Source organism: Pleionea sp. WD8-19, assembly GCF_055326765.1.
In genome coordinates, this window is record NZ_JBUZOU010000012.1 from 1 (window position 1) to 115,343 (window position 115,343).

Here is a 115,343-nt window from a genome sequence, read left to right on the forward strand (position 1 = left end):
CGAGGTACAGGTTTCATCGTTATCTGCAATTAAACAGACTCTAGACTCTTGTATTTGCCCGGCTAATGGAAACGTTTGATGAAAATCGGTGACGGCTCGAGTACCATCAGGATTATCAACGACTACACTATGAAAACCCTGAAATCCTCGACCTTGGGCGTGGTAGCGCGCATCACGATATTGATACTCAGTGATGTTTTGACCACCAATACCATCCGACTGTTTAAATTGACTCACCACCGTCATAGTGTTACTGAAATTAAAATACGGTGGATTGGCACCACTGCGATCCGTTAACACATACAATGCACGGCCGTCTGAATGTGAATGCGTTAACGGCTGGTAATGCCACTCACTGCTAATATTTAAGCCATTTGTAACCTTTGTGATACTGTCGTTATTTTGATACGCAAGCTGATAAACGAATAAATCGTGAGGTGTTTCAGTATTTGTGCGTGTACCGTCATCTTCATAACCAATGCCGGTAACTATTTCGAGAACGCCATCACCATTAACATCCAGCAGTTTTGTGTTTTGAAGCGCTGCCACCAGTTGAGTTTCGCCAATGTTAGCGACTTCAAAACTCAAGCTACCGTTATGAAAACGGGTTAAATGAATTTCGTATTTCCAGGTATCGTATTTGTGCGGAATGCGATCGCGTCCCATGCCGTCGTCTTCGTTCGCCATCGGATCAATAGGACACACCACACCGGGAGGTAGTCCCGTCTGGCACATGGCCCAAGCACGACGATTGACCGGCACAATCCAGTCGTTAATACCGTCGCCATCAAAGTCTATTTGACGAATGCGATTGGCCAGCGATTGTTCTTTGCGTGCTTCCTCGTTGTAAATTTTTCGGTAAACCGGCTCCGCGATATTGGTATCCACTCCGGGAGCAAAACTGCCATTGCCTTGGTTTATGAAAAGTTTCCAAGTGTAATTGGTCGACTGAGATTGATACGACAAAATGAGCAAATCCGTCAACCCATCGCCATTTACATCCATCCATTGCTGCATGCCGGGACGATAGTTGCGATTTACCAGCGACAGAGCCACCGACAGTTGAGTAAAACTGTGATCGGCGTTTTGTCGATACCAAACCACACTGGTGCTGTAAGCACCAAGGCGGACCAAATCCAAACGACCGTCGCCATTGAAATCCATCACTTGAAACTCAGTGGCACTGGCGTTAGCGGCCGACATGACGTTGCCATTGACTAAATTGAATTGAGGGGCGCTGGGATTACCATTGTGCAAATAAAGCTTGAAATACAAGTTTTTATCACCGCCGCTACAATTCACAATGGGCGTTCCGGAATTGTCCGGGTTGGGCGGTAAATCACTTTGGGTGCATGCGTAGCGATTAGGTACTAAGAGATCCGTGTAACCATCGCCGTTGAAATCCCCCGTGTGTCCTTGACAAAAAACAAACGTACCGTACGCATCGCGTGTGTTGTAACAGGTTGCATCAATACCGGTATTAAACACTTCAACAACTTGATTGTTTTCCCAACCAAACAATACGAGTTCTCCAGCATCGTTAGCTCGAATAAACTCGGCTTTTCCATCCAGGTTGTAATCGACAAATTGATTGCCAAATTGAGCGGTTAAAGCCATTCCGCCATCATTACTTGTGTTAGTGCTTGGGTTGATCCACTGACCCATTGACGTGATGAAGAATTTTCCATCGCGGTGCAAATCCAAGCCTCCATCGCCATCTAAATCTTTACTTTGATCCAGAGACCAAAAACTGAACTCGCCTGATTTCTTATCGTTTCCATACTTACCATTTAAAGTGCCTACGGAGTGTTGATTGCTGGTTAATTTGGTAAATACGCGCTCCGATTCTTGCCAGTCAATTTCTGTTATCGGCAAGCAAATTTTTGAACCGGTAACATAGGAGCATTCTTGCGCACTACGTAATAAACTTCGCTGAGTAACTCCGCTTTGCGAGCCATAACCCAATTCATAACTTCGTACACGTTCAATGTTGTTAATAAAGGTTTCGATAACTTTTAAGCGTTGGGTGCTTTCTTTTTTACCACCTGCCAAGTAAGACACACTGGCATCAGGACGTGATTCGTAAGTAAAAGAAACTTTTCGATCTCCATTATTATTACTATCACCGGTATAGAGTATATTATCTAAAAGCCACTCACCCGCACCGTATTCGCTGTAATTTAACAGCATGGAGTTGCCTGAAGGGTCTTCTACTTTTGCTAATGCCCAAGTGAGTACTTCGACGCGTCCTTCAGCGATATGTCGAGCATTATTACTTGCGGATGATGTACCTCCGTAATAACTTATTCGCCCCGCTTTATCCCGAGCAATAAAGTAACTGGAGGAAGAATTAAGATTAAAGTGTTGAGTGACCTTAATAAACGAATCGAGTTCTGTGCGATATACAGCATCGTTTTGACCATATGTTCCGCTGATAACAATTAAACGCTGTCCATTTAAGCATAAGCGATCTTCATCTGTGTACGTGATGTTGAGACGTACTTTATCTTGAGCGTAAGTTTTTCCACATCGATGGATCGATCCTCCCGCAGTTAAGTTCCAACCAACACCTGCAACACCATTACCACTCCGAGACGAATAGTCTAACGATATTGAAGGCTGCATCCCATTACGACCTGGCGGAATAGCAATAGGAATGGTGTAGGTGGCAGCCCCACCGGAAACACTCGCTTGCCCCTCCAGTGCGCCCACAATGTCGGATTGAATAGGCAATGAATTAACCAGGGTATTATTTTTTATGGTTGAAGGTAATGAGCTCGCATACTCTGGAGCGGCAGTAACATTAACAACAAAAGTTGAGCTGGTTACATCGGAACCATCGCTAGCATTAACCGTTACCAAAACCTTTCCATATTTATAGGCATTCGATCCTACTTTAACGGTTCGTTGACTTCCGCTTCCTCCAAATGAAATGAGATTGACTGGAATAACGGATGTGTCGCTGGATTGGGCAGTTAACGTAATTGACGCCACATCGTTATCAATATCATTAAGTGTAAAAGCAAGATTTCCAGTATTTTTACCTCCGTAAATTTCTTGATCCGGTATAGCCGAAATAACGGGCTTATCGTTAACGGCATTTACTGTAACCACAAAACTCTCGTAGCTAGGTAAATAACCATCGGACACTGCCACTGTAATGGTCGCACTGCCCGACTGATTGGCGACAGGCTTAAAATACACCACCCGATTTGCACCACTGCCACCAAAACTGATGTTACCGGTTGGGATCAAACTCTTATTGCTCGAAGCTTTCGATAAGGTTAACGAACTGGCGCTGGTTTCCACATCACCAATGGTGAAGCTGGCGCTTTGCTGGCCGGCGTCTTCATTGATGGTTCGATTGCCGATGTTGGAAATGGTCGGTTGATCATTAACGGCATTCACCGTGACCACAAAACTGTCACTGCGCGTTTTATTGCCATCTGACACAGTCACTGTAATAGTTGCACTGCCCGACTGATCCGCAGCTGGCGTAAAATACACCACCCGATTTGCACCACTGCCACCAAAACTGATGTTACCGGTTGGGAACAAACTCGTGTTACTTGACGCTTTCGATAAGGTTAACGAACTGGCGCTGGTTTCCACATCACCAATGGTGAAGCTGGCGCTTTGTTGTCCGGCGTCTTCATTAATGGTTCGATTGCCGATGTTGGAAATGGTCGGTTGATCATTAACCGCATTCACCGTGACCACAAAACTGTCACTGCGCGTTTTATTGCCATCGGACACCGTCACTGTAATGGTTGCACTGCCCGACTGATCCGCAGCTGGCGTAAAATACACCACTCGGTTAGCGCCACTGCCACCAAAACTGATGTTACCGGTTGGGATCAAACTCGTGTTGCTAGAAGCTTTCGATAAGGTTAACGAACTGGCGCTGGTTTCCACATCACCAATGGTGAAGCTGGCGCTTTGTTGTCCGGCGTCTTCATTAATGGTTCGATTGCCGATGTTGGAAATGGTCGGTTGATCATTAACGGCATTCACCGTGACCACAAAACTGTCACTGCGCGTTTTATTGCCATCGGACACCGTCACTGTAATGGTCGCACTGCCCGACTGATCCGCAGCTGGCGTAAAATACACCACCCGATTTGCACCACTGCCACCAAAACTGATGTTACCGGTTGGGAACAAACTTGTGTTGCTTGACGCTTTCGATAAGGTTAACGAACTGGCGCTGGTTTCCACATCGCCAATGGTAAAGCTGGCGCTTTGTTGTCCGGCGTCTTCATTAATGGTTCGATTGCCGATGTTGGAAATGGTGGGTTGATCATTAACGGCATTCACCGTGACCACAAAACTGTCACTGCGCGTTTTATTGCCATCGGACACGGTCACTGTAATGGTTGCACTGCCCGACTGATCCGCAGCTGGCGTAAAATACACCACTCGGTTAGCGCCACTGCCACCAAAACTGATGTTACCGGTTGGGATCAAACTTGTGTTGCTTGACGCTTTCGATAAGGTTAACGAACTGGCGCTGGTTTCCACATCGCCAATGGTAAAGCTGGCGCTTTGTTGTCCGGCGTCTTCATTGATGGTTCGATTGCCGATGTTGGAAATGGTGGGTTGATCATTAATACAACTGACCTGAACAGAAACATTTAACGTTTCAATGGTGACTCTTGATCTTCTGTATCTATCTGGCTCACCAACGTTGGCGGTGGTAATTGTAAAAGAATCACTGCCACAGTAATTGCTATTAGGCGTGTATTTCACCTTATCGATGGTCGTGTCAACATACGTTGAACCGTGACTGGCTTCGCTAACAGAGGTGTTCGTATCGGAATAACTGACCCCATAATTAGGGGGAAAAATAAGCAGTGTCGAATCTTCGTTAACCGTTAAGTTTGCCGAAGCGGCCGACAAAGTGGTAGCAAAAAACGCGGCCAAAAAAAGACCGAGCGCAGATAAAACGCGGTGCATGAGTGTCCCCTGAAAAATCGATGTGATACTTTTTTTGTTTGCGAAATGTTTTTATTGGCGCAAACGGTTATTCATTTGGTGTCCCTGTGAAGCAACAACTCCCTGATGAGACGGCGCGAAGTATCGCAAAAGTGGAAAGTTGGCTCAAGTAAGAGATCTCTCAAATGACACTCATACACTCACCATTCCAGGTAAATATTCACATGTGAGATACATCAAAAATCAAACGGAATAATACGCCGTTTTAAGTAACTTTTAGCCTCGAATCTCGCTCAAACGCATTTACTCGCTTTCTCAAAACATTGACTATTTAACACTCAGTCAATATCAGTTCGAAACGTCCATTGTAGTAAAAACCGTAATTCAAAATGAGTCGTTATCGATGTAAACAATAGTATCAGACATGTCCCCCAAAATTACCTCTTACGGCAAGTGCGGTTGCGCCAAGTAATCGTGCGACTGCATTTCCTGCAAACGACTTAACGTTCGTTTAAATTCAAACGCCAGCGCGGTGCCAACGTATATGTCACCCATTGGCACCTCTGCCGCAATAATTAACTTAACATTACGTTCGTAAAATTCGTCCACCAAACTGATGAATCGTCGCATGGCATCATTGTGATCGTTATTCAGTTGATACAATTTATTGATCAATACCGTATGATAACAACGTGAAAGCTCAATATAGTCAGCATGACTGCGTGGCGTATTGCATATTGCATCGAAGTTAAACCAAACCACACCTTCGGCTAGCCGAACGGTTTCAATATTGCGCCCTTCGACATTGATCGGTGTATTATCTGGTTCTACTTCCGTTGCCAAGTGTTCAAAGCTGAAGTTTAAATTTTCTTCGGCTTTTTTATCCAATGGATAATGATAAATTTCCGCCTGCTCTAAAGTACGCAGTCGATAATCAACACCTCCGTCAACATTAACCACTTGTGTGTGTTGTTGAACCAGGTGAATGACGGGTAAAAATCGTTCGCGTTGCAGTCCGTTCCAATACAACTTTTCAGGTGGAATGTTAGACGTCGCCACCAAAGTAACCCCTCGTTTAAATAATGCCTGAAACAATCCTCCTAAAATCATGGCGTCGGTAATATCACTTACAAAAAACTCATCAAAACAAATGACTAATGCATCACTTGCCATTTCATCGGCAATTTTTTCCAAAGGATCCGACTTTCCCTTAAAGTGTTTTAATCGGTGGTGAACGTCGTGCATAAAACGATGAAAATGCAATCGCTTTTTTTCATGAAATGGCAAACAGTCGTAAAACGTATCAACCAAATAAGTTTTGCCACGACCAACACCACCCCAAAAGTACAACCCCTTCACGGGTTGCGGTTTTACAAAAGTCGAAAACAAACGATTCACTAACGAATGAGACGATTGGTGTCGTTCAATTAATCGGTTGAAAAGATCATCAAGCAGTTTTACAGCTTCTTCCTGTGCGGGGTCAAACTGAAAATCATCGCGCTTTAAATCCTGACGATATCTTTTTAACGGAGTGGATTGAATAAAATGTTGGCTCATGCGACAGGTTTCAACAAAACGGGGTTAGGCAGATGCAGAAAGTAATTGGGCTTGTGGTTGTAACTCTTTTTCCAAGGTATCACGCAATTCAATAAGACGACTGTGAAAAAAATGTCCGGCACCTTTAAACACAATCCAATCGGGTTTAGGATGCAATGACTCAATCCATTCTTCGGTTGCTTTAAAACTCACCACTTCGTCGGCGTCACCCATAATGGCTAACCAATGGCAGTAAGGATGCTCGACCGACTCAAACACACCCCGCTCAACCGGTGGTGCAATAGTAATTAATTGTTCAACCTGATACTCATTGGCTACCGCTGTTGCAATCCAGGAGCCGAACGAAAATCCAGAAAGCCACAATTGATGTTCAGGGTAGGTTTGTTGCGCCCAGCCAATCACGGCACGCAAATCATCCATTTCACCGATACCTTCTGCATATTCACCGGCACTTTTTCCCACTCCGCGAAAATTAAAACGAATGGCAACCAGCCCCAGACTCACTTGTGCTTTAGCAACCGTATGAATCACTTTATTGGTCATGGTACCGCCATGTAAAGGATGTGGGTGACAACAAATCGCCACACCTTTTCGAGCTTGCGACGTTTGTGGGTAATCAATCACCGCTTCCAGCTCACCGGCTGGACCATCAATGATCAGTTTTTCAGATGCTGCCGTTCGCGGCATGAGTTTCTCCGTGGGTGGACCGTTACTTTTGAATGCAACAACAATATCTATAATAACAATGCGCGCATTTTCGCACTTTTAGATGCGAGGAACAATTGAAGCCATTCGAGAATAATTTCGAACGGCTATTGATAAGCAATGGCAAGCCCCCAATAATGAGGAATCGATTCAATTAAAGTTTAGATGCACATTATGCCGGCACGCACGCTTCTTACCATGGGTCACCCTTTGTTGTTAAAACAAGCTGAACCGGTAACGGAATTTGACACTCCTGAACTGGACGATTTGCTGCAAGACATGTTCGATACGATGACCGCAAACGACGGTGCCGGATTGGCCGCACCGCAAATTGGTGTTTCTAAGCAGGCGGTCATTTTCAGTGTAGACGATAACCCTCGCTACCCCGATGTAGAGCCCGTTCCGACAACCATATTAATCAACCCCAAAATTGAAGTGCTGGATAACACGCTGGAAGATGGTTGGGAAGGTTGTTTATCGATTCCGGGTATGCGCGGATTGGTACCTCGGTACAAAGCGATTCGGTACTCAGGCTTTGACCAACACGGCAAACCTTTTTCTGTAGAAGCGGAAGACTTTCATGCTCGCGTAGTGCAACACGAAGTTGATCATCTTTTGGGCATACTTTACCCACACAGAATCAGCGACTTACGCTACTTTGGCTTCGAAAAGGAACTTTTCAGGTCAGATGAGTCGTAATTTGCTTCGAAATTCTCTATTATTTAATTAACGCAATATCTTACGTTTTCAGGGGAGATGTATATGGAGTGGATCGCAGGCATCCTGATTTTAGCCGCAACCGCAGCCGTTGCTTACACGTTAGGCAAAAATAAGGCACCGTCACAAAAGAAAATTGATGAGCTTGAGAGTTTGGTTCTAAGCAAAGACGCTGAGCTTCAAAAATACCGCCAACAGGTATCGGATCATTTTGAAAAAACCGCGAGTCTTTTTGGTAAAGTCACTCACGAGTACCAGGCACTATATCAACACATGGCCAACAGTTCACAATCACTGGCTGGAGCTCAGCCATTTAAAATGGCCCTAGAAAACGAGTCTTCGGTCAACCGTGTGGATCATCCGTATTTGCCCAATGAAGGTTTTCGCGGTGAAGATACTTTCAGCAACGAAAGTTTCTATCGCGCCCACGAGTATCGCAATCAGGCCGAGGAAGAAGCCAAAACGGAAGAAGCCAGCAATGAGCCGGAAGCTTCCGCCGATATCATTCACTTGGATAAGAAAAAAGAAAAGTCTGAAGGTCCTCCTTTAGACTACGCAGTGAAAGAAAAAGGCGTGGTGAACCATAACAGCCTGAATATGGACAATGTAAAAACCTGAACGAGTTACTAACCAAGTAGGGGCGGGTTTGAAACCCGCCCCTACAACATCTTCAACACGAAACTCACTGCTCCTAACTCGCAACTTTTCCGATACCTCTTGTTTTTTAACACATCGAACCCTACATAAGTTTTTCTGTCTATACCCGAAACGCTTGAGGAATCATAATGTTGAATAATTGGATTTTTGCCATTGTTGTGGTTACTTCACTCACTTTAAGCCCAGCCGGCTTTGCTCAATTACCCGATAAAATCGGAAGTACACCACTACCTAGCCTGGCTCCCATGTTGGAAAAAACCAATCCCGCGGTGGTTAATATAGCCACTACGGCAACGATTGAAACGCCGTATATGCGCGATCCCGTGTTTGGATTTTTGTTACCGGGAAAGAGACAACGCCAGGCTAATAGCCTCGGTTCAGGCGTCATAGTCAACGCTGAAAAAGGCTTAATACTAACAAACCATCACGTCATCAGCGGTGCCGATGAAATTCAAATCACTTTAGAAGACGGCCGAGAATTCAATGCTGAAGTATTGGGCTCCGATGAAAAAACCGACGTGGCCTTACTCAAAGTAAAAGCAGACAACCTAACCGCCGTTGTATTAGGTGACTCCGACCAGCTTCGTGTGGGTGATTTTGTGGTTGCGATAGGCAACCCATTCAGCCTTGGCCACAGTGTCACTTCTGGCATTGTTAGTGCTAAAGGTCGCTCCGGACTCGGCATTGAACAATACGAAGACTTTATTCAAACGGATGCAGCCATTAATCCAGGAAACTCTGGAGGGGCCTTGGTCAATTTGCATGGCGAACTCATTGGGATTAACACGGCGATTCTGGGCCCAAAAGGCAATATCGGGATTGGTTTCGCTATTCCGATAAACTTAGCCAAAACCATCATGCAGCACCTTATTGAATACGGCGAAGTACGCCGAGGTTTGCTCGGCATTTCAGTGCAGGAACTGACCCCGGCGTTAGCACGTGCTTTAGGTGTGAACAAAAACCACGGCGTTGTTGTAACGGAAGTGAGCCCTAACTCAACAGCTGCCAAAGCCGGGTTACAGACAACCGATATCCTGCTATCAATAAATGGCCGAAAGTTGAAAACACGAGCCGACCTGCTGAATCAGGAAGGCTTAATACCTGCCGGTAGCGAAGTCAAACTGCAGCTACTAAGAGACAACCGCATATCGAACATCGTTGTCACGTTAGATGAGCCCAACTTAATAGAAAAACGTGGTGAAAAATTTCATCCACTTTTGAACGGTGTATTACTTGGCTATAAACAAGGTATGCCCAGTGATAAAGCCGGTATTGAAATTTTAGAGGTTGGACGTCGAACCCGAGCGGCCTATTACGGCCTGCGCCCCGGTGACGTAATTGAAGGGGTTGGACGTTACCGAGTACGAGATTTTGACGAATTGGCGAAAACCATGCCCGAACCCAATCGAGCGTTGGCATTACGAATTCGCCGTGAAAATGAACAATTTTTAATAATTATTCGTTAATCTTACCGCAAGTACTCCGTCCTTCACATGCGATTTCAGAAGGATGGAGTTGTTTCTCTCCTCGAGTCAGGTAACAATACCCCACTTTAAAATTGGACAGATTCGATACTATTTTGAAATTTTGGATTAAATATATTTTTGTCGGGTTGTTACTCGGATTCCTTTACTTGCTATTGGTTTCAGAAACCAAAGCCAGCTTTCAACTCAGGCAGTGGCTCGCACAACGCCTCGTGCTTGAAGTCACTGCGCCAACATCGGAACAACCGAAAGAGGAGTCCAACCTTACCACAAGTTACGCCGACGCGATTGACCGTTCTGCGCCATCGGTGGTCAGTATTCGCACGCTTGGTAAAGGTACATTATCGAAAAATCCGAACCCGACCAGCTACGAAGATCGCTACTTAGTTAATGTGGGTGTGAATGTAGGCTCAGGTGTTATTATGGACAGCGATGGCTACGTCATCACTAACTATCATGTGATCCGCGAAGCGGAGTCGATTCTGGTACAACTTTCCGATGGAAGGGAAAAAATCGCAACCATCATTGGTGCCGATGCCCTCTCCGATATTGCTCTGCTTCATATCGATCTCGAAAACCTGCCCACTCCACAAATCAGTAGCGATCGCAAGGTAAGGCCTGGTGATATCGTATTCGCGGTAGGAAACCCTTATGGCCAGTTTGATCAAACGGTAACCATGGGCGTGATCAGCGCTACGCGAACTTTTGGCCATGTTGATATGCCTTATTTTCAAATTGACGCGGCCATTCATCCTGGCAACTCTGGTGGTGCCCTTTTAAATGCGTATGGGGAACTCATAGGCATTACGGTTCAACAACTGGCGGCAAGAAATCAAGGTACCGCACAATCGGGGATCGGCTTCAGTATCCCAATTACTTACGTTCAAGATATTGTTCGAGACTTGATGGACGACGGTAAAATCACTCGTGGCTGGCTTGGGTTTACCGCAAGCCAATTATTGACTTTTAAAGGCCATAAAGAGTTTGCGCCCCCCTTTATGAAAATGGGCGAAGGGCTTTTGGTGACCTCGTTGGAGCCCGGCGGCCCCGCTGAACAAGCAGGACTCAAAAAATACGACTTTCTGACGCACATCAACGGTAAATTGATTTCTTCCTACCAAGAAGTGTTTCGTATTTTGGGCACAACGAAGCCAAACGATAAACTGGCTTTTCAAGTCTATCGAAAACAAGAGTTAATTGAATTGGAAATGATAGTTGGCGAAACGCCGGGAGAATAGTTGCGAGTTGCGAGTTGCGAGTTGCGAGTTGCGAGAAAAAATGAAATCTAATTGCTGCACGTCAAATAAAGTTTGACGTTTTTCTACTCGAAACTCGTCGCTCGCAACGGTGTTTTAGGAAGGTACGCGACGAATTTTAGCGCCCATTAATTGCAGCTTTTCTTCAATACACTCATACCCTCGATCGATATGATAAATACGATCAACAATAGTGTCGCCTTTTGCGACTAACCCAGCTAAAACCAAACTGGCGGATGCTCGTAAGTCGGTTGCCATCACTTGCGCCGCGTTGAGTTGTTCGACACCTTTAATAATCGCAGTATGCCCCTGGATTTGCATATCGGCTCCCATTCGACACATTTCTGGTACGTGCATAAATCGATTTTCAAAAATGGTTTCGACAATGGTTCCAGTGCCTTCGGCAACCGCATTGAGTGCGGTAAATTGTGCCTGCATATCGGTGGGAAATCCGGGGTAAGGCGCAGTTTTAATATTGACCGCTTTTGGACGACGCCCTTCCATATCGAGCTCAACCCAATCATCACCCGTCGTAATTTTTGCGCCGGCTTCTTCAAGCTTCATTAATACCGAATCGAGTATTTTCGGATCGGTATCTTTTACCTTTACTTTGCCACTGGTGATTGCAGCAGCGATCAAATAGGTTCCGGTTTCAATTCGATCCGGCAGTACGTTGTAGTGAGTTCCGTGTAAGCGCTCTACACCTTCCACGACCAATGTGTCGGTACCAATGCCACTGATTTTGGCTCCCATAGAATTCAGGCAATTGGCCAAATCCACTACTTCGGGCTCGCGAGCAGCGTTTTCAATAACGGTTGTACCTTCTGCCAAAGTCGCTGCCATTAAAATATTTTCGGTACCGGTAACGCTCACCAGGTCCATAAAAATATGCGCACCTTTCAGTCGCCCATCACTACGCGCTTTGATGTATCCGCCTTCGACTGAAATGTTCGCGCCTAACGCTTCCAGGCCTTTAATGTGCAAATCAACGGGGCGTGTACCAATAGCACAACCACCAGGAAGAGACACATCGGCACGTCCGTAGCGTGCAACAAGAGGCCCAAGAACCAAAATGGAAGCACGCATGGTTTTCACCAGCTCGTATGGCGCTTCAAAGCTCGTGATGGTACTGGTATCAATTTCAACATTCAGCTTTTCATCGATGGTTAAACTGCAACCCATACGGCCAATCAACTCAATGGTGGTGGTAACATCGTGTAAGTGAGGCACATTGCCGACTGCGGTTTTACCATCCGCCAGCAGGGTTGACATCAGGATCGGCAGTGCAGCATTTTTAGCACCCGAAATTCTGATTTCTCCGGACAGCGGTACACCGCCCGAAATTAATAATTTATCCATGGGATTGCTCCGATTTGCTTTCTAATGAGTATAGATGACAGCGATAATAGATTTAGCCGAGTTGCAACTTGCTGGCTTTGGACCACTCATCAGGGGTATAGGTTTCAATGGAAAGGGCATGAATAGCGCCACTTTTAATGTGCTCATCGAGTACTTGGTAGATCATTTGTTGCTTCTTCACCGGTCGTAATCCGGCAAATACATCGGAAACTACGCGAACTTTAAAGTGACTGCCATCACCGTCTGTCATCACTGTGGCGTCGGAAAAAGCTTGTTCCAGTAACTGTTTGATTTCATCTGGCGTCATCGCTGATAAGTCTCTTTAGGGCTGATAAAAGTGCGTAATTTTGACTGATGGGTCTTACGCTGTCCACCCTAAACCAAACGATACCCACACATGCTGAAAAAAATTGTCACGATTTCAAGCACATCCACCAAGAGAACTGCATTACAATGACCTTATGAGCCCATATAAAAGCAAAATTCACTTGATTCCTGCTCTCACAAACACTTTAATAGGCGCCTTTGCGTGTCCGAAGGTACTTTTTTAACCTATGTTTTATCAATATTTTGCGCTGGTAGTGTCCGGCATTGCTCTTCTGGTGTGGAGCGCCGACCGGTTTACTGATGGTGCAGCGGCACTGGCCCGTAATCTAGGCGTGTCTCCTTTAATCGTAGGTTTAACCATTGTCGCCGTTGGCTCTTCCGCTCCCGAAATCGTCATTTCCTTAAATGCCTCTCTTTCGAACACCCCCGGTATGGCTTTAGGAAATGCACTCGGTTCCAATATCACCAATATTGCTTTTGTACTCGGTATGTCCGCACTCATAAAACCGCTGCATGTGGAATCCGGTACGTTAAAACGCGAGTTTCCTATTCTGCTCTTTATTACTTTATGGGCAACCGCATTATTATGGGATGGCGACTTAACCCCGCTGGAAAGTTGGCCATTACTGTTAGCGCTCGTCCTTTATGTAGCCTGGTTGGTTCGCATCGGCATGAAAACTCGCGTACGCCAGGATCTCATGCTGAAGGAAATCGTTGATGAACTGCCCGATACAATGAGTAATGGTAAAGCCGCGTTCTGGATTATTGCAGGCATGATCCTGCTGCAAGTCAGTTCGAAAATGCTTGTATACGGCGCATCCAATATCGCACTTCAATTTGGTATCAGCGACATTATAATTGGTTCAACCATCATTGCCATCGGTACCAGCTTGCCAGAATTGGCAGCGTCTGTGGCCGGTGTATTAAAAAATGAAGACGAAATGGCACTCGGCAATGTGATTGGCTCCAATATTTTCAATTTGCTCGCAGTACTGAGCTTGCCTGGCGTACTTGTCGGCATCAATTTCGAGCCAAACCTGTCCAAAGTCATTTACCTGAACGCATTGCCCATGGTTGCCTTAACTCTTGCTATGGGTGTGATGAGCTACAGTTTTACCAACCAGAAAGGTCATATTAACCGTTGGGAAGGAAGCCTATTACTGATTTCCTTTGTCACTTGGTTGGCGATTAGTGCCTTGAGTGAAATGGGGCGGCTTTAAGGTTTAACACTTAAGGCCTATTCAGACAGGTTCAAGGCGAAGGTCTATCCTTAGAATCATTAACCGGTTAAAATCAAATTCAAATTATTATAAGTCCTTCATTTTTATTAAAGAACGGACTTAATCAAAGAACAGACTTTATGCCCGATCAAGATCGTTATATTCAACTTGGCCGCTCGGTCATTAATATTGAAAAGCAAGCCATCGATAAACTTTATCAATCGATCAATGGCGACTTTGCCAAAGCTTGTGAAATTTTAATGCACTGTCACGGTCGAGTCGTCGTCACCGGTATGGGTAAATCAGGGCATATTGGCAGTAAAATCGCTGCCACTTTAGCCAGTACTGGCACCCCTTCTTTTTTTGTGCATCCGGGCGAAGCGAGCCATGGTGACTTGGGCATGATCACTAAAGACGATGTAGTGTTAGCCCTGTCCAATTCAGGCGAAACCGAGGAAATTACTGGCATTTTACCCGTGATCAAACGTAAAAATGTGCCTTTGATCAGTATGACGGGTAACCCGAAATCAACCTTAGCGCGTTTAGCAGACGTTAACCTAGACACCAGTGTTGAAAAAGAAGCCTGCCCTCTAAACTTGGCCCCAACAGCTTCGACGACCACAACGCTGGTCATGGGTGATGCGCTCGCGGTAGCCTTGCTTGATGCGCGCGGATTTGGCCCTAATGATTTTGCACTGTCACATCCTGGTGGAAGCCTCGGACGCAAATTGTTATTGAAAGTGGATGATATTATGCATAAGGGCGACGATGTGCCTATGGTACAAAAAGACATCTTGCTCAAACAGGCGTTGCTCGAAATCACAGAAAAACGTCTGGGCATGACGGCGATTGTCGATGATGATCAAAAGCTATTAGGAATCTTTACCGATGGCGATTTACGACGTTCCATTGAAAAGCAAATCGACTTTACTGCAACAACCATTGAAAAAGTGATGACCGCCAATTGCAAAACCATCGAGGCCGATATGTTGGCGGCAGAAGCCGTGCAAATAATGGAAGACAAAGCGATAAACGCGCTGATCGTTACCGATAAGAACCGCCGGGTAATCGGCGCACTGAATATGCACGATTTATTAAAAGCAGGAGTCGTTTAATGGAGCTGCCCAATCTTTCCGAATCGTTACTGGCAAAAGCAAGAAACATATCACTCTTAATCATGGATGTTGATGGGGTGTTGAGCGATGGCAAAGTCTATTACAGTAGTCAAGGCGACGAAATTAAAAACTTTAATATTAAAGACGGCCTAGGCATTAAACTGTTGCACCAAGCCGGAATTAAAACCGCGATAATTACCGGCCGACAATCGAAAATTGTTGAACGTCGAGCTGAAGAATTAGGTATCAGCCATCTGTTTCAGGGCAACAGCGATAAAAATGCCGCCTTTCAAACGATATTGCAACGAGAACAGTTAACCGGAGAACAAGTGGCTCATGTAGGCGACGATTTACCGGACTTACCCTTAATGCAACAAAGCGGTTTAGGTATTGCCGTTAATGATGCCAACTGGTTTTTGCAACAACACGCCGACTGGATCACTCCCAACAAAGGTGGCGAAGGTGCCGTACGTAATATTGCCGAATTGCTATTAACCAGTCGCGACCAACTGTTGTCTACTTATCAGCATTACCTCAAGTCATGAGTTTAAAGCGGGCGCTACCTTACTTATTCATTTTGATTGCCGTGTTGCTGTTGTCCAGCCAATTGTTGGACGAAAAAACACAACCGCAACAAGAAACTATGCTCGCCGATGAACTTACACAATACCGCATGCTGAATGTTAAAGTGCGGCACTTCAACGACAAAGGGCAATTACGTCAAACCATCGACGCAAAAGAAGTGGAGGTTCAATCGGATCAAGTCACGATTACAAAACCGACAATTTTAGCAAGTGCTGCAAACCAACAATGGCTTCTGAACGCCGATATGGCCATTGCCAGTAACGATTTTCAACAATTACAGCTTACGCAGCAGGTAAAGCTTGAACAATTAAACACGATGCCGCCACTAACCTTAAATACCGAGCAACTGCTCTACCAAGCGGAGCAACAAAAAATTGAATCGGAACATGCGGTTGTGATTGAAGATGGTGCTTTACGGCTATCGGGTGAAGGATTTATTGTCGATTTACAAAATCAGGAATACCAGATTTTACGTCAGGTCAGTGGAACTAAAACGCAATGAGCACCAAGTAAAAATGAGTACCTTAATGAATCGTAAAATGCGATCAGTACTAGTTACGCTTCTGTTTTCACCGTTATGCTTTGCTCAACCCTCTGCGCCATCGCAATCTCTTTGCGCAGTAGAACAACTGAATGCAGCAAGCTCAAAAGGCAATCGAAAACTGGGCATTATTGAGTATCGAGGTGATGTTCGTCTGTGCAACCCGGAACTCTTATTGCGCGCAGACTATCTCGCTGTTCAGCAATCTGAAACAGTCAGCGTTTATCAAGCCGAAGGCAAACCATTAAGCATTTTGCAGCTCAGCCCACAATTTGAGTTTCGTGCCCTTGCCTATCACACCAAGTTTTTAGCTTCGCGAAACCAACTGTCTTTACACACTAAGGTCCAATTGAAACTGTCCAAAGCCGATGGTAGCCACCTGTCGATCAACGCCCAACAATTGGTATACGACTACCAGAGCAAAACACAGTTAACCCCGGAAAACTTTGTTGCAACGGGCAATCCTGTCCTGTTTATTTTTACCGATCGAGATAACAATCAGGTCGAAGCGCGTGCGAACAAAGTGAATTACTCCTACCAATCGGGTATCTCCGTTTTGGAAGGCGATATTGAGTTTAAGCAACAAGGCGATGTGATACGAGCAGCCAAACTGATTTTTAATACCCAGAAAAATGAGTGGGAAGTGCCGGCCATCGAAAATCAACGCATCAATGTGATAAAAGACCAGAATCCATGAGTGCTTTAATTGCCCAAAACCTGGCCAAAGCCTACAAAGGCCGCAAAGTGGTTAAAAGTGTTTCGCTGCAGGTTAACCCCGGTCAAATTGTCGGCTTGTTGGGTCCTAATGGTGCCGGTAAAACCACCTCCTTTTACATGATCGTTGGCTTGGTCCCTCAAGACAGTGGGCAAGTACTGATAGGTGAAAAAGACATCTCCGAAAAGGCCATGCACCAACGGGCACAAATGGGTATCGGTTACCTACCACAAGAAGCCTCTATTTTTCGTAAGTTGTCGGTTGCCGATAATATTTTGGCGGTACTGGAATTGAGAAAAGATCTCGACGAGTCGCAACAGCAACAGCAACTGGAAAAACTGCTCGGCGAGTTTCAAATTGAACACATTCGAAACAATCTCGGCATGAGCTTGTCGGGAGGTGAACGCCGACGCGTGGAGATTGCTCGAGCACTTGCCAATGACCCACAATTTATTTTGCTCGATGAACCCTTTGCCGGTGTCGATCCCATCTCCGTTAACGAGATCAAACAGATCATTCAACAGCTGAAACAACGAGGGCTCGGCGTGTTGATCACCGATCATAATGTGCGGGAAACCTTGTCGGTATGCGAACACGCCTACATAGTCAACGCTGGTGAACTGATCGCAGAAGGGAGTGCCGAAACGGTACTGAACAACCGTGTGGTTAAAGAAGTCTACCTGGGTGAAGAATTTAATCTATAAAAAGTTGATGTTGTGATGAGCATTTTTATTCCAAATTTAACGACTTCACTCGAAAGCTATATAAACAAATTTCTACTAGGCGCAAGCCATTGAAAACGCTAAAATAACCCCAATTGAGTTTACAAGGTTCGCTAGCTTTTCTAGAAAAACGCTTCCCGAAACCCAGTAACTTGCTATTATTAAATGGTGGGTACCACAATTCAGTCCACGGCTTTTCAAAAACTAACTCTCCTGCTTCAGGTAAATAGATGAAAGGCAACGATAAGATTCAACCTAACGGCTATAACCAAATTAAATGAAGCCATCGTTACAATTAAAAATTGGTCAGAGTCTGACCATGACGCCTCAACTGCAACAAGCCATTCGACTGTTGCAGCTCTCCAGTCTTGATTTGCAAAATGAAATTCAAGAAGCGTTGGAGTCTAATCCGATGCTGGATGGCGCCGATGATATTAGCAATGACGAGCTGATCGACGGTAAAGACTCAAAAACCAACGGCAAGCAAGAGCCCAAAACCGAAGACAGTGAACTGGATACGTCTGACGCGTTACAGAATGACTCGATTGAGAAAGATCTGGTCGTCGACACGCAATGGGAAGACTGGCAATACACTCCACCAACCTCTCTGTCTCGCTCCGACGATGAAAAAGAGTTTGAATTTCAAGGTGAAACCACTGAGTCGTTGCAAGATCATTTGCAATGGCAATTAACCTTAACACCCCTTTCCGAAAAAGATAAAGCTATCGCTACGGTCATTATTGATGCAATCGACGACGAAGGATACTTGCGAACGCCACTCGACGATCTGTTGCAACTGATTAACCAGGATGAACTGGAAAATTTTGAAGAACAAGTAGAACTCGATGAACTGGAAGCGGTGTTGCGGTTGATTCAATCCTTTGATCCGATTGGTATTGCAGCGCGTGATCTAAAAGAATGCTTACAAATTCAATTGAGACAATTTAACGAGCACACGCCGTTTTGGCTGGAAGCCAAAGAGTTAATCGAACAACACTTTGACGCCCTCGCCTCGAAAAACTACAAACAAATTTTACGATTAACCAAATGGCCAGAAGATTTCTTAAAAGAAGTCATGGCTTTTGTCCAACGACTCAACCCTCGTCCTGGTAGCGCCATAACCAGTGGTCAACCCGAATACGTTGTCCCGGATGTTTTCGTTAGCAAACAAAACGGTCGCTGGAAGGTCGAGCTGAACCCCGATTGCGCTCCCAAATTGCGCATTAACAGTAACTATGCCTCATTAATTCGGCGTGCCGACTCAAGCGCCGACAACACCTTTTTGAAAAACAACCTGCAAGAAGCCAAATGGTTTATTAAAAGCCTGCAAAGTCGCAACGATACTTTGCTCAAAGTGGCCAGCAGCATTGTTGAAAAGCAGATTGGCTTTTTTGAGTACGGCGAAGAAGCCATGAAGCCATTAATTCTGTCCGATATAGCACAAGAAGTGGACATGCACGAGTCGACGGTTTCACGTGTGACGACGCAAAAGTACATGCACACACCACGCGGTGTGTTTGAATTAAAATATTTTTTCTCCAGCCACGTCAGTACCGTAACGGGTGGCGAGTGCTCGTCGACTGCAATACGAGCCTTGATAAAGAAACTGATAGCGGCAGAAAACAGTGCCAAACCACTCAGTGATAATAAAATTGCTGCTTTATTGAAAGATCAGGGGATTAACGTTGCGCGCCGAACCATCGCCAAATACCGCGAAGCCATGAATATTCCCCCTTCCAATGAACGTAAATCGCTTATTTAAGTCAAAAAGAATGACGTAAATACGCGTTTAAACAAACGATGAGAACCTACGGAAGCAAACCTTTTCATTTTAAGTTTGTTTCTTTGTGTCAAAGCTGAAGCATTACTTCAGTATGTGTTACCTACAAACAGAAGGAAGTCGACTATGCAAATTAACTTAACTGGCCACCACGTCGATATCACCGAGTCATTGCGTAATTTTGTGCATGAAAAATTCGAAAAGCTGGAACGTCACTTCGATCATATTAATAACGTGCACGTTGTGTTGAGTGTGGAAAAACTCCGACAAATTGCTGAAGCAAAATTAAATGTTAACGGCGGAGAGTTATTTGCCAACTCCGAAGATGAAGACATGTACGCAGCTATCGACTCCTTGATCGACAAGTTGGATCGCCAGGTGATTAAGCACAAGGAAAAACTCATTCGTCATTAATTGTTATGGATTTTATCAGTTGTCTTAAGCCCGAGCGCACCCTGGTAGGTGCCTCGGCCTCTAGTAAAAAAAGAGCATTCGAAATACTCAGTCAGTTACTTTCCAATTCTTGCGACACGCTATCCGAGCAAGATGTGTTGGACAGCCTGTTTGCACGTGAACGTTTAGGCTGCACGGCCTTAGGTCAGGGAATTGCAATTCCTCACGGTCGTTGTAATCATTGTGATCAAATCATTTGCGCGGTGATCATGTTGGACAAAGGTGTAGATTATGAAGCGCCAGACAAACAACCCGTGGATATTATGTTCGCCTTGCTCGTACCGGAAAAAGCTCATGACGATCACATTGAGTGTCTGGCAAATATCGCTAAATTATTAAAACAGGAAGGCTTCTGCCGTCAATTAAGAAACGCATATAATAACCAAGCACTCTATGATATAGTCGAAACTGCGGTACAAAAACAAACCAATAATCATTAGTTAAATTAAATATGAAGCGCGTCATACTCAGTGGTCGCTCCGGCTCAGGAAAAACAGTAGCGCTCAGGGCTCTGGAAGATCAGGGATTCTATTGTGTCGACAATATTCCATTGTCGCTGATACCGCAATTGGTCGATACCTTCGAGATAAAACATCAAGATCTGGCTTTAGGTGTTGATGCGCGCAGCTTTCCATCCGACCTTCATAAGTTTTCTGAAATTCTCGACAGCATCAGCCAAAAAGGCGAACATTTTCAGGTATTTTATATTGATGCTGATGATGCCACGCTGCTGAAGCGATTCAGCGAAACTCGGCGGCGTCACCCATTAACGCAAAGTGGCTATTCTTTAAAAGAGGCGATCGCCAAAGAACGCGAGTTACTCGAGCCCATTGCTCTAGCTGCCGATCTTCTGGTTGACACTACGTCGATGACGCCGTACGCGTTGCGCGATTATATTAAAGAAAGGGTGTTGGTTCCGCACGAATCGAACATGGATATTTTGTTCCAATCGTTTGGCTTTAAAAATGGAATTCCAACGGACGCTGACTATGTTTTTGATGTTCGTTGCTTGCCTAATCCTTACTGGGATCCCAAGTTACGAGAATACAACGGCACACAAAAGCCCATCATCAACTTTCTAGAAACTCAGCCGCAAGTCATGGAGTTTTTCTGGCAATTGAAGGTATTTTTACACACTTGGCTGCCCCGCTTTGAGCAAGACAATCGAAGCTATATGACCATAGCGATTGGTTGCACTGGTGGACACCATCGAAGTGTTTATATGGCCGAAAAGCTGGCGGCGTATTTTCGTGAAGAGCGCCCCAACGTTAAAGTCGTGCACCGCGATCTGCCAAAGGAACCTCATGAGTAGCGTCAGTGTTTTAATTCTGTCACGATCCATGGCTGGCAAAGAAATGCTGAGTGTCGTGAAAAAGCGACTCGACTCGTTACCACTCGACTGTCATAGCTTAACCTTTAACCCCGAAGCCAGTGTTACCATTGTATATCCGCATATTGCCCATCGAATACAAAGTATTGATAATGGCGCTGGTGTTTTGGTGCTGGCCGATTCCGACAGTACCCATAGCGAGTTGCTGCAAAAATTAGCCAATGATTTACCGGTCATTTGCGTTACGGGTTTTAATGATGCAATGCTCGAAGCCATTTCTCAATGTGAATCCCTCGACTTGCAACAAGCGGCACAACGTTTACAGTCGACAGCGCAGCAATCGATCCATCTGTATGTAAAGCAAGGTCCAGAATGCTGAAACGCAATTGTACCATCGTCAACAGCAAAGGGATGCACGCACGCGCTGCCGCTGAAGTCGTTAAACTGGTCGAGCAATTTCAATCAGAAATTACCATTGAGCTCCAGGGCAATCAGGTACCCGCGGATAGCCTCATTCACCTCCTCACCCTCGCCGCGAATTGCGGTAAAACGGTCGAAATTACGGCACATGGCACGGATGAGAAACAGGCCATCGATGCATTGGAGCAGCTCATCAGTCGCGGCTTTTATGAATCTTGCTGACGCCAACTCGAGAAAGTCATCCACGTTTCAAAACCGCGTAACGGAATTATTCTTCATTAAGTCAATGAACGGTTCTTTAGCGTAGATAACACTTTAATGCGGCTTTAAAATAAAGCCCTATTCCGCTTCAACCACATTCTTAAATTTTCTTACTCTGAACTAAGGTTTACTCATCGATTTAGAGAACTTTTAACGTTTCTCGAAAGTTTTTAGGATTATTCTTCGACTGTACTAGACTTAATATTATAAAATTACGCTAACTCTTTGCTTGCTAAAGCATTTTTAGCAGCGTTCAACTCTCAGAACATAAACAACAGGAACGCGAATGATCGAAACCTACGAACAAGAACAATCCGCCGATCAAATTCAGCAACTTAATGAAGCGCTGGACTCTGGCATGTTTGTTCATGTTCGTATGATGCTCAACGACATGCCGGCTTCCGATGTTGCCCACCTACTGGAATCTTCTCCTCCTCGAGCTCGAAATCTGCTCTGGAAGCTGGTTAATGTAGAGCGTGAAGGGGATATTCTAAATTATCTAAACGACGAAATTCGAAATAATTTTGTCGATCAAATGGCGCCTGAACACCTGGCTCAGGCGCTGGAAGGCCTGGAAACCGACGACCTGGCCGACATAATTGGCGAGTTGCCAGAGAGTGTTTACCTAGAAGTCATGGCGTCGATGAGTGAGCAAGACCGCCATCGAATCGAAGCCGCTCTGATTTTTCCGGAAGATACCGCCGGTGGCTTGATGAACCTGGATACCGTCACCATTCGCCCCAAAGTGACTATCGATGTGGTGTTACGTTATCTACGTATGAAAGGCCTACCAGAAAGCACCGACAGTCTGTACGTAGTGGACTTTAAAGATCGATTGTTAGGCAGTGTGAGCCTGGCAACACTGGTCACCAGCAAAACCGATATGATTGTCGAAGATCTGCTCGATGGTAACCTCGAGTCGATCCCAGCCACTATGCCGGCAACGGAAGTTGCTCAGATATTCCAACGTCGCGATCTGTTATCAGCACCGGTGATTGATGAAGAAGGCCGACTGCTTGGTCGAATCACCATCGATGACGTTGTGGATGTTATTCGGGAAGAAGCCGAGCATTCACTGATGAGCATGGCCGGTCTGGATGAAACCGACGATACTTTTGCACCGGTATGGTCTTCAGCCAAACGACGAGCCATATGGCTCGGTATTAATTTGTTAACGGTTTTAATTGCTGCCCGTGTGATTGGCGTGTTCGAAGACACCATTAAAATTGTAACCGCACTTGCCATTCTTCAACCCATAGTACCCAGCATGGGTGGTGTTGCCGGTACTCAAACGCTAACATTGGTAATACGCGGTATGTCACTTGGGCATATCGTATCGGGCAATAGTCGTTGGTTGATCATGAAAGAACTGGGCGTTAGCGTTATTAACGGCATACTCTGGGCATTAGCTGTCGGGACATTAACCTACTTTTGGTTTCAAGAATCCACGGGCCATGGACTTCATCTGGCCATAGCCATTGGTGGTGCGATGATTGTCAATTTAATTGTGGGCGTTTTTGCCGGTGCTTCCTTACCCATGTTTCTTAAAAAGTTAAATATCGATCCGGCTTTATCCGGCGGTGTTATTTTAACCACGATTACGGATGTCGTCGGCTTTTTTACACTGCTTGGTTTTGCGACTTTGTTTTTTGCTTAACAATTTTAAAAAAGCTAAAAGTCTTTTTCGAGTTAGTACCCAGCGCTCCCGCGCAGGTACAAATTAACATGAATCTAAACATTCAGAAAAAGTCAGCAAAGTTAATAATTAGGAGTTACTTGAGCTCCGTAGGGTATGGTTGTAACCCACCGAAAACACTACGACTTTAGTTGTGCCTTTTTCATTTAAAAATGAGCGTTTTTTATTTTTGCATAGGCCAAGCCTGGACTTTTTCTGGTGGGTTACAACCACACCCTACAAGTATCGAAGAGCTTGCAGTTATCGGTTTTCCCGTACCTAGCAAACTCTAAACTCGCTCACCGTTTAACTCCCAGCGATTGTCATCCCATCAACGATGATTGAACCAGAAACCACAGACGATCGATAATCCAAATCATTACCTACCAGACGAATGTTTCGAAACATATCACGTAAATTTCCAGCAATGGTCACCTCATGCACCGGAAACTGTATTTCACCATTTTCTATCCAAAAGCCAGCAGCGCCACGTGAATAATCACCGGTAACCAAATTCACACCTTGCCCCATCACTTCGGTAACCAATAAGCCCGTTTTTAACTCGTTAACCATTTGCGAAAAATCAAGATCAGAATGGCTGATAAAAACATTGTGCAAACCGCCAGCATTGGCTGTCGTTGTCATACCTAATTTACGTGCGGAGTAACTGCCGAGCACATAACCTTGTAACACGCCTCGTTGAATAATATCTCTATCATGAGTTGCGACGCCTTCGTTATCAAAACAACTGGATGCCAAACCACCCAATAAATGGGGTCGTTCATCCACACGTAAAAAATCAGGAAAAATTTGAGTATTTAATGAATCAACTAAAAAGCTCGAATTACGATACAAAGCACTGCCTCGAATAGCACTTAAAAAATGCCCAAACACACCGCGCGCTACATCGGGCATCATTAAAATAGGTACTTTTTGAGTGGGAATAACGCGAGCACTTAAATGCGAAACAGCACGTTCAGCAGCTTTCTCACCAATTTGTTCAGGAGCTTCCAGGTCCGACAGTTTTCGGCCTAATGAATACCAGTAGTCTCGTTGCTTTCCTTTTGAATCTTCAGCGATTAAAACGCAACTCATACTATAGCGAGTGCTCGATGAGTCACCAACAAAACCGTGGCTGTTTGCATACACTCGCATATAACGATGCGCAGAAATACCCGCACCATCACTTTGCGCGATTCGTTTATCGAAGTCCAACCCCTTCGCTTCACAACGTAACGACGTTTCGATCATTTTTTCAACCGTGACACTGTTGGGGTGATCCAACTTCAAATCGATTAATTTGGTCGCCATTAACGATTTATCGGCTAACCCAGCGAAAGGATCGGGTGATGTAAATCGTGCTATATTGCAAGCCGCGTCCACAGCTTCCTCTATAGCTTTAGCACTGGTGTCTGTCGTGGTTGCCATGCCTTTTTTTTGCCCAAAAAAAACACTGATGCCAAAACTACCATCTTGATTAAACTCAACCGTTTCGACATCACCGGAGCGTACCTGCACACTGATACCGAGATCTTGACTCACGCCCACTTCAGCACTTGTCGCGCCTTTTTGTTTTGCTAACGACAAAATACGCTCACAAATATCTCGCATGGATTGCTTTTTTTCAGCCACATCTATTGCATCAAGAGATGCCGAGTTATGTTCACTCACAAAAATGCCTCGGAAATTAGGAAAAATTTAAAAACCATTACTACACTAACGCAGGGACCTTAAAGAAATACACAAATGGAACTTGCTGATATTTCTTTAATAATAACACACGCTCTTGTTTGCAAAGTACTGCGACTCGTAAGACAAACCTTCAATGTGCTGAGTGACTATGATACACAAATCCGCTACCACCTGGTTACTGATATTAAGTTCAGTGACAACTTTCAGTGTCAGTTTGGCCGATCAAAACGACTCTCTCGATGATTTATTTGACGACGAACTTCCGGTTGTCTTAAGTGCTGCTCGGTTAAAACAACCTCGTGCCGAAACACCCGCTTCAGTTACCGTTATTGAACAAGAGACCATTCGTGATCTTGGTATTCGCACTTTAGCCGAAGTTTTTCGGCTGGTTCCTGGAATGTATGTCGGTTACGAACGCGGACACACGCCGGAAGTGGGGTACCATGTGTTGGCTGTTGAAAACAGTCGACATTTACAAGTTTTGGTTGATGGTCGCTCTATTTATCAAGCCGCGCTTGCACGAATCCTTTGGCAAGATCTGCCTCTAGCACTCGATAAAATATCACGGATCGAAGTCATTCGCGGTCCCAACACAGCCCTTTATGGTGCCAACAGCTATATGGCGGTTATTAATATTATTACCTTTCATCCGGAAGACACGCCAGGAGGCAAGCTCGCCGACACCGGAGGTAATCATGGAATTGCGGATGGGCAAGCTCGTTACAGTAAACAGTTTGGCGATTTTGCATGGGAGGCCACCGTCGCAACGCACAATGATGATGGCTTTGAAGCAGGGCAGAATGGAGAACAACGATTTGATAGCCACGATAATACGTTTTTCTCTACAGATTTTGTTTGGCATGGCGAAGGCAATCACTATTTTCGTGCGCAAGCAGGAATAAGTGATAGCGAAAAAGAAGTAGACGGACTTGAATCAAATGAAATCAACGATTACCACATGGTCGATGTAAAAAACAGCTTTGCTCACCTCACTTATAATCAAGACTTAAGTGTAACGAATGAATTAAAAGTTCAATTATTTTCTACGCACACGGATATTGAAGAAAACTGGCAAACTCAACAGTTTGCGCTATTTCTTACGCCAGAACTGTATGATTTATACGGTATGGACCCTGCTTATACTCAGGACTTGCTCAACGCCTTAGGAGGAGGACAACCGCCACCCATACCGAACGATCCTGATGTACTTGCTCAAGCGCTTTTAGTCATGCAACGATTGAATGAACTCGGAACAGCGCAAGTGACCGGTTTTGCCAATCAGCATTTGATAGAAAAACGAGTCGATATCGAAGCACAAATCACCAGTGAGTTTAATCAGTGGCTTCGTTTGGTTTCCGGGCTCAGTTATCGAAAAGACACCGTGTCATCGGAAAGTTACTTCGCAGGAACCAGCAGCAAAGATATATGGCGTTTATTTGCCAACTTAGAAATAAAAGCCGGTGATAACTGGCGGTTTAATATTGGCGCCATGCAAGAAAAAGACAGTATGATCGGTGAGGAATTGACCCCGCGTTTTGCTACCAATTTTATGCTATCTCCCAATCAAAGCCTTCGAGCCATTTATTCTCGTGCAAACCGTAGCCCAGATTTGTTCGAAGAGAATGCATCACGAAGTTATACTTTACGCAACCTTTCAACACCCGTTAACGGTACTGACACCTTTGGTCGTTATTACCAACATGCACAGTCTTCTGGCGGGCTTCGCATGGAGCAAATCGAATCTTGGGAGCTGGGCTGGTATTTTCGGAGTGAGTCGCAAACGGTAGAGCTCGATATCAAACTGTTTCGCGATAACCTAACAGATCTACTGGAAGGTGAAACTCAAGTGGGTAATTTTGCATTACAAAATAGCGGCCATATAAAAGTAAAAGGCATTGAAGGACAAGTTGACTGGCGTATTACGCCGAGCATCAAAATATGGAGTACTGCCTCATACCTCGATCATTATCAATCCAGTAGCAATTTCTACCAACGTACTGGAGCAAGCGGTACACGTACGCTCAATGGCTTCTATGAATTTGAAAATACGCTACGTTGGTCAGTCAGTTACTATTATTACGATGATTGGTACTTGCAAACCTTTGAGCGCATCGATACCTCCATTAGCTATACTTTCGACTTTGGCGAAAGCTGGCTGGATACTCGTGTTACCTACCAACACCGAGGAGACAATAACTACCTACTCGACATTCGCAGTAATTACATTAATCCTGATAAAATATACGCCACGATAACTTTTCGCTGGTAGTTTTAATGCATAATGACGATCACTTACCTCATCCCGAAGATGAACAGGATGAAGACTTTAAAAGTAAATCTCAAGTAAAAAGTGAGCTGAAGGAAATAACGCAATTTGGTGTGGAGCTCGCTGATATTAGCCTGAATAATTTAAAAAAACTCCCTCTGACCGAAGACGTTTTGGCAGCTTATGCCGAGCTGAATAACATTAAAGGCAATGAAGCCCGCAAACGACATTTCAAACGTATCGGAAAGTTGTTAAGAGAAATTGAGCTGGAACCAATAGAGCTCGCGTTGACTCGTTTTCGAAAAGGCTTACCACTCATTGAAGCCGACACAAGGCCAAGTGAAGCGGAAATGTGGTACCAAAAACTGGTTGAAGAAAAACAAAATCCGGAAATATTTCTGGAGTCTTACCCAGCTTGTGATCGTCAACAACTGCGCCAATTGGTGCGAAATGCACAAAAGTCAACCAAGAATAAAACTAAATTAATGACTCTGCTCAATGAATTTGTTTAAGCCTTATTTTCCCGGTTAAATAAAAAAACCGCCTACATCGGGGAGATGTAGGCGGCTTAGCCTTTCCAGTCAGGAGAGGTTAAAACTCATAGCGAGCTTCTACAAACCACTCACGACGAGCGGCATTGTAATGTTGGCTATTAAAGTAAGGCCAACTGCTTGAAGTACCCATTCGAGGATATTCATTCGTTAAATTATTGATGATAAGATCCAGAGTGAGGTCTGAAGTCACACCATAAGACACCGACATATTGTAAAGCGTCCAAGACTGTCGACGTTCTTCACTGTTTAATGATCCGATTCGATTGGCAAATAAAGTAGCTCTCCAGTCACTCATCATCCAAGTTGCACTCGCACGAAAACGACTTCTGAGATCTCCATTAAATGGATCATTTCTCCAATTGGTTTCTCTTTCAGCATGCTCAGAAATCTGACGCTCACTTTTTAACACGTTAGTGTGATTAGCAACAAAACTAAATCGACCAAAGTTAGCGGTGGAAAAACTGTACTTTAAACTGGTATCAACCCCTTGCTGCATCAGGTAAGCCGTATTCACCGGTTCCACATTTACGATAAAGTTAGAGCCATCAAATGAAACACGGTCTTCGAATGTTTGACCATTATCGAAAGTCACCTGCTCATTAACGAACGCGCAATCGTAGCCCAAATAGCTGAACGAATTATCCGATAAGCAATTACCAAAAACATAGGTCATTAAGTAACCATCTTGCACTTCAACCAACCCTTCCATTTCAGTTTGATAAAAGTCGACAGAAAATGAAAGGTTGTCTATTGGCTCATACACGACTCCAATGGTCGTTGATGTTCCTGTTTCTTCTTCAAGCTCATTTGAGCCATGGGTTTTAGAAAATGCGGTGGTACCAGCGAATGGGGAACTTATGTAAGCTCCGCCTTCTGCAGCAAAAATATAATGCATATCTGGCGCACGGAAGTTGCTGTTATTCGATGCTCGAATCAGTAAGCCTTCTACAGGACGATATTCCAAACCAAGGTTATAGGTCCAAGCATCATCAACCTGTGTTTCATCATCGTATTTATCGTATCGACCCGCAACCGTTACATTAACGGTTGGGCTGAGTGGCCATCGAGTTTCTAAGCCTAACGCGTATCGATTTCGAGATCCTTCACCTTCCGTACCTGTGCGTCCAACCCATCCATTTCCATCGCTGTTTAATGTACGAGGATGTAAGTCAATTTCATATTTATTGTTCGCGGCTTCAACAATGGTTGCGAACTGGGCATAATCGTCACCTAAATCCATTAAGTCGCCAGTCATTACGAACGACAAGCTCGTTAAAGCGCTGTTTTTCTTTGAAACATCTTCACCCGTTATAGTCGCCATCTCTTCTGATGTTAACAGACGATTGTATCGAGAAAAGTCAGTAAAATAGAAGGGCGTTCCATCATTAAAAGTACCGCCTTGTGGACCACGGAAAAACTCAAGAATTTCTTCTTCTTTTAATAAAGTTTGCTTTTCTTTAGAGTCTTGAAAACTATGCGTTAGTACCACTTCGTAGTCGAATACTTGATCAATCAATCCTTTAAAACCAACTTTGACATCCGCACCATGCTCACTGTGCTTTGCCCAAGTATCATTCAATTCTGAATTTGAGAACTCTCGCAAATTAAGACGAGTAAAAAATTGATTTTGATCCGTTAAGTTATCTAAAGAATAAAATTCTAAGCCAGGCTGCCAAAATCGAGGTCCAGAGTTACTTTTGGCATCGATATCCCAAAAGTGAAATTCCAAGTAAAGCTCGTTGTAATCACCTTGATCAAAGGTCACGCGATCAAAAAAGTTAACTCGGCGCTTATCATTACGAAGCGATTTGTATTGAGAAGAATATTGCTGACAGCTTCCGGAATCATTATTGAATGTATAACCAAAAGAGTCACATGAGCTGTCATCAAGTGTATAAACAAAATCACTTACTTGAAAATCGTACACGGAGTAACTCAAACTGGTCTCAAGCTCACGCTCGCCTGAAAATGGACGATCACTGCCTAAAATGGGATCAGCATCGAAATACTCGAACGCCCAAATATTAGAAACATTGGCGCCTTGAGTTCCACCGTACCATTGAAACCTCTTAGAAGCACCACCACCTTGTTGTGTATCACCAAAGCGTGCGGATAAAGTAGAACTATCAATATTTTTATGAGTAATGATGTTGACTACGCCAGCCATAGCGTCGGAACCATAGATAGCCGAGGCACCACCCGCCATAATTTCTACATGAGAAACAATCGCCATTGGAATTTGCGACAAGTTGGTAAAGTTACTTTCACCGTTATAAGGTGATGGATAATCGGCAATACGGCGACCATCTAAAAGAATCAGCGTTCTTCCTGGGCCTAAACCTCGTAAGTTTAATCCTTGTGCATTGGGTTGAAAACCGGTGGTATTTTGCTCACCCACAAAGCTACCTGTTGAAGAGGTAATAGAGCTTAATGCTTCCTGAAGTGTCGTAAAACCCTGCTGCTGCATCTCTTCAGAGGTCATGCTTACCACGGTAGCTGCACCTTCGATTTCCGTACGTTTAATACGTGAACCGGTAACAATGATTTTATCTTCTGGGTCTTTCTCTTCAGCTACTACGGGAACGGAAGTTGCGCCTAAAGCAATAACAGAGGCTATCAGCTTCGCCATAGGGCGAACTGAGAATAAGTTTGCAGACATATTTACTCCTGACTGGACTGAACTTTTCTTTATTGAAAATCATGGGACTGGATCCATGACTTTCGTGGAGGCGCGATTTTACGCACCTTCGCTATACAACTCAATATTTAATCAATGGTATTTTTAACTTTTTGAGATTAGAAAATTGCTGGTTATTACCAGATTTTATAAATAACTTATGCTAATAACGGTTTGCTTTGACGTTGATTAAAGTCAGTTGCCTAAAGAAAAATCCCTTTGTTATTCTGTATTAACGTCTTTCTGGGAGCGAATAAGATGTCAAAAGTTTGTCACTTTTGTTAATAATATCAATTAGCCTTTCAAAGCCCTTGAATCTTAAGGATAACCTGAATGCAGTTAAATATACAATTGTAAGCTAAGTGCTATTATCCCTCTATGCACTTGCCGTAAGGGGTGGAAATTTTATTCCGAGAGCCATTTGAGCGCTCGTTGGTAATCTGTAAAAGACTCAAACTCCTCATTCTGCAGCCCTGCCGAATACTGTCGCCAAAGCTCCACGAAGTTAAAATCAACTTCATCTTTTACTACGGCCGCAACTTTATAACTTTCTTTAGACTGTGCCCCAGCCTGACGAGCAAAGTCTGCTAATTTCGCCATATCCAGAAAACTAATGACCGGTACACCGTGCGTAAAGTTCACCAGGTAGCGTCCTCCAAAACGAAAGTCAGGGTGACGATAGCATAGAGTGTACATCTCGATCATTTGCTCAATTGTAAACTCTCCATGGTAGGTAATTTCAAAAATTCCATGCTTGGGCTCATATCTCATTGTGTGTTGATTCATCATACACGCCACGCCAAAAAAATTGGGATTTAGCATACCACAATTACAAATTGTGACATCGCTAGATATGAATACGTATGCAAACACTATTCATACGTATGTAATGCAGCTAAGGTTTTCTGACACAAAAATGTCACAAGACCAAAGCACCATAATTTTGATGTAACAACAACCCCAAAAATAATGTTACATCAAATTGTTTATGCACTGTTGGAAAGTGTCGTACCGCTCAGTGATCCATTAAAACAATATCACCAAGGTGATCGCTATGAACACATATTCATTGATACAAACGTTGAAACACAGTATTACTCTATTCGTTCTATTATTAATTGCACCGCTCAATGCTGACGTCATATTACATGCGTTTGATTGGCACTACGATGAAGTGAAAAATCGTGTGGGTGAAATCAAGTCTGCCGGGTTTAAAAAAGTCTTAGTAGCACCACCTGTTAAATCCAACGTATCGGGCTGTGCTTGGTGGCAACGCTTTCAGCCGCAGGACTTAAGAGTTATTGATCACTGCAAAGGCAACAAACAATCCTTTAAAGCAATGGTTGATACTTTAAAGTTGAATGGTATTGATGTATATGCTGACATTGTCATAAATCATATGGCAAATGAACGAAACGGAAATCAAAACTTCCCAGGTGACGAAGCAATAGCAAGTTACCGGAATAACAACCGTTATTGGAATGAACAAAAACTTTTTGGCAACTTAGAGCACGGTCTATTTTCACAATACGATTTCCATCAACCCGCACAATGCATATCGGATTATGGAAATATTGGCGATGTACAGTGGAACCGTATCTGTAGCGGTAGTAACGATTCTGGTCTACCCGATATGGATCCCAACAATTGGGTAATCGAACAACAAAAAAACTATTTGAGCGCATTAAAAGCATTGGGTGTAAAAGGGTTTCGTATTGATGCCGCAAAACACATGACGCACTGGCACTTGAACCAGGTTTTCAATAGCACAATAAAAAGTGGCATGCATTTGTTTGGTGAAGTCATCACCAATGGCGGCCAAGGAGATACCGAATACCATAAGTTTCTGAAACCTTATTTAGACGGCACCGATCATTCTGCGTACGATTTTCCATTGTTTCAACAAATACGTCGTGCGTTTTCTTTTGGCGGTAGCCTTTCGCAATTGATAAACCCCGAAGCTTATGAACAAGCCCTGCCGAGTAACCGAGCAATAACATTCAGTGTCACGCATGACATTCCCAACAATGGTATTTTTCGTCACAACATATTAGATCAGACCGATGAAATTTTGGCCAATGCCTATCTGCTTGGTCGCGATGGTGGTACCCCCATGATTTACAGTGATCATGGCGAAAGCGGCAGCCAGGATAACAACCGCTGGTACGATTATTTTAAAAAAGACTTCATTCAAAAAATGATCAGCTTTCATAACCTAATGCAAGGGAAGTTTATGGAAGTCGTCGCTTATAACGACTGCGCCATTTTGTTCCGGCGCGATGAAGATGGTATTGTTGGCATTAATAAATGTGGTGAGCCCCAATACTTCAACGTCAATACTCATGGCCGCTTTAAGTGGTATCGACACTATAAGGACCTAAACTCCGGCTACAACGAAATTTATATTACCGGTGGTAACTTTACCTTCAGTATTCCAGCACGCAATTGGAAAATGTGGGTGGCTCAATAACCGCCAAATAACAATGAGCCAGACAGCTGCTTCAGTTTTTCTAACGAAACACTGTCTGGCCTCGGCATTTATTTAAATAAATGCCATATTCTCGTCAATTTCACTCCTTCAATTTCGTAATCTACTCCTGAAGCCCTGATTTAATCCGATCGATAATCTGGCATAATATTTGTTAGATTCCATACCCCTTAAATCAACAGGTAACAAAAAATGAAACTAATAAATTCCTTTTTGCTTTTTATTTTGGGCTCATTCTTCACTGGCCTCTCCTTCGCCAACAGCAACACCAGCAAGCTTAACTCCATCATACTTCAATTGGATGACGTACTTTTTGAGCAAGTCTTTAATCAATGTAAACTTGAAGCGATGGAAAACCTCATTGCTGACGATTTTGAGTTTTACCACGACCAGGCCGGCATACAAAATCGCACTGACTTTATAAACGGCGTAAAACAACACATATGCTCCTCGCCCAATAAAAAGCCTATTCGAAAGCTCGTCAGTAACAGTATGGAAGTGTTTCCTATGACAAAAAATGGTGTGCTTTACGGAGCCATTCAAAAAGGTGAGCATGAATTTTTCATTAAAGAGCCTAACAAACCCGTTTACAAAACCAGTATCGCCAAGTTTACTCATTTATGGATACTGGAAAATGAAAAATGGATTTTAAAACGGGTGTTGAGTTTTGATCATCAATCACCCTTAGCTAAACAATAAAGAGCTCTTGCGCTCACATTTACCAAAATATTGAGATAAAAGAGTGTACAAAGTCGCGGTTTATGGTTCGCTTAAAAGAAATTTTCAATACCATGGGCTTTTAAAGCCGGCAACGTTTTTGGGTGTGTTCAAAACGGAACCCAAATACACCATGTACGACCTAGGCGATTACCCAGGTATTGTTGACTCAGGAAACTCAGCCATAACCGTTGAACTTTATGAAGTCAAGGAAGATATTCTTTTACGCTTGGATGAATTAGAAGAAGTTCCCGATTATTTTTACCGAGTTTTAACCGAAGTTGATGAATATCCTGCGGTGTGGATTTACCTGCTTAACCCAAAGCAGCTAGCAGGTAAATCTTTTCGAATGATCAAGTCCGGTAGCTGGAAAAAGAACAATAGCTAAAATTCTACAGTCACCCGAGAAGACACGCGTTTCGCTTTTTCAATCGCTTTCTCGATTGACACATCACGCGCCAATGCAACCCCCATACGACGACGACCATTAATCTCGGGCTTGCCAAATAAACGGATCTGAGTATCTTCGTCCATAAGCGCTTCAGCAAGGTTGGAATATTTCGTATCTGTCGAAGAACCTGTAGGCAAAATCACACTCGATGCCGAAGGGCCATGCTGTTTAATATTCGGAATTGGCAACCCTAATATCGCGCGAACGTGCAAAGCAAATTGGGACAAGTCTTGCGAAATTAAAGTGACCATCCCAGTATCATGAGGGCGCGGTGATACTTCACTAAAATAAACGTGGTCACCTTTAATAAACAGTTCGACCCCAAATATTCCACGACCATTATCTCCACATAGCGCCTCCACCACTTTTCGCGCAATGTCTTGTGATTTTGATAACGCCACTTCGCTCATCACACAAGGCTGCCAAGATTGTCGATAATCACCATCTTCCTGATGGTGACCAATCGGCAAGCAAAAGCTGATGCCGCCAATATGCTTAACGGTTAGTAATGTAATTTCATAATCAAAATCAACAAAACCCTCAATGATCACCTTACCTTTTCCAGCACGCCCTCCCTCCTGTGCGTATTGCCATGCGGTTTCAATATCTTCTTCAGATTTAATCACACTTTGACCTTTACCCGATGAGCTCATAATCGGTTTAACAACACAAGGCATACCAATATCCTGAACCGCCTTTTCAAAAGTATCTTGATTATCAGCGAAAGCATAAGGAGACGTTGGTAAGTCAAGTTCTTCCGCAGCCAGTGTGCGAATGCCTTCGCGGTTCATCGTCAATTGGGTAGCTCGCGCAGTAGGTACAATGGTTACACCCTCTCGCTCAAGCTCTGCTAAAGTGTCTGTGGCAATGGCTTCAATCTCCGGTACTACGAAATGCGGTTTTTCTGTTTCAATAACGTTACGCAGTGCGGCACCGTCAAGCATATCGATCACGTGACTGCGGTCGGCTACCTGCATACCTGGCGCATTGGCATAGCGATCCACAGCAATAACTTCAACGCCCAGTCGCTGTAACTCTATGATAACTTCTTTACCTAATTCTCCAGCACCACAAAGCAATACGCGAGTTGCTGATGATGAAAATGGTGTACCTATACTTGCCATAATCTATTCCGTTAATCAATGAATGTATAAGGATTATACCCGAAATTTTAAGTGCGGCGAATGAACCAACAATATCAAAGTTCAATCCCATTTTGATATGAATCACGAATTTTGGTAGCCAAGCATTCTGTTCTCCACTAGCCTTTTTACAGCTTGTATTTTCGAGCTAACTCTATGAAGAAAAACAACCAGATCTGAAATAAAAAACAACAACCAAAGCAATAAGGAGCTCCAATGAAAAAGTTAACAACCATAATTCTTCCTTTGATGGCAGCGACTAGCTTAGCAACTCAAGCCATGAACGAAGCAGAGAATTACGGACTGCTTGATGGTACTGACTTTGTTGATGACCAATTCCTGACAGAAGCTGAACTGGAAGGGCTTAAAAGCAGCACTAAATCCATTAACTATTTTTTAAATCCAACCGCCGTTGACAGTGACACCTCTTCACTTTCAAGTTTAGCGTTTGGTTTTTCCAAAGACTTATTCCAAGTCAGCTTGAGTTATTCAGAAATTTCGCCGGATGCGTCGCCTGTCGACTTTGATCAATATCGGTTAAAAGCCAAGTACAAACTTCTGCAACCCGAAGCGTCTGCTCCTTTTAGCTTAACCTTAGTAGGCTCACATAAACAAATTGAAGACATCTCAAACGATAATGAAATTGGTGTTGCGGGTGCCTATCATTTGAATAGCCAATGGATGTTTACGGCTAATTTGGGTTGGTATGAGCGAGATTTAGAATTTGGAGGTTCAGAAAACGATGCCAAGTACGGTGTCGGAGCCACTTTTTTGCTTAATGAAGCGAATATATTTGCAGTGGATTATATTGGGGAAAATGACATCACCAACGACGATGACTATTCCTTGTCCTATGTTTTACTTCTCCCACAAATTAAATCCAAATTTATTGCCGGAGCAGGTAAAAATGACGTGGTATTTTTAGGGTTTAATTATATCTTTTAATTGATAAGAAAATCTTACTAATACATGCCCTTCGACGGGCTTAAGCTCACCATTGATTATCGATACGTGAGCAAGCCTGTCGAAGATATTCAAGCCGAAAATTCTAACCTACTTTTTCATTGCTAAAGTCACTCCATCCGCCATCGGTAACATACTGATATCGACTCGTTGATCCTGATGTATTTTTTTATTTAGCGCCCGTATCGCTAGAGTGTCTACATCATGAACACTTTCATCGATGACACGACCGCCCCAAAACACGTTATCAATCATGAGTAAACCACCTGGACGCAATAGATTTAAGCAGGCTTCATAATAGCCATCGTAATTTTCTTTATCGGCGTCGATAAATGCTGCATCGAACGAATTAGATTGGCCACGGTTGATCAAGTGTTTCAACGTATCTAATGCGGGTGCTAGCTTTAAATCCATCTTATGGTCAAGACCGGCACGCAACCAAAACTCGCGAGCGATATCCGTCCACTCTTTACTTACATCACAACAGATAATTTTACCATCATCTGGCATAGCCATCGCCATGCATAAAGTTGAGTAACCGGTATAGGTTCCCACTTCAATGACTTTTCGTGCATTGAGCATTTTTAACAGCAGCCCCATTAACTGTCCCTGCTCAGGTGCAATTTGCATGCGTGACATAGCGTCTTTCGCCGTTTCATCTCGCAGATCTTTTAGTATCGAAGTTTCTCGTACCGAATGCTCAAACAGATAAGGATAAAGAGTGGCCAAATTAAGATCGGATCGATTTGACATCGAAAACCTCAGTGCGTTTTTGTTAAATTAACATTGTTACACAGCAGCTTTCGACTGAACAGAAAAATGATGACATTCAATGAAAAAGGCAACCTGTTATTCAGGTTGCCTTTATTAATTTTAACTAAACCGTTTACTGAATGTTAACTAAAATGTCTTCAATGACAAAAGCGCCATCATCATCACTGACTTTCACTCGCAGTTTATGCACACCGGCTTGCTTAAATCGGATACTGCCAGTCGCTTGATAATGATCATCGAAAATGCCATCTTCGTTCAGATCCCATGCATAAGATAACACGTCCAAAGCGCCCGGATCGGCAGCCGTAACGTAAAAATCAAACGCTTCTCCTTGACTGAGAGTTTGCTGTTCGGATATAGCCACGATCGTCGGGGAGAGGTTCTTCACGTTAATTGTCACATCTCCAGCATCTACAAATACTTCATCATCTTTAACCTGACTGCTGAACCGATAAACACCTTCGTCTTCGAGTAACACATGGTGTTTAATCGCCCCCTCTCCCGTTGCAAAGCCTATCGACTGCTGCTCAAGAAAAAACACCAGCGGCTCACTACGGTTCGGATCTTTTGCCGCGAGCATTAACGTCACTTCATCACCCTCGTTAACTTCTAGTGCTGAAGCACTCAACATTTGTGTGATCTTAGGCGCAACATTTAGGGCATGGTAACTGAGTTTAATGGTTAATTTAGGTCGCAACACTGATTCGACAGATTCAGAAGAATAAACCGTAATACCATCATCATTTCCGCTGGTATTGTCACGAATAATCGCTAGCCCATAGTTAGGTAAATCACCATTTAACCAGCGAGTCAATGTTGAAGTGATATCCAAAGTTCGAATCGCATTATTGGCCGGCTCATTGTCTCCTTTAAACGATGCGATTTGAGCGCCAGTTTCCGTCCCAACCTGAATACCACCTACTAAACTGTTCCATGTCGAGCTTTCGCTCCAGTCACTGGTCATCGGGTAAAGTCGGTAGGTCGAGTTCCCCATATCTTGATCGTTTTTTAAGTTAATACTGAGCTCTGCGGAATCTATGGTCGCATTACTCGGGATACGAACTGGCGAAGGATCACCTTCATAATAAGGCCCTTGAGTAAGATCAGAAAATCTCAATATGGCCTGACCTGCATAGTCACTCCACCAGGAATTTTGAGTATCATCATCGACTATCAGTTCGCCGCTATCGCCGTAGCTATTATTTTTTGAAGCTTCATTGATCCAAGTATCATCCGTTCCATGATAACCATTCAATCCATTTTGTAACACGACTTGGTTGTCGCTTGGTTGTCCGCGAAATTCGTTAAAGTTTACGTCAAGAATAAACGAACTCTCGGAATCCTTATCCCATTCATTGCGGGTAGGCGAGAATGTTTCACCCAAAATTTTATTGTCTTCAGGCATCAAACGATAGATTCGCATCCAGCCATCACCGCCGTTCGGTCCACTTTGATAATCTGCCAATACTTCATGTACGGTTGAGCCAAAATGATTGCTACTTGATTGACGATATTCTGAATGATTGTGACCACAATGCACCAGATATATTTGGCGATTGGAGGCAACAAAATTATTAAAAAAATCATCCGACTTTATACCATCATGTCGATACAGAGGTTCAAATGTATAATTAAAATCGGTATAGCGCCCAGCGCCAAGCACCGACCAATCAAACAAATAACGGTGAGTGCTCACCCAAACCGGCAAATCATGGTGTTCATTCAATACACCTTGTGCCCAAGCCAGTTCTTCTGCTGGCGTTTCCATCAAAATATGAATAAACAAATATTTCATTCCCGCCACTTCGATGATTTGGTAACTGCTTAATCCACTTTCAGAAGCGCCACCGAACCAAGGTTTATTTTGAAAACGCTCGGGATTAAAGTAAGTCAAGTAGTTGGTACCGTCTGGATCATAATAATCGCCAGGATAAAGAAAATCGTGATTTCCACCAACAACACCATAAGGTATGTTGGTATTGTCTAGTACCGACATCGAGTTGAATGCATTCTCCCATTGCTGAATCGTCGCCGCTTCATCCACTATATCACCAAGGTGGGTTACAAACCGAATGTTATAAAGCCCCTTGTTATTTGCAATCCACTGCGTTTGCGCGGTGTAGGTTTCCGGGTAATCGGCAGAGTAGTTTTGAGTATCGGGTAATGCCACAACCGTAAACTCTTCCGCTTCTGAATTTATCGCCAGAGTACTGAAAATAACGGCTGCGAATGTATGTCTATGAAACAGAGTATTCATGATGACAGGCTCCCTTTCTTATTTTTTTATGGTGTGTTTTTCCGAAGAGTTTAATGACTCTTCGAGCATTTTTTGGGTTTGAGGTGAATTATCAAACTCGAGAATTAAAGCTCTGGCTTCTTGAAACTCCTTATTTCTGCCTACTGCATTCAATGCTTCTGCGATCATCACACCACGATCAATCACAAATGCACGAGAACCTCTTTTTTCACCACGCTCCGCGGAGGCTGGATGCAATATTTTATTACGCTGATATAAAACAATTTCACCTTTTATCGCCTGAATTGGCTCTATAAGATCCAGAAGTTCTTGATAACGCTTTTGTTTGCTGAGCTCTTCGCTCACGTAGTCAAAAAGCCCATGACGTGCTCGACTTCCTGGAGGTAATTTATTAAACAATTCAAATATTTTTGACTGCTTATCGAGCGTCAAATCGATTCGAGCAATATCGCCACTGAGCTTGGCATTTGCCGGGTTCAGTCTCAGATGTTCTTCTGCAACGGTCCTATTTTTTAACAACACATCTTGCGCCTCTTTATGCTCACTGGCTAATTCAAGTAGCGCACCAATGACCTGCGGTCTACGACTTTTTGCGGCTAAAGAATCTTCCATCATAGCTTCACGCAAGCACTGATCGTACAAGGCAATCGATTCATCGTATTGCTCAGCCAATGCTAATGCAGCAGCTTTACGTTCACGATTAAAAAATGGATTACGATTTGACTTGATGGCATTATCAATTCGCGCTAGCCCCTCTTTACTGATGATGAGAGACTGCAGTTTCTTTTCCACCAACAAAGTAACGGCATCATACGGAAGTCGTGATAAAACCGTTCGCTGTCCATCAAGAATCAACAGTTCAGGGCCGTTAACTTCAAATTCAGCAAGTTGTGCTTGATGTTTAGAAAAGTTATGTTCAACGATAACAGTTTCTCTCACCAGCAAGTCAATCAGGGTGTTTGACTTTTGACCAGGCCAGCGAAAATGACGCCAGCCACGATCATCTTGACCAACATAAACAAAAACCAGTTTATGTTCCTTTTGCGCTGTATCAAAAGCCTCTTCAATGGTATGTGCATGAAACGCCGTACCATAATAGCCAGGATGACTCTCCGTTATTGGAGTAAACAGCAGAAAACAAAATAGAAAAACCAATGAACCAGATGGGCTCGAACAGAACCTATACATAGAGAACCTCATGTTGTTGTGACTTTAGAAGTAGGCAAATGTAAAGCTGGATCAAAATGCCAAAAGAAAATGTTCGCATGCAGTATGAAAATCAAATACGAATTTATTATGACAGCTGTAATAAAGTTTGATTAAGAAAATGCTTTTAAATTACTCTATGCGATGGCTCGTCGAGTTTTTCTAACCTTCCAATGATGCCCCATCTCAAAGCGAAAACCCTAACACCTCCAGTATTTTCATCTATACTCTTATATAGCCACCTGGGATGACATTTAATGATTGACGCAAATTTTTATATTGGTCAAATTGTTCACCACAAGCTGTTCGACTATCGCGGTGTTATTGTCGGTGTTGATATGGTTTTCAGCAACTCAGACGAGTGGTACGAAACCGTTGCGTTATCACGACCACCTAAAGACCGCCCCTGGTATCATGTACTGGTTGATGAAGCCGATTACTCCACTTATGTTGCGGAACGAAACCTGGAGCCGGACGAGTCGAACGAGCCTATTAGTCATCCTTTATTGGAGCATTTTTTTGATCGATACGATGGTTCAAAATACATTTTGAAGTCTAACTTAATTGACTGATAAAACATGGCCAATTTTGGATTCTCTCTCTTAATAGAAAATTTCATCGATCGATTTTCGATGAAGTATTAATTCGCCAAACTAATATTTTTTCTTTAAAAGGAATATACCCAAAGTTAGAAAAGATACGCCGATAACAAATACAATAGAATAAATATAAATGCTATTCCTTGATGATTCAGTTACCTCATTAACGATCAACTGAGCTTCATAGCTCGGATTCCATATACTTTGACGTATCACCTGAACTGTCCCGGAAAATCCTTTTCGAAAATGTTGCTCTCCCAACTTATACATTTGTCCATCTTTCACACCCATTCGAGTATGGAAGTAACCAAACTCTTTACTCACCAACGCAACGGTTCGCTGCTGCTCATTTATAAAATTAATTCTGATCGAGAAATCTTTACTTTCTATCGCTCGACCCGGTACTTTTAACCAAAGTGCTAAATAAGTATCGTCACTCACAGAGAAAGGATAATTGACATCGCTCACCGTTGACTCGGAAAGGTTTACCGGATATTGAGCCAGAGTTTCTGCATTTGAACTTATAAAGTGGGCAGAAGCAAATAGAATCGCTACCAACAAGCAAATAGCGCCCACTACGATGCAAATGATACTCGAAACTCGCACAGGTTATCTCAGTAGTTTTTAAAAGGATTAAGTGGATTTGTAGTTGTACTACTGATTATAGATGATGACTTAGTTAAAAGAGGCGGTATTACTAATTATAAGAACAGCTATGAGCCTCACAATAGACGAGGCGGTTCGCTAACTCTCGATCTTGAACGCCGCTTCAGAATGGCTTTCAGTAAAGGGATTTTCACCTGGCTGTAATAATAACGTTCTCTCTCCGCGCTGATAAAAACGTACTGATGACTTTAATTGTCCGGCTGTTTCGTCTACATCACAAGTGAAGAAACTGCCATCTTCAAGTCGAATTCCGACTCGTTTCACACCACCTTGCTCGACATAAAGATTCTTCGGCGAAACGCCAGGTAAATACGTAATTTTGCCTTTTACACGTCGTAACCATTGACGAACCAGAACGTCATCGCCCAGGCGAACACCTGTTTTCTTATCCGAGTAATAAATCATTGTTTTTTATAACAAATAGTAAAGAAGCCCCAAACGTTGAAAAATACTAGCATAGGGTTACTCTCCAAACTTGTGGAAAATTACCATTTATCATGCAAACCAGTCTTATGTTTATTATTCGAACTCTCTGCGAGTTGATCGAGAGGACTCTTACAAATCGTTCATATACCAACCAATCAAACTCAACAAACACCTGCTTTTCGATATGAAAACATATTTGATAACAACTCTATTCAATACTCTCTCAATGAGATATAAGTCACTTTAATCATACTAATTCAAAATAGGGACTAAATGAACAGCGACGTATCTTTCCAAAGGGTGAAGCAATTTCCTTTACTGATGTGGATATTGCTATTCGGTGCGTTTATTACGCGTGGCAGTTATTTCATGGTATGGCCGTTTCTATCGGTTATTCTTTACAACTCTTTTGGTATCTCGGCTACTCAAGTGGGTCTTATCCTCACTTTTGCAGCCGTTATTTCGGTTTTTTCTGGCTTTGTAGGCAGTATGTTGTCCGACATATTTGGCCGTCAAAAAATCATGATACTTTGCGGACTATTGTATACGATATCATTCAGTTTACTGGCCAATGCCGATACCATCGCCGAATACGTTGTTGTTATTACCCTCTGCTCCATTGCCACGGAAGTATGGCGGCCGGCTGCGTCCGCCCTTATTGGTGATATGATAAGCGATATAAAATCACGCGAACTGGCCATGCAGTCCATGTATTTTACAGTGAATGTGGGTACGGCAATTGGCCCAATTATTGGATTTTGGTTAGGACTTTCTGGCGAGTCCGCTTCTTTTTATATCACCGCAGCCGCTTTTGCATTATTTTTGATTGTTTTGCTGTTCGGTTTTAAAAAGCACTTTGGCTTTGTAATCTATACAAATCGAAATAAAGCCGGCCAACGGGCCACTCAAAACTCGCAAAATCACTTACTAAAATCGCTAAAAGTATTGATGCAAGCTCGCCTTTTACAGTGCTTAATTATCGCCAACATGACATGCATGTTTATTTACGGGCAGATGGACTCTACTTTGGTTCAGTACCTAACCCGTGCTGAAGTTCCAGAACTCTTGGCATTGGTTTCTAGCCTAATCATGACCAACGCATTGGTGATCATTAGCTGTCAATTTTTGCTACTTAAATTAATGGCTCAACTACCATTAGTTCGCCGCATCCAAATGGGATTAATATTGCTAACCATTTCTCAAATTTGGCTAGCACTGAATCCACTCGATTGGTTTTGGGGTTGGATTGGGGCCATTGCCATCATGAGTCTAGCCGAAGCCATATTATTTCCAACCATGAACGTGCATATCGACCGTATCGCGCCTAATCATTTACGCGGCGCGTATTTTGGTGCAACATCGTTTTACTCGTTTGGTTTTGCCTTAGCACCTTTAGGTGGAGGATTAATGCTGGATTACATTGGTGGGTTTTGGGTGTATATGATCTGCGCTCTGCTTAGCTTACTGGTGATTTATTTGTATTCGATATTAGAGTCATTTAAACGCCCCAACATAATAAATACCCCAACGTCAGGCACAATTAAAGAGGCTGGTGTAACGGCAGATTAAATGTCCGCCACGTCAGGCAATGATTAACTCTAACTCGGAATAATAACGATCAATTATTCCATCAACTCTTGCATCGAGTCGCTAAATGCTGCTATAGAAGGGTAATCACTGTCTTTATTATTTTCTTCAAACGATTGAATCATAGCACTGGCAACGGCATTAACGTCGTGTGATATACCATCGCTGGTTTCAGGTAATTCGCTTAACTCAGTAGACATAGTTAACACCTTTAGCTCATAGGTAAATGAAAAATAATGCCGTTAACTATAGTGCGATTTTGTGACAAATTTTTTAATACAACGTATTCATTTAATTTTTAATTCAAATTGAGAACAGCGTGTTAAAAAGTTTCCAGTGGTATTCCTAATGCGGTTTCGGTAAATTAGGCATACAAAGTAAAAAATAAGAAAACTATGCCGACCACACTCATACTAGGCGCAAGCAGTAACCCCACGAGGTATGCTTATAAAGCGCAAAAACAACTGCTCAATCATGGTCATGACGTAATTTTGGTCAATCCCAAAGGTGGAGCCATCGATGGCTTACCTTGCTTGAAGAGTTTAAGCGAAGTCAATGCAAAAGTTGATACGGTTACGCTTTATGTTCGTCCTGAAATTCTGGCCCATGAAGTCGATGCGATTAAAAAATTAAAACCCAGAAGAGTGATATTTAACCCCGGAACAGAAATAAAGCAAGCTGCCGACTCGTTTAAGTCGGCTGGTATCGAAGTGGAAGAGGCTTGTACTTTGGTGCTACTGTCTATAGGAAGCTATTAACTTAAAACCTTTTTTATCGTATCGATAAAAAAATAAACGTTCGAAGTTAATGTGCTGGTGTTGAACTGGAGTTACTTGCAGCCTGCTTTCTTTCAAGAGAGGCTACGCGATCCAGTAAACGTTGGTTGTCATTCGATAATCGTTTTAATTGATCTTTCAATTGCAATATTTGTTTTTCGGTGTTTTGTGAAGTTTGAGAGACCTGTTCAATCGAGCTATTCAACGTTGAAGCTGTTTTTTGCTGCATACTGACTTGCTCACTGATGATATCGATATTGGTGCTGAATACATTAAGATCGGTGCGCAATGCACTTAGCCCATCATCAACTTTGGCAATATTCTTATTTAAAATCGATTTATTTTGCTCTATTGATTTATTGAGCCCTTGAACTTCTGAAGCCACTTCCTTTAATTCGGCTTGGTTACGACGCCAAGCGGAAGCCCAAAGCTTATCCATTTGCTCCCAAAGCGCATCCGCTTTATCACTCAACTCTTTTACCTTAACTTGCAAAGCCACCGTTGACTCGCCTATTGCTTCGCCTGTTACAGAAAGTCGTTGCTCTAATTCTCCAATTCGCCCCTGAGCGGATATTAACTGGGTCTGTTGTGTTTGAACTTGTATAAATAACCATCCACAGGCTCCCGCCGAAGCCAGAGCCAAAAGAGATACGAGTACTATCCCGAGTGAAGAACTGGATTTAGGAACATCGTTTACCGCCTCGGAGCTCCTTTTACGCGGAGGGCGAGCTGCTCCAAAGTCATCACGCTGCGGAACTATGGGAGATAGTGAGGTATCGTGTTGTTGATTGGTCATAGATATTGCTTTTGATAGTTTGGTTTAATCACAAATGTATAAATGAGATGTTAACTTAATTTAAGATATAAGACTATATTTCAGCCAAAAGTTCAACGGATCGACATTGTTGAAACGTAAAAATTATTGTCTTAAATCTCGGGCGCTTTACTTATTCCGACAATCATTTAAGCATTCTCCAGCGGCTCTCGCTTCATCTTCATGCGCTTTATCACGCCAGGGCTCTTTGAGTGCTGACTGATACCAAGACTTCATTGAAGCAAGAGCCAAAATTTGCTGAGCATACATTTGTGCCGCTTCACTTAAATCTATTTGATAGGTTTGCCAACGAAATACAACAGGAGCAAACATCGCATCTACAGCAGTGAATGAATCGCCCGCCAAATAGGAGCCACCAAACCGAGACAACCCTTCGCACCAAAGTTGGTCAATGCGACTCCATTCACATTTTAAAGCTGAATTAAAATCGAAAAGCTTAATGCGTAAGCCACAACTCATAGTACAAATATTTCGTATGTGACTAAAACCAGAATGCATTTCAGCAGAAGCGCATCGAGCCCAGGTACGCGCCTCAACGGATGAAGGCCATACCTGCGGATACTTTTCTGCCAGGTATTCTACGATTGCAAGTGAATCCCAAATAGTGATATCACCATCCACCAAACAAGGTACTTTGCCACTCGGCGAAAATTTTTTAAACGCCGATTGATTCATCGTGCCTTCAAATGGCACCAACACTTCTTAAAACGGAATGTTCCGTTCTTTCATTAACACCCAGGGACGCAATGACCAGGACGAATAATTTTTATTGGCGATGTAGAGTTTTTGCATTGGGTTTTCATTCTATTTAAATTGAACCAAATCTTTTATCTTGTTTCCTCATTCTTCTCAAGCAAAAAAATCATTTCTTTAGCCACCAATGCAGCGGAAGGTAGGAACATGGTAGAGACAATGCGATCATCGACAATGACATCATGCTTATCGGTAATATTGGATTTATTGATAACGTTGGCTCCATGACTTCGCAAACGGTCTTCCACCAAAAAAGGTAACAATGTACCTTGCTTCGCCCACGACTTTTCCTTCTCAGTGGAATTGGGAAATCCTGCGACACGTTTTCCCTTTACTAAATAGTAACCATTACTGAGTTTTGAATTTACGAAACCACCTGCACCATGACCGGCGCTACCAACGACGCCACCCTGTTCATAAACCGATGCTATTGAATTTTGTAACCTTTCATCAAAAGCGACATCAAACAAATTACCGTAGCCGCCGCCAATATAGACCGCCATATATTCTTCCGGTTTTATTTCTTTTGCGGTTATTGAGTCATTGGCCTTGTCCAAAAAACCTTCATACTTAATGGTATAACGGCTAATTCCCAAAGGCTCCATCATAAAAGGGACCATGCCTCCTTTAGGGGAAGCAAAGTCCACTTCATAACCGTGTGATACAAACACATGATAAGGTGGCGCATACTCCCAAAGGTTATTACGTGCATCGTGCTTTTCAGCGTCACCCATATCTAACAAATTGGATGCGATAAATAATATTTTTTTAGGCGGTGCTGCGTTTATCCAAGCAACAAAAAATACACTAAAAAAAAGTAAAAATTTCCTGAATAACTTCATATCAATACCAAATGAGCAGTTACTAATATGGCATAGACGCGTTATTCGCTTAAATAGTTTAATTGACTCGTGAATCTTATTCGTTAGCATTTCGAGTTAGAGTGCTTTCGGTAACCTGTTCACTCCAAATAATAAGCCAGCGTTGCCGAGACGACGGTTTCGTCTGCAATATCCACTCTATCGAACTCATACCAGCGAGTTTTAACGGTTAACTCCAATAAATCACCAATACTGACTTGCACACCCGCTTCTGGATAAATGGCTAGCGCATTGCGATATCGACACGCGCTTAAATTATCCTCACAAACGCGGTCTCGACCGGTATAAAGGCCAATACCAGCGTAAGGCCGTACTCTTCGAAAATCAGGGTGCACCATCATTCCAGCATGCACTCCAGTTATGGTAACCCGCTCTGAGAGTGTGACATTGACAGGCTCTTTCGAATCAAGTCGCAGCCAATAGTAGCCAGCATAAATTGAAATGTATTGATTACGTCCCATGTAATTTAAGCCCCAGGCACTGACATCATACTTATCGCCTTCCATCGACTTCTCTAGCGATACGCCGGTAAAGCGATCCTTGGCTAGCGCTGAGGTCGCCGAAAGACCTAAAACAAGCAACATTAATCGCAACATAAGCGCAATGACCTTAAAGAATGATTCTTTTTATAATTGTAGCCAAACCAGGCGTTAAAAGGGGGTATAGTTTGCCAAATACTTTTGAGCCTAAGAATATTGACTATGCTCATAGAAACTCAAGAAAAGGTCTTAAAGCATGTGCGGAAGGTATTTACTAAGAAACGCTCCGGAATGGGCGACTCATACTCCCTGGCGGCAGTACTGGGAAGATATCAGTCAATTTTCTCCCCGCTACAATATTGCACCTTCGCAAGAGTGTCTCGTAATGATTTACGCCAATGAACAACCCAAGTTAACGCCGATGAGATGGGGGTTTCGTCCTAGTTGGGCGAAGGCTTCGTTTGCAAAAATAAACTCACGAGCAGAAACCCTTTTTAGCAGCAAGATGTTTGCTCACTCCGCTCACCATCGACGCTGCCTAATTCCTGCAGATGGATTTTATGAACCGAAAGGTCCATCCTCTCAAAAATCTCGTCCTTGGTACTTGTTTCAATACTCAGCTCAACAGTCGTTTACGTTTGCAGGAATCTGGACTCATTACCAACAAAAAGATGAGGAATATTTTAACTTTAGTATTATCACGACTACCGCTAATAAACAAATGTCGCCTATCCATGATCGTATGCCAGTAATACTCAAGCCAGAAGAATGGGAAGACTGGCTCACCAGCAGTGACGAAAATCGCTTGCAAACTCTTACTGAAAGTAGAGACTATCCAGGTATGGAACAGTTTGCTGTTTCAGATCGGGCGAAAAATCCTCGTAATGAAGGGCCGGACTGTATCATTCCTACAGAACAAAAAGGGCTTTTCTAGTATTATCTCTATCGGGTTTTCTTAAACCTCGATGCGCTTTGTTTTTACACCAATACTTAATATGAAACACTTCCAATGATAAACATAATAGCGCCGCATAAATTCAAACACGTTCCCTGGAAAAATGGCAAAGGCACAACTTTAGAACTTGCCATGAACAACGGAGGTACTTTGTCCGAGTTTGACTGGAGGCTAAGTATTGCGAGCGTTGTTGAAAACGGCGCCTATTCCGCATTTTTTGGCTATACAAGAAATCAAATATTATTGAATGGGTCAGGCATTGAACTACTGCACGACAATGGCGTCTCCAACACAATAGCTAACCCTCTCAGCATGGCGACTTTCGATGGAGGCTGTCATACATTTGGCCGACTTATCAATGGCCCCATTACTGTATTTAACTTGATGACTCGCACTGGTCAATTTCGCTCTAATGTAAAAACATGGATAAATGATGCAACACATCAATTCGAAGCTTCGTCATTGAACTTTATTTATTCCATGACGGAAGAAATAAAAATTTCGCTCGATAAAGAAAAAGTCAATTTTAATTTATCACGAGGGCACCTTGCTTATATCATTCCGACGGTAAAAGAAAAAATAACGATCGCTGGACAAAGCTTAATATTTATTGCTTTAGTTGAAGTCACCGAATAAATAATTTTCCAATAAATCTGAGTGCATTTAACAAATTCTGAATAGTTTTGAATTAAATGAGATAACAAGAGTTATTTAAACACTAACTCAAAGAACAAACTGCATAGACAGCATTTCAATTAAAGTATAACTTTAAAGAATAATGTTATCTATCTAATTGACAACCAATCTCTTATAGTAATTGATACACAAGTTAGCCTGGACAACTCAACGCATAAATACGTATAATTTTAACGCACCCACCAACTGCAAAAGGAATCTTGCTATGAGTAACAACACTTGTAATTCCACTCCAATTTTTCAACAAGAAGTCGGCTCCGTATTGGATAAAATAGTGAATAAAATTTTTGCCGATGTCGATAAGCGAGTCAACAAACAACTGTCTGATTTAAAAGTCGTAAACCCAGAAAACAGTCCCAACAAGCAAGATATTGATCGGCAACTAAAAAATGCAGTAATAGGTAGTTTTGGTTCAGCCTTAAACCCTAAATTAATTGCCGACATAAAGTCGAGACTATCACTAGACCTCCCCTGTAAAACCAAGCAACTAAAGCAACAATTATCAAACCAATCGATACGAGATGTTGAAGAAGACCTAGCGCTGATTATTGCCTATGGTTATCAGCATGGTTTATCTATGGAGAGTTTTAAACAACTCCCAGCAAAGTCAATGACCTTTGAGTTCCATGCCTCACCTAACCTTCAAGAGTTTGAACTGCATGCGTTACAGTTAAATATTTCACCTCAGTTTCGTAACAATTATGTAGCATCTGTTCGAAACAGTGAGGCCTTAATAAAAACAGGTGCACGATATGAAAAGGTAAGCAGTAAAGAAGAAATCATAAAATACATTATTACGCTTGGTGTACCTCTATTGTTTGAATGCCTCAAATGGGTTTTCGAGAAATTAAAAGAGGCCTTAACTTCCGGCAGTGATGAAGATCTTGAAGAGGCACTTGAAGATGCTATCGATAAAGCAGAGGATGTTTTGGACGATATTGAAGATGAAATCGACGACGTAAAAGATGACATTAACGACCTCGATGATGATATCGACGAACTGGAAGACGACTTAAAAGACGAAGATGATGAAGATGACAGAAAGGAGATCAAAGAAGAAATTAAAGAAAAAAAAGATGAGAAAAAAAAGCTTGAGAAAAAACTCGACGATCTCAAAGAAGCCGAGAAAAAACTCGAAAAAGGCATTAGTCGTATGAAGGAGGCCAAACTGAAACTCGATTGATAGAACAAATCTAATTCAATAAGGGGGCTTAAAGCAGCCCCATTTTTTTAACTTTATTACTTAGATTGAGTCTTCTTTACCCAAAAACCAGTAAATAAATGGTCTTCTTCAGCATTATCGTATCCAGACACGAGCCCGGTTATATACCCTTCTTCTTTTGCATCTTCATGAAAATTTTCAACATCATCAAGGTCCATTTTTAACTGCTCCATATTGGTGTTATATCGCTGCGCGAAAATAACTGACAACATTTTTCCAAGAAAACTTTCATAGGCATTGACATAAACAGGGTAAAAATTCTTTTTTGCCATCTGCTCATAAAGGTCCTCATAATTATCGACATTGACCCTCGCGTGAAGTTCTTGTTTCGTCGATATTTCAGGACGAAATAAAGCCGTAATAATCGGCTCTTGCTGTCTATACTGAACTGAAATTGCAGCGGCGCCATAGCCTGCTTTTCGAGCTTGATAACGCAGAGAATTATAATCACTCAGCGACATTGCATGCTGGGTAATGACTTTGGAAAGATCTTGAACATAAATGGTCATGAACTTGAGTTGCCCCTCTATCAATGTCGAGTCAATTTCTTTTAATGAATACCCATCAATAAACGCCTGGTTCATAGTCTCCATATGTTGTTGCTCATTTAACAACGCGTAAACAAGCCATGGTGTTTGTGCGGGACGCCAACTGACATTGATAAAAGGTTTACCACCTACTGTGTAAACGTCGGCGCTACTCGGTGAAAATCCAGATTCTCTAAGCCAAAGCGTTAACCGACTAAACTCCTCTAATGATTGCTGATTAAAAGGAAGGTCGTCAACCAGCGATCGTATCGGCCAATAAAACGCACGCTTCATAGGAATTGCTTTTTGCTGTATGGGCTGCCACTTTAAAAAACTATCTTTAACGGCTTGCATTGAAAACAGTCCCTTATCAAAAGCGATAGACTGTAATGCATTTTCTTTTTCCAACCGTAGTCCTAAATGGGCGTAGTCGCTCAGGCCACTGTGCCCTGCTCGACCTAAAGTTGCTCCAGATTTAATAATGACCTGTTTGCTTTGAGGTAAACTCGTTTGCTCCCAAACGGAAGGATCATGTGGAGATGCGACGGGTTTCGGCAAGAGCTTTTCATCATGACTGCAAATTGATTTAGGAATAGTACCTTGTTTCAGATAGGCATAAAGCATTCGACTTCCATCATTATGCTCTATCCATAAATGATTACCATATCCCGGTATTTGAGTGTCCTCTTCCGGTGTTTTTAAGCCCAGTGCGTCGTCAAACTCACCGGGTTTATCATTGTCAGGAGCATTTCGCCAACAGGCGATGACTTTCCCTTCTCGAATGGCCAAAATCGGCTTATTAAAGATAAACGCCTCATCACTGTCATCGCCGTCGGATGTATGCCATTTATCGTTGATGAATTGAACCGCAAGAATTTCATACATTTCCGCTTGTTGCTGCCACTGGATATACTCTTTGTTTGCTAATGCATCACCTGAAATTGGAAATACATTAGCATTAACAACTGTAGTGAAAAGAAAGAGTTGAGTAACGACTAGAATTAATCTCATAACCAAATCCTAAGCAGATTTACTTTATTTACAGTTACTCTAGTTGATTTCTTTAGCGTTTACATTGTCAGACATCTCATTATTGTTAGTTATTCAAACGACGATACTGATTCATTTTTACGATATTTTTTAACAGAGAAAACCGGTTAGCACATATGAAATAAATTTAAACCTTTATCCTGAAATGCTCGTCTCACAATGTTAAGTTCTAAAATAATGAAATAAATGGGGTAATACATGAACCACCGCCTTTCTATTGCCATTTGGGGTATTTGTTTAATACTCAACTCAACTTCCATACGTTCGGATGACAAAGCAGACCCCATTCCTGATATTACCGAAAAAGAAAGCCCATTAATTGATGCGAAAATATCAAGAATCATCAACGAAAATCACATAAAAACCGCTGGTGTTGCGGTCATCAAGCAAGGAAAAGTAATTTGGACTGGCTATTTTGGTGAACAAAGCCCGGGAGTACCGGCGTCTCAACATACGCTATTTAATGTCGCCTCTATTACTAAGGCAATAACCGCAGAAACGGTATTACGGTTAATCGATGCAGATAAACTCACACTCGATGAATCAATGGCTTATTTTTGGGTTGATCCCGATATTACCAATGACTCACGTCACAAACTTTTGACTCCGCGGTTGGTACTGACTCATACGACCGGTTTCCCAAACTGGCGCTTTTTTTTAAACGATCGAAAACTTAAGTTCATTAACGACCCTGGAACAAAATTCAGTTATTCCGGCGAAGGGTTTGAATATTTAGCTCTGTTTGTAGAGAAAAAATTGCACACGCCATTTGAGCAATTAGTGAAAGATTACCTTTTTAAACCTCTCGATATTAAAAACGCGGCTTTCGCCATTGATCCAAATACATTCTCTAACTTGGCTCAAGCCATACAGGCTGACGGTTCATTTAGTGGCCATTACTGCCGGCCTAGTGGCTGGTGCCGTAAGCCCGGCAGTTGGTCCGCCGCAGATGATTTAGCAATCAACATAATTGACTACGCCAAACTTTTAATATCGGTTATGAATTACCAAGGAAAGAATCAGTCACTTTCATCCAGTCGTTATTCTATCGCTAAAGATAGAGATTACTACAAAACCGTAGAGTGTTTGCCAAAGTCATCTACAAAATGCCCCCTAGCACAAGGTTATGGATTGGGATGGAGTGTTATTGACTACGGAGACTACAAAGTTATCGGTCATGGTGGAAGCGATTGGGCCGAAACGACTCAATCGTATTTTTACTCTGATTCACGTGATGGTGTTATCGTTTTTCTCAATGGTGAGAGTACTAATGGGTTAGTTGCGATGGCAAAAGTATTAGGAGTCATTGATCCAAAATCCCCATTAATTGACTTATACAAACGGTGGCATAAAAATTCCGTAGCACAAAAAATGATAGATACGGATAAATCTGGATGATTCAAAAAGGATTTTTTTTTAAATACCCTCTTCTTACTTGCGTTTTAGTTCGGACGACAAAAGTGACTCAAGTTATTTAATCGATAATTCAGTGCTATTAAATACCATTAATTTCTAATCCGGTTAACCAAAAGGAAAGACTAAAAGCGTCAATCTCATCTTAACGAAGTAATAATTCCTGACCTATTAAGCAAAATTTATCCGCGGTTTGCATCAGCTCATCGGCCGTTAATTGAGGTACACCGTAAACATGCGTTTCGCAACCATGCAAGGCTTTAACACGACTGAGCAAGATAGAAAAGTCACCATCCCCCGACACCAAAACAATACGGTCAAGGTCGGCGGCATGTTCCATAATATCGACAGCGATGCCCACATCCCAATCACCTTTGGTCGAACCGTCTCGACGTTGAATGAGCGGTTTTAGTTTGACTTCGAAACCAATCGCCCGCAGTATATTTTGAAACTGCCGTTGCTTTTCATCGCCTTTATCGATGGCGTAGGCATAGGCTTTAGTAACTTCGCCAACCGACGTTATATGACGCCAAAATTTATTGTAATCGAAATGGCGCTTATAAGTATGCAAGCAGGTGTAATACACATTTTGAACATCAACATAGAGCCCTACTTTCATTGCATTCATTACCTTTGTTTTGAGCGGGTTCTATAATAACCTGCATTTCACTCGACTCGGAAACACCGTTAGGGTCAGGTCTTTCTTTGCCGCTCCACCGACTTTAACAATCGACTCACCGTACTATAATGACACCCCAAAAACTCACCAATTTCCCTCTGGCTATACCCGCCGGAGTAATAAGCTTCGGCGATGGCAATATCTCGCTCATATTTTTTAAAATAAGTGGTTAAGGCATAAACTTTCTTGCGTTGCTTTTTCGGAATTTCCGATAAATTGGGCTGTTGTTCTTTGGATAAATGACTGAACGCCTTAGTAACAAAATCATCGCTTCCCAATACCAGCTGCCCTTGAAGGTTTTCCAGAGGAGACTCGACTCCCACGCCTTCGTTTACAAACTGTTGATATTTATCAATTGCCCGTTTTGGCTGCTTGTCAAACTGACTCAATAACCAGTCTCGATTGAGCCACTCTGGAACTTGCTGCGCACCAACCGTCGTCTTATAACTACTCCAACGATACTTAGCGACATCATCAACCATATTCGCTCGAACTGGGTTCAGAACAACATAACGGCAAAGCTCGAGTAGGTAACTGTCTTTATCCACTAATATTGCTTTAAAACGCCCCTGAAAAACATGACCCAAACGTTTTTTCGGGCGACTTTTGTTAAACCACTGTGTATATACACCGTTGAGGTGTCTCATACCCTTCGAAAGAGTGCTGTCGAGCGTTTCCACCATAAGGTGATAGTGATTACCCATCAGGCAATAGGCGAACACCTGCCACTGATATCGCTCACACGCTTTTTCCAGTATCGATAAAAAGCGATAGCGGTCATCATCGTTGTGATAAATCGCCTGTTGGGCATTACCGCGAGATGTGATGTGGTATATCGCACCTGGGTATTCTATTCGGATGGGTCTGGCCATAATTAAAGAGTGTAGTGCTTAGCATATTGCAATTCAAGACCTGACCCTAGTTAATTCCGTCTTATCCCTACAACTTTAACTAAGCGCGATACTTCATTACGAGATTTTTTAAGGCATATAATGAACGTGTTCATTTTTTTACTAGAAAAATAACATCAAGCATTGGATTTCAAAGCTGTAATCCTTAATCTGCGCATGGATTAAAAGCAACTATAAACACAAGGAAAATCAATGAAGGTATTGTATAGAATCGCACTTTTCTTAGGTATTACTGTCAGTTCTACCGCTTTCGCAAATCAGTTAATTGAAGGGTTCGCGAAATGGCAAGCAGACCGTATCGAGCGCATTGTAGTCGATCAGGCATTGGAGGATATTGCTGAAGAGCCTTATGTAAAAATGTACTTTTCTAAAACCAGCAGTGCCATAGAATTTTACGACACCATTTCAGGGCAAAGGCTTATCCCACTTGTTCAAAACTACTTCCAAGAAGATTTAAACCTATTTGACAACATCACACTTTGTCTTAAAGTGGAGTTTGAAAAACATTTAGTAAATCCTACACCAGCAAGTATAAAACAGCTCACTAATCTATTTAAAGGACTAAAAAAGTTAGCGGAGGTTAATGAAGATAATTTATACACTACCCGATTGTTTTTCGATGAGTATTGCTCCAAATTTACGGAAAAGGAAATGAAAGGCGCACGGTTCATCCTTTACTCTGAGGACAATAAGGCTCCGCGGTCACGCAATCAAACTAAACTCGATGAGCGAGCACTGTCTAACGCATTACTTGATGCATTTTCTAACAACAAAACACCTGAATCGAGTAAAGAAAAAGTTATCTACTATGCTAAACGATTAATTCGTTTAATAGATGATATAGAGAAAAGTGTTGAAATCATTAAGACAAATGGCAACGACATTGCTTACGTGCAAAAAGCACATCATATGCTCTTGATTATTGATCTCATAGGTAGCACGTCAAAAGAACTGCTGAACCTCGAAGGATTTAATTTCACACAATTAAATCGAATTAAGAGCATTTCATTGTTTCTTGCAGCACTTGCAGATGCCTCGACTACCAAAGATGGCGCGGATCAGGTCGTCGCCGTGTTAAATCAGTATGTAGACGAGAACGATACTTACAACAAAAAACGCCACAATACCGGTTACTGGGGAAGAGTAAGACAAGTGGATTACACTTCAGACACTGCTAAAAAAGTGAGTTTTTCAACCCGGTGTAACCGACGTATTCTACTGCCTTGTCGAGACACCCTTTTCTTAAGTTCCTATTATGGTCTTGCAACATCATATATTGACCAACAACAAAGCGGAGAAAAATCATTCAAATCTCGAGCTTTCGGACCGATCGGTGTCGAACTGAAATTTTTTACATATAGAGGCAGTCCATTCACAATTGGTTACGCACCGTTAGACATTGGAAATTACGTAACCGCAGAACTAAAAGGTGACAGTTACGATGCGAAAACTGAAGATATCCTTTCGCCGAGTACCTACTTGAGTTGGTCAGCAGCTAGCAGACCTTTCTCAGTTCTACTGGGTTATCAAGAAGGTATTAAAGTTGAAAATGGATTAACTGAAAATGCCTGGTTCTTGTCGATAGCCTTTGACTTACCTATTGCTACAATTTATTAAAGCTCATGTGTTCTAAAGTACGCATATTATAGTATATTTTTTGTTACAACGTAGCCGCCTCTTAGCATTTTTTTTAAATTGAGAGAGGCTACGCTTTCAAAAACGTTCCCACATTGCACTTCGATTTTCCAGTATAGAAATATATTTTATCGCTTCCCAAAAACCTTCACTAATCACTTACAAATCGAGTCTCACCCGGGGTAGAAAAATAATCCAGTCCAGAACTGGATAAAGCGGGTTTACCTTTTTCCGGTACATGCACACCAACATTCGTTTCGCTATTAATAATGTTATTAATCACGTATTTTCCTTCAGGTATTAACCCCAACCAATAAGGCACAAACGACATTTGCGTGCGTTTGGCTTGCCAGTGTGCGTTGTGTGTTTTATAAAACTGCGGCGTTGCATCAGCATCACCAAAATGCATTACGGTAAAGGCTTTATTATCCGATACGCGAAACACAATATTTTGAATATCGCGTCGTTGCGGCCAGCCGGAATGCGGAATATACACTGCTTCAACTTGCAAACCGTTTATATTAAAAGCGACCGGCGAATCGCCCAGTTTTAAACTGACGGAATGTATTTGTGACTTGATGTTTTCAAATCCATCTAATTTTCTCAGCTCGTCTTTGCCTTGTTCCGACACAAATAACAATGTGTGTTGGTATTGTGTTAGATAGCGGAGAATGTCTTTCGCATCGAAATGATCGCCGTGAATATGGCTGACAAATATGGCATCAATGTCGTTATAAGGCGATTGGTTGGCAAAGATCTTTTCTCGGAGCCCATCGGGCACCAACGTATAATGGTTGTAGTGATTGTGAAAGAATGGGTCGAATAATATTTTTGCGTGGGAACTGGCAATCATTACACCTTCGTTACCAAGGTAATGAGCAGTGACCGGTTGGTTGATTTGTACTTTCGATGATGCAAGGTGCTGCTCGTGAGCGTTAACAGAAGTTGAAACCATCGCTATTAGAAAGCCCACCTGTAAAATTTTTATTAAATTCGCGATTTGAGTGAATACTTTATAGTTCATGTTTTTCCTAGACAGTTTAAAAACAATAGAAAGAGCGATTGAAGCACACTGAGGTTTGCGATTAACGATTTAACTTTTTTGATGTTGGGAAAGCTTACTCTCAATTTGGCTTAAAATCTATGCCCAGCACTTGAAGAGCCAAGTCAGCGGAAGATAACGAAAGGTAATACTTAAAACTGATTGTTCACTAAATTAATAGGGATGTGGAAAAAGGAGCCGTGTATAAAAAAGGGCAGTAAATTTCGCTGCCCTTCCATCGATTAATTATTGCAGTTAGGTAACGGTTTTTACCTTACTGCAACGATACTTTTAACGTCATACCCGTTCGTGCACCAACCACACTCACGTACTGATAGCCCGAGCCAGGATTGCTGACCGTAATACTTTCGGAATTACCGGCTCCTGTAGAGCTTTGATCAAAATTACTGGATGTTGCCCACGTACTGGCATTGTAATAAAGATCGCCGTTACCACTGCCATGACCACTTTCTATGTGGATTGTGGAAGTACCAGCCGGTACGTAAATCCAATAATATTGAATGCTGGTTGAGCTTGAGCTATCGGTAACACAAATGGCATCCGCATCCGTCAAACCAGCCGATGATTGTGGTGGCTCTGCCGCGCAAGCATCCTCCAATCCCGTACCGCCATCTGTGATGGTCACTGTTGCCGAATCACTGGCCGTTGCTCCTTCATTGTCGGTGACGGTGAGTTCAACAGTGTAAGATCCTACAGCTGAGTAACTGTGTAATGGATTCGCCGAATTACTGCTATTTCCGTCTCCAAAATTCCAATGGTAAGTTGCAATGGTACCATCCGGATCCGAAGAGCCATTACTGTTAAAACTGATGTTCGCATTCACTTGACCAGAATAGGGACCGTTTGCATTCGCGACTGGTGTTTGATTACCACCACCTCCACCAATAATGTTAACGGTATAGTCTTCAACTTCACCATCACCAATATCGCCACAAGACGACGTCACAGCGGAATTGTATTTCATTGATACCCGCATACGCGTTTCCGATACACCTGCTGCTGAGCTGGGGATACTGAGTTGTGCACTCACAACGGAGTTACCACTACCGATGGCGACTTGTTCATCCGCATCGGTAAAGTCACCATCTTTATTCAGGTCAATAAAAATGGCCCAATGTTCCATATACGCATTACCTGAAAAACCTGGTGTTAACGTGGCCGAGCTGCTTCCAGTATTAATGTTTGCGGTTTGCCCTGTAAAATCAGAATAGCTGGCTTGACCCGAAGCATGATTTAAATCACCTACGGCAACATTAGCAATCCATTCATAGTTACCACCACCAGTGGAAGTACAGTAAGCAATACCACCTTCAGTAATCGAAGCCGTCGTAGTGCTCGTCGCCGTTAAACCATCGTTGTCTGTGACCGTTAACGATACATTGTATGATCCAATAGCCGCATAACTGTGACTTGGGTTTGCAGCGCTACTTGAATTACCATCACCGAAATCCCAAAAGTAGGAAACGATATTGCCATCGGGGTCGCTTGAACCAGAACTACTGAAGCTTACGGGATTATTTACGGTTCCACTGTAAGGCCCATTTGCGTTAGCCGTAGGTGATTGATTGGACGACCCCGCACCCGTACGTATGTGAATGTAACTGGAATTATTTTCTTCCGTCCACTCAGATACCGAGTCATCATTGTCGATAATCACACCCAAGTAGTAGTCTGTATTGGGCGACAAGCTGCTAGGAATGGTCACATTTTTGCGAACGGTATCCGGTGTATTCCGCGTAACGGTTACCGTATCTAAACCAATCAACATATCAGTCGTCGTTATCGTGGCGTTAGTCGAAATGTAGTAACCCAACGTCACTGTTTGAGCATTACTTCCGTTGTTTTCGAGCGTCATCTCGTATTGGATGTTTTGCCCTAACTCAACGTCGTAACGCATTTCACATCGTGTATTACCGCAACTCGGCACCGCTTTACTCGACGTTAAAATACCGCCACTCGAATTGAATAAGCGAGTTCGACCGTGTGAACTGTAAGCACCCGAAGCGCCCGTATAACGCCAAGCCGCCACCGACAAATCTTCTCGAACGGTTTCACCATAAAGCGCTATCAACCCATTAACCGCGTCTTCTCCCATATACGATCGTAACGCGTTTTCACCGGTAGTGTGTACGTGCGTATAGTCCGATCCCATTATGTTGTAGTAACGGTTTTCATGACCCAGCCCAACCGTATGTCCCACTTCATGTAACGCCGTTGTTTCAAACGTTCGGCCATTACCACCGTAGTTCCAAAAGTTGGTTTTATCTTCCATACTGTCATCATAAGGTACGGTATTATGAAAAATAATATCGCCCTCAATGGTAACGCCACAGGGATTCGTAATATTGTATCCTACCGCCGAATTTCCCGAACTGTTCCACCAAATTTCACTTTCACCGTTTCCTACACCAACATTCGAATCGTTATCAACCTGCGCATTAACGGTTAGATTAACCGGCGTGTCATTAAATCGAGCCAGTGCTGATTGAAATGACGTTAACCAAAAGGCATAGTTACCATCAAACCCCGCAGGATTTGCATTAAAAGTAAAGCCACTGCCTGGCCACTCTCTCGGCGTGTTATTACTGCAGTCGGTCCAGTAAATGTAAGCCATAGCCGGACCATTCAAAAAAGAAAAAAAGGCGGCAACACTCAGCCACTTTATGAGTTTTATAATTTTCATGATGCCCCCCTTAATTTACTTTACTGTCATTAATTGATTTAAAATCTTCATCCGAGTAGCTTTTAGTAAGCACCGGATTGCCACCGTTATTTTTTAATTGCTCAACTTCCCACTGATCGTGCGAGTTAGTCGATTTCGTTTCGGGAGATTTACCATGCGCATTTTTAGGGACTTTAGGCCCAGCCATCGCTTTAGTTAATGCACCATAGGCATTAAACGTTTCATCCTTGTTTGTATTTTTCACGGCAACTCTAGGCGCTTTTCTATGCGCTTTTAAAGATTGGTCGAGTGATTTTAAATGCAAAATAAATTGAGACTCATGCGACTTTTTAAGGCTGGATTGGTGTGTGCCTTTTAGCCGAGCCGCGTACGAAATAAAATCGACTTTGCCTTTACTGTCCAACACGATAGCAGACTGGTTTGCGGCTATAATTTGTCCGTTTTCCAATAGAAAACGGCCGTGTTCACATTCAACGAAATCACAACCTGTATCCTTGCTTTGTTGCACCATTAATATGGCTTGCTCACCCAAACTAACATCCGGTGTGTTTGTTGCACTTAAACGGTTGCCATTAGGAAACACACCACCCACATATTTTAATGTTAATGTGTCACCCTCATACTGACCGGCAATGACGTTATTTACTTTGTAGGTTATAAACGTATAAGGGATGCCCTCAACGGAAAGTGCTTCACTTTTATCAATGAGTTTACCTTTAAAAATCAAATCGGAACGAGCGACTAAACTGGATAAAAATGAATTTTCGATATCCGAATTTTCATTCTCATCTGAGTGACTCACAGAGCCAATGGCTTGCTTTATTAATGGATTAGATAAAGAGGCACTTTTATCACTGGTGTAAGCGTATGAACTACTCGCGACTAAAGCAGTGAAAAGCATCCACTCAATCCGTTTTTTACGGCTTTTTAGTTTCATCTTATTTCCTCCTACCACAGAAGATTGCATACAATATATTTTCTTTTACTGCCTTATCAGTGTTGCTACTGTACAAATTTTGTCAATGTATTTTGTATAAAATGTACAATCCTGATCAGAAAATAAGCGTTTTTTTGTATTTTTATCTCTGAGTAGAGATAAACAGTCGTGAAATAGGGTGGTGAATGAGGAATAAGGCTCAGTCCGTTTATTCTTTTATCCATTATTCTAGTTATATAGAAAACTAAATAAGGCGGAGATTTTATAATTTGTTGCTCAATAGAGAGTTGAAGGTTGCTATTGTATTTTCGGTATTGTAAATAAAATGTTTATGTTTTATCTGAAACTCAAAGCTTATCTACTCAATGGGAGCCTTGAGTTTACAAAAGTGCTTAAGCTTTTCTTACAAACACAGACTTCAGCATCATGTTACCGGTGCCATCCACTTTACAATCTAAATCGTGATCGCCTTCGACGAATCGCTTTATGACGGCTTTTGTTCCTACTTTTAAAGTGGTTGATGTACCTTTTACTTTAAGATCTTTAATCAAAGTGATTTTGTCGCCTTCCGCTAATGAGTTACCAACGCTGTCTTTTATGAGCAATGCATTATCATCAACGATTGCAGCTTTGGGATCCCACTCGTGCCCACATTCGGGACAAATAAACATTGAACGATCTTCATAAGCGTAGGGAGATTCGCATTTAGGACAAGGAGGTAACGTATCGGACATGATTTGCTCTGAACAAAGCCTTCGTTTTATAGAGGTTCATTATATCGGTATTTGAATGCATATCCAAGACACGTTGCGTGTTTCACCCAAAGGAGAAAAGCGCAGTTGTTAAAGTAAATTACTGCGCTTTACCACATAGAGTTACGCCAAAGAAATCGGCTCGTTGCTAAAATCAATTTAACAAAATTACAGTCCATTCCGCGCTTCAGCGATAACCTGTAATTTTTTACGGTACACAGCAATCGAATGATCCGATAAAAATACTTTAAATGGCAATTTTTTGTAAACAACCGCTTTTATTCGATGAAAAAAACTGACATAAAATAAAAGTTTTACATCTGAATAATTTCCCGGTGGACAGTTGGTTAAATACTTCATATCTCCTCCATGATAGTAACCACCGACTTTCGCCAATAACCATCGATGAACCTCCTTTCCTATCCAAGGTATAAAACGAGATAACCAGCTTACCACGGTGATTGTTTCACTACCGGGAGGCAACATGGTAACGCAATCAGCCGCATTTACCACGCGGTACAAAGGCGTTTTCATGGTAGACACCCACTCTTCATCGCCTACGCGAGGAGAACCAAACGTATAACAGGCGGCGATGCCTCCCTTATGTGATAATCGCTTTGCAGCAATGGTTGCTAGTGCTCCTCCTAAACTGTGGCCGGTAATAAAGAGTGGTTTTTCTGTGTGCACAATATCGTCAATGGCTTGTTGTACTTGCTTGGCGACTTCTTCATAAGCATCACGAAAGCCTTTATGAATTCGCCCGCCAGACGCGCAAGCAACCGATATGGCTTTAGCATCAGCTTTAATGTCTTTAATGCTAGTGGCTTCGGTACCTCGAAACGATAAAACGATGTGATCACCATAATCCACCAGAATGGCTTGAGTTCCGTTCTGATCGAACGTATCTATCAATTGCATTCGCAAATCTGACAACTCAGAAATCAAATTTTGTTTTTCTTTTTCTGCATCATAGCCAACTATATCAATAAGCTTTTCCAAGCTCTTTTTTTTACTTTTATTAATGAGCTTCTCTACAGCTTCTAAAAAATACGCTTTTTGCTCTTCCCGACTGAATAAGGGGTTAAAGCGTATGTAAGCAAGTTCTGATAAACAAGCCATTAACCAGGATGTACGATCACTGTACGCCTGCCGATATTTAGGTAAATGTTTGTCGAGAAGTTTTGCTATTGCGTCAAGTTCTTCCTTACTTTTGGTAATGGTTATTGTCATTATTTTCTCCATTGGTTTTATACGATAAAGAACAATTTTTCATTATAAAACTGTTTTCGAGTCTACAGTAATCTGAGTTTAGAACAAGTAAGTTTGGACTCTAAAGTCGGTGAATGCTTTATTAGCTTTTATAAAAAGTTGGCGCTTAATCCGAACTGGGGTTTCAGTAAAAAAGGGATAGGAAAAGAAAATATCTCCGTTTGGACTTGAAAAAGGATTGGAATGAACTTCCTTCAAACCTTCTCCCCTTTTAGGGGAGAAGGGATCAAGCATAATAAAATTTCACTCAAAGGTATCGCTAGTTCGCTTCTCCACGAATGGTTACACCACTGTAACTGCTGTAAGCACGGATACTAAAATACCAGGTGCCAGCTTGAGGATTATCGAAGTTGCACGTTTCTTCATTGCCGTACCGATAAGGACGACAGTCGTAGCTACCGGTTGTTGGCTGAGCTCCGTAGCGAACGTACATATCGGCATCACCACTGCCTCCCGTTAGTACGCCATTTAAGGTACTCATACCGGCAGGCACTTCAAGCGTGAAGTGTTTCCAGCCTCCTCGGGTATCGGATAAATTGGTTTCCTCAAAGCTGACGCCGGTTCCACCTTCAACATAATCGGCAACAATTTGAGTACCCGAAAACGAAGAGTAAGCGCGAATCATGACAAAGTAACGACCTGTTTGTGGTGAGTTAACGGTACAGGTTTCATTGTTACCAGAAAGATAAGGTCGGCAATCGTAACTGCTTGTTGTTGGCTCGGAACCAAAGCGAATGTAGAGGTCAGCATCACCACTTCCTCCAGACAAATTGAATGTCACTTTTGTTGCAGTGTCAGGCACATCGAAATAGTAATGCAACTCTTGGCCTTGCGAAGCGGATAGCCCAGTTACCGGCACACCTTTTATCAGTTCGCCTTCATTAGTATCACTCACACTTACGGTTTGTGTCTGACTGTCTGTCTTACCGTCATTATCGGTAACCGTTAATACCACCGAATAGTTACCCGCAGATGCATAAGTATGAACAGGGTTTTGCACATTGGAACCGTTACCATCACCAAAATCCCAATTGTGACTTACGATTGTGCCATCACTGTCGCTGCTGGCATCCGTGAAAGTCACTTCCAATTGATTTGCGTTGTAAGAGAATTGCGCAACCGGATCACCTGTGGGTGTTTCATTATCACCACTGGGTATTTCATTATTAAAATGGCTCGCAACCTGAGGCCATATTTTATTAATCAATACACCTTGATTTGGGCAGCCACCAAAGTGATGCAGTGCGATCACGCGATTAGATGACGCCGCTAACACTGGAGAGCCGGAACTGCCTCCAATTGTATCGCAGTAATAACCCATGTCGGTATTCGTTCCTCGACCATTAACTTCCGGCTGATCCACTCGGCATAAACCGTCACTGTTTTGATCGCTTTCAATGGAAAGTTCTTTAGGGTTGCCACTACCATGCTGCGCAATGTAAATACGCTCTTGCAATGTTGCTGCGCGTACATCCAATCCGAAATGCCCAAACGAGCTGATATTGGAAAAGTTATTCACTGTAAACAAGGTATAATCCAGCTCATAATCGGTGGCCAATAATGATGCGCCTGTTACAATCGTTGTGCCGGCAAGTGTACTTCCACCACAGGTCGTGTGTTGATAATTAAACCATACTTCTGTGTTTGCAATTCCTGACTGGGATGATACACAGTGGTTATTAGTAAACATGTGATTATTAGCCCCAACACGCCACCCAGTACACAAACCAGAGCCATTCATAAGTAATCGCGCAACCGGTCGTGTTCGTTCAAACTCGGTAGGGTGACTTGCTGCCCAACATTGCACGTCACGTCGTTCATTCACACCACACGTTGAGCGGGTATCAAAAGGGTTTTCGGGTTGTGCCTGCATTATTTGTTCAACCTCCTCGGCAGGAAACCCTTCCATGATAGAGTCCACTTCAATTCGATAGGGTTTATGACCAGCACTACCAGGGAAATACTCAATAATGGCCGTATCACCAATAATGGACAGTGCCGCGAACGCGCTAACACCATCATCGCCTTCATTTAAAGTATAAAGTGAGGCGTTTTCACCACCGTAACGATGAACCATGCTTCCGTCTTCATTCCGCACTTCAACATAAGCACCTTCCGGAATTTCAAAGTGATTAAAATGAACCTTTATAAAACTGGCATTTTCCTTTTTTATTCTAAATTTACGTCGCTCCAATGCTTGATAGTTTTGTGAACGTTTACCACTAAGCTGCAAGCTATCACCAATCAGTCCTTTGAATGACTTTTTCGACGCAATGGTCACTATTTGTGGTTGTAGATTTACACTTTCGACGGTTTTATTATCTTCGGTAGGTTTTGCTAGCACCAGTGAAGATGCAGAAATTGCCAGTGCAATTCCTGCAATAATGTTTCTAGGAAATCTTTTCATTATCTGCCTCTTCAGTATTTGATTCTATTTTTATTGTCCCATTCAAAGAGATGTTGCTAAGGCGCTCCTCTCTTTGAAAAGTACTTTGAAGCAGTCAAAATACAAATAACCTTTCGACGGCTTCTAAGAAAGCACGCCAATAATGTTTATCTCAAATCGTTAACGTTATTCAATCGAAATACAGCGAGAACGGCAAACCAAATTCGCGGCAAAGTTACTCTATGAGGCTGTTTTATTTTTGTCCATGTTACAAGCAAGTTTGAATTGTATAAAATATCAGCTTAGGGGAGTGGGTCATTGTTTATCGATTATTATTTGACTTTGAAATAAATTCCATTTAATGACAACGGTACAAACGTTTAAAAACGCATCACTTAATGCAAGCAACATTTCTTGAATTTTTTACCGCTGCCACAAGGGCAAAGATCATTTCGACCAACGCTCTTCATTGTATTTATTTCTGGTTGAGGTTTAACCGAAACGAAAGAGCGTCCGATGCGATGTCCAATTTCACCAACATCAGAAAGCAGACCTTGATACATCGGGATGACGGGTAACTTGTCGTCGATAATATAACCAATAAGATCCGGTATATCTGTGGCTTCAAGCTTTTTCGGATAAGCGATCATTTGCATCGATAAAAGATTGGCACTGCCTAGCGTTGAGTCTTCATCGGAGTCATCATCAATGACATCGCTCCACAGTTCATAGAGCCAGTCATAACCATTGATGTATCCACCGCAAAAATCTTTCAGAGTAGAAGAAGCACCTTTTACTTTATCGAAACTGAGTCCTTTTGGAAGTGATATCACACTTTTGTTGGCAAACGCATGGTTACACAAATTCCACCATGTCGAGACAAATGACACAAAGCGTTCGGACTGTTGCTCATCGATGAACTCAATTTCTTTATCATCGACAGCTAATAGTGGAAACCATTCGCTCATCTTAATTTGTTCAGGAGCAGAAGCCACGGCAGTAATAAAACCAAGAATAAAAAAAGGCTTTTCAACTCGTGACGAAAGGTGAGGATCATCAAATAATGCGAGAAATTCTTTACTATTAAATTCTGTATCCACTTTTCATCCCGAACGCTCGTTAAGTCTGGGTATAGTATAGCGCGAAATTAAGGGGTTTATCAGCTCTATCTCTGTGCGGAGTAACCAAAGGTAAAATTTTTTTTGATCTATAAATCAGCCATTTATTACTTTTTGCAACGCAGTCTCAAATCTCTTATTTTCTTTGTGTAAGCTATAACTTCCGCACCACGCTGCGTGCTAACGCTCGAGCCGTTGTCCACTTACCACCAAATACGCTGATCAGCCTATTATGTTTGATTATTTTATACTCTCGACTGGCTTTGCTCGCTATTTGACTCCCCGTAAGCAAAGGTCTTAAACCAGAAAAAGAGAAAAGAATATCTTTTTCTTCACGTTGAGGATCAAAATAAAAGTTGTAAAGATCCAGCAAGTATCGCTTCTCATTTTGAGAACATTTAATAGGTTCCTCAATCGACTGCCTCACTTCCGTTGTTCCTAATAGGGTTTCACCTTTATAAGGTAAAACAAATACTATACGTGCTTCTCCTGGGACTTCGAGCATATGCCCAAATTTACTCACATGCGGTAATAACAAATGACTGCCCCGTACCAAATCAAGTTTTTGTTTAAATTGAACACCGGACTTTTCTAACAATTGAACACTCCAGGGACCAGCAACATTGATGATTCGATCGAATTGGTATTGACTGTTTTTCGTTTCGATAACCCCGGATTCCGATATTTTTTCTACTGCGCAATTTTCTCTAATTTCAACGGATAAATGACGACATTGATCGGCAACCCAAAGCCCTAAAGCATGATCATCCATTTGGCCGTCGGCAAATAAATAAGCACCCTTTAAATTTTTCTGAGCCAATTGTGGTGAACAGCGTTTTACCTGTCTAGGGGTAAGCCAGCGGTGACGACCGATTCCTTTTTGACCCGCGAAAAAATCATACAACATCATTCCCATTTTAATTTTCCAACGCGAACGTGTATGTGAATATATTGGGTATAGAATCGGTAAACGTCGTGTTAAGCCAGGCACTTTTTGCAACCACCACTGGCGCTCACCTAACGCTTCTCGCACCAAACGAAATTCGAGATGCTCCAAGTATCGCAAACCACCATGCAATAACTTTGATGACGCAATACTGGTTTTACCCATCAATCGATCACTTTCAAATAAAGTGACTTGATGACCGGCTTCAGCGAGCTGCCAAGCGCAACAGAGTCCGTTAATCCCTCCACCGATTACAGCAATGTTCAACAATGACTCCCCTTCATATCCATAAAAATTGCGTAAAAAACATTGATCCACACGTTATCATGAAAAATTCAACTATCGTAATAATTCATCCAAAGTCAGCTCGTAACTTTCGGCAAAAGTATCCATAAAATGCGTCACTTCCGGCAACTGAAGACGATGCAATCGCTGCTTAATATCTTCAGCGGCGTACGCAAAATCATGATTTCCGGCCGAAAGTTCAGTCTGACACTTTATGTACGCAGAAATAGTATCGGCCGCTTTAATCAACTCACGATGCTCTTCCGGAATATTGTCTTCGATCAATACGTGTTTAAAGTCTTCCTGAAGCTCTTTTGGCAACAACCCTAACAGCTCATGTTCTGCTTGACGCTCTATCGATTTGTAAGCTTCGGTAATTGCCTTAGAATGATACTTGATCGGTGATGGCAAATCTCCGGTTATCACCTCACTGCAATCGTGGTAAAGGGCAGCGACAACCACAGCATTCACATCGACTTGCCCTTTGAAATAACGATTTTTTATCAGTGCCAAGGCATGAGCGATGGTCGAAACTTCCCAGCTGTGTTCCATGACATTCTCACTCACTGTATTACGTTTAAGCCCCCAGCGTTGAAGCCAACGAATCTTACTGACATAGGCATAAAAATGGCTTTTCATTTTGAATGTATAAACCTCTAATCTATTTATCGATAGTTTAATTTGAGATAAAACGCTAACAATAGACTACTATTATGCTATTCCTTCACCAAGCGATTTGTATATGAAAGCGCTTCTACTCATAGCAATATTGTTACTAACGGTACCCTCCAGAAGTGACCACCCGGAAGACTACGAACAAGATTTGCTCGATCTACCCTTAGCCGACTTGTTAAAAATTAAAGTTAAGGTTGCTTCGCTTTTTTCTGAATCTCAAATGGATACTGGCTCGACCGTTGAGACACTTTCGGCCAGTCAATGGCAAAATTGGGGAGCGAACGATGTTCAAGATATTTTGCGGAACCTCCCTGGCACCATGCCGTACTCAACGGTTTTAGGAGGAACCGCAATGGCCGTTCGAGGCTATGGTACTGGCTTGTCAGTGCGAGGTATTGCCGTATTATTGGATGACGTCCCTCTCAATCGCCGTTTACTCGCTTCGGCGCTTTACCAACAGCGCAGCTATCGACTCCCCATTTTACACAATATCGAAATCATTCGAGGACCCGGTTCAGCCCTTTATGGATCGGATGCCTTTCACGGTGTATTGGCGTTAAATACCATCCACAATCAAAATCCTGGTTTTACCGGGGGAGGCTCAATCACCGGACATCATTTTAGCGAATGGTATCTGCATGGAAATACCGACTTAAACGATACCAATAACTTGGCAATGGCCTTGAGTTATGCCAACCAACACAATCAAAATACAAGGTACGACTACACTGACCCAAACTCGCAAACGTTTACTCAAGCATTTCGTCGCGATAGCTACGCCGCGTATTCAGGTGTCGTCAAGTGGCAAAAAAAAATGACGTCCACTTTCCATGGATATATGAACATCTACGCTTTGGGTCACGATACCGACGATTCAATGGGTTTTGGACGTAGCCTCACGGGAACAAGCATTTTAACCAACAGAGATCTCACCAGCGCAAAAGACACATTACAAATGTTTAAATCAGGGTTTGATTGGACACTTTCATCGGATACGTCGGTAGAAGGAAGAGTGTTTCACTGGCGTTCAACGTTTGAGAATTTATCGGACTTATCCAATCTAACGGGCATACAGTTGCTCGGCGAAGGTGTTGAAAAAAGCTCTGGAATCGAAGTGTTTTTCAAACAACAACGTACAGAGTGGAATACCCAGTGGGCTGTCGGCCTCAGTGCTCGCCTATCCTCTATCACCGAAGAGAGAGAATTTTTATTGGACCCTCAAGGACAGATCATTGCTCAATATACCGATGAATCTTTTTTACATGATCAAAATCTTCACAGCCTTATTGTCGATGCCCGAACGACACTGTTTCGTCAACGAGTACACGTACTCTATGGAGGTCGTATCGATAATTACTCAGAGTACGGTCAACAAAACTCACCGCGTTTTGGCGTTATTTATAAGCCACAAGAAAATCATGCCATTAAATGGACTTATAGCGAAGCATTTCGAGCACCCAGTGCCATTGAGCTCTTCAGCGGCAACCGCATTGCTGGAAATATCAACTTACAACCTGAGGAAATCGTTAACAAAGAATTGTCTTACTTGTATAACCAGTCAAATTGGAGCTTTACGGCTACGTTGTTTAAAAGTTTATGGACTAATGGTGTTGTCATCGTGGCCGAAAGCGATACTGCCCAATACCAAAACATCGGAAAAAACGAATCCAAAGGTGGGGAGTTGATCTTTCGCGGCCAAGGCAGTCAGTATCATTGGGATTTCAATGTTTCTTACAGTGAAAGTAAAGCGATCTTCGAAAACACCGACGTAAACTTCACGGCCTACCCGAAATGGATTATTAACTTTCATGTAGACATAAATGGATTACCAGGAAATACCGCACTCAGTTTAACCAACCGAGTTCATCTCGATGTGCATGAAGGCCCTATTATAAATTTCATTTCATCACCCAAAAAGCTGAAGAATTACTATCGAAGTGACCTACAGTTCATTTGGAATAGCCGTCAATCATTCGAGCTTCAAGCGGGTGTAAAAAACCTTTGGGATAGAAACAACCGAATCCCTTCGCTCTGGAATGTTGAAGGCGGAGAAGTCGATATTGAGCGACGTTTTAACCTCGACTTACGCTACCGATTTTGATGACACCTTTTGGTAAACTCTGCTTAATTGGTAACTTCTATCGCGATTTTCTCTAAAAATATACTTTTTAATTACTGAATGATTCTATACATCACAAATTTGGGTTATTGAATACTGAACCACAGCTCATTATTATTATTTAACTCAATTTGAGTTTTGATTGATGATACAATTACCACTACTCTAGAGTTTTAGCTGTTTCAACTTGGCCCAGCCATAAGGGGCGCTCCATGTCTATGCCACTACCCAACATTGACATCATCAACAGCGACAACGCCAAGCAGATGACCGGCATCCGTCTGCGAGCAAAAGAAAATGGAAATCTGTTTTTAATTGACGGTTATTATGAAGAAGGCACACAAATCATTTTTATCGCCATCGACGACAACGGCAACTTAACCTGTATTCCAGGACACGCCATTCATCAGTATGAGTTTGTTGAGTATTAAAATGCTCTCTTAGGTAACACCACCCTAAACTGAGCTCCGCCTAAAGTACTGTCACCTACGTTTACTTGTCCATGATGTTTTTCAACCACCTTTTTCACGATTGCCAGCCCTAGGCCAACACCACCCGAGTCTCGAGATCGGCTTGGATCTAACCGGGTAAACGCTTCAAAAATCCGATTTCGTTTGCCTGGTGGGATCCCCATACCATCATCATCAACACAAATAGTGATGCTATCACTTTTGTTTTCAAGCCGGAGTTGAACTTTTTTATTAGCAAAACGAGCGGCATTTCTTAACAAGTTTAATAAGACTCTATCGAGTAAACGCTCATCGCCCACCACGATATACTCATCATTTTCTGCAATTACCTGTATTTCACGCTCTGGGTATAATGGTTGTAATCGAGTGACAACGTTTAGACTCATTGCTTTCAGATCAATCGATTCTAACCCCATTTCAAGCTGCGTGTAAGACAATCTCGAATAACTTAAAATTTCACTAATCAAAGACTCAAGCTCGTCAATTGATTCAAACATTTGTTGAATAAGTTTATGACTTTCTTGATCGTGTTCGCTATCTGAAACCAATTCCAAAGCAAAACTTAATCGTGCGATCGGACTGCGTAGCTCGTGAGCAACAGCATGCATCATGTCTTTTTGATCAACAATGATCGCTTGATTACTTTCTTCAATTTTTTGAATATAGCTTTCCAACGCGATCAGTTTCCGAGCAATACCAAGGAGCATATCTTGACCAACTAATAACTCATTCGGTAACGGTTTCATTAACAATAAGTTTGATAGAGAAGACTCAAGTCGCCGCGCTTGCCCTCGAAACCCGTAAAACCCTATAACAGCGATGGCACCATTCACCATGAACATCAGTAATATAAACAAAGGCTGATAACTGGTAGAAACCACTTCGATTAAATCGAGCGGTCCAATCTCCACATAATGTTGTTGCCCGACAGATAAATAAGCAACCGGACCATTTTCGGCATAAAGAACAATGATATAATCCGTTTGAGACAACTCCAATACCACATCATCCCCCAAGGAAAGCAGATCCGCCGTTCCCAATTGCGAAGGAATATTTTGCTCAAGCGCCCAACGATTAATTAGCGCTTCCAATTGCTGTAAGTTATCTCGAATTTCAGGATGAATTGAAATTTCATGCCGTAAATCTAACGAATACTGTCGTAATTGATCACGCGAATCCGTCCAGTAATTCGACTCAATGCTGGCTAAATAATAGTTTTCATAAATAAAGAGAAGTAAAAAATTTGCGATTGTAAAAGAAAGAAAAAGTTTCCAATAATGCTTCATTGCTAATCAGCCAAAATGTATCCGCGCCCGCGAATGGTTTTTATGATTTTCGGATTTTTGGGATCATCACCCAGTTTCTTACGTAAACGTGAAATGCGAATGTCAATGTTACGATCTAACCCATCGTATTCCAACTTAAACACTTTTTGATGCAATGCTTCACGAGAAATGATTTTTCCTTTTTGCTCCGCTAACAGCCACAATAAATCAAACTCTGCGGCAGTTAGTTCGATTAAGTTCTGATGTAATCGTATCGTACGCTTTCGGTTATTGATCACCAGTGCGCCAGCAGTAATGGTGGACTCACGGTCATTTGCATCAGTGCCGCCCTCATACTTGTGGGTTCGTCTCAGCTGCGCTCGAATATGCGCGAGTAAAACTCGAGGTTTGATTGGCTTACCCAAATAGCCATCGGCTCCCATTTCTAACCCAGCAACTTCGTCAATGTCATCACTTAACGCCGTTAACATTAATATGGGTCCGCTAAAGGAGTTTCGAATTTCACGACATACACTGAGTCCATCCATTCCCGGCAACATAATATCCAAAATCACCAACTGTGGTGTCTCTACTTTCACCCGCTCAATTGCCGTTAAGCCATTAACTTCGTGCAAAACTCGAATGTCATTTTTTTCAAGATAACTGCGAATCAACTCAGCTAACTTAACATCATCTTCCACCAAAAGAATGGTAGCCGTCATTCAATTACTCCAAACGCCAATGTTTAACTACATACCGTTCATGCTTGATTACGAAATGCCATCAACTCGACATCTATAACAATATTAGCAATGAAATAAAGTTATCGAGTGGTAGTCAATCTAAAATGAATGTTTTAACGTAAAAATGGGTTGAGTTCCAATGCAAAATGTAGCGTTTTGTAGCAATGCATGGATTAAGAGAGGTGAAGGTAAGCAAATCCCTTTGCTCATGACTTAATAGCGGTGCAACTCCGATTGTAAACTTAATGAGCCCAACGCAGATTATCCAATCGATAAACAGTACCGTTAGCAATTCCCCAGTTAGGTGCAACAACAATGGCAGCATCAACACTTTCAATATTGGCAGGTTGCTCCCACTCGGGAATCGAGTTATTCATTAAGTCGGCAACCGCGATAGAGTAGTGTTTCCAGACGCCCACTTCGGGTGATTCGATTGCGAAAGCACCCGTTGTTTTTGGATAAACCGTATCAAATTTCACATAAAAACCACTGTTATCCAACCCGACATTGGGCTCTTGAACGAGCAGTAAATCAAATTCGATGGTGCCCGATGCAAAATCAGATAAGTCCAACAAACTTCCATTCGGCTGAACAAAAAACGGCAATGTGGTATCGTCCACTTCAAACTGAAACTCCAACACATTTCCCTTTGAAGCATCCACATCGTCAACCATTTCACGCATGCTGACACCATTTAATGAAGGTGCAAACTCAAATTCACCGAGATGCGTTCCGTCATAGATCAGTAAATCTTGGTCTGGATTGGGTTTAGGATTGCCCGAGCCGATCTCACCACCTTCGGCATACCAAATAATATTATCCAGTTGAAAATGAACGCCTTGTTGATCACCCGATTGCGGGTATATGACGAGTCCGGTGTTGACTCTCGATGTGTCGAGCCCACCATTTCTTAATGTCGATACATTAATTTCAAACGTTTGCCATTCACCTTCCGCGTCAACTTCTAATGGTTGGTCTCCGCTTGTGCATGGATAGACACAGTCCACTTTAAAAGCCATACCACTGGTATTGCTACCAAAGTCCACGACTTTTAAATCAAAACTCAACACACCGGCATCAAAACGACTCAAATCAACCGGTTGCGCCGATTGAATAAAAAAGACGCCATTAGTCGCATCATTTTGATCGAAGCGCACATCAATGATTTGGCCGCGTCCCTCGGCATTTTGCAGCGACCAATTCACTTTGGTATTCGAGTTATCTCCGACAAAGTAATCCGTATTAACACCACTATCCCAAGCACCAATACCATTCGTCCACAACGGATCCACTTCATCAACAAACACATTAATTTGATCCGCATCGATCGCTTGTGAAGGAGGTTGAACACCACAACCATTATTTGATGGGAAACCACAGCGGAGTGCAATATTATCAACCAATAAATGTGCGGCCCCCGTAGGTTCAAGAACAAACAAGCTCATTACGTTTTTGATATCTAACGGATTGGCACCCTCATTATTACCGTTCGCTAACACATCAGAAATCTTAATATGCAATGTTTGCCAAGCATCCATTTGTAATTCACTGACCGGTAAGAGCACTTGGCCGAGATTTGGCCAGCCACTGTCTATTTTTATTGCAATAGCACTTTCGGGATCCGTTAAACTGGAGTCGACATAAAGATCAAAAATAAGTTCGCCTGCATGGGGTGAATCAGAAGCCGCAGATCCCATACCGAAAAGTTCGAAACTTCCGCCTTCTGTTGCGTTAATTGAAATGTTTCCACTGTTTGTGGTCATAACATCCAATACGGTACCCCGCTCACCACCGTCCACTTCGGATAACCTTAATGCGCCTTCATTACTCCAAAAGGAATTAACGCTGAGCGTACGCTCAATGTTTTCATCATTCAGCTTCCATCGGATTGGCTGAATGCCATCATCATATAAAAGATATTGCACAACGTAAGGTTCATGCGCTGCTGGCGGTTCTAAATTGCGATTACGATTGCTAGCGCAACCTTCACCGGTGTGAGTATCGTTCATGCATTGATAAACTCGAACGTAATCGATTTCCATATTCATAGGAAAAGCTGTCGATTGATCCGGCGCTCCCGGTAAATTTCCACCCACTGCAAGATTAAGAATGATATAAAACGATTGATCGAAAGGTCCTTGGTTTGACAATTGAAATCCGTTTGCAAGATCTTGATAAAAATATGACCACCAACTTCGCGACATTTGCGTTGCATAATGGACATCGTTAACATACCAACGAATTTCGTTCGCTTCCCATTCAACCGCAAACACCTGATACGCTTCCGTAAAATTGATATCTTCTGGAGAATACTCCAATGAATGATACTGGTTTAACGGCCACTGCATACCATAATGTAACGTTCCCGATACGGTGTTACGTCCATCGACACCTAAATTAATCGACTCCATAATATCAATCTCACCACCAGCTGCCCAACCGCCATACGGCGAGTTACTCGGCAACATCCAAAAAGCTGGCCAGCTTCCTTTTCCTGCGGGTAATTTAATGCGCGCTTCGATCCGACCATAACGTATATCAAACTTTTCCGCGGACTTTATTCGCGCCGACGTATAGGCATAGCCGTTCATCGGCTGTTGTTCCGCATGAAGCGTTAATACGCCATTCGATACGTTGGCGTTTTCCGGCAAATACCATTGTTGCTCATTATTGCCCCACCCTGGAATTCCGTATTGTGAGCCGTCTCCGGTTTCGGCACTCCAGTTTTCGCTGTTTAATTCAGAACTATCAAACTCATCTTGCCAAATCAATTGCCAGCCGAAATCATTCAATGTTTGTGGTTGTTGGGGGAGATCCATTTGGGGATTTTTATTTTCAGTTTTGCAACTGGTGGCCGATAGCAATACACAACACATTGCCAGTATTAATCGAAGCGTATTTTTCATCTCGTTATCTCCTAAACTGGCATTAAAAAGATTGACTGTATCGCACACCAAACATTCGAGGGCTGTTCCACCCCCACTTCGGATATTGTGCGCCACCATTAGACCAAGTTTTAACAAGCTCATCGGTTGCGTTATACACATAGGCTTCCAGATACCAATCATTATTAGTGTCATAACGCAAACTCGCGTTTAAATTAAACCACTCGTCGCGTTGATCACTGTAAGCAGAAAGCTCATCAAAGTTTCTATCCGTTAAATGCGCTTCATCTTCCCAATGCAGTGATACCCACGCGGTAATTTGGCCATCTCCACTTAACTCAAAAACATGTTCGTAATTTAATGTCCAAGAGAGGTTTGGTGTAAATGGTAAATCATTTCCGCTGACATCACCTTCTCCATCACCACCACATAAGCTCGCACCCGCAGCTTCACGTTCGGCGCAATACCAACCATCGGTATAGCCGGTCCACTCATCGTACGTTGCATTTAAGAGCGCAACGAACCCACTGATTTTATTCCATTCGCTTAGTCGCCAACTAAATTCCACTTCGAGTCCTTCTATGGAAGCTTTCGCTGCATTTTCCGTCAACAAAGTAGAAATATCATTGCCCGTAACCGCATGCTCACCCACTTTTCGAAACGTAGTGACTTGTTTATCATCGTAGTCGCTGAGAAAAGCGGCAACGGTAAGGTTTAAATCGCCATCAAACAAAACACCTTTGTATCCAATTTCATAATTGGTTAATTCTTCCGGCTGATAACCAAAAAACTGTATGGTGCCTAAACCATCAACATCAACACCGTCACCAAACCCTCCCGCTTTGTACCCGGTTGCCACATAGGAATACACATAATTATCGCGATCGAAATCGTAATCGAGTCCAATACGCCAAGTGCCTTTGGTCCATTTATGGTCGGTATCGTTGTATCCCACAATCACTAAATTTTGAGCATAGTTTTGCACTCCCATGCCATAAACCAAATCGTTGCTGGTATAGGTAGGGTAAGCATTTGGATCGCCAACGATGGCATTATTAATTCCTTCATTGGGTCCCAATAATCCACCGGAAAAACTGCCTTGGTTACCGTTAGCGTCATAACTCCAAGGTCCCCAAGCTCCCCAGTTGGTTCCGCCAATGTCTTGCTTTCGATCAGTAGTACTGCGATAACCTAAAGTTAAATGTAACTGTTCAGAAAAATGAAACGTCGCCTGAGCAAACAAAGCTTCCGAATCAAGTAAACGCTCAGGCTGAACGTAACTTCCAGCTCCAGGAGTTGGAGCACCACAGCAAAAAGGTAACTCAACATCGAAATGAATGGCATTGTCTTCGGAAAAATTAAAATAGCCTACGATCCAATTGAGCTTATCTTCAAAACTGCCTTGTAATTGCAATTCATGAGAAATGGATTTGTAATCGGACCATCGCGTCGCTAAATAGAGATCGTCTCCCCAAGGCGTATAAAGATAACCGGACCATCCCCACCCTGTATTTTCACCGGGCGTCGGAAACCATCCCATATCGCCATCCCATTGTTGGCTGCGTTCTTGGTACGCCCATCCCGCATTATAAACAAACTGTAAATTGTCGCTGATGTCGTAACTCAACTTCGCACGAAAACTGTCGATCCTCATTTCCAGTTCGCCCGGAGTATTGACCCAAACGGTTCGCTCATCACCACCATAGTACTCACATGCGGCTCTAGATTGCTCGCAGTCCGGAGCGATGTAACCACCCGCGCTGGCGTCTTCGAAACGCTCCAGTGCAAAACGAGCGGTTAATTTATCCGTCATATCCCAAAGACCGGTAATTCGAATACCAAATCGATCGGAATTTGTGTACTCATCACTGTCATCGACCATTCGGTTACGACGCTGATCCACATCCGCTATGCCATCCCCATCACTGTCACGTACATCCATGATCTGAGAAATGTAACCGTCTCGGCGTTCAAAAAAATAATTGGCACGCATGGCAAAATTATTCGCGACAGGCAAATTCACCGTTGCTCTCATTTGCCGCTGATTATAATTTCCAAGTTCCAACTGAAAATCGGTACTGTATTCATTGAAGTCAGGATCTTGGGTAATTAAGTTAACACTTCCCGCTGTTGCATTACGGCCATAGAGCGTTCCTTGCGGTCCTCGCAAAACCTCCAGTCGTTCCAAGTCATACATTAAAGCCATCGCGCCTTGAGGCCGTGGCGAATATACACCGTCAACATGAAAGCCAACACTGGGATCCCCAAGCTCGGTAAAGTTGTTGCTTGACACACCGCGCATGGTCATTTGGACGCCACTATCAGAAGGCGAAAAAGTCACATCCATATTCGGCACGAGTGAGCCAATGTCGCGAGCATCAGTAACGCCTGCACGATTTAATTGCGCTTGGCTAAACGCAGTAACCGCAATGGGGGTTTCCATTAACTCCGTTTTCATTTTGGTTGCCGTGATCACAACAACCTTCTCGTCCAGTACACTGTTTCGTTTTTTATCGTCTTTATCGGGCTCATCGGCCGCGTGAGCTGAGCTCAGTGCAACCACTCCACAAAGCAGCGTTGTTTTTAGTTTTATGATTTTCATAGGTTCCCCCTTTGGTTATCATACCGAATATGAAATCGCTTTCAAAACAAAATAAAAAAATTTGTTGAGTGTTTTACTGTTGTTTATCTTTCCGCTAAAGCGCGTTAACCGGCATTATCACCACACCAAACGTTAGGCTCTTCAGTCATAGCGCGCCGAATTCGAATATTGGACAAATGCAACTCCCAGTCGCCTTTACTCCACAAAGTAAAAGGCGAAAAGGTTTGTGAAAGTTCTTCTGATGATTGATCGAGACAAGACAAATTAACTTTAATCGTTTGCCACTGATTGGTGTGATTGTCTTCTAGAAGCCTTGGCGCCAAATCAACCCCTTCCTTACAAAGGTGACGACAATTAAAAGCGAACAACATCGGACTGTTGGCCGATTGCCGAACGAATACTTCAAATTCAAGCCAAGCATGTTGCTGTAGTAATCCACGGTAATCCTCAGGAAAATCACTTTGCAAACGAATGCCCGCACCTTCGGAGTGTTTCCAATACACCGCTATCGCATCTTCTTGAACATGTCGATCGATGGTGCGCAAAGCAACACCTTCAACGCTCACGGTATTGGATGTTTTTACTTTTTGTTCTTGTTGGTTAAACAAAGAGAGACGCAATGGCGCCATTACTCTTTTTTGAAACAGCCACTTATCCTTAAATGAATCAGACGTTTTACTTTCATAGCGTTCCGTTAGCCTTTGAATTGAATTTTGTTGGGTATAACTTAATCCATAGTCGTAGGCAAACAACGGAAGTTGATCGCGATACGGTTTATTTAAAGGCCCTTGCTCAGGAGTTTGAGGCCAGGAAAATGGAAGTTTTCCCGAAAAGTCGTGTCGCACGTTACCCTGCTCGTCAGTAAACAACACATCGGCAACACCTGCACCTTCACCACCCGGCAACCAAGCCACAACAAATGCATCGGATTGATTGAGTTCTGCATTGACCCAAAGTGGACGACCGGTAATAAAAACAGAAACGGTTGGAATACCCGCCGACTTTAACTGTTTGAGTAACGCCACATGTTTTTTATTGCCGCGCTCAAATTCTAAATTATCTAGGTCGCCATTGCCTTCTGCGTAGGGATGCTCGCCATAAACCACAATGGCAACATCAGGCTTAGCTTGGTAACCACCATCAACACTTAGCTGAACTTTTCCACCAACGGATTCAACGTATTGTTTGATACCATCATAAATCGAAGTTGCATTCGGAAAATCACTGTTTTGATTTCCTGTTCCTTGCCATGTGAGAGTCCATCCTCCACTTTGAATACCAATATCATTTGCAGCCGAACCGGCGACTAAAACATTTTGTCGTGCTGACAACGGTAAAATGCTTTGGTTATTTTTTAATAATACTAACGACTTTCGAACCGCTTCTCTTGCTAATTTTCGATGTTCTGAAGATCCCACCCATTCTAAATGTTGACTCTCAATCCTTTGTGCAGGGGAAGGTTTGTCAAACAATCCTGCGCGTAATTTCACACGCAATATTCGGCGGACCGCATCGTCAATTCGATCGATTGAAATAACGCCGGCTTGTACTTGTGCAATCGTGTTGTGATACAACGGCTTCCAACTTTCACCAGGCGCCATTAAAATATCGACACCCGCATTAATGCTTTGCGGACAACTTTCATTACTGCATCCTTCGACTTGACCGTGTCCATTCCAATCACCAACAACAATGCCATCGAATCCCATTTTTTGTTTGAGCACATGCTGCAATAAATATTCATGTCCATGAATTTTTTCACCGTTCCAACGATTAAACGAAGCCATTACCGTTTGTGCACCAGCGGCTAACCCTGTTCGGTAACCCTGTCCATGCAGCCGGAACAGATCAAACTCACTTAAAAGAGTATCGCCTTGATCATCACCCAATAAAGTACCGCCATCACCAATGAAATGTTTTAACGTCGCAATCGTTTTTCCTTCCGACAAAAAGTCATTCGCAAGATGACCTTGCATACCTTCAACAAAAGCACGACTGTACTTTGCAACTAAGCTAGGGTCTTCTGCATAACTTTCGTAACTGCGTCCCCATCGATCATCTCTGGCAACCGCTACGGTAGGAGCAAACACCCAATCAATACCCGTTGCGGAAACTTCCCGCGCCGTGGCAGCAGCAATCTTACGAATCAATTCGGCATCACGCGTGGCGCCGAGTCCTATATTGTGCGGAAAAATAGTCGCACCCATGACATTCGTATGGCCATGAACGGCGTCGGTTCCCCACATGGTTGGAATTCGACTGCCATCAAGACGATCATCAATGGATGCTTGAAACATCGACTCTGCCAGATGTACCCAATCGATGAGTTTGGAAGCTTTGTTTTGATTTGGGAAAGAGCCACCACCATTTAAGTAAGAACCGAACCCATAATGACGCATATCTTCTATTGAAAAATCACGTATTTCAGGTTGAATCATTTGCGCAATTTTTTGCTCGAGCGTCATGCTCGACAGAATACGTCGTACTCTCGACTCAATCTCTGCGTGTTGGCTGAATTGGGGGCCAACATGCGGCCAAATCGAGTCAGAAGTTTGTCGATCAGTCATAGAAGGTGGATCGATTCGATTATTTTTTGCGTCACAGCCGACTGACAAAAAAATGGTTGCTAGAAAAATTAAACAAAAGAATGTCTTAAAAGTACCCACTCTTAAATTTAAATCCGATCGAAGAATATCACTCTGCACGGGTGGAGCTTCCAACATGATGTCCCCTTTATAATCGTTTGATTTCCAACATGTTGAGATGCAGTCTAACCGAGATTATTTTTTCATGAAAGCGCTTTCATATGTTTTTTATTTCGGTTACATTGCCAAAAGAGGCTAGATAAGGCGCCTGAAAGAGATCTGACCAGATCCAACAACCATTCTGAGCTTGGGACAAAAATCATGAATAATAGTATTGAAAACAGTGTGTTAGACCTTTCTCTTAGCAAAGACTCTCAATCCAACTATCGATTTGCTCTCATCACTCTAACTTCGCTCTTTTTTCTTTGGGGGTTCATCACCAGTCTGAACGACATTTTAATTCCTTATTTAAAAAGCTTATTTGAGTTGAGCTTTGCTCAAGCCATGGCCGTTAACTTTTGCTTTTTTGGCGCTTATGCCTTGGTGTCTTATCCTGCCGGATTATTCATCAAAAAAACGGGGTATAAGCGCGGAATTGTCAGTGGCCTAGCAATAGCGGCTGTTGGTTGTTTGTTTTTCATTCCCGCTGCACGCCTTGAAGTTTACGGTTTGTTTTTGTTAGCGCTGTTTATTTTGGCTTCTGGTATCACGGTGTTACAAGTTTCTGCGAACCCCTTTGTGACGCGCCTCGGAGATCCGAGCAGCAGTGCTTTTCGACTTAATCTGACACAAGCCTTTAACTCGTTAGGGACAACGGTAGCACCGATATTTGGTGGAATATTAATCCTGTCTGTCGGGCTCACAGAAAAAGGGTCGACGGCCAATGCCATACAAATACCTTACACGATTATCTTTTTAGTACTTTTGTTTCTCGCGATCACCTTTTACTTTTTAAGACTCCCCAAAATCGATGAGTCACGACACCACGTAACACACTCAGCGCCGAGCAATAAAGAAAATGCGTGGCACCATAAACATTTAATGCTGGGTGCTATCGCTATCTTTTTATATGTGGGTGCCGAAGTATCCATTGGCAGTTTCTTGGTTAACTTTTTTGGTGAAAGTCATATTGCCGGATTAACCGAAGCCCAAGCAGCACACTATGTTGCCTATTACTGGGGTGGAGCAATGATCGGTCGCTTTTTAGGCGCAGCCATTATGCTTCGTGTCAAAGCGAACTGGATACTCACTTTTAATGCCCTTGCTTCGGTACTTTTACTCACCTTTACCATGGTATTTGACGGTATTACCGCTCAGTGGAGCATACTGGCGGTCGGCTTGTTTAACTCCATTATGTTTCCCACCATTTTCAGTTTAGCGATACACAAACTTGGTCCTCTGACGAGTCAAGGCTCGGGAATACTTTGTATCGCGATTGTTGGTGGGGCAATTGTCCCCATGCTTCAAGGTATTATCGCTGATATTGTGAATATTCAGCTTGCATTTATCATCCCTTTGATGTGCTATCTATACATCGTTTTTTATGGCATTAAAGGTTACAAAGCCGAGCTTGGAAGTAAGGAATGACTCATCAAAAAATCAAGTTTATCGAAAAAGTGGGTTACGGCTTAGGCGACACAGCGAGTAACCTAATTTTTCAAACAGTTATGCTGTTTCTCGCTTTTTTTTATACGGATATTTTTGGGATTTCAGCAGCAACCGTAGGTACTATGTTTTTAGTGGTTCGGATTTTTGATGGTATAACCGATCCTTTAATCGGTTGGCTAGCCGATAAAACAAACACTCGCTGGGGTAAGTTTCGTCCCTATCTATTATGGATGTGTTTACCACTGGTTATTGCTTGCTGGTTAACCTTTAGCACCCCCGACGTCTCATTAACGTATAAAATTTTGTATGCCTATTTAACCTACGCTTTTCTAATGTTGGCTTATACAGCAATAAATATTCCTTATTGTGCACTTGGTGGCGTGATCACTTCGGATCCGCAACAACGAGTTGCGCTGCAATCTTATCGCTTTGCATTGGCTATGCTAGGAGGAATGTTGATCAGCGCATTCACTTTACCGATGGTCGATTGGTTAGGTGCGGGCGATAAAAAGGTAGGCTATCAACAAACCATGCTGTTCATGAGTTGCGTAGGAGCATTTTTGTTTATATTTTGCTTTTTAACGACGCGCGAACGAATTCATCCACCCGCAGTTCAAAACCTTCAATTAAAAACATCCATTACAGCGCTTATTAACAATGACCAATGGAGAATTATAAGTTTAGTCTGCTTTGTCGTTTTAATCGCGATGGTCATGAGGAACACCGTCACGCTTTATTACGTCACTTATTTTCTAAATGCAGAGCTCCAAACAACACTATTTATAACAATGGGGATGCTGGGTGCAGTTCTTGGCAGTTTTCTATCGCAATACACTACGTACTTTTTTTGCAAAATAAAAAGCTACGCCATTGCGAATGGTATCGCTGGTGCTTTGTGTATACTTTCGTTCTTGATTCCCGAAAATGCTTTTGTTCCAGCGCTTATTGCGCATGTACTCATCAGTTTCTTGTTGCAAGTTGCAACACCTTTATTATGGACCATGATGGCAGATGTTGTTGACTATGGGCAACACCGGTTTGGAAACCGACTGACCGGACTCACCTATTCTTCAAATCTATTCTTTCTTAAACTGGGTATGGCTATCGGTGGTGCATCAGCAGGATGGCTACTTGCTTATTATGGTTATCAAGCAGGGGAGCCACAGAGTGACGATACGCTCAACGGAATTAAGCTACTCTTTTGTATTATCCCTGGTATTTTGTTTTTATTGTCGGGCATTATTGTACTACGGTATAAACTGAATAAATCCGCCATGCTACTTATTCAAAAAGAGCTCTTACAAAGAGCACCGAAAGAATCACATACTCGATGTCAAAGGCCAAAGAGCTTGGAAGCAGCAAACGAGCACCCATAGCCTTTTTTCAATTTATCGATTTTTTAAAAAGTACTCAAAAGCTAATGCACTGTTCTTTTTGATCCGCGTTTGAGTTTTATAATCCACATATACCAAACCAAAACGTTTGGTATAGCCTTCTGCCCATTCAAAATTATCGAGCAAACTCCACGCAAAATAACCTTTTACATTGACTCCCTTCTTTATTGCACGATCAAGCGCATGAAGATGCTGATGAAAATAATCCACACGATTACCGTCCTCAACTTTTCCGTCCTTTAATTTATCATCAAAAGCAGCGCCGTTCTCAGTAATATAGATAGGAGGTAAGTCGTAACGATTATGCAAGTGACATAATAATTGAGTCAACCCATCCGGATAAACCTCCCATCCCATGGCCGTATGCGGTGCTGAAGGGTTATCAACAAAACAATAATTCGAATGATTATGATGCTTAACAAGATGACGGGTATAATAATTGATCCCTAAATAATCCAGAGGGGCCTGAATAAGTTCTAAATCACTCTCCAGTTGTTGTGGCGTCAATTGTAAATAAGAGGTATCAATCTCATCGGGATACGAACCATTTAGTAATGGCTGAATAAACCAATGATTGTTTTCCACAGCAGCCAACTCGGCCGCTTTTCGATCTTTCTCTTGTTCAGACGCTGAATCGTGTTGCCCCAAATTGACGACAATACCGCGTTGCGCTTTTGGAACATTCGAACGCAGCACTTGCATCGCCAAGCCGTGCCCCAGCAATAAATGGTGCGCGGCTTGTTTTCCTGCCTGTTTAGGCGTCAATGTTGAATCCTCTTGGATACCCGGAGCGTGCATGCCCACTTCATAAGAAAGAATACTTGAGCAAAACGGTTCATTGAGCGTCGTATAAGCAAATATTCCATTACAGAACTCACGCGTAAACTTATCGACATAATCGCGAAAGTGAAACGCGGTTTCACGATTAAGCCACCCTCCCTTCTCTTGGAGACGTTGTGGCAAATCCCAATGATACAATGTAATAAAGGGTTTAATATTCAGATGATGTAAACAGTCGATGAGTCTTTTATAAAAATCGATCCCTTTTGGGTTTAACTTACCCGCTGAATTCATCACTCTTGGCCAAGCTATGGAAAACCGATAGCTATCAAATCCCATCGCTTTCACAAGATCGAGATCCTGCCGCCACAAATGATAGTGATCGCAAGCAACGTCACCCGTATCATTGTTTACAATTCGACCGTCTTGCCGACAAAATAAATCCCAAATGGAAGGCTCACGCCCATCCATGGTTACCGCCCCTTCTATTTGATAGGCCGAAGTGCCGACACCCCATAAAAATTCTGGGTGCAGCAACCTAGACGCTTGGGGCAATTCAAACATAAGATCAACGCTCCAATATAAAAGCTTCGAGAATAATTTTAGAGTTAGCTATAACGGGAATTTGTTACCAACTCACCGTGAAAGCGCTTTCATATTATACCAGTCATCCTCCTAATTCAAACACAATGAATGCAATATCAACTCAGCTGTTTGTGTGAGGACTCTCGAACAACGAGTCGCGGAGTGACCGAGAGGTTAATGACTTCCGAAGATTCCATCTTATAAACACGACGCATAACCAATCGAGCCGCATCGGCGGCTATTTCTCGTACAGGAAAATGAATCGAAGAAAGTTTGGGGGATATGTAACGAGCAAAAGTAATATCGTCGAATCCAATTACAGCGATATCGTCTGGCACTGAATATTGCTTATCCTTTAGCGTTTCGATAGCACCAAAAGCCATCTCATCATTGCCACAAACCAATGCCGTAAAAGGTCGATTTCGACCCAATAGGTGAGCAACACCTTCGCGTCCACCGGTCTCTTGAAAGTCGCCTTCGACGATCAGTTTTGAATCAAAAGGAAGTTGGTATTTTTTCAGTGCTTTTTGATAGCCTTCGAAACGTTCGCGAGCATCATGCTTCCATTGAGGTCCCACAATACAGGCGATTTTGGTATGACCTTGCTGTATTAAGTGCTCTGTCGCAAGAAAACCACCCCGTTCATTGTCGAGCACAAAGCACTGTTGGGTAATTTCTGGTATATGCCGATTAAGTAATACTAAATCAATATCCCGCTTAGAGAGCTCAATCAAATATTCATCACTTAAGGTTTCAGCATGGAGAATTAAGGCATCACAACGACAAGCGATTAAAAAGTCGATGACTTCTTTTTCTTCCGCTTCATTTGCATGACTGCTAGCAATTAACATTTGTTTGTTAAATTGCCTTAATACACTTTCGGCCCCTGCCATCATTTCACCAAAATAAGGCCCCGCCAACTCAGATACCACCATTCCAACACTGTCGGAGCGGTTAGACGCAAGAGAACGCGCATGAGCGTTTGGACGATAACCCAATTGCTTTATCGCATCCATGACTCGTTTCTTCTTGTTTTCGTCAACCGGAGTCGTGCTATTAAGAACACGAGAAACGGTTGCCTGAGAAACACCGGCAAGTTCTGATACGTCTTTAATGGTTGGCATATAACCTATTCTTTTAAAGTGAACACTCAGTGAAAGCGCTTCCTATTTAACCACTGATTTCTGTATGAGTCGAGTATCCGGATAGGATAGCCGTAGAACGGCCTTTTCTTGTATTTCAACGCTTAAATGGATGTCGTAAAACCAGTAATAGAATTAAATGAGCATCGGGTTGTTGAATCAATGGTCAGTCATTCGATCACTTTGTCATTTTGAATAAGGCTGAGTAATGAACGATTAAGCTCAAATTTTAGAATGAAGCTGCCCAACTTTTATTCCATTAAACGCTTTTTTCATTCTTCGACTATTAAATTTCTGCTAGAGATGTCGAAATTCTGACACTCATTTAATTTTGGCAGAAAATTCAAAGCATTTTGTCGTGAATCTGTTAACTCATCTTGAAATGCCGACATATGATAGCGGCCGTCAGATGAAAGACGGCTTCTCGCGCTCACGTTTAGTGGTATTTGCGCCACCAAGTGTAAGGGCTATTTGAAGAGGCAATGAACATTGATAATGTTTCATTTAATTCTGACATAGGTAAGCAATTAAAATGATCTTCTTAATTGCGTTAATTTTGAACATTGGAGTACATAAAATGAAACATCCATTTGCATTAAATAATTCTGAGCTTGAATCAGTACGTGAGTTAACTTCTGAAGAAGTTAATGCTGTTTCTGGTGCTAAAAAAGGCGACCGTTACACCACTATGGCGCTTGGTGAAGAAGGCGGTGATATGACCACTATGGCTGTTGGTGAAGAAGGCGGCGATTACACCACTATGGCTGTTGGTGAAGAAGGTGGCGATTACACCACTATGGCGCTTGGCGAAGAAGGTGGTGACTTGAACTTCTAGTTCAAAACCCATTAGTTCGCGCAAAAAGGTGAGACTGCTTTAGTCTCACCTTTTTATGTTTGTGCAGTACATTGAGGAAAAGTTTTTATGAAAGTGCTCGTTATGGGTCACATCCGTGATCAACATGCCATCCATATGCAAGAAGCATTAACAAAAGCCGGAGCAAACTCCGAAATATTGGACACTCGATTGTTTCCTAAAGAAACGAAAATTACTTGGGAACCTGAGTACTCGAGTGGGCGCATTATTTTACCCAATGGCCATGCGATTAACTTTGAAGACATACACTCAATTTACTGGCGAACAATCAATAAAGTTGAAATTGCTAACATCGCGCCTGAGTCGCGTTACTTAGCCTACCGTGATGCAATGAGCACGTTACGCACTTTTCTCAACGGCTCAAAAGCGAAATGGGTTAACTCTTGGGACGCCTACCAATACCACAAAGAAAAACCATTGCAGCTCGCACATGCGGCTCGACTGGGCGCTAAAATACCCAAGTCGGCAATAACCAATGCCCCAGAAGATGTTTTAAATTTTGTCAAAGGCGTTAATAAAGCCATTTACAAACCCGTGTACGGTGGCGCACACACTGACTATATTTCAGAAGCGCTTTTAGAAACCGAACGACTCAGTAAGGCGCTTTCAGTTTCGCCGGTTACACTGCAGGAGTACATTGCTGGCACGAACATTCGTTCGTACGTGATCGGTGACGAAGTGTTTTCAGCTGAAATTGCGAGTAATAATGTTGATTTTCGAGAAGATGATCAGGCTGAGTTAAAACGAGTTGAATTGAGTGATGAGCTGAATGCGTTAAGTATTAAAATTGCTAGAGAGTTTGGGTTACACTGGACCGCTATTGATTGGCGAAGAAGTGAGCAGGGAGAGTGTTATTTTCTTGAAGCTAACCCCAGCCCAATGTTTATTCACTTTGAAAATAAAACAAATTTTCCAATTACGGATCGACTGGTTAAGTTACTGATGTCTTAGGCTCCTAAAGCCTAGACAGTCCCATTCGTGATAGTCTTCCAATAGCTACGAAGTCGGTAAGTGTTTTACTTTTCGCCAGATCAAGTGCGCACAAAAAGCGCTTCAATGGCGGCTAACAGAGCACTTATCGACTTTCGATTGCCTCCAAACTTTCTTACCCCAAATTCACGTTAAGTCGCCTCTGAATAAAGTCTAATGAAGAGACGATTTAAACTTTCACTGATACAAACGACGCAACTCCAGTTCCAACTTATCTAAAATCCCTTTGATGTATTGGCTGAATGACTCAGTTATATTTTCCTTATGCGATCGACTCATTATGAGTGGACTGACCCGTCGCTTGTTTTGCAACCACTTCCACCAATTGACCATTTTGAATGCAAAGAATACGATCCGCGCTTCGAATTGTTTCTGGTCGATGCGCAATAATGACCCGCGTTATATCCAGTTTTTTTACCGCATCATTAACAATAGACTCTAATTGAGTGTCCAAATTGGAAGTCGCTTCATCGAGAAAAAGAATCTTCGGTTTTTTATACAATGCACGAGCTAACAAAAGCCTCTGTCGTTGTCCGCCGGAAAGCGTCGTTCCCATGTCGCCTATTAATGTATTGTAACCCATCGGCATTTGAGTGATATCATGATGGATGCAGGCAAGTTGTGCACAATATTCGGCGTGTGCTTCATCCATATCAGGGTCAAAAAAAGTAATGTTATCGAGCATAGAGCCGGAAAGTAATTGATCGTCTTGCATCACTGCTGATAGGTAACCACGATATTGGCGTAGACCCAACTTATGTATTTCGCGATCATCAACCAGCACTTTCCCTTCCGTAGGATGCAATAAGCCAAGCATTATCTTCATCAGCGTTGTCTTACCACAACCCGAAGGCCCAATAATGGCGACTGACTCTCCTTGACTGAACGTTGCATTGACTCCCTTCAACACATGAGGTTCGTCTTTTGTATATTTAAACCCAATATCAATCAGTTGAAGTTTACCGTTAACCTGAGTCACTTGTTCAAGCGAGGTAGACTCTGTTTTTTCTTCGGGAGTCATTGCTATGTCGGCAATTCGAGTTAAATGCAAACTCAACATTTTAAACTCGATGATTTTTTCAATCACCGCTGCAGTTTTAGAGGTAAATTGACCTTTAAATGACATGAATGCGATAAGCATTCCAACCGAGAATTGACCTTCCAATACCAGCAATGCGGCACAATAGATCACTAAAACATTTTCAAGTCCAAACAATACTTCATTGATCGCTTGATAGCTGATATTAAACTTGTTAACACGAATTCCAGCATTCATTGCATCCGCATAGTGATTATGCCATACAGCTTGTCGCTGAGATTCACGTCCGAACAACTTAATACTTTGCGAAGCCCGAACGGTTTCCATAAAGTTACTGCTTTCATTAGCATTGGCGACAATAGCTTCTTCTTGAAGTCTTTTTAATGTACCGTACATAGCAAAACGAATGGCGCCATAAACGCATACGAAGGAAATCACTATTCCGGCGAGCAATGGACTGTAAACCATCATCATGATCAAAGTACCAATCGTCATGATGCCATCAACAACAGTTTCTATTAGTCCCGTTGTAATGAGCTGCTTGATATTGTCAACGGATTTAAACCGAGAAACAATATCACCGATATGTCGTTTCTCGAAGTAAGACTGAGGCAGCCTTAAAAGATGTCGAAACAAATTGGCGGCCATTTGAATACTGAGCTGACTGCTCAAATACATCACAATATATGAGCGAAGTACGGTAGTACCAACTTTAATCAACACAATAAGTGCAAAAGCCGCGGCAAGAACAATGAGTAAATTTAAATCATTCCCTATAAGTACGTTATCAACAACCATTTGCACATAAAGCGGACTAATCAGTGCAAACACTTGAAGCAAAATCGATAAAAAGAATATTTGGATGAGCGCCCTTTTTAGGCCACTCATACGGCTCCAAAGATCACTCAGCTTCATGCTTTGTACTTCGTCTTTCTTCTGAAACTGCTTCGTCGGCGTTAACTCCAATGCCACACCAGTAAAATGTTTCGATGCATCAGAAAAGGAGAGAACTTGCTCGCCTTTAGCCGGATCATGAATGATAATTTTCCCTTTCTTAACAGACTTTAATACAACATAATGATTAAGATCCCAATGCAAAATGGTTGGTGCTTTTAATTGAGACAGCATGTCAAGTTCAACTCGAATGGCTCGCGTCGAAAATTTCAAACTGTCCGCGGTTTGCATAATGCCCTTAAGCGTCGCTCCTTTTAACGATACCGGATAGCGACGCCTTAACGTGTTCATATCAATTTGGTGGCCGTAATATCCAGCGACCATAGCCAAACTCGCCAGCCCACATTCGGCAACTTCCGTTTGCAAAACAATAGGTAGCTTAGCTTGTCGTTTAAACGATAATAGATGTACGGGGTTTTGCATTAAATACGACCTTTCAAGCTGTAAAAAGGATCCAATATCCAGTCAATCAATGATAATTGCTCCAAAATAATATCTGCTTCTAGGAGCATACCTGCTTGAAGCGGAAGTGACTGTCCATAGGCTTGAACACTCTGTGCGTCGAGCTTTACCCGTACGCGGTAAACCGGCTCGTTTAACGTAACCGGCACAGGCAGCTCCTTTGGAACTAAAATGACTTCGGATATCTTGTCGACTACACCACGATGTACACCAAATCGCTGATAAGGAAATGCAGCGTAGCGCAACATCACCTTCTGTCCGGGTTGGATAAATCCTATTGCCTTTGTTGGCACAAAAAGTTCAGCCTCAAACAAAGCGTTTGCTGGCAATATAGACATTAACGGTGAGCCTGGTTGAGCAGAATAACCTTCGTGAGATTGGAGCGCAGTTACCCGACCTGAACGAGGTGCAATTAAAGTAAATGCACCTTGGCTTTTAATATTAAGAACTTGAGTCCTAACATCTGATAGTTTGCTACTTAAATCGAGTACTCGTGATGTTGACTTGATTGGCAGTTGCAGCTGCTCATTTTTGGTATGTTCAAGCGAATTCTGAAGCGCTAATAATTCACGCTCTGAGTCGTTCAATTGAATTTCTTTAGTCAGATGTTTTTCATGATATGCTTTGTACTCTGAGTGAGATAAATGGCCTTGTTCTCTTAGTTCTCTTGCTTTTTCAAGCTGCTCTAATGATAATTGGAACTGATTTCTCAATAGTTTTACTTGCCTTTCTTGTTGATGAATTTCCTTTCTCAAACCTTCAATCTTACTCGAAAGTTGTTCTTTTAATAGCGCTTCCAAACGCCTTTCTTCTCCGATTTTCTTTTCTATTGTACGTCGAGTATCTTCGAGCTCCTTCACCAAAGCTTGATCGACATTTTCTATATCATGTAAGGCTGACGATGTTGAAATAGTGAGCAGTTTATCACCCGCTTTAACATAACTTCCCTCGTTAACAAACTGCTCAACAACCGTTCCTGATCGAGTTGGGTAAATTTTTGCCAGTCCGTTATCAGGAACAATATACCCAGATACAGTTTCTCGTCGAGCATACTCGCCCCAATAGAGTAGCGCAGTCATGAGCAATACAAAGATGGAAATCACGGCAGAAAGAAGCAGAAAAGACAGAGGTTGAATTAATAGCACCTCTCCCCACAAACGTTGTCGTTTGCTTTCCAAAACTTCTTTTCGAAATAGAGATGATGACATTATGTATTTCCACTCAGCTTTTGAGCCGCTTGTTTACTGACGGCTATCGCTTTACTTGAAACGAATTCAGACGGTGTTTTTCCATATTTAGCTTTGAAGCACTTACTAAAATAAGTGTGGGTCGAAAACCCGACTTGTATGGCCACATCGCCCGCAGTCATTCCTGATAATAGCAACGGACATGACTTTTCAAGCCGATAGGATCTTAAATAGTCCGCTGGTGTAATATTCAATAAGGCTTTCATTTTTCGGTACAGCTGACGTTCACTCATAGCAAGTTCTTTTGCAAAATCCACAACTTTCACATCCGGATTTGAATACCGCTTTTCTAAGAGCGAACGAAATTTTTCCAGAAACTTTTGCTCAATTGACCCCAAACTTGTGTCGTTGCTGATTGGTGTATCACTTTGTAAAGATGTCTGATCGAGCGAAACCAACCTTTGTTGTATCAACTGGCGAACTTCAAGTAGGTTTTGTATTCGCGCCAACAGTTCATCTGCATCAAAAGGTTTACTAATATATTCGTCGGCAAAATTTTGCCATCCCGAAATCCGGCTTTGTTTATCATTCTTAGCGGTCACTAATATAATGGGAATGTGACTCGTCAATTTACTTTTTTTAATTTCTTTGCAAACATCAAAACCAGTAATACCAGGCATCATAACATCACTAATAATCAAATCCGGAACAACTTGCTTTGCTAACTCAATGCCTTGTTCACCATTATTACATGTCATACATCGAAACATTGGCCTTAAAATCAAAGCGATGTACTCACTCATTTCCTTATTATCATCGATAATTAATATTTGTGTTGTATGAACTTCTGAGTTATTCGTGTCGGAGGAGATAGTTTCATGACTACGACTTAGCTCTAGCGCGCCTCTTACTTCTTTTAATATATCGTTTTGGTCTGATTTCTCATTAAACCGACCCTGCAAGTCACTTATTGGTAAATCTACAATGAACCTTGAACCTTTCCCCTCTTCACTTTCGACTGCGACTTTACCGTCATAGGCCTCTACCAGCTCTCTAACTATTGAAAGACCAATTCCTGACCCGCTGGCTGACATATTATTAAGATCATTCACGCGATAAAATCGTTCAAAAATTGAAGCAATTTTGTCTTTCGCGATGCCGATACCGGTATCCTCTATCACAATGAGCACTCGCTCATTCTCTAAAGACTTGACACGTACAAAAATAGAGCCGTTTTCGGGTGTGTATTTGATCGCATTCGATAGTAGGTTTATACATACGGTTTCGAAGTTTTCAGAACTCATGTGCACGTTACAGTCGGATTCAATTATCAATTCAACATGAATATTTTTTTGTACCGTATATTCTTGAAATGAATCAATGATGGTCCGTAGAACGGATGATACTGGAGTGCTACATTCTGTCTGGTTAAATTGCTCCACCTGCATGCGTTCAATTTTAAGTAACTGACTTACCAAACGATAAAGCCGCTCCGCATTACTTCGAATGATGGATAACATCGTCATTTTATATTCGTCGTCTTCGCGATCGATAAGCTGCTTTAATGGCCCCAGAATGAGAGTTAAAGGCGTTCTGAGCTCGTGGGACATGTTCGCCAATTCTCTACTTTTCTTTTCCAATAACCTATCAACCGTCATTTTCTCCTTTGTTAATTCTTCCGTTCTAATTTTCACTTGAGCCTCAAGTGCTTGCGCTCGACGTCGAATGCTTGAAGTTCTAACATTATAGGCAATGACAAGGATAACGATAAAAAGTACAAAGTAAGCAATCTTTGCCCACAACGTTAAATAAATAGGCGGCTCAATATTGATTGTTATCGCCCTAATATTATCGCCCCACAAACGATCATTATTACTCACTTTAAGCTCTAAAAGATATTCTCCTGGTGATAGGTTGCTAAAGGAGACCCGTCTATGATCAGCTGCGCCTTGAATCCAACCGTCCGTTAATTGTTTAATTCGATATGCGAACCTGTTTTCTTTAGGTGAAGCATAATGGCCGGCAGAAAACTCTATGGTAAAGCTAGACTCTTTGTGACTTAATGTAATGTTATCGACAAATGAAATCGAGTCACTTAATCTTAATCCATCTTTTTCATCCGATACGGATATTCTCTGGTTATTAATGTAAAAATCGGTAAAAATAGGTTGCGGTTTAAATGGATTAGGTTTTACATTTTCAGGATAGAAAGCTGAAAGCCCATTAGTACCAGTAAAATATATGAGTCCATTGGACTTATCGAAGTATTTACCGCCAGTAAATTCCAGACCCTGTAAACCATCGTTAATACCAAAGTGAATTGAATCATTCTTCACATAGTTAAATTGAGTAAGTCCTTTATTGCTACTGATCCAAAGATTTTGTTGATTATCACTCTGAATTGCGTAAGCAGAATGACTCGCTAGCCCAGAACGTTTGTTAAATACTTTAAATGAATCAGATTGTTCAAGATATAAATTCACGCCGTATTCCGTAGCAATCCATACTCGACCGGTGTCATCGACATGAATATCATTAATATAGTGGCTACTTATAGCGCCATATTTTTCTGATGATACTGCATAGCGTTTAAACTCCCCATTGGATCGATCCAAGCGAAAAAGCCCACGCTTTGAACCGAGCCATAAACGATTTTTCGAGTCTTCTGCTATAGAGAATATTTTCTTTGAATCAATAGGCTCATGACTCATCTTTTGAATGGCATCCCTTGTAAAAGTATCATTTTCCGCTAACCATTTATCAATGCCATTATCTGTAGCAACCCATAAATTATGGTCGCTATCCTCATACAAAGTGTAAATCGAATTGTGACTGATACTTTCGCTATTGTTTACAACATGAACAAACTGCTTAAAGTTGTTTTCATAATCATTATAGCGATTTAAACCACGTGCCGTAGCAACCCAAATTTGATCATCGTGCGTTTCAAGAATATCGGTGATCAAGTTGTTAGTTAAGCTCGTTTTGCTCTCGGCATTAGCTTGGTAAAACTGGCATGTCCCATCACTCTCTAACTTGTAAAGTCCGTTATTTGAGCCAACCCATCGACGTCCTTTAGAATCAATAAGTATAGAACTCACAACCTCACCCACACAGGAGGACTGATGCTCATCAGCAGCAAAATGTAGAAACTGTAACGTATGTAAGTCGAGTTTATTAATGCCTTTGTTAAAGCCCCCCGCCCAAAGAACATGACTTCGGTCAACATACAAAGAGATAATTTGATTTTCGCTCAAGCTATTAAATCGATAAGGATTACGTTGATAATGTTGAACCTTACTGTTGTTAATAAAGCGATAGATTCCATGAGCAGTAGCCACCCATATATCGTGTTTATTTGTTTCGACAATATCAAAAATTCTACGGGCAGAAACAGCGCCTTCAGTTTCAGAACTATTGAAGTGATGATGCAGAATATTTTGACGGGTATTTAATTGATAAAGGCCAGCTCTTTGTGTTCCAATCCATAAGTCCGAGTTGGTAGAAAAGAGCAACTTTGAAACATGTTCATCCTTAATTGCTTTTAGAGTAGCGTATTGATGAGGTGCTTCAACATAACGCCCATTTTCGGTATCAAGAAAATGGATTCCACGAGCAGTTCCGACCAGCAAAAGAGCATTATTGGAAAAACTTAACGTATTCACATAGCGCGTATACCTCGTGTTTTCCGGGTTAATGATTACGTTGAATTGACCCGTTGATATCGTGTAAGACAAAACGCCCGATCTGGATGTTCCTATCCATAAAATGTCGTTGCGAATCGTTAGAGATCGTATCGCACCAACATCGTTGTCATTGTCAAACGAATTAAATTGTATTTTTGTGAATGTTTCTGTTTTAGGGTCAAGCTTATTCAACCCACCATCCTGAGTTGCAATCCATAAATTTCCATAAGTATCTTGCACAATATCTTTAATAACTTGACCGGATATGGCATGCGCAGAAGACTCGTCCTTTAGAAATTGACGAAAATGGTATCCATCGTATCGATTGAGTCCATTATCGGTACCAATCCAAATAAAACCTTGCCGATCTTGAAATGTGACATTTATTGAGTTTTGTGAGAGGCCATGCCGCGTTTCTAAATGCTCAAAGTGCAAATGAGGCACTTCATTAGCATAAACAGAACTGGGCACAATACTTAGCATTAAAACAAAAATGCAAAGCAGTTTAAGGGGAGAACTTACATTAGAAGGTATCATAAACGATTAAAATCAGTCTCCCCCTACCGATTACCACTAATCAAAATGTAACAACTATGTTGTCTATTTAGTGTTAGCCTTCAATAAAGCACTGTAACCATCTTTTTAAATCGTCTTTTCCAGGTGCAACGGTGTTATCTCCATCCGGACCATCTTCTGGTTTTACAGTAACATCACCACTTGGGCTGTATACATCATCACTATTTTTTGACGAAGCATTTCCGCCCGCTATTAAGTCAAGCTCACTAACCGTAAGTTCTCTCACTGTTTTTCTCCATTTTAATTAAGAATGTGACTCTTAAACCTATTGGAAAGAAGCTACAAAAAATGTTTCATCGTTTAATTTTTATCAAACGTCAAATTCATTTTATGAGTAGCTTAAAATCGGCGGCAAGGTTACACAGAAAGAGATATTAGGTCAAACCCTCTAATAGCTGTTTTTTGACTCCTTTCGGTTAAATACAATTTTGTGTTTATAAATGTAAAATTTCTTGTATTAATAAGTCATTCGAACGTTGTCCGATTTTTGATAACCAATGTCTAATAATTGAAAGTAATCCGTATGTTTTTACATCGATTTATATAAAACAATTCCGACAGTGCACTATCATTATTCTGACAGTTAGATTTATATGCGTAAAATCAATCACTTACCTATTCATATAAACCTCAAAAGTTGCTGATCTATTTTTAATCTATCACTTTGTTTACTTTTCAAACGGCTAAACAAAAAAGCAGTACGTTGAACCAAAAAAAACGCCATAATTAAGTATTGGTAATATTTCACATATCTATTAAAAATAAGGTAACGGGACATTGCACATGGTTAGGAGTGATTAAAAATGAATCTGGACTGACCAAATTAGAACAGTTGTGTTTAATTGTTAATTTTTTATGACAAAGAGTTGATATCGCTTTTTAGCTTCCGTTGCGTGCAATGAGTTCATGCTTAAAAAATGGCCATGGATAACGTTAATACTTAAAGGCTATCGAGACCCTTACTTTATACGTGACAATTTCAATAGTTTTCCATTATTACTGTCGGTTAACACAAAAATTCCACCATCAGCACTGACACGAACATCACGAATCCGTTCGCCAAGAAACTTCAATAAGCTTTGCTGACCTGTCACCTTATTGCCATTTATTTGAACCCAACGTAATTCTCTTGCAGCTAAGGCTCCGATTAAAAAATCGCCATTCATCTCTGGAAACTGTTGACCATAATAAACCGCAAAACCGGAAGGCGCTATCGAAGGCGTCCAATGTAATAATGGAGACTCCATACCTTTATACTCCGTAAATGGAGAAATGGTTGCACCGGAATAATCCTTCCCAAAAGTAGCAACGGGCCAACCATAGTTCTTTCCAGGTTGTAAAATATTAATCTCATCGCCACCTTTCGGGCCGTGCTCGTGCAAAATGACTTGTTTACGAACAGGATCATAAACTAAGCCTTGAGAGTTTCGGTGACCATAGGTCCAAATACTTTTCATTGCCTTTTGATCATTGATAAAAGGATTATCCGCAGGAATACTACCGTCAAAATGCACCCGTGCGACTTTACCCAGTAAATTATCCAGTTTCTGTGCTTGTTCGCGGTAATCAAAGCCATCACCTGTGGTTATGAGTAAAGTCTCGTCGGGCAGTACAGCCAGCCGACTGCCATAATGAACAGGCGTGTCCTTATAAGGCTCCATATCAAATATCACTTTGATATGGGTGAGTTGCTCACCCTTGAGTTGAGCAGATATCACTCGCGTCGTATTCGCCGATCGATCACCATGCGCATAACTGAGGAATAGCGTTTGGTTTTTTTCAAACTCGGGATGCAGTGCGATATCCAATAAACCACCTTGGCTCATCACAAACACTTCAGGCATATTTTTAATAGGCTCTGATAGCTTACCGTTTTGAAACCAGTGCAAGTCACCTGTGCGCTCAGTGATTAGAAGAGAACCATCGGGTAGAAATGCCAAAGCCCACGGATGTTCAAGCCCTTCCTGCAGAATATCCAACCGGAAATGAATCATTTTACCTTGATAATTAAAGCTTTTAATCTGACTTTCATTCTTCGCATAAAGATTGCCAGACGATAAAATACTGACAAGCAAGAGACTCAACAGCCAAGCCATACCCAATTGAATTCTGTGCATTATTCAGTCTCCTCGATTATAATTTACACAAGAGTAATTCAGTTCTTTCACAACAACAAGCCAGGAGACTTTTTATCTCATCCGATACTGGTTACACTCATTAAAAACCCATTCACTTCACTATGAAAATGTCAAAAATAAGAATAATTTTCGCACTTGTGGTAGCCAGCATCACCACTTTTGTTTTTGCCAGTTTTGCACATACTCAATTTGTACTTCACGAACTGGGTCAGCTGGGAATAAACATCACCTGGAACACACGCTTAAACTCTACAGCCTCCGACTTATTGGGCTTAGCACCCGGCTACTTACCAATCATCACTCTGGGATGCGCAATCGGATTTTCATTGACGAGTTGGCTACGATCGCATGTTAGAATACCGAAAACATTAGCTTTTTCGCTGGCCGGTATACTTGCTATGGTAGCTATTCATTTGCTTATGTTTCCAATTTTTCACATTACATTAATTGCAGGAGCTCGGTCTGACTTTGGTTTTCTAATGCAGCTGGCTGCAGGCGCAATGGGCGGTTGGACCTTTAGTGTGTTTTACTCAAAATAAAAATCAGTACAAAAAATGGAAGTGCTATAAAACTATTGTTATCTTAGCTCAAATTTTCGATTTCTGTTTATGATACTGAATGATATCCTCTCGATGTTCTACTGGCCTAGGCTGCCCAATATTTTTAACCATCCCTAATAAACCTAAAAACTGAATAACACGCCAACCCCGATCGGATTGCCCTGGCTCAAGCCCTATACGAGCTGATTCAGGAAATGCATGATGATTGTTATGCCAACATTCACCGTAGGTTAGAACTCCTAATCCAGGTGAGTTTGAAGCTTGAACAGACGCACCTCTCACATGCCATTTACCCGGGCCCGGATTATGACAAAAGTAAGTAATACTCCAATGACCGACGATACTTACAGCGACTCTAACAAACACTCCCCAAACCACATAGGGCCAACCACCAATGCAGTACAAAATCAAAGCAAGAACTAGCTGATGTAATCGCCATGTATTATCAAGCCATTGATAAAATTTATCTTCGCTATACTTGGGTTCTATGTTGATAACTGGGGGAGTTTTAAACTTAAATCGACAGCAAAGCTGCCACCAAAGATCTCGAAAATACCCTTGTTTATGCGAAAAGAAATCATGACATACGCTCTGGCGTTGTGCCCAATCGCGCATATCATGAATTTTTATCACTCCACTCGGACCAGACATCCCAACTATAACCCCCACCCAGATAAGAAATTTTTCCAAGTAAGGATGAGCGACAAATGTTCTGTGAATCATCATACGATGCATACCAACACTATGACCAATCAACAATGTTGTATACGTCAGAATTAAAAACAAAAGTACAGAATCTAAGCTAGCAACCATGGGTGCAAATATTATTGCCGCAACGATCATTCCAAGATTCCAGCTCATTTTGGCAAAATCATATTCTACTTCGCCCTCAACAGGATTCGCGCCATTGTCATTTACTCTTATTACAGGCTCCATCATAGTAAAGCTCCTATAGTTAAAGTTAATGCTCTTGAAATTACCGACAGAGTCGCATAGCCCAAATAATACATTGAACGTACTTATATTTATTATCCGACCAAAACTTTAGCCGTTTCAACATCAGCAGTAATTAATCCGTACACCGCGTAAGCAAAGAATGCCATTAATGGATATTGTAAAATGGTTAATACTTTATCGAACAATAAAAGCTTATTGTAAGAGTAAAAAGAAGGTGTGACACTCGTCCTATTTTCATTTTCTTTTAACTCGGCTACTCGACTTGTTAAAAAGTATCTTGATATAAAAGCAATAAAAGCAAGAACGCCCGCCCATTGAAAAGCCCATGGTCCTGTAGACGAAGTGAGTGCCATAACAAAAGCGTTTGACGTTTCGCAAACAGCTGCACCACAGGGTGTAAGATGAATATTTTCTGTTTCAAGTATTTTAGTAACTTTTGTAAAGCCGTCTTCACTTAATTGAATTCTTGTCCAGTCAATTAGCTCGAGCCACCTGGCTTGAAACCCTCCAATCGCAGCATAAGAAACAAGCTTGACAATAAATGGGATAACAAAGATCAAAAGTAGTAAAAAATTCACGCCTAGCGAAAATGCATTATATTTAGACCGAATCTTTGACCAAATATCAGACTCTAAATTGTGAGGAAATCTCATTCCTTTAATGTAGTTAGAATCGAATTGAATAAACTTAACATTCGATAAATCAGAATATGAAAAATCGGCGAACTCTATACTGGAATAAAAAGAACCAAGTTCGCGTTTATCGGGAAAACTGACTTCACCTACATACTTTGTATAACTAAAGTCAGCACTTATGGCATACATTCGATTTAGACCAGTACAGTTCTTAAATACGCCCCCTTTAAATATACTGTTTGAAAATGTCGCTTTGGTAAACTTGCACCTTTCAAAAACGCAATCAGAAAAATTAAACTTTCCGACATCTGGAAACTTAGAAAAATCACATTCCACAAAGTGTGACCCCACAAAATAGGTTTCAGCCCTAGCAACTGCACTCTTAAAGTCATCCGTTGATTTGCAAGGTTTGTAGTTTTCAGGTTGGATGTCACAGTCTTTCCATACCAGCTCTAGCTTTTTTTCTTGGGTACGCTTTTCTCTCGCTTCGTGGAACTCTTTTTTTCGAAAGCGCATTACCTGTTCATCGTCAGGTAGTATTCCAGTGTCATCATCTTGCATTGTAGAGCGCGCATCGATAATAGCTGAACGATACACCTGCTCTAGATCATCCGCTCCTAAGCAAACCTCTGTCGTGTCAGGTAACTTCCACTTACTCATATTAATATTCCCCAATAAATTCCATGAACTTCGATAACGACTCACTTATGCGCGTTTTTCTTCATTTTCTAGAGTTCACTGTGCAATAAAATAATACAGTCACTCTTAAATATCTAGCGCCTTGTAATACTCTCAAAAAATATTAACTCAAGCATGCGTCTTATCTTCTCTTGACTATCCGGCAAACTTTACACCCACATCGAAGCTAACCTGCATTTCGACTTTATCTCTCAACGTGTTTTACCGCCCAACCGGACTTTCTGAGGAAAATACGCGGCTGGATATAAAATGTGATCGTAGAATAAGTCCAAAATTTTTCGAATAAGAAATAAGTAAACTAAAATTCAACTGGATAATTCAAAAAGGAGCGAAATGGCCTACTCTGAAATCGTAATAGATGAAAGCGTTAATAGCATAAGGAAAAATAAGAGCCAGCGCGAAAGCTCTTTCACGCTGGCTTACAAAAGAAGGATTAATTCAGTGGTTGTATGACCAATTCATTGCCATATATAAACAGTGTATTTTCATCACCACTTAACTGAATTTGACTGTAAAGACCAACAGAATTTGCCAGCATCTTAGTAGAAATAAGCGTTGGCTGCCCACTCGAGTCGATGTCACTTATATCGTATTCTCTTATGTAAGAAATTTCGTTGGTATAATCATAAAAAACATACAGCGCATAAATAGTATTACCATCTCTTGAAATTTCTGCATCAACATATGAGGCATTTAAGTCTTGGGCAGGGTTTGGAAGGCTACCTAAAACATTGAAATTTTCATCCGTAATGTTAATGGCAGACTCAACGATTATTCGACGTTGGCCATTTTGGCTAAGCCGACTTCGAATAATGTCGTACTCACCTCTATCGACTTCAATAAGAGCACCCTCTACTGCGCTGTACTGATATAGTGCCGGATAATGTCCGGTACCAATTATTGCAACACTTCTATCCCCACTAGTGATCGGTGTTGGATCAAACCCTTGCGCTATTCGAACGTCTGCAAAAACACCCATAATGGGATCAAAAATATTCATGTTTCGAAATGAGGCCGAAGTATCCCTTCCGAGTATAACCTCCCCCGTACTAATTTGACGTGCAGACAAGATCGAATGGGGATAGTTATACTCTAGCGTATTAGATTGTTGTTCAACGTAGGTCAAAGCATCAACTTTTTTTACTTCACCAGGGTAAATAACAAATAAACTCATGCTGTCGTTAGCGATTTCTATATCATTCGCATCAGAGTATGGAAATATCCCGTTTTGAGTCCAAGTTGAACCTCGATAACGATACGATTGCCAACCATTTATCGAATTAAAGTACAAAGTTTTTGTTCGATCATCATATACATGTCGAGTATCTATTCTTACGGAATTATCATTTAAAAGTATATATTGATAGTCATAATAGGATTGTGGAATCACTGAAACCGATACAGTCGACTGGGTTTCATTGTCGGATTCGAATTGTATAGCAATATCTTGAGCGCTACTTTTAGGCTCAGCAAAGATTTCCATTTCGTAGCTATTTCGAACAGTCGCAGACGTAACGTTTAAATCTTTTAATCTCACTGAGTTTTCTTCAAGAGATGTAAAACCACATCCTGTAATCGTAAATTGAATTGGCTTATCGACAAATTGAATTTTAGGTAGTGCTTCACTAATTTTGACTTCCGAATCCGCATAAAACTTAACATTTAAACGAAGATACCCATAAAGCCCTGAAGCGTTTTGATAAAAGATACTGATGTCTGCTTCATGAACTCTACACTCAGACTCATTTACGGTTAATGATAAAATTCCCTTTGAACCCTCCGTACTTTTGGTTATGTTTAACCAGTCGCTGGGCTCTTTTTGGTACTCAACTGTGTACTCCCACTGGGTATGAGCGATATTAAGCAGTTTAAAGTCAATTTCAACATCCACGGAGTTTTCAGTCGTATTGTTTTCACGGTATAGTGAAACGGCGGAAGTCGAAAGAGTCGCATACTCCCTGACATGATAATTCAACTCCAAAGTATCACGGCCAAACTCTTGAGTGCAGTTTTGATCGTAACATCCTTGAACAGTGATGTTCGATTGATAAGAGCCGACTGCTAGGTATACCCCCTGGCGTCCTCGGATAACCAGTTCACCAAACGAGTCATTGATCTCGGCCCGTAAAAAAGCAATTTGCTCATTCGTTTGACTTAAGATGAAATAAACGCTTTTACCCGACTCAATCTCCGCTCTTATCGTTTGTGAAACATTGACTCTAACTCGAGTAACCGGCACATCAAGGCTATCAACCATTGTTTCCATACTAATGGTTTGCTTAGCAATATTTAAATTCGCTTCAGGAGTCGTTTGGCTCGAAGAACTTGAGCCACCACCGCAAGCTGAAAGGAGGGCTAAAAAACAAGAGGCCACCAGTATGTGCACAAACCGAACTATGAGAATTTTAATACAAAGCATTTAGACCCCTTAATCGAATTTATTATCTGTCTTATTATTTTCCTCACTGTTCAGCGTTCCATTGAAGCAGCGAGTTCGTAGCCCAGCATTATACTCATTTAATTTAGCGAATAAAAAACGTATTTTAAATACTCGAATAACATTCCATCTCTAACAACAAAATATCTAAATCACCTAATTTGAACCATTTCTCCAGCCCAATAGGAGCGGTATTTTTAATACAAATATCAAATTAACCGTATTGAGATAAGCTTCCGCACTTGATAAACAAAATCGATAGATTTAGATTTCAATTTAAAACGCTAGGTTGAAGTTGCCAAATAACGGTTGGGAAGAACAAAACACACAGAAAACAGCATTAAATCATTGTTTTCAAAGGGGAAAAGTGGTCGGTGTGAGAGGATTTGAACCTCCGGCCCCTTCGTCCCGAAGGATCAAAGCAAATTTCAAAACTTTAATTTTCAAATATTTTCCTTTATTTTCAATTAGTTAAAACGCTTTAACAACTCATATTTAGTCGAAATATACGTCCAAAATGATATATTCCGACATAAAACTACTACAAAGTCCCCCAAATCTCCCATCGAATTTTTATCCAAATAGACCGGACTGAATGACACTTAATCTTCTTCAAAAATTAGTATCGCGTCATTAGAAATTTGAGTTTTATGTAGTCCTTTCAACGAATATGATTCTTTCTCTACCGGTTTTGGATTTCGCCTTAATAACCAGTCTTTATACGCGACTGTTTCAAGTAGCTCTCCATTCGAGCCAGTAACTTTTGCGACGTAAGCTTTGCCTGGGACTCTTGCAGTAATTTCATCAATTACAACAACTGCACCACGCCCTGTAATTTCAAACGTCTCAACTACTTTAAACTTATTTTTCATTTATACAACTATTCAATACCGGTTACTGAAAGTGGCTCAACTACCTTACATAAATCCATAGTTAGTTTTGAGACTCTGGAGGTCCAAATAACGTAATCTCCCAGTCTTCATAGGGGGGAGTTACTTGAAAAGAAGAGTCACAATAGGACTTCAGGTAGTCGGTTGCCCTTTTCTGAGCATAGTCAAAATTTAAAACATTACCATCGTCATCTAATTCGATAACATTTGCAAATATTGCAAAAACCATTTCAATTGCACTGGGTTCAGATCCGTAAAGAACTAAATAATCAACATCTTTTAACATGTAGTGCGTACCACTTGCCATGAAAAAAGCAAAGGTTCGAAGCGCTCCACTAAAGTCATTACTCAATTTCATATTATTCTATTGACCCTCGAGGTATTGTCGAGGCTTTATGTACCCGCCCACTGATGACAAGCAACATAATCTAACAGGTTTATTTGTGCAGACCATGCACGCCCATTATAAGTTCCCGACAATAAAATGATAGGATTTTTAAATTGTTGCCATTCTTCCTTATTTATTAAATCTTCATTGAATTTAGGATAGATGGGATGCTCCTTTTGATAATCGAGCTTTATCTCTATGGACTCGGCATGAATTATTTTATTGCACGCTTGACGTAAAGATAAAATACTAACATTTTTTCCTTCAGTTAATGTACCAACCCCATCAGGATTGTTTTTTTTGTGCTCACTAGAATAATTAGATAAATCATCATTTATTCGCATCATCGCAGCAAATGAAATAAGCGATTCAATTATGTACTTATCTTCCTCATTTTGAAAAGCAATTATTGGACACCAATACTCGTTAATTGGGTTTTTTAGAAGCTCTAAATCATACTTCGTAAGTATTTGAGAAAGTAAAATATAACCCTTCTTTTGCAGTACTTCATTGGATGTTTGTAAAGTATTTGCTTCCATTTTACCGCCTAAGCCAATTTTAAACTCGCTTGATAGTCATATGGTAACTTTTGTATTGTGGCCTATACTATTTATTTATAGTAATTATTTGTACATATACGACAATGATGATGCTCGGTTGTATAGTCGCCCGCCTTGTAGAATGTTAAGTGATAGTGCTTTCCATCCTTCTCAAAACAAACTGGACAAAATGGTACATCATCATTGTCCAACCAATACAACTCCCCATCGAATGTCAGTGCACTCTTCTCGGAAATTATTTTCTCCAGCCCTGCAATTTTTAAGTCCTTTTCGATGAGCTGCTCCTGAACTACAGCTAATTCAAATTTAACGTCAGCTAAAGCACTTATTAAATCTGCAATTTTTAGTTTGGTCTCTGCTTCCGAAAGTGACAGTTCGCTATTTTTGATAAGTTTAGCGAGATCAGTCGCTGTTTTTACACTTGAGAGTACCATACCAATTGAAGCGAGGTCTGGCATATTTACACCTTTCTATTAGTGAATATAACTCTTACTTTCACAGCTATATTGAGTTTAAAGATATTAAATATTACGAGGCCATATCATCTTTATGGCCAAAGACAAACGATATTTTTCCAATATATGATATGACCTTGTGCTTAATAATTAAACTAAGTTATCTATATCAGATTACTATGAATAAATAACTATTTACTTGCATCTTTTACCGCATGCATTGTTGGTTTTGTCAGTATTTCAATCATTGACTTTTGGTTAGACAAATCTTTATCAGTGTTTGCAGTATATCCAGTTGTTTGAGGGGAAAAAATACAGTTAGCAGCTTGCAATAATACAGCATCTCTAACACCTTCATTTCCGGAAGCTTCAATTAGCGCAGAATGCGTCATCAAAGCATTTTGACGATGTTTATTTACTATCGCATTGTGTTTATGATTCATAAAATTTTTCGCAGATAAAAATAGCATATAAGCAATTACAAAAAATACTAAAAATTTGCTAATCGATAATTGAATTGCATCGTACGTATTTTCGGGCTTTAAAAGTGGTATTTTATGGATAAACAGACTAATTACAGCAAATACAGCTAAAGTGATTGCTAACCTGACGGCGCGAGTTTGCCAAATATTAGCCTCATTTGTATGGTGCTCGAACTCTGCACTGAAGTGAACAGCCTGTTTCGTGACACCTTCTTCTGCTGCGACACTTCTAATTTCATCTAATACTAACTTTGCATCTTGCTCATGCTTTATTAATTTATGAGATATCGTTGATGCTTTATCTTCAATCGTTTGTAACGTAGCTCTAGCATCCGAATCTAATCGTTGAAAGTCAGCTGAACGATGTAAGGAGTAAGCTATTAGCTGATACAAAATATTGAAAGCTTGTTGGTATGAATTCTTTAAATTATTTATAAGGCTATTTCTGACTGAAACAGGATCTTGTTGCTCAGGATCAAACACTAATACATCATTGATCATCTTAAAACTATTGTTTGATGAATCACGAATTTGCACGAGGGCTTGATCCGGAAAATCCTTTAAAGCTACTACCGATAATCTTTTATACAAATCAATCAAAGCTTTTGCTGGCTCTACCGCGTCATTAAAATTTAATCGACTTCCAAGCTCAGACTCGCGTGGTAATTCACTAACATCGAATGACTGGATTCGCTCTAACGACTTTTTCGCTTCTTCATATAGATCTTTATTTCCGATTATCACTTTAGCCCCTCCGGTTATCGTATATTTCAGTAAAAATAACATTTAAATCAAAGAAAATTAAGTTTTATACGCATAATATTTTCCTTCTTTAATTCAACTCCTCCCCTTCTTCAACAAACTACCCCAATTAAAATTCCGAAGCTTCTTACTCCCATACACCGTACCGACAATGGTCAGAAACGAATATTTCCACCAGTCAGGAAAGGTTTCCAACATCGCAAAGCCCTGCTTAGCCGCCAACTGTACCGGGTCCGATGGGATAAATGCCATGATGTAAGGAAAACCAATCAAGAGCAGAATAAACTCGTCCTTCCAACCCGCGTTATCCATCCCCGCTTCAATACGTTTGATCGCGGCTTCTGTTTCCGCTTCTTTGATTCGTGCCTTTCGTTCCGATTTCGATTTAAAAAAATCAATCAATCCACCGACAACTGTCGATACCACAATTGGTGCTGCCATACTCTACTCCTTTTCCATAAACCCAGGTCGCTCAGGCCGTATCCATTGGCCCGGAGCATTTGTCACATCGGGATAATCCCTTAACGCTTGTCGATAAACTTTTAACTCAGATTTTTGTTCCTCCGATATAGGATAATCCGCCAGCATAAACCGGTCCGTATCACTCAGCTCTCGGTCTCGCCAAGCACGATTACTTTCCGCCAGAAAATCATCGTCAAAGGATTCCTCAACATAGGCCAACTGCCCCTCAACAATCGCATTGGCACCAAAAACCAAAGCCGCTCGCCACTCGTCATAGGTCAATTCAACTGCATCATCCTGTATGTCATGAATACCACTCAACAGATAACACAGTTCATTGTCCTTCATACACGCAAAATATTTTTTATCCATTATCCTTAATACCCAATCGCAAACCAACGTGAACTCCAAGCCGAACCGTGACCGTTGTGCAGAGTGACACTATTCTTGGACCAGGATACGGCTTTCCCTGCATCGTACTGAAAATTTATTTTTTGATTTTGCCATGCGCCAAAGCATTCGTTCGGAAAGGCTATCGGAAACGTCTCGGTGCGCGTTTGTCCTGCGGTTAAATGTCTTTCACCCCACTGAAAAATAAACCCGGTATCGTTATCCCGAAAATAACCCGGTGTCGCACTTAACAAAATATTATTGTCGTTGTCACTCGTCTGCTCTTCCACCGACAAAGAACAGGTGCCACCGCCACTGCCCCAGTCGCCGGCAACATGGGTGATGGCAATCCAATACTCGTAATTTTTCCCAGCGTTTCCAGCAGCCGGACTAAACGAAAGCTCGTAATTGATGTTGCTGGTGTGCATTGTAAGTTCTCGCGACTCACCTTCTTCACCACCCGTTTCATTGGTTGCAGTTCCGGTTGCCGTTTGAGTGGTTAGCGTTTGCGTGACGTTGTCTTCAATGTTGCGACGATAAATCGTGTAAGTGACTTGTGGCCTTGCAACAGTGTAATCGGCTCGCTCACCAAAACTCACACCGCCTTGAAAACTTACTGAGACAATAACAGGCAAACCACCGGATGGAATTTTCGCATCCACCGTTGTGCCGAATTCTCGCGCGGCATAAAGCGTTCGCACTTGAACCGGTGAAGTGGATACGGAACGTGAGCCACCGGTTACTGGCGGTGTGTTAACCGGACGCAAAACAATGCGGTCACGATAACTCGGTTCTAAATCTTTCCACTGCACCTGGCCCGGTTGACCAAGGGTTAAATCACCTTGCACAAAAGTATGGCCGAGTGTCGCACGCGCTGCGTTCGGATCATTCACATCCTGCACGTTTGTGATGGTATGCGCTTCAATGGTTTTCACGCGCATTTTATCAGCGTAAACAATGCCGTTGGTAATACTGAAAGGTAACACCGATTCACCGCCATCGTTTCGAAAACCGATTTGATCAGCCTTAAACAAAATCGAAGTGCCTGTGTCGGTGGCTTCCAATCCAATGCCTGCAACGTTCCCGTTGCTTTCCACACGCAAGGTGTAAGCAGCAAGATGACGAGTAGCAATCGAATGCGCTTCGACGGCACTGATATCGCCGGTCAGTTCATCAACATAGGCCGTTAAACTGGTGTTGGTTGCGTAGTCGGCATTGACCAGTTCAGTATGCAGCACATAACTTTGTAATGTCGTGTTTAAATCCGTTTGCTGCACGTATGCGGTGAGAGACACATGGGTTGCGTAATCCGCTTCCGTTAGTTGTGTTTGTGTGACGTAACTGCCTTCAACATTCGTAAGGCGATCAAGCAGTCCCGAGCCCGATGCATCAATCAAATCAATGCGACTGTTGAGTACGTTGTCGATGTGTTGTGTGCCAATCCACCCTTGCGTGAGATCGAGTGACGCCGCAGTTTTGATCGCAAGCCCTGGCGACAGATCACTTTTCACACCTTTCGCGTTAATGTGTTTAAGCCAGTAATAGTAATGCGTGTCAGAGGTCACCGAGCTATCGTTAAAACTTCCGGTTACTGCGCGATAAGCAAAGTTTTCATCGAAACCAGGAACCGTTTCACCATCCCAGGTGGTGCGATAGATTTGCGTGTACCAATAGCCTTCAAAACTTGGCGGATCCCAAGTGATGGTTACCGCAGAATCCGAAGCAGCAATGACAATGCCAGTTGGCACTACCGGTGGATCAACGGGCGCTTCATTATCCAAACCGTCAGATAACACTCCACCACGACCGGTGATGGCTTTGTTCACGTACTTATAAAAATCTTTGCCTTCCAAATCCCGAAAGGTCACTGCTTTATCGAGCTGCGCCCCTCGTCCTTGTCCGGCGGTGACTTGTACCTGCTCACGTAACGCTTCGAGCATTCGGCGCAGTTCCGGCGGCGTTTTTGCGGGAACCGGTGGAATGGCGTGTAGGCGTCCTGCCATTAATCAAACTCTCCAGGATCTTGACCGATTTGGATCGAACGAATTTCCGGACGCTCTAAACCACCGTTAGATGAAACCGAACACCACCAATGGCGCGCACGATTTTGAAACGGTAAATAAAAGAAACGATCATCGAATACGGTTTTGGTAAACATATCTTCGGTGCCATCGAGCTTGCGACAATTGAACGACACATTCACCGGATAAGTATTGGCACGTACCTTCGCAGCCGACAAACAAATCGGATCATTAAATTGATACACTTTCGAGCGCCAGGTAAGCGACATAAAGTCAGTGTCGTGCGAATCGAATTGAAACACACGGTCGGAGCCGTTCACCATAAACGCGAGGTTATTGGTCGCTTCCAATTGTGCAACCGCATCGGGATTGAAGTTAACGCGTCTCACGCCATCTTTCGGATCGTTGGGATCATAAACGTATGTAAAACCCACCTGCGGACAATGCATAAACACGCGGCCATCGTAATCGGAAAACATCATCGATGAAGGTCCGAGTGCTCGCCATTCGCTTTCCGTTAAAAAATGTTTGGACACGTTTTCAATGGAAAAGCCTTTGATCATAAAAAGGCCCGTGTCGGTCGCAAAGAACACCGCGTCATTCACTTCCGTGACCGCTCGCTCACTTGCACAAGGCGCAGAATCGGCAAGTTTGGTCGGTGACATATTCGCAGGATGCACACCCGCTAACACGTAAGGATAACCTTCGGTGAGTACCACCACATTGGAACCGGCTGGACTGATAGTCACCAGTTTTTCTTCGAACACTTGATAGTATTTAACTGGCCACGCATGAAAGGTATTGGGCTCTGAAAACGCAACCATTTTATCGTTGTGTCCGGCCATAAAACTCGACGCAACTGAAATAATATTTCTCAAAGGTCCATTGGGATAAAGCGAAGTATCATCGTCTGGTGGCCCCACCCAATCTTCAGTGTTAATGGCTTCGAGTAAATCGCCACTGTATTTGGTATCGCTGTAGGTTTGCGTTCCGTAATCAACTTCATCGACAAACTGATAAATTCCGGTACCGCTTTCTGAAAAGTTCGCGCGGTAAATTCGAATTTTGGCGATGGTGCCGCGATGCGTATCACTGGTGATAAGGTGTGGATGTACAATGCGCATATTAATAAAGCGCACCAGATCCACACGTTCGTATTGATATTCACGAATGGTGACGCTGTCCGATGGCATACTGGCCGGTCCCACTCGTCCCCAAGCATCGACGTAAACAAATACGTAATTAACCAATGACACATCGTAGTCTTCTTCGGCTGGAGGTGGATCCGGTTCCGTCCAATCGGGATTCGGCTGCGCCATAAACAATTCAATGTCGGGTTTAAAAGGTGCAGGCACACCGACACGATGCGTCATCGAAGGCCAGGGGCCGTTACCGGTTTCGGCAATTTGATTGTAAGTCACTTGCGGATAAGCGTTTGGATCGGCAATCAACAGGTATTCGTGTGGATCATTAACCAAGGGCACGCGACTTGCGGTCACCGCACTTGGCCAGGTTAACCAGCGCGTGTTGTAGTGGATCATCGAACGCGTTCGACCTACAGCTCTTGTCACATCAGAAAGTTCCTTCGCCGCCTTCCAGGGTTCCAGAATACCGCGACCAGGCCGAGTGTTTTCCGACGCCGACGAATAGCCGTCGTTGATTTGTTCTTCGTGGTATTTCGGAGCGGTGCCTAAAAAATCACTGATGGTGATCTTCACACGGCGTAACCCCAGGTCGACAAGTCTTTCTGCTTTCGAAAGTCAGCGTGCAAAAATGAATTCGCAAAACCCATTCCGCGAAAACCGTGTTCAATCAACAATTCAATTAAACGACCGCGCTCTCTTCCCCAAGGCACATCAATATCAAACGCAATGCCTTGATGATGTTTGCCGGGTTTGTCTTTAATGATTTCGTCAGGATGACGGGCACAGCGATAAGCAGAATTTAATCGAATGGGTTTACCATAATCGTCGCGTACTTTTTGCAAAGCATCGACGGCACTTTGCTCGCATTGATTGGGAAATAGCCCTTGGCAAATATTACAACGACAGCGCAATTCCTGCGCGGAAAAATCCTTTGAATAAGCTTCCATGTTTTACAAATTCCTTTTGCATTAACATGCTTATTATATCAATTATTTATTGCATTTCACATCTCCCCAGATCAATCTCTTCAATAAATTCAAACCAATTACAGGCGACTTTTTTGAACACGGATTCAGTTTATAGTGAGCACTGTATCTTTAACGAGCAAAATTACAATTCACTTTTAACCGGCTACTTTCTTTACAATCTTATTACTAATATTAATAAGAAAAACTGACTTAAACTTACCCTTTTTTAAATTCAATTTAGCTACAATTGAATCCATAACATGCTCTTTCACTAAAAACTGTTCAAGGGTAATTAAAAGCACCATACCATCATATTTTCCAGTTTTACTTTTTTTACTTAAGAATGCTTTTCTAATAAGACTGATATAATGTCTTTCTATCTCATCACTAGATATAGTGTTCGTCTTTTGCTCTCCAAACTTTCTATCTTCTTTTTTACCTGAGGAAATTACTTTCCCGAAAGCATTAACCATGCCTTTTTCATTCAAGCATTCCATCCGAATACTCTCTTCATGACCATCAACAGCACACGTAATTTCTACTTGCTCTATTATATTTCCACTCTCGTCGAGAATCTCACCGTCGAATGACTGACAACTGTCGTAATAATATTTCATTTTATTAGATTCACCATAATAATGGTGAGCGTATATGGACAGCGGTGCGAATTCATCTAAAAACTCTTGAGCTATACCACTCCTTAATCTCAAGTTTTGAGCCGTATTATCGTTCTTACTAAATCTCTGAAGCAAATCATCGTAAACATTTAATGCTTCTGAACACTTAATTAACTTTGTTAGGTCTTCCGGCTTGACAAGATCGTTGATAGACACTAAAGACTCCTACCATTTCACATACTTTTCGTAAAACAAGATATTCAAAGCCAATATTAAGTTGATTCTATGATTATTCTAATGCACTTCATTAACTTCGATGCACATATCGTTATGCAGAACGACTTCCCGGTCAAGATTGTTTTCCATCGCGGGTATGCACTTCTGCTTTATACCTAGTAACAACTCCTTCGGTCGATTATCCATTAGGCACTCATCCGTGATTTTTAAAATCATTTGCTCTTTCTGATTTGGTCTTATGTAGTAACAATGTAATCTACGTCCCAATTGACGCACTTGTTCTATTTCAAATTCGGGATATATCTCTTTCAATTCCTTATATATCTCCCTAAGTTTTTCTTCATCGGTCATTCTAATCTCCCACATTGCTAATGTCTGATTTAAAGTAGCAGTTGAAAGTGTGAATGTCATATTCAAACCCGACATATTTAGTTACGAGATAAAAATCAACAGAGCTAGTTATTCAATCACTCTTCGAGCAATAAAACATTTTCAACACCTTTACGTGCTTGTGGTAATTGATTAAGCGGCCCTGCCAATCGATACCAAGTTAAATCACCCGCCAAAGTATCATAGGCCAGTTGCGAAGTCGGACCGGCCAGCGCCAATAAAAAATTACCTCCATACCCTGAAATCTCGTGTGCGCTTTGTGCCGCTTGAAACGGACCAAGCCCCCCGGTTGCGGTGGCTGTTCCCACCAACCAATCGGTTAATCCTTTGTCCTGCCAGTCGGGACGACCTAACGGGTACTTGATGAGTTCACGTAACACTTCCGATAAACCCGCTAACGGTAACGCGAGCGCTGCGGTCATTAACATCGGATACACGGCTTCGATTTCTGAACGCCCTTCCCCTTTCCGTTTGTTTCTTTCATTCCACAGTGCTTTGTGGACGTTGTCGTAAAACCCGTAGAAGAATTTCTTCAGCGAAGTAAATATTAAGTAACGCGGGTCATTCGCAATCAACGGTAATTGGTCGGCGGTCGGATTGGTTACCGATTCATGCACAAACTGGTGTAACGCGTTTTGGTATTGTTGACCGGCTTTCGAGGTTAAATCGACGTTTCCTTTTTCAACTTCTTGTAAATGTTGCAATACAGTTTCAGCGTCGATGTCCAATTCAACGAGCAATCGTTTCGAGTTTGCGTCATTGGTTCGTGCGTGATGTTCGAGAAACCGTCTTCCCACCGCAACACCCAAGGTCCGAGTCAAACGCGTCACCGCATCTTGTCCGTTCCACTTAAACACAAACTGCGCGACTTTCTGCGATAAGCGACCGGTAGTCAGTTCACCCAATGAATAGAGTTCCGTTAACGCATGCTCCACCACTTCACCGGTGACGATTTCGTAATCTTGCGCGAGTTGCACCAGTTCCTTTCGCGTTTGTCGC

97 protein-coding genes (1 of these 97 running past the window's edge) are annotated in these 115,343 nt (G+C 42.1%); 38 read left to right on the top strand and 59 right to left on the bottom strand.

The genetic code is table 11. From position 1 onward, the window contains the following. The 3 genes from ACTUJY_RS14035 to ACTUJY_RS14045 all read right to left on the bottom strand — a co-directional run. Window positions 1-4,956: tandem-95 repeat protein (locus ACTUJY_RS14035; protein WP_463616734.1), on the bottom strand; the 4,956-nt coding region annotated here is incomplete at its 3' end. A gap of 423 nt (window positions 4,957-5,379) precedes the next feature. Next, window positions 5,380-6,492, bottom strand: coding sequence for a cell division protein ZapE (zapE, locus tag ACTUJY_RS14040; RefSeq protein ID WP_463616735.1), 1,113 nt, complete (start codon window positions 6,490-6,492; stop codon window positions 5,380-5,382). 24 nt (window positions 6,493-6,516) lie between these two features. After that, window positions 6,517-7,179, bottom strand: coding sequence for an alpha/beta hydrolase (locus tag ACTUJY_RS14045; RefSeq protein ID WP_463616736.1), 663 nt, complete (start codon window positions 7,177-7,179; stop codon window positions 6,517-6,519). Between the two features lie 192 nt (window positions 7,180-7,371). Here ACTUJY_RS14045 and def point away from each other — a divergent pair, with 192 nt between their 5' ends. From def to ACTUJY_RS14065, 4 genes are all read left to right on the top strand, one after another. Beyond that, the gene (gene def / locus ACTUJY_RS14050) at window positions 7,372-7,896 is read left to right on the top strand and encodes a peptide deformylase (protein ID WP_463616737.1); all 525 of its coding nucleotides are present in this window, start codon (window positions 7,372-7,374) and stop codon (window positions 7,894-7,896) included. A gap of 63 nt (window positions 7,897-7,959) precedes the next feature. After that, window positions 7,960-8,532: a Z-ring associated ZapG family protein gene (locus ACTUJY_RS14055; protein ID WP_463616738.1), complete on the top strand. Its 573-nt coding sequence runs from the start codon at window positions 7,960-7,962 to the stop codon at window positions 8,530-8,532. A 167-nt stretch (window positions 8,533-8,699) separates the two neighbouring features. After that, window positions 8,700-10,037, top strand: a complete 1,338-nt coding sequence (locus tag ACTUJY_RS14060) for a DegQ family serine endoprotease (protein ID WP_463616739.1) — start codon at window positions 8,700-8,702, stop codon at window positions 10,035-10,037. Between the two features lie 113 nt (window positions 10,038-10,150). Beyond that, complete coding sequence (locus ACTUJY_RS14065) at window positions 10,151-11,293, top strand: S1C family serine protease (protein ID WP_463616740.1); 1,143 nt, start codon at window positions 10,151-10,153, stop codon at window positions 11,291-11,293. 114 nt (window positions 11,294-11,407) lie between these two features. On the opposite strand, the gene murA is transcribed toward ACTUJY_RS14065, so the two are convergent. Both murA and ACTUJY_RS14075 read right to left on the bottom strand, forming a co-directional pair. Next, window positions 11,408-12,670 (bottom strand): UDP-N-acetylglucosamine 1-carboxyvinyltransferase, encoded by a 1,263-nt coding sequence (gene murA / locus ACTUJY_RS14070; protein WP_463616741.1) that lies wholly within the window; start codon window positions 12,668-12,670, stop codon window positions 11,408-11,410. Window positions 12,671-12,722: 52 nt separating this feature from the next. Next, window positions 12,723-12,977 carry a BolA family protein gene (locus tag ACTUJY_RS14075; RefSeq protein ID WP_463616742.1) on the bottom strand — a complete coding sequence of 85 codons (255 nt, stop codon included), beginning with the start codon at window positions 12,975-12,977 and terminating at the stop codon, window positions 12,723-12,725. 247 nt (window positions 12,978-13,224) lie between these two features. Here ACTUJY_RS14075 and ACTUJY_RS14080 point away from each other — a divergent pair, with 247 nt between their 5' ends. The 13 genes from ACTUJY_RS14080 (at window position 13,225) to mgtE (ending at window position 23,796) form a co-directional block, all read left to right on the top strand. Beyond that, window positions 13,225-14,217 (top strand): calcium/sodium antiporter, encoded by a 993-nt coding sequence (locus ACTUJY_RS14080; protein WP_463616743.1) that lies wholly within the window; start codon window positions 13,225-13,227, stop codon window positions 14,215-14,217. Window positions 14,218-14,357: 140 nt separating this feature from the next. Continuing rightward, window positions 14,358-15,332, top strand: coding sequence for a KpsF/GutQ family sugar-phosphate isomerase (locus tag ACTUJY_RS14085; RefSeq protein WP_463616744.1), 975 nt, complete (start codon window positions 14,358-14,360; stop codon window positions 15,330-15,332). Further along, the gene (gene kdsC, locus ACTUJY_RS14090; protein ID WP_463616745.1) at window positions 15,332-15,877 is read left to right on the top strand and encodes a 3-deoxy-manno-octulosonate-8-phosphatase KdsC; all 546 of its coding nucleotides are present in this window, start codon (window positions 15,332-15,334) and stop codon (window positions 15,875-15,877) included. The genes ACTUJY_RS14085 and kdsC overlap by 1 nt, the downstream gene beginning before the upstream one ends. Further along, on the top strand, window positions 15,874-16,419 hold the full coding sequence (gene lptC / locus ACTUJY_RS14095) for an LPS export ABC transporter periplasmic protein LptC (protein ID WP_463616746.1): 546 nt from the start codon (window positions 15,874-15,876) through the stop codon (window positions 16,417-16,419). Before kdsC ends, lptC begins: the two co-directional genes overlap by 4 nt. 37 nt (window positions 16,420-16,456) lie before the next feature. Beyond that, window positions 16,457-17,155: an LptA/OstA family protein gene (locus ACTUJY_RS14100; protein ID WP_463616747.1), complete on the top strand. Its 699-nt coding sequence runs from the start codon at window positions 16,457-16,459 to the stop codon at window positions 17,153-17,155. Beyond that, entirely contained in the window at window positions 17,152-17,877 is a 726-nt protein-coding gene (gene lptB / locus ACTUJY_RS14105) for an LPS export ABC transporter ATP-binding protein (protein WP_463616748.1), read from the top strand. Before ACTUJY_RS14100 ends, lptB begins: the two co-directional genes overlap by 4 nt. 295 nt (window positions 17,878-18,172) lie before the next feature. After that, window positions 18,173-19,657, top strand: a complete 1,485-nt coding sequence (locus ACTUJY_RS14110; RefSeq protein WP_463616749.1) for an RNA polymerase factor sigma-54 — start codon at window positions 18,173-18,175, stop codon at window positions 19,655-19,657. 144 nt (window positions 19,658-19,801) lie between these two features. Then, window positions 19,802-20,089 carry a ribosome hibernation promoting factor gene (hpf, locus tag ACTUJY_RS14115; RefSeq protein WP_463616750.1) on the top strand — a complete coding sequence of 96 codons (288 nt, stop codon included), beginning with the start codon at window positions 19,802-19,804 and terminating at the stop codon, window positions 20,087-20,089. A 5-nt stretch (window positions 20,090-20,094) separates the two neighbouring features. Beyond that, complete coding sequence (ptsN, locus tag ACTUJY_RS14120) at window positions 20,095-20,568, top strand: PTS IIA-like nitrogen regulatory protein PtsN (RefSeq protein ID WP_463616751.1); 474 nt, start codon at window positions 20,095-20,097, stop codon at window positions 20,566-20,568. Between the two features lie 11 nt (window positions 20,569-20,579). Further along, entirely contained in the window at window positions 20,580-21,440 is an 861-nt protein-coding gene (gene rapZ / locus ACTUJY_RS14125) for an RNase adapter RapZ (protein WP_463616752.1), read from the top strand. After that, complete coding sequence (locus ACTUJY_RS14130; protein ID WP_463616753.1) at window positions 21,433-21,837, top strand: PTS sugar transporter subunit IIA; 405 nt, start codon at window positions 21,433-21,435, stop codon at window positions 21,835-21,837. Before rapZ ends, ACTUJY_RS14130 begins: the two co-directional genes overlap by 8 nt. After that, a complete protein-coding gene (locus ACTUJY_RS14135; protein WP_463616754.1) occupies window positions 21,831-22,100 on the top strand; it encodes an HPr family phosphocarrier protein in 270 nt (89 codons plus the stop codon). The genes ACTUJY_RS14130 and ACTUJY_RS14135 overlap by 7 nt, the downstream gene beginning before the upstream one ends. Window positions 22,101-22,425: 325 nt before the next feature. Further along, window positions 22,426-23,796: a magnesium transporter gene (gene mgtE / locus ACTUJY_RS14140; protein WP_463616755.1), complete on the top strand. Its 1,371-nt coding sequence runs from the start codon at window positions 22,426-22,428 to the stop codon at window positions 23,794-23,796. A 324-nt stretch (window positions 23,797-24,120) separates the two neighbouring features. Here mgtE and pmbA read toward each other — a convergent pair whose 3' ends face one another. Continuing rightward, a complete protein-coding gene (gene pmbA / locus ACTUJY_RS14145) occupies window positions 24,121-25,485 on the bottom strand; it encodes a metalloprotease PmbA (RefSeq protein WP_463616756.1) in 1,365 nt (454 codons plus the stop codon). A 169-nt stretch (window positions 25,486-25,654) separates the two neighbouring features. On the opposite strand from pmbA, the gene ACTUJY_RS14150 reads away from it, so the two are divergent. Together ACTUJY_RS14150 and yjgA are read left to right on the top strand one after the other, a co-directional pair. Beyond that, window positions 25,655-27,775, top strand: coding sequence for a TonB-dependent receptor plug domain-containing protein (locus ACTUJY_RS14150; protein ID WP_463616757.1), 2,121 nt, complete (start codon window positions 25,655-25,657; stop codon window positions 27,773-27,775). 5 nt (window positions 27,776-27,780) lie between these two features. Further along, complete coding sequence (yjgA, locus tag ACTUJY_RS14155; RefSeq protein WP_463616758.1) at window positions 27,781-28,284, top strand: ribosome biogenesis factor YjgA; 504 nt, start codon at window positions 27,781-27,783, stop codon at window positions 28,282-28,284. A 79-nt stretch (window positions 28,285-28,363) separates the two neighbouring features. On the opposite strand, the gene ACTUJY_RS14160 is transcribed toward yjgA, so the two are convergent. Both ACTUJY_RS14160 and ACTUJY_RS14165 read right to left on the bottom strand, forming a co-directional pair. Further along, window positions 28,364-30,985, bottom strand: a complete 2,622-nt coding sequence (locus tag ACTUJY_RS14160) for a TonB-dependent receptor plug domain-containing protein (RefSeq protein ID WP_463616759.1) — start codon at window positions 30,983-30,985, stop codon at window positions 28,364-28,366. Window positions 30,986-31,408: 423 nt separating this feature from the next. Continuing rightward, a complete protein-coding gene (locus ACTUJY_RS14165) occupies window positions 31,409-31,789 on the bottom strand; it encodes a hypothetical protein (RefSeq protein ID WP_463616760.1) in 381 nt (126 codons plus the stop codon). Between the two features lie 268 nt (window positions 31,790-32,057). Here ACTUJY_RS14165 and ACTUJY_RS14170 point away from each other — a divergent pair, with 268 nt between their 5' ends. The 3 genes from ACTUJY_RS14170 to ACTUJY_RS14180 all read left to right on the top strand — a co-directional run bounded on the left by ACTUJY_RS14170 (window position 32,058) and on the right by ACTUJY_RS14180 (window position 34,596). Then, window positions 32,058-33,473 carry an alpha-amylase family protein gene (locus tag ACTUJY_RS14170; protein ID WP_463616761.1) on the top strand — a complete coding sequence of 472 codons (1,416 nt, stop codon included), beginning with the start codon at window positions 32,058-32,060 and terminating at the stop codon, window positions 33,471-33,473. 210 nt (window positions 33,474-33,683) lie between these two features. Further along, the gene (locus tag ACTUJY_RS14175) at window positions 33,684-34,190 is read left to right on the top strand and encodes a nuclear transport factor 2 family protein (RefSeq protein WP_463616762.1); all 507 of its coding nucleotides are present in this window, start codon (window positions 33,684-33,686) and stop codon (window positions 34,188-34,190) included. Between the two features lie 43 nt (window positions 34,191-34,233). Further along, complete coding sequence (locus tag ACTUJY_RS14180) at window positions 34,234-34,596, top strand: gamma-glutamylcyclotransferase family protein (RefSeq protein WP_463616763.1); 363 nt, start codon at window positions 34,234-34,236, stop codon at window positions 34,594-34,596. Here ACTUJY_RS14180 and purT read toward each other — a convergent pair. After that, window positions 34,593-35,783 (bottom strand): formate-dependent phosphoribosylglycinamide formyltransferase, encoded by a 1,191-nt coding sequence (gene purT / locus ACTUJY_RS14185; RefSeq protein ID WP_463616764.1) that lies wholly within the window; start codon window positions 35,781-35,783, stop codon window positions 34,593-34,595. The two genes, ACTUJY_RS14180 and purT, sit on opposite strands and share 4 nt — an antisense overlap. A 234-nt stretch (window positions 35,784-36,017) precedes the next feature. Between purT and ACTUJY_RS14190 the strand changes: the two genes are divergently transcribed. After that, on the top strand, window positions 36,018-36,746 hold the full coding sequence (locus ACTUJY_RS14190) for a hypothetical protein (protein ID WP_463616765.1): 729 nt from the start codon (window positions 36,018-36,020) through the stop codon (window positions 36,744-36,746). Window positions 36,747-36,854: 108 nt separating this feature from the next. Here ACTUJY_RS14190 and ACTUJY_RS14195 read toward each other — a convergent pair whose 3' ends face one another. The 3 genes from ACTUJY_RS14195 to ACTUJY_RS14205 all read right to left on the bottom strand — a co-directional run bounded on the left by ACTUJY_RS14195 (window position 36,855) and on the right by ACTUJY_RS14205 (window position 40,983). After that, window positions 36,855-37,517 (bottom strand): class I SAM-dependent methyltransferase, encoded by a 663-nt coding sequence (locus tag ACTUJY_RS14195; RefSeq protein WP_463616766.1) that lies wholly within the window; start codon window positions 37,515-37,517, stop codon window positions 36,855-36,857. 133 nt (window positions 37,518-37,650) lie between these two features. Then, complete coding sequence (locus ACTUJY_RS14200) at window positions 37,651-39,795, bottom strand: DNRLRE domain-containing protein (protein ID WP_463616767.1); 2,145 nt, start codon at window positions 39,793-39,795, stop codon at window positions 37,651-37,653. 18 nt (window positions 39,796-39,813) lie between these two features. Further along, the gene (locus ACTUJY_RS14205) at window positions 39,814-40,983 is read right to left on the bottom strand and encodes a hypothetical protein (RefSeq protein WP_463616768.1); all 1,170 of its coding nucleotides are present in this window, start codon (window positions 40,981-40,983) and stop codon (window positions 39,814-39,816) included. A 275-nt stretch (window positions 40,984-41,258) separates the two neighbouring features. On the opposite strand from ACTUJY_RS14205, the gene hspQ reads away from it, so the two are divergent. Further along, on the top strand, window positions 41,259-41,573 hold the full coding sequence (gene hspQ, locus ACTUJY_RS14210; protein WP_463616769.1) for a heat shock protein HspQ: 315 nt from the start codon (window positions 41,259-41,261) through the stop codon (window positions 41,571-41,573). A gap of 81 nt (window positions 41,574-41,654) precedes the next feature. On the opposite strand, the gene ACTUJY_RS14215 is transcribed toward hspQ, so the two are convergent. Then, on the bottom strand, window positions 41,655-42,206 hold the full coding sequence (locus ACTUJY_RS14215) for a hypothetical protein (protein WP_463616770.1): 552 nt from the start codon (window positions 42,204-42,206) through the stop codon (window positions 41,655-41,657). Window positions 42,207-42,344: 138 nt separating this feature from the next. Continuing rightward, complete coding sequence (locus tag ACTUJY_RS14220; RefSeq protein WP_463616771.1) at window positions 42,345-42,671, bottom strand: hypothetical protein; 327 nt, start codon at window positions 42,669-42,671, stop codon at window positions 42,345-42,347. 294 nt (window positions 42,672-42,965) lie between these two features. Between ACTUJY_RS14220 and ACTUJY_RS14225 the strand changes: the two genes are divergently transcribed. Then, complete coding sequence (locus ACTUJY_RS14225) at window positions 42,966-44,261, top strand: MFS transporter (protein WP_463616772.1); 1,296 nt, start codon at window positions 42,966-42,968, stop codon at window positions 44,259-44,261. Window positions 44,262-44,314: 53 nt separating this feature from the next. Here the strand turns inward: ACTUJY_RS14225 and ACTUJY_RS14230 are convergent, their stop codons facing one another. Further along, window positions 44,315-44,479: a hypothetical protein gene (locus tag ACTUJY_RS14230; RefSeq protein WP_463616773.1), complete on the bottom strand. Its 165-nt coding sequence runs from the start codon at window positions 44,477-44,479 to the stop codon at window positions 44,315-44,317. Window positions 44,480-44,674: 195 nt separating this feature from the next. Here ACTUJY_RS14230 and ACTUJY_RS14235 point away from each other — a divergent pair, with 195 nt between their 5' ends. After that, window positions 44,675-45,037 (top strand): CoA-binding protein, encoded by a 363-nt coding sequence (locus ACTUJY_RS14235; RefSeq protein ID WP_463616774.1) that lies wholly within the window; start codon window positions 44,675-44,677, stop codon window positions 45,035-45,037. A 46-nt stretch (window positions 45,038-45,083) separates the two neighbouring features. Here the strand turns inward: ACTUJY_RS14235 and ACTUJY_RS14240 are convergent, their stop codons facing one another. The 4 genes from ACTUJY_RS14240 to ACTUJY_RS14255 form a co-directional block, all read right to left on the bottom strand. Continuing rightward, a complete protein-coding gene (locus ACTUJY_RS14240) occupies window positions 45,084-45,851 on the bottom strand; it encodes a hypothetical protein (protein ID WP_463616775.1) in 768 nt (255 codons plus the stop codon). 147 nt (window positions 45,852-45,998) lie between these two features. Then, window positions 45,999-46,583 (bottom strand): glutathione S-transferase, encoded by a 585-nt coding sequence (locus tag ACTUJY_RS14245; protein ID WP_463616776.1) that lies wholly within the window; start codon window positions 46,581-46,583, stop codon window positions 45,999-46,001. A gap of 134 nt (window positions 46,584-46,717) precedes the next feature. Continuing rightward, window positions 46,718-47,485, bottom strand: a complete 768-nt coding sequence (locus ACTUJY_RS14250) for a type 1 glutamine amidotransferase domain-containing protein (protein WP_463616777.1) — start codon at window positions 47,483-47,485, stop codon at window positions 46,718-46,720. A gap of 119 nt (window positions 47,486-47,604) precedes the next feature. Continuing rightward, window positions 47,605-48,120: a hypothetical protein gene (locus tag ACTUJY_RS14255; protein WP_463616778.1), complete on the bottom strand. Its 516-nt coding sequence runs from the start codon at window positions 48,118-48,120 to the stop codon at window positions 47,605-47,607. Window positions 48,121-48,259: 139 nt separating this feature from the next. On the opposite strand from ACTUJY_RS14255, the gene ACTUJY_RS14260 reads away from it, so the two are divergent. The 3 genes from ACTUJY_RS14260 to ACTUJY_RS14270 all read left to right on the top strand — a co-directional run bounded on the left by ACTUJY_RS14260 (window position 48,260) and on the right by ACTUJY_RS14270 (window position 50,837). Further along, entirely contained in the window at window positions 48,260-48,937 is a 678-nt protein-coding gene (locus ACTUJY_RS14260; RefSeq protein WP_463616779.1) for an SOS response-associated peptidase, read from the top strand. Between the two features lie 75 nt (window positions 48,938-49,012). Next, on the top strand, window positions 49,013-49,594 hold the full coding sequence (locus tag ACTUJY_RS14265; protein ID WP_463616780.1) for a HutD/Ves family protein: 582 nt from the start codon (window positions 49,013-49,015) through the stop codon (window positions 49,592-49,594). Between the two features lie 265 nt (window positions 49,595-49,859). Then, window positions 49,860-50,837 (top strand): hypothetical protein, encoded by a 978-nt coding sequence (locus ACTUJY_RS14270; RefSeq protein WP_463616781.1) that lies wholly within the window; start codon window positions 49,860-49,862, stop codon window positions 50,835-50,837. A gap of 56 nt (window positions 50,838-50,893) precedes the next feature. Here the strand turns inward: ACTUJY_RS14270 and ACTUJY_RS14275 are convergent, their stop codons facing one another. After that, window positions 50,894-52,414, bottom strand: a complete 1,521-nt coding sequence (locus ACTUJY_RS14275; protein ID WP_463616782.1) for a M23 family metallopeptidase — start codon at window positions 52,412-52,414, stop codon at window positions 50,894-50,896. Window positions 52,415-52,651: 237 nt separating this feature from the next. Between ACTUJY_RS14275 and ACTUJY_RS14280 the strand changes: the two genes are divergently transcribed. After that, a complete protein-coding gene (locus ACTUJY_RS14280; RefSeq protein WP_463616783.1) occupies window positions 52,652-53,851 on the top strand; it encodes a serine hydrolase domain-containing protein in 1,200 nt (399 codons plus the stop codon). Between the two features lie 160 nt (window positions 53,852-54,011). Here the strand turns inward: ACTUJY_RS14280 and ACTUJY_RS14285 are convergent, their stop codons facing one another. Then, window positions 54,012-54,485, bottom strand: coding sequence for a LabA-like NYN domain-containing protein (locus ACTUJY_RS14285; protein ID WP_463616784.1), 474 nt, complete (start codon window positions 54,483-54,485; stop codon window positions 54,012-54,014). Between the two features lie 74 nt (window positions 54,486-54,559). Further along, entirely contained in the window at window positions 54,560-55,417 is an 858-nt protein-coding gene (locus tag ACTUJY_RS14290; protein ID WP_463616785.1) for a transposase, read from the bottom strand. 231 nt (window positions 55,418-55,648) lie between these two features. On the opposite strand from ACTUJY_RS14290, the gene ACTUJY_RS14295 reads away from it, so the two are divergent. Beyond that, complete coding sequence (locus tag ACTUJY_RS14295) at window positions 55,649-57,073, top strand: hypothetical protein (protein ID WP_463616786.1); 1,425 nt, start codon at window positions 55,649-55,651, stop codon at window positions 57,071-57,073. A 169-nt stretch (window positions 57,074-57,242) separates the two neighbouring features. Here ACTUJY_RS14295 and ACTUJY_RS14300 read toward each other — a convergent pair whose 3' ends face one another. From ACTUJY_RS14300 to yfbR, 9 genes are all read right to left on the bottom strand, one after another. Beyond that, on the bottom strand, window positions 57,243-58,115 hold the full coding sequence (locus ACTUJY_RS14300) for an MBL fold metallo-hydrolase (RefSeq protein WP_463616787.1): 873 nt from the start codon (window positions 58,113-58,115) through the stop codon (window positions 57,243-57,245). Between the two features lie 292 nt (window positions 58,116-58,407). Beyond that, window positions 58,408-60,837: a PKD domain-containing protein gene (locus tag ACTUJY_RS14305; protein WP_463616788.1), complete on the bottom strand. Its 2,430-nt coding sequence runs from the start codon at window positions 60,835-60,837 to the stop codon at window positions 58,408-58,410. Window positions 60,838-60,847: 10 nt separating this feature from the next. Continuing rightward, on the bottom strand, window positions 60,848-61,774 hold the full coding sequence (locus tag ACTUJY_RS14310) for a hypothetical protein (RefSeq protein ID WP_463616789.1): 927 nt from the start codon (window positions 61,772-61,774) through the stop codon (window positions 60,848-60,850). Between the two features lie 392 nt (window positions 61,775-62,166). Further along, window positions 62,167-62,508 carry a zinc ribbon domain-containing protein YjdM gene (locus ACTUJY_RS14315; RefSeq protein ID WP_463616790.1) on the bottom strand — a complete coding sequence of 114 codons (342 nt, stop codon included), beginning with the start codon at window positions 62,506-62,508 and terminating at the stop codon, window positions 62,167-62,169. Window positions 62,509-62,694: 186 nt separating this feature from the next. Further along, window positions 62,695-63,756, bottom strand: coding sequence for a lipase family protein (locus ACTUJY_RS14320; RefSeq protein WP_463616791.1), 1,062 nt, complete (start codon window positions 63,754-63,756; stop codon window positions 62,695-62,697). A 298-nt stretch (window positions 63,757-64,054) separates the two neighbouring features. Then, window positions 64,055-66,202, bottom strand: a complete 2,148-nt coding sequence (locus ACTUJY_RS14325) for a pre-peptidase C-terminal domain-containing protein (protein ID WP_463616792.1) — start codon at window positions 66,200-66,202, stop codon at window positions 64,055-64,057. 374 nt (window positions 66,203-66,576) lie between these two features. Further along, the gene (locus ACTUJY_RS14330; RefSeq protein WP_463616793.1) at window positions 66,577-67,281 is read right to left on the bottom strand and encodes a YecA/YgfB family protein; all 705 of its coding nucleotides are present in this window, start codon (window positions 67,279-67,281) and stop codon (window positions 66,577-66,579) included. Between the two features lie 172 nt (window positions 67,282-67,453). Then, entirely contained in the window at window positions 67,454-68,512 is a 1,059-nt protein-coding gene (locus tag ACTUJY_RS14335) for a glycerol-3-phosphate dehydrogenase/oxidase (protein WP_463616794.1), read from the bottom strand. A 72-nt stretch (window positions 68,513-68,584) separates the two neighbouring features. Continuing rightward, entirely contained in the window at window positions 68,585-69,169 is a 585-nt protein-coding gene (yfbR, locus tag ACTUJY_RS14340) for a 5'-deoxynucleotidase (RefSeq protein WP_463616795.1), read from the bottom strand. Window positions 69,170-69,272: 103 nt separating this feature from the next. Between yfbR and ACTUJY_RS14345 the strand changes: the two genes are divergently transcribed. Next, window positions 69,273-71,306, top strand: coding sequence for a TonB-dependent receptor plug domain-containing protein (locus ACTUJY_RS14345; RefSeq protein WP_463616796.1), 2,034 nt, complete (start codon window positions 69,273-69,275; stop codon window positions 71,304-71,306). Between the two features lie 230 nt (window positions 71,307-71,536). After that, window positions 71,537-71,755, top strand: a complete 219-nt coding sequence (locus ACTUJY_RS14350; RefSeq protein ID WP_463616797.1) for a hypothetical protein — start codon at window positions 71,537-71,539, stop codon at window positions 71,753-71,755. Here the strand turns inward: ACTUJY_RS14350 and ACTUJY_RS14355 are convergent. From ACTUJY_RS14355 to ACTUJY_RS14375, 5 genes are all read right to left on the bottom strand, one after another. After that, window positions 71,752-73,080, bottom strand: coding sequence for a sensor histidine kinase (locus tag ACTUJY_RS14355; protein WP_463616798.1), 1,329 nt, complete (start codon window positions 73,078-73,080; stop codon window positions 71,752-71,754). The two genes, ACTUJY_RS14350 and ACTUJY_RS14355, sit on opposite strands and share 4 nt — an antisense overlap. 2 nt (window positions 73,081-73,082) lie before the next feature. Continuing rightward, window positions 73,083-73,781, bottom strand: coding sequence for a response regulator (locus ACTUJY_RS14360; protein ID WP_463616799.1), 699 nt, complete (start codon window positions 73,779-73,781; stop codon window positions 73,083-73,085). A 263-nt stretch (window positions 73,782-74,044) separates the two neighbouring features. Continuing rightward, window positions 74,045-76,708: a family 16 glycosylhydrolase gene (locus ACTUJY_RS14365; RefSeq protein WP_463616800.1), complete on the bottom strand. Its 2,664-nt coding sequence runs from the start codon at window positions 76,706-76,708 to the stop codon at window positions 74,045-74,047. Between the two features lie 22 nt (window positions 76,709-76,730). After that, window positions 76,731-79,289, bottom strand: a complete 2,559-nt coding sequence (locus ACTUJY_RS14370; protein WP_463616801.1) for a TonB-dependent receptor — start codon at window positions 79,287-79,289, stop codon at window positions 76,731-76,733. 104 nt (window positions 79,290-79,393) lie between these two features. Continuing rightward, the gene (locus ACTUJY_RS14375; protein ID WP_463616802.1) at window positions 79,394-82,012 is read right to left on the bottom strand and encodes a glycoside hydrolase family 3 protein; all 2,619 of its coding nucleotides are present in this window, start codon (window positions 82,010-82,012) and stop codon (window positions 79,394-79,396) included. 183 nt (window positions 82,013-82,195) lie between these two features. Here ACTUJY_RS14375 and ACTUJY_RS14380 point away from each other — a divergent pair, with 183 nt between their 5' ends. Both ACTUJY_RS14380 and ACTUJY_RS14385 read left to right on the top strand, forming a co-directional pair. After that, complete coding sequence (locus ACTUJY_RS14380; protein WP_463616803.1) at window positions 82,196-83,461, top strand: sugar MFS transporter; 1,266 nt, start codon at window positions 82,196-82,198, stop codon at window positions 83,459-83,461. Further along, window positions 83,458-84,858, top strand: a complete 1,401-nt coding sequence (locus ACTUJY_RS14385; protein WP_463616804.1) for a glycoside-pentoside-hexuronide (GPH):cation symporter — start codon at window positions 83,458-83,460, stop codon at window positions 84,856-84,858. The genes ACTUJY_RS14380 and ACTUJY_RS14385 overlap by 4 nt, the downstream gene beginning before the upstream one ends. A gap of 12 nt (window positions 84,859-84,870) precedes the next feature. On the opposite strand, the gene ACTUJY_RS14390 is transcribed toward ACTUJY_RS14385, so the two are convergent. Then, on the bottom strand, window positions 84,871-86,220 hold the full coding sequence (locus ACTUJY_RS14390; protein WP_463616805.1) for a GH1 family beta-glucosidase: 1,350 nt from the start codon (window positions 86,218-86,220) through the stop codon (window positions 84,871-84,873). A 137-nt stretch (window positions 86,221-86,357) separates the two neighbouring features. Beyond that, window positions 86,358-87,365 carry a LacI family DNA-binding transcriptional regulator gene (locus ACTUJY_RS14395; RefSeq protein WP_463616806.1) on the bottom strand — a complete coding sequence of 336 codons (1,008 nt, stop codon included), beginning with the start codon at window positions 87,363-87,365 and terminating at the stop codon, window positions 86,358-86,360. A 595-nt stretch (window positions 87,366-87,960) separates the two neighbouring features. Here ACTUJY_RS14395 and ACTUJY_RS14400 point away from each other — a divergent pair. Then, window positions 87,961-88,218: a hypothetical protein gene (locus ACTUJY_RS14400; protein WP_463616807.1), complete on the top strand. Its 258-nt coding sequence runs from the start codon at window positions 87,961-87,963 to the stop codon at window positions 88,216-88,218. An 87-nt stretch (window positions 88,219-88,305) separates the two neighbouring features. Beyond that, window positions 88,306-89,208 (top strand): ATP-grasp domain-containing protein, encoded by a 903-nt coding sequence (locus tag ACTUJY_RS14405; RefSeq protein WP_463616808.1) that lies wholly within the window; start codon window positions 88,306-88,308, stop codon window positions 89,206-89,208. A gap of 301 nt (window positions 89,209-89,509) precedes the next feature. Here the strand turns inward: ACTUJY_RS14405 and ACTUJY_RS14410 are convergent, their stop codons facing one another. From ACTUJY_RS14410 to ACTUJY_RS14430, 5 genes are all read right to left on the bottom strand, one after another. Beyond that, complete coding sequence (locus ACTUJY_RS14410; RefSeq protein WP_463616809.1) at window positions 89,510-91,663, bottom strand: peptidase domain-containing ABC transporter; 2,154 nt, start codon at window positions 91,661-91,663, stop codon at window positions 89,510-89,512. Then, window positions 91,663-92,910, bottom strand: a complete 1,248-nt coding sequence (locus tag ACTUJY_RS14415) for an HlyD family secretion protein (RefSeq protein ID WP_463616810.1) — start codon at window positions 92,908-92,910, stop codon at window positions 91,663-91,665. Before ACTUJY_RS14415 ends, ACTUJY_RS14410 begins: the two co-directional genes overlap by 1 nt. Next, window positions 92,910-97,046, bottom strand: a complete 4,137-nt coding sequence (locus ACTUJY_RS14420) for a two-component regulator propeller domain-containing protein (RefSeq protein WP_463616811.1) — start codon at window positions 97,044-97,046, stop codon at window positions 92,910-92,912. The genes ACTUJY_RS14415 and ACTUJY_RS14420 overlap by 1 nt, the downstream gene beginning before the upstream one ends. A 139-nt stretch (window positions 97,047-97,185) precedes the next feature. After that, the gene (locus ACTUJY_RS14425) at window positions 97,186-97,377 is read right to left on the bottom strand and encodes a hypothetical protein (protein WP_463616812.1); all 192 of its coding nucleotides are present in this window, start codon (window positions 97,375-97,377) and stop codon (window positions 97,186-97,188) included. Window positions 97,378-98,110: 733 nt separating this feature from the next. Then, entirely contained in the window at window positions 98,111-99,268 is a 1,158-nt protein-coding gene (locus tag ACTUJY_RS14430; protein ID WP_463616813.1) for a PQQ-dependent sugar dehydrogenase, read from the bottom strand. A 128-nt stretch (window positions 99,269-99,396) separates the two neighbouring features. Between ACTUJY_RS14430 and ACTUJY_RS14435 the strand changes: the two genes are divergently transcribed. Then, window positions 99,397-99,828, top strand: a complete 432-nt coding sequence (locus tag ACTUJY_RS14435) for a hypothetical protein (RefSeq protein WP_463616814.1) — start codon at window positions 99,397-99,399, stop codon at window positions 99,826-99,828. Window positions 99,829-99,876: 48 nt separating this feature from the next. Here ACTUJY_RS14435 and ACTUJY_RS14440 read toward each other — a convergent pair whose 3' ends face one another. From ACTUJY_RS14440 to ACTUJY_RS14515, 16 genes are all read right to left on the bottom strand, one after another. Further along, window positions 99,877-100,788 (bottom strand): acyl-CoA desaturase, encoded by a 912-nt coding sequence (locus tag ACTUJY_RS14440; RefSeq protein ID WP_463616815.1) that lies wholly within the window; start codon window positions 100,786-100,788, stop codon window positions 99,877-99,879. An 89-nt stretch (window positions 100,789-100,877) separates the two neighbouring features. Continuing rightward, window positions 100,878-102,101 (bottom strand): pentapeptide repeat-containing protein, encoded by a 1,224-nt coding sequence (locus tag ACTUJY_RS14445; RefSeq protein WP_463616816.1) that lies wholly within the window; start codon window positions 102,099-102,101, stop codon window positions 100,878-100,880. A gap of 472 nt (window positions 102,102-102,573) precedes the next feature. After that, window positions 102,574-104,559: a hypothetical protein gene (locus ACTUJY_RS14450; protein WP_463616817.1), complete on the bottom strand. Its 1,986-nt coding sequence runs from the start codon at window positions 104,557-104,559 to the stop codon at window positions 102,574-102,576. A 620-nt stretch (window positions 104,560-105,179) separates the two neighbouring features. Next, on the bottom strand, window positions 105,180-105,449 hold the full coding sequence (locus ACTUJY_RS14455) for a hypothetical protein (protein ID WP_463616818.1): 270 nt from the start codon (window positions 105,447-105,449) through the stop codon (window positions 105,180-105,182). A gap of 61 nt (window positions 105,450-105,510) precedes the next feature. Then, window positions 105,511-105,825, bottom strand: coding sequence for a DUF7677 family protein (locus ACTUJY_RS14460; protein ID WP_463616819.1), 315 nt, complete (start codon window positions 105,823-105,825; stop codon window positions 105,511-105,513). 35 nt (window positions 105,826-105,860) lie between these two features. Next, complete coding sequence (locus tag ACTUJY_RS14465; RefSeq protein ID WP_463616820.1) at window positions 105,861-106,394, bottom strand: hypothetical protein; 534 nt, start codon at window positions 106,392-106,394, stop codon at window positions 105,861-105,863. 71 nt (window positions 106,395-106,465) lie between these two features. Continuing rightward, the gene (locus ACTUJY_RS14470) at window positions 106,466-106,873 is read right to left on the bottom strand and encodes an FYVE zinc finger domain-containing protein (protein ID WP_463616821.1); all 408 of its coding nucleotides are present in this window, start codon (window positions 106,871-106,873) and stop codon (window positions 106,466-106,468) included. A gap of 188 nt (window positions 106,874-107,061) precedes the next feature. Next, the gene (locus tag ACTUJY_RS14475; protein WP_463616822.1) at window positions 107,062-108,138 is read right to left on the bottom strand and encodes a hypothetical protein; all 1,077 of its coding nucleotides are present in this window, start codon (window positions 108,136-108,138) and stop codon (window positions 107,062-107,064) included. Between the two features lie 51 nt (window positions 108,139-108,189). After that, window positions 108,190-108,555, bottom strand: a complete 366-nt coding sequence (locus ACTUJY_RS14480) for a hypothetical protein (RefSeq protein ID WP_463616823.1) — start codon at window positions 108,553-108,555, stop codon at window positions 108,190-108,192. A gap of 3 nt (window positions 108,556-108,558) precedes the next feature. Continuing rightward, on the bottom strand, window positions 108,559-108,948 hold the full coding sequence (locus tag ACTUJY_RS14485) for a tail fiber assembly protein (RefSeq protein WP_463616824.1): 390 nt from the start codon (window positions 108,946-108,948) through the stop codon (window positions 108,559-108,561). Between the two features lie 5 nt (window positions 108,949-108,953). Beyond that, window positions 108,954-110,969: a gp53-like domain-containing protein gene (locus tag ACTUJY_RS14490; RefSeq protein ID WP_463616825.1), complete on the bottom strand. Its 2,016-nt coding sequence runs from the start codon at window positions 110,967-110,969 to the stop codon at window positions 108,954-108,956. Next, a complete protein-coding gene (locus tag ACTUJY_RS14495; protein WP_463616826.1) occupies window positions 110,969-112,705 on the bottom strand; it encodes a hypothetical protein in 1,737 nt (578 codons plus the stop codon). The genes ACTUJY_RS14490 and ACTUJY_RS14495 overlap by 1 nt, the downstream gene beginning before the upstream one ends. Continuing rightward, window positions 112,702-113,079 (bottom strand): D-Ala-D-Ala carboxypeptidase family metallohydrolase, encoded by a 378-nt coding sequence (locus tag ACTUJY_RS14500; protein WP_463616827.1) that lies wholly within the window; start codon window positions 113,077-113,079, stop codon window positions 112,702-112,704. The genes ACTUJY_RS14495 and ACTUJY_RS14500 overlap by 4 nt, the downstream gene beginning before the upstream one ends. Window positions 113,080-113,255: 176 nt before the next feature. Continuing rightward, entirely contained in the window at window positions 113,256-113,933 is a 678-nt protein-coding gene (locus ACTUJY_RS14505; RefSeq protein WP_463616828.1) for a hypothetical protein, read from the bottom strand. Window positions 113,934-114,011: 78 nt separating this feature from the next. Further along, window positions 114,012-114,305: a hypothetical protein gene (locus ACTUJY_RS14510; RefSeq protein ID WP_463616829.1), complete on the bottom strand. Its 294-nt coding sequence runs from the start codon at window positions 114,303-114,305 to the stop codon at window positions 114,012-114,014. A 116-nt stretch (window positions 114,306-114,421) separates the two neighbouring features. Then, window positions 114,422-115,343 carry the final stretch of a thermonuclease family protein gene (locus ACTUJY_RS14515; protein WP_463616830.1) on the bottom strand. Its footprint extends 4,436 nt past the window's final position, so only the last 922 of its 5,358 coding nucleotides appear in the window; its start codon lies beyond the right edge, outside the window — the gene reads right to left on this strand; it ends in the stop codon at window positions 114,422-114,424.

Coding starts and splice junctions, on each gene's coding strand:
- ACTUJY_RS14300 (WP_463616787.1), bottom strand. CDS start 58,115: ATGAACTATAAAGTATTCACTCAAATCGCGAATTTAATAAAAATTTTA.
- ACTUJY_RS14195 (WP_463616766.1), bottom strand. CDS start 37,517: ATGTCAAATCGATCCGATCTTAATTTGGCCACTCTTTATCCTTATCTG.
- ACTUJY_RS14130 (WP_463616753.1), top strand. CDS start 21,433: ATGAGTAGCGTCAGTGTTTTAATTCTGTCACGATCCATGGCTGGCAAA.
- ACTUJY_RS14250 (WP_463616777.1), bottom strand. CDS start 47,485: ATGAAGTTATTCAGGAAATTTTTACTTTTTTTTAGTGTATTTTTTGTT.
- ACTUJY_RS14260 (WP_463616779.1), top strand. CDS start 48,260: ATGTGCGGAAGGTATTTACTAAGAAACGCTCCGGAATGGGCGACTCAT.
- ACTUJY_RS14060 (WP_463616739.1), top strand. CDS start 8,700: ATGTTGAATAATTGGATTTTTGCCATTGTTGTGGTTACTTCACTCACT.
- ACTUJY_RS14190 (WP_463616765.1), top strand. CDS start 36,018: ATGAAAAAGTTAACAACCATAATTCTTCCTTTGATGGCAGCGACTAGC.
- ACTUJY_RS14170 (WP_463616761.1), top strand. CDS start 32,058: ATGAACACATATTCATTGATACAAACGTTGAAACACAGTATTACTCTA.
- ACTUJY_RS14390 (WP_463616805.1), bottom strand. CDS start 86,220: ATGTTTGAATTGCCCCAAGCGTCTAGGTTGCTGCACCCAGAATTTTTA.
- ACTUJY_RS14435 (WP_463616814.1), top strand. CDS start 99,397: ATGTCAAAAATAAGAATAATTTTCGCACTTGTGGTAGCCAGCATCACC.
- ACTUJY_RS14325 (WP_463616792.1), bottom strand. CDS start 66,202: ATGAAAAGATTTCCTAGAAACATTATTGCAGGAATTGCACTGGCAATT.
- ACTUJY_RS14470 (WP_463616821.1), bottom strand. CDS start 106,873: ATGCCAGACCTCGCTTCAATTGGTATGGTACTCTCAAGTGTAAAAACA.
- ACTUJY_RS14415 (WP_463616810.1), bottom strand. CDS start 92,910: ATGTCATCATCTCTATTTCGAAAAGAAGTTTTGGAAAGCAAACGACAA.
- ACTUJY_RS14270 (WP_463616781.1), top strand. CDS start 49,860: ATGAGTAACAACACTTGTAATTCCACTCCAATTTTTCAACAAGAAGTC.
- ACTUJY_RS14350 (WP_463616797.1), top strand. CDS start 71,537: ATGTCTATGCCACTACCCAACATTGACATCATCAACAGCGACAACGCC.
- mgtE (WP_463616755.1), top strand. CDS start 22,426: ATGATCGAAACCTACGAACAAGAACAATCCGCCGATCAAATTCAGCAA.
- ACTUJY_RS14200 (WP_463616767.1), bottom strand. CDS start 39,795: ATGAATACTCTGTTTCATAGACATACATTCGCAGCCGTTATTTTCAGT.
- hpf (WP_463616750.1), top strand. CDS start 19,802: ATGCAAATTAACTTAACTGGCCACCACGTCGATATCACCGAGTCATTG.
- ACTUJY_RS14045 (WP_463616736.1), bottom strand. CDS start 7,179: ATGCCGCGAACGGCAGCATCTGAAAAACTGATCATTGATGGTCCAGCC.
- ACTUJY_RS14360 (WP_463616799.1), bottom strand. CDS start 73,781: ATGACGGCTACCATTCTTTTGGTGGAAGATGATGTTAAGTTAGCTGAG.
- ACTUJY_RS14220 (WP_463616771.1), bottom strand. CDS start 42,671: ATGATTTATTACTCGGATAAGAAAACAGGTGTTCGCCTGGGCGATGAC.
- ACTUJY_RS14315 (WP_463616790.1), bottom strand. CDS start 62,508: ATGTCCGATACGTTACCTCCTTGTCCTAAATGCGAATCTCCCTACGCT.
- ACTUJY_RS14485 (WP_463616824.1), bottom strand. CDS start 108,948: ATGGATAAAAAATATTTTGCGTGTATGAAGGACAATGAACTGTGTTAT.
- ACTUJY_RS14110 (WP_463616749.1), top strand. CDS start 18,173: ATGAAGCCATCGTTACAATTAAAAATTGGTCAGAGTCTGACCATGACG.
- ACTUJY_RS14490 (WP_463616825.1), bottom strand. CDS start 110,969: ATGGCAGGACGCCTACACGCCATTCCACCGGTTCCCGCAAAAACGCCG.
- ACTUJY_RS14355 (WP_463616798.1), bottom strand. CDS start 73,080: ATGAAGCATTATTGGAAACTTTTTCTTTCTTTTACAATCGCAAATTTT.
- murA (WP_463616741.1), bottom strand. CDS start 12,670: ATGGATAAATTATTAATTTCGGGCGGTGTACCGCTGTCCGGAGAAATC.
- ACTUJY_RS14085 (WP_463616744.1), top strand. CDS start 14,358: ATGCCCGATCAAGATCGTTATATTCAACTTGGCCGCTCGGTCATTAAT.
- ACTUJY_RS14135 (WP_463616754.1), top strand. CDS start 21,831: ATGCTGAAACGCAATTGTACCATCGTCAACAGCAAAGGGATGCACGCA.
- ACTUJY_RS14275 (WP_463616782.1), bottom strand. CDS start 52,414: ATGAGATTAATTCTAGTCGTTACTCAACTCTTTCTTTTCACTACAGTT.
- ACTUJY_RS14345 (WP_463616796.1), top strand. CDS start 69,273: ATGAAAGCGCTTCTACTCATAGCAATATTGTTACTAACGGTACCCTCC.
- ACTUJY_RS14440 (WP_463616815.1), bottom strand. CDS start 100,788: ATGATGGAGCCTGTAATAAGAGTAAATGACAATGGCGCGAATCCTGTT.
- ACTUJY_RS14450 (WP_463616817.1), bottom strand. CDS start 104,559: ATGCTTTGTATTAAAATTCTCATAGTTCGGTTTGTGCACATACTGGTG.
- ACTUJY_RS14225 (WP_463616772.1), top strand. CDS start 42,966: ATGAACAGCGACGTATCTTTCCAAAGGGTGAAGCAATTTCCTTTACTG.
- ACTUJY_RS14400 (WP_463616807.1), top strand. CDS start 87,961: ATGAAACATCCATTTGCATTAAATAATTCTGAGCTTGAATCAGTACGT.
- ACTUJY_RS14395 (WP_463616806.1), bottom strand. CDS start 87,365: ATGCCAACCATTAAAGACGTATCAGAACTTGCCGGTGTTTCTCAGGCA.
- ACTUJY_RS14280 (WP_463616783.1), top strand. CDS start 52,652: ATGAACCACCGCCTTTCTATTGCCATTTGGGGTATTTGTTTAATACTC.
- ACTUJY_RS14380 (WP_463616803.1), top strand. CDS start 82,196: ATGAATAATAGTATTGAAAACAGTGTGTTAGACCTTTCTCTTAGCAAA.
- ACTUJY_RS14385 (WP_463616804.1), top strand. CDS start 83,458: ATGACTCATCAAAAAATCAAGTTTATCGAAAAAGTGGGTTACGGCTTA.
- ACTUJY_RS14175 (WP_463616762.1), top strand. CDS start 33,684: ATGAAACTAATAAATTCCTTTTTGCTTTTTATTTTGGGCTCATTCTTC.
- ACTUJY_RS14055 (WP_463616738.1), top strand. CDS start 7,960: ATGGAGTGGATCGCAGGCATCCTGATTTTAGCCGCAACCGCAGCCGTT.
- ACTUJY_RS14480 (WP_463616823.1), bottom strand. CDS start 108,555: ATGGCAGCACCAATTGTGGTATCGACAGTTGTCGGTGGATTGATTGAT.
- def (WP_463616737.1), top strand. CDS start 7,372: ATGCCGGCACGCACGCTTCTTACCATGGGTCACCCTTTGTTGTTAAAA.
- ACTUJY_RS14455 (WP_463616818.1), bottom strand. CDS start 105,449: ATGAAAAATAAGTTTAAAGTAGTTGAGACGTTTGAAATTACAGGGCGT.
- ACTUJY_RS14465 (WP_463616820.1), bottom strand. CDS start 106,394: ATGGAAGCAAATACTTTACAAACATCCAATGAAGTACTGCAAAAGAAG.
- yjgA (WP_463616758.1), top strand. CDS start 27,781: ATGCATAATGACGATCACTTACCTCATCCCGAAGATGAACAGGATGAA.
- ACTUJY_RS14310 (WP_463616789.1), bottom strand. CDS start 61,774: ATGAAACTAAAAAGCCGTAAAAAACGGATTGAGTGGATGCTTTTCACT.
- zapE (WP_463616735.1), bottom strand. CDS start 6,492: ATGAGCCAACATTTTATTCAATCCACTCCGTTAAAAAGATATCGTCAG.
- ACTUJY_RS14370 (WP_463616801.1), bottom strand. CDS start 79,289: ATGAAAATCATAAAACTAAAAACAACGCTGCTTTGTGGAGTGGTTGCA.
- ACTUJY_RS14475 (WP_463616822.1), bottom strand. CDS start 108,138: ATGTTATTTTTACTGAAATATACGATAACCGGAGGGGCTAAAGTGATA.
- ACTUJY_RS14405 (WP_463616808.1), top strand. CDS start 88,306: ATGAAAGTGCTCGTTATGGGTCACATCCGTGATCAACATGCCATCCAT.
- lptB (WP_463616748.1), top strand. CDS start 17,152: ATGAGTGCTTTAATTGCCCAAAACCTGGCCAAAGCCTACAAAGGCCGC.
- yfbR (WP_463616795.1), bottom strand. CDS start 69,169: ATGAAAAGCCATTTTTATGCCTATGTCAGTAAGATTCGTTGGCTTCAA.
- ACTUJY_RS14265 (WP_463616780.1), top strand. CDS start 49,013: ATGATAAACATAATAGCGCCGCATAAATTCAAACACGTTCCCTGGAAA.
- ACTUJY_RS14165 (WP_463616760.1), bottom strand. CDS start 31,789: ATGAATCAACACACAATGAGATATGAGCCCAAGCATGGAATTTTTGAA.
- ACTUJY_RS14295 (WP_463616786.1), top strand. CDS start 55,649: ATGAAGGTATTGTATAGAATCGCACTTTTCTTAGGTATTACTGTCAGT.
- rapZ (WP_463616752.1), top strand. CDS start 20,580: ATGAAGCGCGTCATACTCAGTGGTCGCTCCGGCTCAGGAAAAACAGTA.
- ACTUJY_RS14160 (WP_463616759.1), bottom strand. CDS start 30,985: ATGTCTGCAAACTTATTCTCAGTTCGCCCTATGGCGAAGCTGATAGCC.
- ACTUJY_RS14290 (WP_463616785.1), bottom strand. CDS start 55,417: ATGGCCAGACCCATCCGAATAGAATACCCAGGTGCGATATACCACATC.
- ACTUJY_RS14240 (WP_463616775.1), bottom strand. CDS start 45,851: ATGACCAATCAACAACACGATACCTCACTATCTCCCATAGTTCCGCAG.
- ACTUJY_RS14285 (WP_463616784.1), bottom strand. CDS start 54,485: ATGAAAGTAGGGCTCTATGTTGATGTTCAAAATGTGTATTACACCTGC.
- ACTUJY_RS14445 (WP_463616816.1), bottom strand. CDS start 102,101: ATGAGTAAGTGGAAGTTACCTGACACGACAGAGGTTTGCTTAGGAGCG.
- purT (WP_463616764.1), bottom strand. CDS start 35,783: ATGGCAAGTATAGGTACACCATTTTCATCATCAGCAACTCGCGTATTG.
- ACTUJY_RS14080 (WP_463616743.1), top strand. CDS start 13,225: ATGTTTTATCAATATTTTGCGCTGGTAGTGTCCGGCATTGCTCTTCTG.
- ACTUJY_RS14230 (WP_463616773.1), bottom strand. CDS start 44,479: ATGTCTACTGAGTTAAGCGAATTACCTGAAACCAGCGATGGTATATCA.
- ACTUJY_RS14460 (WP_463616819.1), bottom strand. CDS start 105,825: ATGAAATTGAGTAATGACTTTAGTGGAGCGCTTCGAACCTTTGCTTTT.
- ACTUJY_RS14205 (WP_463616768.1), bottom strand. CDS start 40,983: ATGTATAGGTTCTGTTCGAGCCCATCTGGTTCATTGGTTTTTCTATTT.
- ACTUJY_RS14410 (WP_463616809.1), bottom strand. CDS start 91,663: ATGCAAAACCCCGTACATCTATTATCGTTTAAACGACAAGCTAAGCTA.
- hspQ (WP_463616769.1), top strand. CDS start 41,259: ATGATTGACGCAAATTTTTATATTGGTCAAATTGTTCACCACAAGCTG.
- ptsN (WP_463616751.1), top strand. CDS start 20,095: ATGGATTTTATCAGTTGTCTTAAGCCCGAGCGCACCCTGGTAGGTGCC.
- ACTUJY_RS14150 (WP_463616757.1), top strand. CDS start 25,655: ATGATACACAAATCCGCTACCACCTGGTTACTGATATTAAGTTCAGTG.
- ACTUJY_RS14305 (WP_463616788.1), bottom strand. CDS start 60,837: ATGAAAATTATAAAACTCATAAAGTGGCTGAGTGTTGCCGCCTTTTTT.
- ACTUJY_RS14500 (WP_463616827.1), bottom strand. CDS start 113,079: ATGGAAGCTTATTCAAAGGATTTTTCCGCGCAGGAATTGCGCTGTCGT.
- ACTUJY_RS14255 (WP_463616778.1), bottom strand. CDS start 48,120: ATGTTGCGATTAATGTTGCTTGTTTTAGGTCTTTCGGCGACCTCAGCG.
- ACTUJY_RS14430 (WP_463616813.1), bottom strand. CDS start 99,268: ATGCACAGAATTCAATTGGGTATGGCTTGGCTGTTGAGTCTCTTGCTT.
- ACTUJY_RS14510 (WP_463616829.1), bottom strand. CDS start 114,305: ATGACCGATGAAGAAAAACTTAGGGAGATATATAAGGAATTGAAAGAG.
- ACTUJY_RS14075 (WP_463616742.1), bottom strand. CDS start 12,977: ATGACGCCAGATGAAATCAAACAGTTACTGGAACAAGCTTTTTCCGAC.
- ACTUJY_RS14100 (WP_463616747.1), top strand. CDS start 16,457: ATGCGATCAGTACTAGTTACGCTTCTGTTTTCACCGTTATGCTTTGCT.
- ACTUJY_RS14235 (WP_463616774.1), top strand. CDS start 44,675: ATGCCGACCACACTCATACTAGGCGCAAGCAGTAACCCCACGAGGTAT.
- ACTUJY_RS14365 (WP_463616800.1), bottom strand. CDS start 76,708: ATGAAAAATACGCTTCGATTAATACTGGCAATGTGTTGTGTATTGCTA.
- lptC (WP_463616746.1), top strand. CDS start 15,874: ATGAGTTTAAAGCGGGCGCTACCTTACTTATTCATTTTGATTGCCGTG.
- ACTUJY_RS14375 (WP_463616802.1), bottom strand. CDS start 82,012: ATGTTGGAAGCTCCACCCGTGCAGAGTGATATTCTTCGATCGGATTTA.
- kdsC (WP_463616745.1), top strand. CDS start 15,332: ATGGAGCTGCCCAATCTTTCCGAATCGTTACTGGCAAAAGCAAGAAAC.
- ACTUJY_RS14320 (WP_463616791.1), bottom strand. CDS start 63,756: ATGACAATAACCATTACCAAAAGTAAGGAAGAACTTGACGCAATAGCA.